The sequence below is a fragment of the Mucilaginibacter sp. BGA-UO-ETr-C110 genome (assembly GCF_059567985.1).
On sequence record NZ_JCAQPB010000002.1, the window covers coordinates 6,515,230 to 6,625,774 of the forward strand.

Annotated in this window: 92 protein-coding genes, 2 tRNA genes and 3 rRNA genes (1 of these 97 cut by a window edge); 41 read left to right on the forward strand and 56 right to left on the reverse strand. The window is 43.0% G+C overall.

The window, feature by feature from the left end; translation table 11 throughout:
- Positions 1–528, reverse strand: the 5' end (the start) of a protein-coding gene (locus AC57BQ_RS28030; protein WP_496409377.1) for a hypothetical protein. It extends 1,275 nt beyond the left edge of the window; the window shows 528 of its 1,803 coding nt (coding positions 1–528); its start codon is at positions 526–528; its stop codon lies beyond the left edge, outside the window.
- Positions 529–1,148: 620 nt separating this feature from the next.
- On the opposite strand from AC57BQ_RS28030, the gene AC57BQ_RS28035 reads away from it, so the two are divergent.
- The 9 genes from AC57BQ_RS28035 (at position 1,149) to AC57BQ_RS28075 (ending at position 10,239) form a co-directional block, all read left to right on the forward strand.
- A complete protein-coding gene (locus AC57BQ_RS28035; RefSeq protein ID WP_496409378.1) occupies positions 1,149–2,648 on the forward strand; it encodes a MiaB/RimO family radical SAM methylthiotransferase in 1,500 nt (499 codons plus the stop codon).
- Positions 2,649–2,696: 48 nt separating this feature from the next.
- Entirely contained in the window at positions 2,697–3,062 is a 366-nt protein-coding gene (locus AC57BQ_RS28040; RefSeq protein WP_262494189.1) for a four helix bundle protein, read from the forward strand.
- Positions 3,063–3,130: 68 nt separating this feature from the next.
- On the forward strand, positions 3,131–4,381 hold the full coding sequence (locus AC57BQ_RS28045) for a sigma-54 interaction domain-containing protein (protein WP_090471632.1): 1,251 nt from the start codon (positions 3,131–3,133) through the stop codon (positions 4,379–4,381).
- Between the two features lie 5 nt (positions 4,382–4,386).
- Positions 4,387–4,914, forward strand: a complete 528-nt coding sequence (gene lptE / locus AC57BQ_RS28050) for an LPS assembly lipoprotein LptE (RefSeq protein ID WP_496409379.1) — start codon at positions 4,387–4,389, stop codon at positions 4,912–4,914.
- A gap of 21 nt (positions 4,915–4,935) precedes the next feature.
- Complete coding sequence (locus AC57BQ_RS28055; protein ID WP_496409380.1) at positions 4,936–6,360, forward strand: hypothetical protein; 1,425 nt, start codon at positions 4,936–4,938, stop codon at positions 6,358–6,360.
- A gap of 9 nt (positions 6,361–6,369) precedes the next feature.
- On the forward strand, positions 6,370–6,732 hold the full coding sequence (gene secG / locus AC57BQ_RS28060; protein WP_496409381.1) for a preprotein translocase subunit SecG: 363 nt from the start codon (positions 6,370–6,372) through the stop codon (positions 6,730–6,732).
- 238 nt (positions 6,733–6,970) lie between these two features.
- Complete coding sequence (gene groES / locus AC57BQ_RS28065) at positions 6,971–7,246, forward strand: co-chaperone GroES (protein WP_076375713.1); 276 nt, start codon at positions 6,971–6,973, stop codon at positions 7,244–7,246.
- A gap of 134 nt (positions 7,247–7,380) precedes the next feature.
- A complete protein-coding gene (gene groL, locus AC57BQ_RS28070) occupies positions 7,381–9,012 on the forward strand; it encodes a chaperonin GroEL (RefSeq protein ID WP_076375715.1) in 1,632 nt (543 codons plus the stop codon).
- Between the two features lie 438 nt (positions 9,013–9,450).
- The gene (locus AC57BQ_RS28075; protein ID WP_090471642.1) at positions 9,451–10,239 is read left to right on the forward strand and encodes a mechanosensitive ion channel family protein; all 789 of its coding nucleotides are present in this window, start codon (positions 9,451–9,453) and stop codon (positions 10,237–10,239) included.
- Between the two features lie 302 nt (positions 10,240–10,541).
- Here AC57BQ_RS28075 and AC57BQ_RS28080 read toward each other — a convergent pair whose 3' ends face one another.
- The 6 genes from AC57BQ_RS28080 to AC57BQ_RS28105 form a co-directional block, all read right to left on the reverse strand.
- Entirely contained in the window at positions 10,542–11,888 is a 1,347-nt protein-coding gene (locus tag AC57BQ_RS28080; protein WP_496409382.1) for a DUF58 domain-containing protein, read from the reverse strand.
- Between the two features lie 101 nt (positions 11,889–11,989).
- Complete coding sequence (locus tag AC57BQ_RS28085; RefSeq protein ID WP_090471644.1) at positions 11,990–12,967, reverse strand: AAA family ATPase; 978 nt, start codon at positions 12,965–12,967, stop codon at positions 11,990–11,992.
- On the reverse strand, positions 12,957–14,141 hold the full coding sequence (locus AC57BQ_RS28090; protein ID WP_496409383.1) for a DUF4350 domain-containing protein: 1,185 nt from the start codon (positions 14,139–14,141) through the stop codon (positions 12,957–12,959). Before AC57BQ_RS28090 ends, AC57BQ_RS28085 begins: the two co-directional genes overlap by 11 nt.
- Positions 14,138–14,788, reverse strand: a complete 651-nt coding sequence (locus AC57BQ_RS28095; protein WP_496409384.1) for a DUF4129 domain-containing protein — start codon at positions 14,786–14,788, stop codon at positions 14,138–14,140. The genes AC57BQ_RS28090 and AC57BQ_RS28095 overlap by 4 nt, the downstream gene beginning before the upstream one ends.
- A gap of 104 nt (positions 14,789–14,892) precedes the next feature.
- Entirely contained in the window at positions 14,893–15,795 is a 903-nt protein-coding gene (locus tag AC57BQ_RS28100) for a hypothetical protein (RefSeq protein WP_090471650.1), read from the reverse strand.
- On the reverse strand, positions 15,785–16,744 hold the full coding sequence (locus AC57BQ_RS28105) for a stage II sporulation protein M (protein ID WP_496409385.1): 960 nt from the start codon (positions 16,742–16,744) through the stop codon (positions 15,785–15,787). Before AC57BQ_RS28105 ends, AC57BQ_RS28100 begins: the two co-directional genes overlap by 11 nt.
- Before the next feature lie 168 nt (positions 16,745–16,912).
- Between AC57BQ_RS28105 and AC57BQ_RS28110 the strand changes: the two genes are divergently transcribed.
- Complete coding sequence (locus tag AC57BQ_RS28110; RefSeq protein WP_496409386.1) at positions 16,913–17,572, forward strand: hypothetical protein; 660 nt, start codon at positions 16,913–16,915, stop codon at positions 17,570–17,572.
- 439 nt (positions 17,573–18,011) lie between these two features.
- A complete protein-coding gene (locus tag AC57BQ_RS28115; protein ID WP_496409387.1) occupies positions 18,012–18,761 on the forward strand; it encodes an RDD family protein in 750 nt (249 codons plus the stop codon).
- Here the strand turns inward: AC57BQ_RS28115 and AC57BQ_RS28120 are convergent.
- A complete protein-coding gene (locus AC57BQ_RS28120) occupies positions 18,725–19,108 on the reverse strand; it encodes a DUF2752 domain-containing protein (RefSeq protein WP_496409388.1) in 384 nt (127 codons plus the stop codon). The two genes, AC57BQ_RS28115 and AC57BQ_RS28120, sit on opposite strands and share 37 nt — an antisense overlap.
- Positions 19,108–19,584, reverse strand: coding sequence for a DUF5684 domain-containing protein (locus AC57BQ_RS28125; protein ID WP_496409389.1), 477 nt, complete (start codon positions 19,582–19,584; stop codon positions 19,108–19,110). Before AC57BQ_RS28125 ends, AC57BQ_RS28120 begins: the two co-directional genes overlap by 1 nt.
- Before the next feature lie 133 nt (positions 19,585–19,717).
- Between AC57BQ_RS28125 and AC57BQ_RS28130 the strand changes: the two genes are divergently transcribed.
- Positions 19,718–21,145 carry an L-serine ammonia-lyase gene (locus AC57BQ_RS28130; protein ID WP_496409390.1) on the forward strand — a complete coding sequence of 476 codons (1,428 nt, stop codon included), beginning with the start codon at positions 19,718–19,720 and terminating at the stop codon, positions 21,143–21,145.
- Positions 21,146–21,288: 143 nt separating this feature from the next.
- Here AC57BQ_RS28130 and AC57BQ_RS28135 read toward each other — a convergent pair whose 3' ends face one another.
- From AC57BQ_RS28135 to AC57BQ_RS28145, 3 genes are all read right to left on the reverse strand, one after another.
- Positions 21,289–21,936, reverse strand: coding sequence for an SGNH/GDSL hydrolase family protein (locus tag AC57BQ_RS28135; RefSeq protein WP_496409391.1), 648 nt, complete (start codon positions 21,934–21,936; stop codon positions 21,289–21,291).
- Positions 21,937–21,998: 62 nt separating this feature from the next.
- Complete coding sequence (lipB, locus tag AC57BQ_RS28140) at positions 21,999–22,757, reverse strand: lipoyl(octanoyl) transferase LipB (protein WP_496409392.1); 759 nt, start codon at positions 22,755–22,757, stop codon at positions 21,999–22,001.
- Entirely contained in the window at positions 22,757–23,401 is a 645-nt protein-coding gene (locus AC57BQ_RS28145) for a 4'-phosphopantetheinyl transferase family protein (protein ID WP_496409393.1), read from the reverse strand. The genes lipB and AC57BQ_RS28145 overlap by 1 nt, the downstream gene beginning before the upstream one ends.
- Positions 23,402–23,590: 189 nt before the next feature.
- Between AC57BQ_RS28145 and dcd the strand changes: the two genes are divergently transcribed.
- Both dcd and AC57BQ_RS28155 read left to right on the forward strand, forming a co-directional pair.
- Positions 23,591–24,127, forward strand: coding sequence for a dCTP deaminase (dcd, locus tag AC57BQ_RS28150; protein WP_090471751.1), 537 nt, complete (start codon positions 23,591–23,593; stop codon positions 24,125–24,127).
- A 166-nt stretch (positions 24,128–24,293) separates the two neighbouring features.
- Positions 24,294–27,014, forward strand: coding sequence for a TonB-dependent receptor (locus AC57BQ_RS28155; protein WP_496409394.1), 2,721 nt, complete (start codon positions 24,294–24,296; stop codon positions 27,012–27,014).
- 120 nt (positions 27,015–27,134) lie between these two features.
- On the opposite strand, the gene AC57BQ_RS28160 is transcribed toward AC57BQ_RS28155, so the two are convergent.
- Positions 27,135–28,004 (reverse strand): hypothetical protein, encoded by an 870-nt coding sequence (locus AC57BQ_RS28160; protein ID WP_496409395.1) that lies wholly within the window; start codon positions 28,002–28,004, stop codon positions 27,135–27,137.
- Between the two features lie 115 nt (positions 28,005–28,119).
- On the opposite strand from AC57BQ_RS28160, the gene AC57BQ_RS28165 reads away from it, so the two are divergent.
- Entirely contained in the window at positions 28,120–28,401 is a 282-nt protein-coding gene (locus AC57BQ_RS28165; RefSeq protein WP_076379060.1) for an ATP-dependent Clp protease adaptor ClpS, read from the forward strand.
- A gap of 152 nt (positions 28,402–28,553) precedes the next feature.
- Complete coding sequence (locus AC57BQ_RS28170) at positions 28,554–29,114, forward strand: histidine phosphatase family protein (protein ID WP_496409396.1); 561 nt, start codon at positions 28,554–28,556, stop codon at positions 29,112–29,114.
- A gap of 180 nt (positions 29,115–29,294) precedes the next feature.
- Here AC57BQ_RS28170 and AC57BQ_RS28175 read toward each other — a convergent pair whose 3' ends face one another.
- Positions 29,295–30,362, reverse strand: a complete 1,068-nt coding sequence (locus AC57BQ_RS28175; RefSeq protein ID WP_496409397.1) for a branched-chain amino acid aminotransferase — start codon at positions 30,360–30,362, stop codon at positions 29,295–29,297.
- 662 nt (positions 30,363–31,024) lie between these two features.
- The gene (ettA, locus tag AC57BQ_RS28180) at positions 31,025–32,707 is read right to left on the reverse strand and encodes an energy-dependent translational throttle protein EttA (protein WP_496409398.1); all 1,683 of its coding nucleotides are present in this window, start codon (positions 32,705–32,707) and stop codon (positions 31,025–31,027) included.
- A gap of 535 nt (positions 32,708–33,242) precedes the next feature.
- Here ettA and AC57BQ_RS28185 point away from each other — a divergent pair.
- Positions 33,243–35,777 carry an ATP-dependent Clp protease ATP-binding subunit gene (locus AC57BQ_RS28185; protein WP_090471680.1) on the forward strand — a complete coding sequence of 845 codons (2,535 nt, stop codon included), beginning with the start codon at positions 33,243–33,245 and terminating at the stop codon, positions 35,775–35,777.
- 59 nt (positions 35,778–35,836) lie between these two features.
- Here AC57BQ_RS28185 and AC57BQ_RS28190 read toward each other — a convergent pair whose 3' ends face one another.
- Entirely contained in the window at positions 35,837–36,952 is a 1,116-nt protein-coding gene (locus AC57BQ_RS28190) for a carboxypeptidase-like regulatory domain-containing protein (protein ID WP_496409399.1), read from the reverse strand.
- Positions 36,953–37,112: 160 nt separating this feature from the next.
- Between AC57BQ_RS28190 and AC57BQ_RS28195 the strand changes: the two genes are divergently transcribed.
- Positions 37,113–37,505 carry a hypothetical protein gene (locus tag AC57BQ_RS28195; RefSeq protein WP_496409400.1) on the forward strand — a complete coding sequence of 131 codons (393 nt, stop codon included), beginning with the start codon at positions 37,113–37,115 and terminating at the stop codon, positions 37,503–37,505.
- 117 nt (positions 37,506–37,622) lie between these two features.
- Here AC57BQ_RS28195 and AC57BQ_RS28200 read toward each other — a convergent pair whose 3' ends face one another.
- From AC57BQ_RS28200 to AC57BQ_RS28250, 11 genes are all read right to left on the reverse strand, one after another.
- Positions 37,623–38,639, reverse strand: a complete 1,017-nt coding sequence (locus AC57BQ_RS28200) for a hypothetical protein (RefSeq protein WP_496409401.1) — start codon at positions 38,637–38,639, stop codon at positions 37,623–37,625.
- Positions 38,640–38,887: 248 nt separating this feature from the next.
- On the reverse strand, positions 38,888–39,700 hold the full coding sequence (locus tag AC57BQ_RS28205; RefSeq protein WP_496409402.1) for an enoyl-ACP reductase FabI: 813 nt from the start codon (positions 39,698–39,700) through the stop codon (positions 38,888–38,890).
- A 36-nt stretch (positions 39,701–39,736) separates the two neighbouring features.
- The gene (locus AC57BQ_RS28210) at positions 39,737–40,483 is read right to left on the reverse strand and encodes an energy transducer TonB (protein WP_496409403.1); all 747 of its coding nucleotides are present in this window, start codon (positions 40,481–40,483) and stop codon (positions 39,737–39,739) included.
- Positions 40,484–40,523: 40 nt separating this feature from the next.
- Positions 40,524–42,245 (reverse strand): DNA repair protein RecN, encoded by a 1,722-nt coding sequence (recN, locus tag AC57BQ_RS28215; RefSeq protein WP_496409404.1) that lies wholly within the window; start codon positions 42,243–42,245, stop codon positions 40,524–40,526.
- Positions 42,246–42,314: 69 nt separating this feature from the next.
- Positions 42,315–44,303, reverse strand: a complete 1,989-nt coding sequence (locus AC57BQ_RS28220; RefSeq protein ID WP_496409405.1) for a M56 family metallopeptidase — start codon at positions 44,301–44,303, stop codon at positions 42,315–42,317.
- Positions 44,304–44,309: 6 nt separating this feature from the next.
- On the reverse strand, positions 44,310–44,687 hold the full coding sequence (locus AC57BQ_RS28225; RefSeq protein ID WP_496409406.1) for a BlaI/MecI/CopY family transcriptional regulator: 378 nt from the start codon (positions 44,685–44,687) through the stop codon (positions 44,310–44,312).
- A gap of 514 nt (positions 44,688–45,201) precedes the next feature.
- On the reverse strand, positions 45,202–46,113 hold the full coding sequence (gene porD, locus AC57BQ_RS28230) for a type IX secretion system protein PorD (protein ID WP_496409407.1): 912 nt from the start codon (positions 46,111–46,113) through the stop codon (positions 45,202–45,204).
- Positions 46,110–47,312 carry a bifunctional phosphopantothenoylcysteine decarboxylase/phosphopantothenate--cysteine ligase CoaBC gene (gene coaBC, locus AC57BQ_RS28235; RefSeq protein WP_496409408.1) on the reverse strand — a complete coding sequence of 401 codons (1,203 nt, stop codon included), beginning with the start codon at positions 47,310–47,312 and terminating at the stop codon, positions 46,110–46,112. Before coaBC ends, porD begins: the two co-directional genes overlap by 4 nt.
- 124 nt (positions 47,313–47,436) lie before the next feature.
- Positions 47,437–47,769 (reverse strand): DNA-directed RNA polymerase subunit omega, encoded by a 333-nt coding sequence (locus tag AC57BQ_RS28240; protein ID WP_090471697.1) that lies wholly within the window; start codon positions 47,767–47,769, stop codon positions 47,437–47,439.
- A gap of 11 nt (positions 47,770–47,780) precedes the next feature.
- Positions 47,781–48,713 carry an outer membrane protein assembly factor BamD gene (locus AC57BQ_RS28245; protein ID WP_496409409.1) on the reverse strand — a complete coding sequence of 311 codons (933 nt, stop codon included), beginning with the start codon at positions 48,711–48,713 and terminating at the stop codon, positions 47,781–47,783.
- Between the two features lie 347 nt (positions 48,714–49,060).
- The gene (locus tag AC57BQ_RS28250) at positions 49,061–49,894 is read right to left on the reverse strand and encodes a toll/interleukin-1 receptor domain-containing protein (RefSeq protein WP_496409410.1); all 834 of its coding nucleotides are present in this window, start codon (positions 49,892–49,894) and stop codon (positions 49,061–49,063) included.
- A 1,092-nt stretch (positions 49,895–50,986) separates the two neighbouring features.
- Between AC57BQ_RS28250 and AC57BQ_RS28255 the strand changes: the two genes are divergently transcribed.
- From AC57BQ_RS28255 to rrf, 5 genes are all read left to right on the forward strand, one after another.
- Positions 50,987–52,508: ribosomal RNA gene (locus AC57BQ_RS28255) — 16S ribosomal RNA — on the forward strand.
- A gap of 225 nt (positions 52,509–52,733) precedes the next feature.
- Positions 52,734–52,808 (forward strand) — tRNA-Ile (locus tag AC57BQ_RS28260).
- A 14-nt stretch (positions 52,809–52,822) separates the two neighbouring features.
- Positions 52,823–52,896 (forward strand) — tRNA-Ala (locus tag AC57BQ_RS28265).
- Positions 52,897–53,268: 372 nt separating this feature from the next.
- Positions 53,269–56,149, forward strand: a 23S ribosomal RNA gene (locus AC57BQ_RS28270).
- A gap of 215 nt (positions 56,150–56,364) precedes the next feature.
- Positions 56,365–56,476: ribosomal RNA gene (gene rrf, locus AC57BQ_RS28275) — 5S ribosomal RNA — on the forward strand.
- Together the 16S, 23S and 5S rRNA genes with 2 tRNA genes alongside form the textbook arrangement of a ribosomal RNA operon.
- Positions 56,477–56,605: 129 nt before the next feature.
- Here the strand turns inward: rrf and AC57BQ_RS28280 are convergent.
- The 5 genes from AC57BQ_RS28280 to AC57BQ_RS28300 all read right to left on the reverse strand — a co-directional run bounded on the left by AC57BQ_RS28280 (position 56,606) and on the right by AC57BQ_RS28300 (position 64,748).
- Complete coding sequence (locus tag AC57BQ_RS28280; RefSeq protein WP_496409411.1) at positions 56,606–57,583, reverse strand: hypothetical protein; 978 nt, start codon at positions 57,581–57,583, stop codon at positions 56,606–56,608.
- A gap of 139 nt (positions 57,584–57,722) precedes the next feature.
- Positions 57,723–59,288, reverse strand: a complete 1,566-nt coding sequence (locus AC57BQ_RS28285; protein WP_496409412.1) for a hypothetical protein — start codon at positions 59,286–59,288, stop codon at positions 57,723–57,725.
- 10 nt (positions 59,289–59,298) lie between these two features.
- Complete coding sequence (locus tag AC57BQ_RS28290) at positions 59,299–61,143, reverse strand: glycosyltransferase (RefSeq protein WP_496409413.1); 1,845 nt, start codon at positions 61,141–61,143, stop codon at positions 59,299–59,301.
- Between the two features lie 160 nt (positions 61,144–61,303).
- Positions 61,304–63,388: a cellulose biosynthesis cyclic di-GMP-binding regulatory protein BcsB gene (locus AC57BQ_RS28295; RefSeq protein WP_496409414.1), complete on the reverse strand. Its 2,085-nt coding sequence runs from the start codon at positions 63,386–63,388 to the stop codon at positions 61,304–61,306.
- Positions 63,389–63,401: 13 nt separating this feature from the next.
- Positions 63,402–64,748, reverse strand: coding sequence for a sensor histidine kinase (locus tag AC57BQ_RS28300; protein ID WP_496409415.1), 1,347 nt, complete (start codon positions 64,746–64,748; stop codon positions 63,402–63,404).
- Positions 64,749–64,864: 116 nt separating this feature from the next.
- Here AC57BQ_RS28300 and AC57BQ_RS28305 point away from each other — a divergent pair, with 116 nt between their 5' ends.
- Both AC57BQ_RS28305 and AC57BQ_RS28310 read left to right on the forward strand, forming a co-directional pair.
- Positions 64,865–65,950 (forward strand): glycoside hydrolase family 5 protein, encoded by a 1,086-nt coding sequence (locus AC57BQ_RS28305; protein WP_496409416.1) that lies wholly within the window; start codon positions 64,865–64,867, stop codon positions 65,948–65,950.
- Positions 65,951–66,544: 594 nt separating this feature from the next.
- On the forward strand, positions 66,545–67,525 hold the full coding sequence (locus tag AC57BQ_RS28310) for an acyl-ACP desaturase (RefSeq protein ID WP_496409417.1): 981 nt from the start codon (positions 66,545–66,547) through the stop codon (positions 67,523–67,525).
- Between the two features lie 337 nt (positions 67,526–67,862).
- On the opposite strand, the gene AC57BQ_RS28315 is transcribed toward AC57BQ_RS28310, so the two are convergent.
- Both AC57BQ_RS28315 and AC57BQ_RS28320 read right to left on the reverse strand, forming a co-directional pair.
- Positions 67,863–69,470: a mechanosensitive ion channel family protein gene (locus tag AC57BQ_RS28315; RefSeq protein WP_496409418.1), complete on the reverse strand. Its 1,608-nt coding sequence runs from the start codon at positions 69,468–69,470 to the stop codon at positions 67,863–67,865.
- Between the two features lie 235 nt (positions 69,471–69,705).
- Positions 69,706–70,032 carry a hypothetical protein gene (locus AC57BQ_RS28320; protein WP_496409419.1) on the reverse strand — a complete coding sequence of 109 codons (327 nt, stop codon included), beginning with the start codon at positions 70,030–70,032 and terminating at the stop codon, positions 69,706–69,708.
- Positions 70,033–70,350: 318 nt separating this feature from the next.
- Between AC57BQ_RS28320 and AC57BQ_RS28325 the strand changes: the two genes are divergently transcribed.
- Positions 70,351–71,370, forward strand: coding sequence for an aldo/keto reductase (locus AC57BQ_RS28325; protein ID WP_496409420.1), 1,020 nt, complete (start codon positions 70,351–70,353; stop codon positions 71,368–71,370).
- Positions 71,371–71,808: 438 nt separating this feature from the next.
- Here AC57BQ_RS28325 and AC57BQ_RS28330 read toward each other — a convergent pair whose 3' ends face one another.
- The gene (locus AC57BQ_RS28330) at positions 71,809–72,570 is read right to left on the reverse strand and encodes a DUF4846 domain-containing protein (protein ID WP_496409421.1); all 762 of its coding nucleotides are present in this window, start codon (positions 72,568–72,570) and stop codon (positions 71,809–71,811) included.
- On the reverse strand, positions 72,567–73,319 hold the full coding sequence (locus tag AC57BQ_RS28335) for a M23 family metallopeptidase (RefSeq protein ID WP_496409422.1): 753 nt from the start codon (positions 73,317–73,319) through the stop codon (positions 72,567–72,569). The genes AC57BQ_RS28330 and AC57BQ_RS28335 overlap by 4 nt, the downstream gene beginning before the upstream one ends.
- A 145-nt stretch (positions 73,320–73,464) precedes the next feature.
- Here AC57BQ_RS28335 and AC57BQ_RS28340 point away from each other — a divergent pair, with 145 nt between their 5' ends.
- A complete protein-coding gene (locus tag AC57BQ_RS28340; protein WP_496409423.1) occupies positions 73,465–74,241 on the forward strand; it encodes a hypothetical protein in 777 nt (258 codons plus the stop codon).
- 2 nt (positions 74,242–74,243) lie between these two features.
- Here the strand turns inward: AC57BQ_RS28340 and AC57BQ_RS28345 are convergent, their stop codons facing one another.
- Positions 74,244–74,819: a pentapeptide repeat-containing protein gene (locus AC57BQ_RS28345; protein ID WP_496409424.1), complete on the reverse strand. Its 576-nt coding sequence runs from the start codon at positions 74,817–74,819 to the stop codon at positions 74,244–74,246.
- Between the two features lie 156 nt (positions 74,820–74,975).
- Between AC57BQ_RS28345 and AC57BQ_RS28350 the strand changes: the two genes are divergently transcribed.
- Positions 74,976–75,170, forward strand: coding sequence for a hypothetical protein (locus tag AC57BQ_RS28350; RefSeq protein ID WP_496409425.1), 195 nt, complete (start codon positions 74,976–74,978; stop codon positions 75,168–75,170).
- Between the two features lie 61 nt (positions 75,171–75,231).
- Here AC57BQ_RS28350 and AC57BQ_RS28355 read toward each other — a convergent pair whose 3' ends face one another.
- Positions 75,232–79,164: a methylmalonyl-CoA mutase family protein gene (locus AC57BQ_RS28355; protein ID WP_496409426.1), complete on the reverse strand. Its 3,933-nt coding sequence runs from the start codon at positions 79,162–79,164 to the stop codon at positions 75,232–75,234.
- A gap of 151 nt (positions 79,165–79,315) precedes the next feature.
- Between AC57BQ_RS28355 and AC57BQ_RS28360 the strand changes: the two genes are divergently transcribed.
- Both AC57BQ_RS28360 and AC57BQ_RS28365 read left to right on the forward strand, forming a co-directional pair.
- Positions 79,316–80,227 (forward strand): helix-turn-helix transcriptional regulator, encoded by a 912-nt coding sequence (locus AC57BQ_RS28360; RefSeq protein ID WP_496409427.1) that lies wholly within the window; start codon positions 79,316–79,318, stop codon positions 80,225–80,227.
- A 94-nt stretch (positions 80,228–80,321) separates the two neighbouring features.
- Entirely contained in the window at positions 80,322–81,227 is a 906-nt protein-coding gene (locus tag AC57BQ_RS28365; RefSeq protein ID WP_496409428.1) for an alpha/beta hydrolase, read from the forward strand.
- Here the strand turns inward: AC57BQ_RS28365 and AC57BQ_RS28370 are convergent, their stop codons facing one another.
- Entirely contained in the window at positions 81,228–81,719 is a 492-nt protein-coding gene (locus AC57BQ_RS28370) for a hypothetical protein (RefSeq protein WP_496409429.1), read from the reverse strand.
- Positions 81,720–81,764: 45 nt separating this feature from the next.
- Positions 81,765–82,064 carry a hypothetical protein gene (locus AC57BQ_RS28375; protein ID WP_370999057.1) on the reverse strand — a complete coding sequence of 100 codons (300 nt, stop codon included), beginning with the start codon at positions 82,062–82,064 and terminating at the stop codon, positions 81,765–81,767.
- A gap of 135 nt (positions 82,065–82,199) precedes the next feature.
- Here AC57BQ_RS28375 and AC57BQ_RS28380 point away from each other — a divergent pair, with 135 nt between their 5' ends.
- From AC57BQ_RS28380 to AC57BQ_RS28390, 3 genes are all read left to right on the forward strand, one after another.
- Positions 82,200–82,406, forward strand: a complete 207-nt coding sequence (locus AC57BQ_RS28380) for a hypothetical protein (RefSeq protein ID WP_496409430.1) — start codon at positions 82,200–82,202, stop codon at positions 82,404–82,406.
- A 134-nt stretch (positions 82,407–82,540) separates the two neighbouring features.
- Entirely contained in the window at positions 82,541–82,975 is a 435-nt protein-coding gene (locus AC57BQ_RS28385; RefSeq protein WP_090473834.1) for a VOC family protein, read from the forward strand.
- A gap of 6 nt (positions 82,976–82,981) precedes the next feature.
- On the forward strand, positions 82,982–83,560 hold the full coding sequence (locus AC57BQ_RS28390) for a YdeI/OmpD-associated family protein (protein WP_496409431.1): 579 nt from the start codon (positions 82,982–82,984) through the stop codon (positions 83,558–83,560).
- A 64-nt stretch (positions 83,561–83,624) separates the two neighbouring features.
- On the opposite strand, the gene AC57BQ_RS28395 is transcribed toward AC57BQ_RS28390, so the two are convergent.
- From AC57BQ_RS28395 to AC57BQ_RS28405, 3 genes are all read right to left on the reverse strand, one after another.
- Complete coding sequence (locus AC57BQ_RS28395) at positions 83,625–84,833, reverse strand: MFS transporter (RefSeq protein WP_496409432.1); 1,209 nt, start codon at positions 84,831–84,833, stop codon at positions 83,625–83,627.
- A gap of 76 nt (positions 84,834–84,909) precedes the next feature.
- A complete protein-coding gene (locus AC57BQ_RS28400; RefSeq protein ID WP_090473831.1) occupies positions 84,910–85,185 on the reverse strand; it encodes an ArsR/SmtB family transcription factor in 276 nt (91 codons plus the stop codon).
- 407 nt (positions 85,186–85,592) lie between these two features.
- Positions 85,593–85,997: a DoxX family protein gene (locus AC57BQ_RS28405; RefSeq protein WP_496409433.1), complete on the reverse strand. Its 405-nt coding sequence runs from the start codon at positions 85,995–85,997 to the stop codon at positions 85,593–85,595.
- A 178-nt stretch (positions 85,998–86,175) separates the two neighbouring features.
- On the opposite strand from AC57BQ_RS28405, the gene mnmL reads away from it, so the two are divergent.
- Positions 86,176–87,126, forward strand: a complete 951-nt coding sequence (mnmL, locus tag AC57BQ_RS28410; RefSeq protein WP_496409499.1) for a tRNA modification radical SAM protein MnmL/YtqA — start codon at positions 86,176–86,178, stop codon at positions 87,124–87,126.
- Positions 87,127–87,136: 10 nt separating this feature from the next.
- Here the strand turns inward: mnmL and AC57BQ_RS28415 are convergent, their stop codons facing one another.
- Positions 87,137–87,658 carry a hypothetical protein gene (locus tag AC57BQ_RS28415; protein WP_090473828.1) on the reverse strand — a complete coding sequence of 174 codons (522 nt, stop codon included), beginning with the start codon at positions 87,656–87,658 and terminating at the stop codon, positions 87,137–87,139.
- Positions 87,659–87,763: 105 nt separating this feature from the next.
- Here AC57BQ_RS28415 and AC57BQ_RS28420 point away from each other — a divergent pair, with 105 nt between their 5' ends.
- The 5 genes from AC57BQ_RS28420 to AC57BQ_RS28440 all read left to right on the forward strand — a co-directional run bounded on the left by AC57BQ_RS28420 (position 87,764) and on the right by AC57BQ_RS28440 (position 93,581).
- The gene (locus AC57BQ_RS28420; RefSeq protein WP_496409434.1) at positions 87,764–88,987 is read left to right on the forward strand and encodes an acyltransferase family protein; all 1,224 of its coding nucleotides are present in this window, start codon (positions 87,764–87,766) and stop codon (positions 88,985–88,987) included.
- Positions 88,988–89,021: 34 nt separating this feature from the next.
- Entirely contained in the window at positions 89,022–89,861 is an 840-nt protein-coding gene (locus tag AC57BQ_RS28425) for a hypothetical protein (protein ID WP_496409435.1), read from the forward strand.
- An 8-nt stretch (positions 89,862–89,869) separates the two neighbouring features.
- Positions 89,870–91,213, forward strand: coding sequence for an acetylxylan esterase (locus AC57BQ_RS28430; RefSeq protein ID WP_496409436.1), 1,344 nt, complete (start codon positions 89,870–89,872; stop codon positions 91,211–91,213).
- Between the two features lie 218 nt (positions 91,214–91,431).
- Positions 91,432–92,247, forward strand: a complete 816-nt coding sequence (locus AC57BQ_RS28435; RefSeq protein ID WP_496409437.1) for a hypothetical protein — start codon at positions 91,432–91,434, stop codon at positions 92,245–92,247.
- A gap of 20 nt (positions 92,248–92,267) precedes the next feature.
- Positions 92,268–93,581: an acetylxylan esterase gene (locus AC57BQ_RS28440; protein WP_496409438.1), complete on the forward strand. Its 1,314-nt coding sequence runs from the start codon at positions 92,268–92,270 to the stop codon at positions 93,579–93,581.
- A gap of 167 nt (positions 93,582–93,748) precedes the next feature.
- On the opposite strand, the gene AC57BQ_RS28445 is transcribed toward AC57BQ_RS28440, so the two are convergent.
- The 9 genes from AC57BQ_RS28445 to AC57BQ_RS28485 all read right to left on the reverse strand — a co-directional run bounded on the left by AC57BQ_RS28445 (position 93,749) and on the right by AC57BQ_RS28485 (position 99,581).
- Positions 93,749–94,222, reverse strand: a complete 474-nt coding sequence (locus AC57BQ_RS28445; RefSeq protein WP_496409439.1) for an SRPBCC family protein — start codon at positions 94,220–94,222, stop codon at positions 93,749–93,751.
- A gap of 48 nt (positions 94,223–94,270) precedes the next feature.
- Positions 94,271–95,107, reverse strand: a complete 837-nt coding sequence (locus AC57BQ_RS28450) for a sulfurtransferase (protein ID WP_496409440.1) — start codon at positions 95,105–95,107, stop codon at positions 94,271–94,273.
- Positions 95,108–95,167: 60 nt separating this feature from the next.
- Positions 95,168–95,641: a ribonuclease H-like YkuK family protein gene (locus AC57BQ_RS28455; protein WP_090473820.1), complete on the reverse strand. Its 474-nt coding sequence runs from the start codon at positions 95,639–95,641 to the stop codon at positions 95,168–95,170.
- 292 nt (positions 95,642–95,933) lie between these two features.
- Entirely contained in the window at positions 95,934–96,668 is a 735-nt protein-coding gene (locus tag AC57BQ_RS28460) for a lysophospholipid acyltransferase family protein (protein ID WP_496409441.1), read from the reverse strand.
- Positions 96,669–96,708: 40 nt separating this feature from the next.
- A complete protein-coding gene (locus tag AC57BQ_RS28465; protein WP_496409442.1) occupies positions 96,709–97,269 on the reverse strand; it encodes an NUDIX domain-containing protein in 561 nt (186 codons plus the stop codon).
- Between the two features lie 133 nt (positions 97,270–97,402).
- Positions 97,403–97,765 (reverse strand): nuclear transport factor 2 family protein, encoded by a 363-nt coding sequence (locus AC57BQ_RS28470; protein WP_496409443.1) that lies wholly within the window; start codon positions 97,763–97,765, stop codon positions 97,403–97,405.
- 26 nt (positions 97,766–97,791) lie between these two features.
- A complete protein-coding gene (locus AC57BQ_RS28475) occupies positions 97,792–98,238 on the reverse strand; it encodes a nuclear transport factor 2 family protein (RefSeq protein WP_496409444.1) in 447 nt (148 codons plus the stop codon).
- A gap of 100 nt (positions 98,239–98,338) precedes the next feature.
- Positions 98,339–98,917 (reverse strand): Crp/Fnr family transcriptional regulator, encoded by a 579-nt coding sequence (locus tag AC57BQ_RS28480; RefSeq protein ID WP_496409445.1) that lies wholly within the window; start codon positions 98,915–98,917, stop codon positions 98,339–98,341.
- Between the two features lie 40 nt (positions 98,918–98,957).
- Positions 98,958–99,581 carry a LysE family transporter gene (locus tag AC57BQ_RS28485; RefSeq protein ID WP_496409446.1) on the reverse strand — a complete coding sequence of 208 codons (624 nt, stop codon included), beginning with the start codon at positions 99,579–99,581 and terminating at the stop codon, positions 98,958–98,960.
- Between the two features lie 159 nt (positions 99,582–99,740).
- Between AC57BQ_RS28485 and AC57BQ_RS28490 the strand changes: the two genes are divergently transcribed.
- Both AC57BQ_RS28490 and AC57BQ_RS28495 read left to right on the forward strand, forming a co-directional pair.
- Positions 99,741–100,670 (forward strand): cobalamin-binding protein, encoded by a 930-nt coding sequence (locus AC57BQ_RS28490; protein ID WP_496409447.1) that lies wholly within the window; start codon positions 99,741–99,743, stop codon positions 100,668–100,670.
- Positions 100,671–100,858: 188 nt separating this feature from the next.
- On the forward strand, positions 100,859–103,414 hold the full coding sequence (locus AC57BQ_RS28495) for a family 20 glycosylhydrolase (RefSeq protein ID WP_496409448.1): 2,556 nt from the start codon (positions 100,859–100,861) through the stop codon (positions 103,412–103,414).
- A gap of 180 nt (positions 103,415–103,594) precedes the next feature.
- Here the strand turns inward: AC57BQ_RS28495 and AC57BQ_RS28500 are convergent, their stop codons facing one another.
- The 3 genes from AC57BQ_RS28500 to AC57BQ_RS28510 form a co-directional block, all read right to left on the reverse strand.
- A complete protein-coding gene (locus tag AC57BQ_RS28500; protein WP_496409449.1) occupies positions 103,595–105,682 on the reverse strand; it encodes a TonB-dependent receptor in 2,088 nt (695 codons plus the stop codon).
- Positions 105,683–106,015: 333 nt separating this feature from the next.
- On the reverse strand, positions 106,016–108,151 hold the full coding sequence (locus tag AC57BQ_RS28505) for a carbohydrate binding family 9 domain-containing protein (RefSeq protein ID WP_496409450.1): 2,136 nt from the start codon (positions 108,149–108,151) through the stop codon (positions 106,016–106,018).
- A gap of 330 nt (positions 108,152–108,481) precedes the next feature.
- Positions 108,482–110,524, reverse strand: coding sequence for a glycoside hydrolase family 31 protein (locus AC57BQ_RS28510; RefSeq protein ID WP_496409500.1), 2,043 nt, complete (start codon positions 110,522–110,524; stop codon positions 108,482–108,484).
- Positions 110,525–110,545: the final 21 nt, after the last annotated feature.

The window sequence follows — 110,545 nt, forward strand, 5'->3', positions numbered from 1 at the left end:
GACATCATTAAGCAATATTTGCCCGATATGGATGGATTTTAAACTTTTGGAGATCTTTTGCCAGGCCGTGCGGTGGTCTTTTAAAACCGTATCCTTGGTATGGTTAAGCTGGTAGCTGATATTTACTTCGGGCTCATTTAATATTACCCGCCCTATATTGAGCTTATGCCTGAAATACAGGCTAAGCGGATGTACATGCAACAGAATGAGGCGTTTTACATGTAGCTCCACCAGGTTATTAGGCGCCAGATGTTGTTTCTTTTTTTGATTGTAAACAGCGGTGTCGGGTTTCAGGGTAATATTGTAAAGCGTTATCTTGCCTTCCAGCACATGCAATTCGGCATCTGTAAAATCAATCTTATACAGGCTGTCGCTGCTGGTTAATACCACGTCATGAACCTTGTTGGCCAAAATAGGCGACCAATACCGGTTAACAACCAAGGCCAGCAGAAAAATAATGATTACCGGTATCAGCACAAACTTAAATACTATTTTTTGCCACTTGTGCTTTAAAAACTTAAACTCCATTTACCGGTTTGCTTTCTCTTAGGGGTGTATTATTTTGTTTATCCTGTTTTAGCAGCTTCTACTTTTTTATTCTGCGTGCCTGCGTACTGTCAGGCTTAAATTTATTAAACTTATCTGATAAGTTATCCAATTTGCAACAGCTTTAACGCTTAATTGTGTTTTTTTATAAAATCTGCGTTTGGCTTAAGTCGAGGTAGGGTTCATATATTAAAATCATCAAAAATGGAGCTTTCGGGATCGCGCGGCAGGTCAATTGGTCCTGGGCTAAAAACGTGTTTATTGTTTGGATTATTATCTTCAGTAACGAATCAACTCACCCGGTCTACACTTCGCTCGACCACCCTCTCCTTGCCTGCGGCGGAAAGGGGGTGGGGAAGACTCTCCTCTTCATGCGTCATTGCGAGGTACGAAGCAATCTCTACGTAAGCAGGTTAACTATTCATATTCGCTCTGTACAGCATAGAGATTGCATCGTACCTCGCAATGACGCTTTGGAAAATAAGCTGCTGTCTATTTTTTAAACTCATTACAAGAAAAAGTCAATTTTCCTATAAATACTGCCAATATGTCATTTGGGTATTTAAATTTTATGTATTTTTGCAGACTAATTTTTACAATACATGATGGATTTGGTAATTCCGGATAAAACACATGACGAAAGCAGGCAGGGCGAAGCTCTGGTTTTAGAACCTGTAGTCGGTAAAAACAATGGTCGTAAGCTTTATATTGAAAGCTACGGCTGTGCCATGAACTTTTCGGACAGTGAGATAGTTGCATCAATTTTAGCCGAGCAGGGTTTTGAAACCACTTCTGATCATAACCTTGCCGATGTTATTTTTATAAATACCTGCTCCATTCGCGAAAACGCCGAGCAAAGGGTGCGTAACCGCCTAAAAGAATTTACGGTAGCCAAAGTAAGGAACCCCGGCCTGGTGGTAGGTGTACTGGGCTGTATGGCCGAACGCCTGAAATCGAAATTTTTAGAAGAAGAAAAACTGGTTGACGTAGTGGTTGGTCCGGATGCATACCGCAACCTGCCCGAACTGATTGACCAGGTAGATAGTGGCCAGAAAGCGGTGAACGTGCTGCTATCGCGCGAGGAAACTTATGCCGATATCAGTCCGGTGCGTTTAAACAGCAATGGCATCAACGCCTTTGTATCTATTATGCGTGGCTGCGATAATATGTGCTCATTTTGCGTGGTGCCTTTTACCCGTGGCCGTGAACGCAGCCGTGATCCAAAATCGATCATAGCCGAATGTACCGATCTGTTCAACAAAGGTTACCGCGAGGTTACTTTGCTGGGGCAGAACGTGGATTCGTATAAATGGAAACAGCCTCACCCTGCCCTCTCCAAAGGAGAGGGTTCTGATGAGCCGGATGCAAAGGAAGTCCTCTCCTTTGGAGAGGATTTAGGTGAGGCCACTACCAATTTTGCTAATTTATTGGAGTTGGTAGCTTTTATCAATCCTGATCTGCGGGTTCGGTTTTCGACCTCACACCCTAAGGATATTACGGATGATGTGTTACACACCATCAATAAATACGAAAACATTTGTAACTATATACATCTGCCGGTACAATCGGGCAATAGCCGCATACTGGACATGATGAACCGCACTTATGATAGGGAATGGTACATCAACCGTATCGATGCTATCCGCCGTATTATACCAAATTGCGCTGTATCAACAGATGTGATCACCGGTTTTTGTACCGAAACCGACGAGGAGCATCATGATACCGTAACCATGATGGATTACGTTAAATATGATTTTGCCTATATGTTTAAGTACAGCGAACGCCCCGGTACTTTGGCGGCGAAACGTTATGCTGATGACATCCCGGAAGAAATAAAACAAAAACGCCTGGCTCAAATTGTAGCCAAGCAGCAGGAATATTCGTTTTACCGGATGCAGGCTCGTATAGGCAAGGTAGAAAAAGTACTGATAGAGGGTTACTCCAAAAAATCAGACAAAGACTATTGCGGCCGCAGCGATCAAAACGCCATGGTGATATTCCCGGTTGGTGACAACTACAAACCTGGCGAATACGTAAATGTATTGGTCGAAAAAACAACATCGGCTACGTTGATAGGAAAAGTGGTAGTGGAGGAATAGAGGCAGGAAATCAAGAATCAAGAGACAAGAAAGGAAGCTTAAAGATTGGTGAAGCACAATTTTAAAAGTTTGAAAATTTGGCAAAGGTCAATGGACCTAACCGATTTAACTTATGAATTTTGTAAGGGATTACCAATCGATGAACGCTTCAACCTGATTGATCAACTTAACAGATGTTCGTGTTCGATCCCTTCAAATATAGCTGAAGGGTCTGGAAAAAGAACAAAGGTTCACTTTGCCGAGTTTTTAACTACATCGCTTTCATCGGCGTTTGAAGTAGAAACACAATTATTGATATGTGAACGCAGAGCTTATGGTTCTGAGGATAAATTAAAAGAATGTTTAGAATTAGTTATTGAAATTCAAAAGATGATATTCAATTTCAGAGAATATATTTTGAAAAGTAATGATTAAAACCGAATTAGGATTCAATACTGAAACTTTTGTCTTGGTTCTTGATATCCTGATTCTTGAATCTCTTTATGGAAGTACAAGAAATAAAACAACGCTTTGGTATCATTGGCAATTCGCCATTGCTTAACCGGGCTATAAATATTGCTAACCAGGTATCGCCTACAGATATTTCGGTACTGATAACCGGCGAAAGCGGGAGTGGTAAGGAAGTGTTTTCGCACATTATACACCAGATGAGCCCGCGTAAGCATGGGCCATTTATCGCGGTAAACTGCGGGGCTATACCAGAAGGTACTATCGATTCAGAATTATTCGGTCACGAAAAAGGCGCTTATACCGGCGCTGTTGGCGAACGTAAAGGCTATTTTGAAACCGTGAACGGTGGTACCATCTTTTTGGATGAGATTGCCGAAATGCCTTTGGGCACACAGGCCCGTTTGCTGCGCGTGCTGGAATCGGGACAGTACATTAAGGTGGGTTCGTCTAAAGTAGAAAAAACGAACGTGCGCGTTATAGCGGCTACCAATGTTGATGTATACGAAGCCGTAAAGAATGGTAAGTTCAGGGAAGATCTTTATTATCGTTTAAATACCGTTCCGCTAAGGATCCCACCACTTCGCGACAGGAAGGAAGATGTGTACCTGCTTTTTAGGAAATTTACATCAGATTTTACCGACAAATACCGTACGCCACCCATTCAGTTGGATGAAGAGGCCCAGCAGGTATTGATTAATTATTCATGGCCGGGTAACGTAAGGCAGCTTAAAAACATGGCCGAACAATTGGCTGTATTGGAGCGCGACCGTATCATTACCGCGCAAACGCTGCTTACTTACATCCCACATGAAACCAGCAACCGCAATTTACCTATGCGTTTGGATAATCAGCCCAAAGAGGATTTTTCTGAAAGGGATATCCTATATAAAGTGCTGTTTGATATGAAACGCGATATGGTGGAGCTGAAAAAACTGGTAGCGGATATTATTGAACATGGGGGAGTGGCGGCCAATTACAGCAATCATTCGCAAACCATCAATCAGCTGTACCGTGATATTGAGCTGCCCGGAAACCCCGAAGCGCAATTTACTTTGCAACAACCCGTTAATACGGTAAATAACAACAGCAATAATAACGTTGATGCCTATAATATAACGCATGATGCCGAGGAGGTGGAAGAATCTTTATCACTGATTGAAAAAGAATCGGACCTGATACGTAAAGCGTTAAAGAAACACAAAGGCAAGCGTAAGCTGGCGGCTAATGAACTGGGTATATCAGAACGTACCCTGTACCGGAAAATAAAAGAATTAAACTTATAAGCTAAATGAAAAGATTTTTTGGGGTTATTGCTGTTTGTTCATTAAGCTTATTCCTGTCATCGTGCTATACGCTCAAAAATGTTTCTATCCCGACGGATATGAAGACCCTTGATGTGCAGTTTTTTGAAAATAACGCGCCTTTGGTGGTAGCCAACCTGAGTCAAAATTTTACCGAAGGCTTAAAAACCAGGATACGTAACCAAAGCCGGTTAAGTATTTCCCGTAATGCCGAAGCGGATGCTACTTTGTCGGGCAGTATTATAGGGTATACCATTGCACCGGTTTCTATCCAGGCGGTAGCCAATAACGTAGCGCCGATTGCCGATGCGAACAGGTTGACGATTACTGTAAGAGTTAAATTTGTTTACAATACAGCAAAGACTCCAGCCGATAAAAAGCTTAACTTTGAAGAAACATTTACCAATTATCAGGATTATAAAGGAGATATAGGAGCGCAAGAGCAAAACCTGATAAAAACGATAACTGATAAGATAACAGAAGATATTTTTAACAAAGCCTTTTCTAATTGGTAGGCAATTCGTACTTTCAACCACGTGGATCAAGACTTGAATAACAGGCAGAACGGAATATTATTGGAATTGTTGGCTAATCCGGCTAATACCGGGCAGCAGCACAGCTATAATTTGCAGCAGTTGGTTAATGAATTTCCGCAAAGCGGCTTACTGCGCGCCATGCTTGCCCGTGCCGGCAATGGTAACGACTTGAAGCAGGCCGCCGCTTATTTTAATCCGCCGCTTTTATATAAACTTACGCACGAGGTTGATAGCCTGGCCGTAGTATCACCGGCGCAAATTGCCGGGAACCCCGCAGATACCGGTAACCAGCAAAGCAGCGAAAGCTTTACTCATACAGGCGAAAACTATTTTAACAGCGGGCAGGTATTTGAAAATACGATAACACATGAACCCGTTGCAGCGGAACTTCATCCTGAAGATGCCTTTGTAAATAAAAACAGGACCCCTGCCGAGGCTGATGAAGATCATGTACATGAACAACCTGCGGCAACTGAACCTGTAGCTCCTGTTTCGCAGCCTCATGGAGAGATTGATGACGAGATATACGACGAGATAAGGGGGATTGATGATCCAGCTAAAGCTATTATACCTCCGCCAGGTGGCATTGAAGACGAGGTATATGATGAGATATTAGGTATTGAACATATCCATATTGCTGATCAGGAACATGAAAAAGCCCAGGCGCCCGCTACTGCCGATGAAAAAACAAAGGTAAGCGAGCCCGAACCGGATGCGATATCAGAAGACTGGGTGATAGGCAGCATAGCAGGCAGCGATTACTTTATGTTTGATAAATCCATCGCCGACCAAAGACATCAGGAAGAAGTAAAAAAAGAGGAAGCTGCACCGTTTGTATCTGAAGCGTTAAGTCATGCGAATGGCAGCATTCCGGCAGATACCGAAAGTCAGGATGTATCCAAATACAATGACGAGAAGATGCCTTATACCTTTATGTGGTGGTTGGATAAAACCCGTAAAGAGTATGCAGCGACTTATCAGCCTTACTCCAGCCCTGAGCCTGTCCAGGCACAACCAGCCCGGATACAGCAGACCAATAGCGTAAAAGAACCCGGCGCTGATGCTTTGCAGCAGCAGTATGTTGAAAATATTTTCCATGTACGGTCATTAGAGGAGTTGGAAAAAACACCTCAGCCTGATGGGCCCGAAGTAAAACGGAAAGAAGACGTGATCATTGAACGCTTTATACAGGAGGAACCGCAGATACGGCCACCCGCTATGGATAAACTGGACAATGAGAACAAAGCCAAAAAGAGCTCAGAGGACCGGAACGACCTGGTAAGTGAAACGCTTGCACAGATATATGCCGACCAAATGCTTTACCACAAAGCAATAGCTACTTATAAAAAATTGATGTTGAAATTCCCGGAAAAAAGCCGTTACTTTGCCACCCAAATTGAACAGTTAGAAAAGAAAACCAATTAATATAAAGAAATGTATTTAGTTTTAATTATCATTACCATTATCATTTGCATCCTTTTAGGCCTTATTGTGCTGATCCAAAACCCTAAAGGTGGTGGTTTATCATCAAATTTCTCCAGCTCATCACAATTAATGGGTGTGCAAAAAACAGGCGATTTTTTAGAAAAAGGTACCTGGGTACTGGCCATTAGCGTAATGGTTTTATCATTAGCAATTAACGTAGCTGTAAAAGGTGGCGCTTCAACAAGCAGCAGCGGATCTGTATCGCGCGAGCAACTTGAAAAAGCTTCAAAACCAACTGCGCCTGCAAGTGCACCGTTGAGCCTACCTTCAACACCTGCACCGGCTAAACCAGAAACAAAACCGGCTAAATAATCACAGCGGTTAAAAGAATAAAAAAGGCTTTGGGAATCTCCAAAGCCTTTTTTTGTGAATATAAACTGTACTGACATGATGGCACTGATGCGTTAAATTTTTGTTAAGCATCAAAAATAAAATAACCTTTAGCTGACATTACAACAGTTTAACCTGTCAATATTGACCATTGTGTTTGCTTGGCATAATTGATGAGGAATTGGACTCGAAAACTTAAATAAAATAAACAGAGATAACTATGTCATTAAACATTAAACCAATCGGCGACAGAGTTGTGGTGGAAGCTGCAGCTGCCGAAGAGAAGACCGCTTCGGGAATTATTATCCCGGATACCGCTAAAGAAAAACCTCAGCGTGGAACTATCGTTGCAGTAGGCGATGGTAAAGTAGATGAGCCTTTAACCGTAAAAGTTGGTGACCAGGTTTTATATGGAAAATACGCAGGTACCGAAATTACTTATGAAGGTAAAGAGTATCTGATCATGCGCGAATCTGATATTTACGCGGTTCTTTAATTAGTGAATGGGTGAATTAGTGATTTTTTATTTACCTACATCTATAATCATCCGGAATTTAAAACTCAATCAAAAATTAATTATTGAACAGTGAGGTTAAAATCACTAACTCAATAATTCAATAACTCAAAAAAATGGCAAAACAAGTTAAATACAATGTTGAAGCACGCGACGCCCTGAAACGCGGTGTTGATATTTTAGCTAATGCAGTTAAAGTAACATTAGGTCCTAAAGGTCGTAACGTAATTATTGATAAGAAATTCGGTTCACCAGCTATCACTAAGGATGGTGTAACTGTAGCTAAAGAGATCGAACTGAAAGATGCTTTAGAAAACATGGGTGCCCAAATGGTAAAAGAAGTAGCTTCAAAAACTGCTGATATTGCTGGTGATGGTACTACTACTGCTACCGTTTTAGCTCAGGCTATCGTTACTGCAGGTATTAAAAACGTTGCAGCCGGCGCTAACCCAATGGATCTGAAACGCGGTATCGACAAAGCTGTAATAGTTGTTGTGGAGAACTTAAAAGCTCAATCACAAACTGTAGGCGAAGACAATAACAAAATTAAACAAGTAGCTTCTATCTCTGCTAACAATGACGAGGTTATCGGTTCATTGATCGCTGAAGCTATGGCTAAAGTTGGTAAAGACGGTGTAATTACTGTTGAAGAAGCTAAAGGTACTGAAACCGAAGTTAGAACTGTAGAAGGTATGCAGTTTGACCGTGGTTACCTTTCTCCTTACTTTGTTACCAATGCCGACAAAATGGAAGTTGAATTGGAAAATCCTTACATCCTGATCTATGATAAAAAGATCTCTTCGATGAAAGAATTACTTCCAATTTTGGAGAAGCAAGTACAAACCGGCAAACCATTGTTGATCATCGCTGAAGATCTTGATGGCGAGGCTTTGGCTACTTTGGTAGTTAACAAGATCCGTGGCTCACTGAAAGTGGCTGCTGTTAAAGCTCCAGGTTTTGGCGATCGTCGTAAAGCTATGTTAGAGGATATCGCTATCCTGACTGGTGGTACTTTAATTTCTGAAGAAAGAGGTTACAAATTAGAAAATGCCGACCTTACTTACTTAGGTACTGCTGAGAAAATCGTTATCGACAAAGATAATACTACTATCATCAACGGTGCTGGTTCTGCCGATGAGATCAAAGGCCGTGTAAGCCAGATCAAATCTCAGATCGAATCAACTACATCTGATTATGACCGCGAAAAATTACAGGAACGTTTAGCCAAATTATCTGGTGGTGTTGCTGTATTGTACGTAGGTGCTGCTACAGAAGTAGAAATGAAAGAGAAAAAAGACCGTGTTGATGATGCTTTACACGCAACCCGTGCGGCTGTTGAAGAAGGTATTGTTGCAGGTGGTGGCGTTGCCTTCATCCGCGCGGTAGCTGCTTTAGCTGATCTTAAAGGCGAGAACGAAGATGAGAACACTGGTATCCAGATCATCCGTCGTGCTATCGAAGAGCCTTTACGTCAGATCTGTGAAAACGCTGGTATCGAAGGTTCTATCGTTGTGCAAAAAGTTAAAGAAGGCACTGGCGATTTTGGTTACAACGCACGTACCGACAAATATGAAAACCTGATTGCTGCAGGTGTTATCGACCCAACTAAAGTTGGTCGTGTAGCTTTAGAGAATGCAGCTTCAATTGCAGCTATGTTGTTAACAACAGAAGTTGTATTGGCTGATGATCCTGAAGATGCTCCAGCTGGCCCACCAATGGGTGGCGGCGGCATGGGCGGCATGATGTAAGCCCCCCAGCCCCCCTGAAGGGGGTGTCAGATGTGCAGATTTTAAATGTGCAGATGTGCAAATGATTAATATATGGTCATCTGCACATTTAAAATCCGCATATCTGCACATCAAACAAAACGCCTGTATGCTTTTGCATACAGGCGTTTTGTTTTTTACACCCTTTACGGTCATAAAAAAGTAAACGGATGGTCACGAGTTAATCATTTGATTAATTTTTAACATTTACTTGATCCTGCTTCCGTATTTTTGCGTAACAAATCTGAAACTTGTACTCCCGGGCATAGGATTTGTGTATCACAAAGTAATCATGAAAAAAATAGTTCAAACAACAAAATTAGTGCGCAGTACCATAGTAGATTGGGTGCTGATCAAAGGCCCTGAGCTGTTTGTTACTATTTACGGTAAATAATTAATTTTTACCTTTGCTTTCAGATTATGAAAGTAGAAGAATTTTATCAGGAGTTTCATCATTGGCTTATTACCCGCGGGCCAAATTATGTAGGTGGGATCATCATATTTTTTATTGGTCTTTGGGTCATCAAGCTTATCCGCACACGGATGCGCAACCGGATGATCAGGCGAGGGATCCACTCCTCATTACAACCCTTTTTTCTGAGCCTTACCATTACCGCGCTTTATGTGCTGCTGGTAATTTGGGTAATGAATATTATTGGTTGGGAAATGACCATTTTCACCACCATTATCGGCGCCTTCAGTGTGGCCGCCGGTTTGGCGTTGTCCGGAACATTTCAAAACTTTGCGGGTGGTGTACTGATACTGTTACTAAAACCATTCGAACTGAATGATAGTATAATAGCGCAGGGACAGGATGGCGTGGTAACCTCTATACAGATGTTCTACACGGTTTTACTCACTGCCGATAACAAAACGGTTATTATCCCTAATGGTAAGCTGTTTAACGAGGTTATTATCAACGTAACCCGCGAAGGCAAACGCCGCCTTGACTTTGAGGTAAAAGTAGGCTATGCCAACGATGTTGAAAAAGTAAGGGGAATCATCGAGAACGCAATAAGTACTACACCCAACTTGCTCAAAACACCCGTTTCAAAAGTAGGCATCAACAGCCTGGAGATCGATTCCATCAGGTATGTGATCAATGTGTGGGTTCAGCCAGGCAATTTTTTAACTGCCAAATGGACCCTGCAGGAAAAGATCATCAAAGACCTGGGCGCCGCAGGCGTTACTTTCCCGAAAGCAGGATAGTTTGCAGAGGCAAGAGATTAGAATCAAGAATCAAGATGCTTGATTATCGCCTACATCTCCACCGCGTCATTGCGAGGTACGAAGCAATCTCTACACAAGCAGGTCGATCAGAAAAGTCCGCTCTGTATAGCATAGAGATTGCTTCGTACCTCGCAATGACGTGTTGAAATTTTAAAATGGCCTGTCATCCTGAGCCTGTCGAAGGATCGTGCGTAGAGGCCTGTCCACCATGCTTCGACAGGCTCAACATGACAGCCTTATGTCTTGATTCTTGACTCTTACTTCTTGATTCTCTTCTCCCTCTAAATTTTCTGCTTTGCCTTAATTTCCAAATACCGGTTAATGGTATTGATAGTGAGGTTTTGGGGGGCGCTTAAAATAGATTGAATACCATGTTTAGCCAGCTCTTTTACAATAAGCTTTTTATCGTAGGCAAATTTTTCGGCTATGGTTTTAATGTAGATGCCTTCTACATCGGCAGCGGGTTGCTCGCTCAGTTTTTTGAGTTCGGTATTTTCAAAAAATACAACCAGCAGCAAGTGATATTTGGCTATCCTTTTTAAAAATGGCAATTGCCTATGCAGGGCGTTCAGGCTTTCGTAATTAGTAAAAAATACCACCAGGCTGCGCTGTTTGATCACCTTGCGTACGGTGGCAAACAGCAGCTCCATATTGGTCTCCAGGTAGCGTGTTTTTTCTTTGTATAAAGCTTCCAGTATCTTGTTGAGGTGTGCAGGGCGTCTTTCGGCAGGAATTACGGCTCCCAGTTTTTCGGATACAGTGATGAGCCCGGCTTTATCCTCTTTTAACAGCGCCACGTTTGATAATACCAGGCTGGCGTTAATGGCATAATCCAAAAGACTCAAGCCCTCAAAAGGCATTTTCATGGCCCTTGATTTATCGATAACGCAGTACACATGCTGCGATTTTTCGTCGGTATAGGAGTTCACCATCAGGTTGCCCTGCCGCGCGGTGGCTTTCCAGTTAATGGTGCGGTAATCATCACCCTGAACATAATTTTTTACCTGCTCAAATTCCATACTGTGCCCAATACGACGAATTTTTTTGATACCGATGTCTGTTAACCGGTTAGATATGGCCATCAGCTCGTATTTGCGCATCTGTAGGAAGGACGGGTATACTGGTAAGGTTTCGGCCTGCTCAAAATTATATCGCCGCCTGATAAAGCCTAAAGGCGATTTAACGTATACCCGGATATCGCCAAATTCATACTCGCCACGGCGGGTTGGCCGCAATACATAGTTGATGAGTTTTTTTTCGCGCGGTTTCAGATTGGTTTTAAACCAGATGTCGCGCTTTTGAAACTGCACCGGGATCTCGTCAATAATACCAATGCTGATGGGGAAACTATACCAGTTTTCGATATATACACCCAGGTCGTTATTATCACTGTTGCTCAGGCGTTCGGGAGCATGTCGTTTGGCAAATACCCCGTTTGATGTGCGGTACAACAGTAGCACATCCATCAAAAATAATATGATCAGCACCCAAAATGCCAGCGTAGGGATAAGACCCAGCCATGGAAAAAAGAACGATAACAAAAACAACACCACGCTGCAGGTTAAAGCTGCAAACAGGCGGTTTGTTAAAAAAAGGTTTCTATAAAAGAGGCTGATTATTTTTTTCACTATGAACTGTTAATAAGAATCAGGAATCAAGAGTCAAGAACCAAGACAGGAAATCATCCATATGCTTTTTTCTTGATTCTTGGCTCTTGATTCTTGACTCTCTATCTCGGTACTTCAATTTTTTGTATGATCTGTGCTACCACATCATCCGGACTTACACCTTCCATTTCTTTATCCGGCGTAAGCATAATACGGTGCCTTAACACCGGGGCAGCTACATAGATAATATCATCAGGCGTAATAAAATCGCGACCCTTGATAGCAGCAATGGCTTTGGCGGCATTGATCATGGCCAGCGACGCGCGCGGCGAACCACCCAGGAACAATGATTTATGATTACGGGTTTCGTGAATGATCTTAGCCGTAAACTCCAGCAGTTTGGCTTCTACATGAAACGACCGCACCTGCTGGCGAAGCGCGATAATATCACCTGCCGATAAAACCGGTTGTATGTGGGTGAGCTGATCGGTAGTTTTTTGCTGGTGCTGACGGGTGATGATGGCTATCTCTTCTTCCAGTGTTGGGTATTTGATCTCTATTTTAAACAGAAACCTGTCAAGCTGCGCTTCTGGTAAACGATAGGTGCCTTCCTGCTCTACCGGGTTTTGTGTGGCCAGCACCGTGAAGGGCTCCTGCATTTTGTAAGTATGCCCGTCGATAGTCACCTGGCGTTCTTCCATCACCTCAAACAAAGCCGATTGGGTTTTGGCAGGGGCACGGTTAATTTCATCTATCAGGATGATGTTACCAAAAACCGGACCTTGTTTAAATTCAAACTCCGTGCTTTTAGGGTTAAACACCGAGGTGCCTAATATATCCGAAGGCATCAGATCAGGCGTAAACTGGATGCGCGAGTAGCGCGCATCAATAGCTTTGGCGATCAGTTTGGCGGTAAGCGTTTTGGCCACACCGGGTACACCTTCTATCAGTATGTGGCCGTCGGCCAGGATGCCTGCTATCAGCAGATCTATAGAGTCCTGCTGCCCTACAATGATCTGGGCAAGTGTATATTTAATTTGACTAACCGCGGTACTGAGTTTGCTCAGATCGGTTCTGTTTTCAAAATTCTCATTTTCCATTATATCCGGTTTGGCTGTAAAACTTTTCTATCAATTTATTCAATTCAATCAATTCCCTATCGTTTACCTGTTGCTGAACGCTGATGTAATTTACCGCGCTGATCAGCGAGCTGGCAAAACCAACATCGATACCAGTTTTTTGTGATAGGGTATTGATAAATTCCTGATCGAGCTTGCTTGTTTTCAAGCGATAACGCTCCCTGATATGATCTAACAGGTAAATTACCTTTTTATGGGCGATGTTGGCATTATTGCGTTTTTCATAATACACCTGGCCCACAACGGTCACAAAATCAAGCGTGGAATTTGGCAAGGGTTCAATTACGGGGATAACGCGCTGACGGCGTTTCATCTCGTAAAAAATAAATATAAGCATGCTGCCCAGGCTTAGGTAATAGGCCCACTGCAAAGCCGGGTTGCCGAAGAACACACGCAATGGTGATATATCTTCGGGGATGTCGCCGTTCTGATATTGATCCCAATAAATATTCTGGACTTTAGGCAGATACGATAGTGCTTTAGCCGCGTAATCGGCTCCCTGCGGAGTTAAGAGGCTATAATTGGTGAAAACATCGGGTGTAGCGCACAGGTACAGCGTTCCTTTGCCAAATTTATAGCTTAAAAAGGTGCAATGATCTGCATAGTTTTTACCTACCACAGTGGCTTTAGCGGTATCGAGTCCAGAAAAGTACAGGTTGGCAATGTCGCGCTTAAATACATAATTGCGGGGTGCCTTTAACTGCGGATTGGTAAAGTTGATGGATACATTTTTGGAGGCATTCTCTGCCCGGGTCTCTATTTTTAAGGTGTCGGCAATAAAACCCCTCCACTCAAAGGTGGACATGAACACCGAGTTCCCAGCCTTAATATATTTCACCATCGCCTCAAAATCAAATTTATTGAGCGTAATGCTTTTGGCGATGATGATATAGTTTCCCTGCTGCAGACTGTCGCCATGAAAAACATTGTAAGCCGATTTATTGGTTTTGCTTAACTCCGCATCGGGATAAATATCTTTTAGTCTGTCATACAACAAATAAGTACCAAAAGGGATTTTATCCTTATGATACAGGGTCGATTGCCAGTTAACTGGTTTGGGTTTGTTGTACTGCGCCACCACGTAACCTATCAATGCCAGGCTGGCTATAGTGATATAGATCTTAAAGTCTTTCATGCTATGCCTTTGTTAAAATCCTGGAATACGGTATTGATATTTTTGAAAGTTTGCCCATCGATAGCAAATTCGCCATACCAAACGTACTCAAATTGTAAGGTCAGTGATCTGAAAAGCCGGCGCTGATCGGCATTGGTCAATTCATCAATATAGGTGCTGTTTGTTTTATCAATCTGCCATTTGATTAAATGGGCATCGCTAAGTTGTTTTAAGCATTTTAAATAAAGCATCCTTACGGCCAAACGGTAATTATGCTGGGAAACGGCCCTTTCAATTTCATCGTCAAAGTTAATGTCATGAATATTTTCCAATGATTCGGTAAAAGGCAAATTGGCCGACATAGACTTGCGTCTGAAAATACCGAGCATATCGATCCCCATGAGTTTCAGTACCAGGAAAACAACAGCTGCCAAACCCGCTGCCAGCAAAAGATACTGCAAAATGTATAACAAGGCCCGCACGAAGGGGCTCATATCATGTTTGCCAAATTTAATAGGCTTAAACAAGTTCCAGAACCAACGCCAGAAACGGTCCCACCACGAAGGTGTTGTATCGATATCATCCCGGTATTGAAACTCGGGCTGTTTACTGTGAGCGGTAATAGCAGCGGTATCCAAATGGCGCACGCTTACGGATGCAGTATCCATCTTAAGCGTTAAGGGGGCTTTAACAGGCTTAACAAGCGGAGCAGATGCATTGACCGCATGAACAAACAGTGCAAAAATGATGGTACACAACAAACGCAGCATGATCAATATTCCTCGGCCGGTAAATCTGTATTAGGCGTGTTGGTGCCCAGTTTGTTTATCTTATCCATTAAGCTGGTTCCATCTTTGCTTTCGGTTAAATTAAAATAGCAAAGCGCTAGCGCCGTTACCGGTAAAACGGCAAATACCTGGCAAAGCTGTTGCAAAACCGCGCCAATAATGGCTGCAGGAACTGATAATGCCCCACCCCCTTTTTGCGGAACAGCTATGAGGCTTACCATATTAATGATACTTGTAGGTATGGAAACTACCATGATAGCCACATAAAAAATTATCCATATCACTACCAGCGAACCAAATGTCATCCACCAGTTATCTTTGATCAGAAAAAAGCTGCGGTTAAAGGCATAACCGAAGCTGGCATTCTCCATCACCATGATCGGAAATATCAAGGCGAAAATAGGGGATAGGTAGATGCCTGGTATCCCGCAAAGTAGCGTAGCGATAAAAAGCAATAAATAAAGCAGTAAAGAACTGCCTAATACCCGCAGGAAGTAATATTTAATATAACCCCACATCTCCTCGGTTGTAGGTACCTGTTTGTCTTTCTCTTTATAAAGTGCTATATAGCTCAAAAAAGTAACCGTTAAGGCAATAAAGCTCAGCATCCCAAAAATGATCAGCAAAAAATATTCGGGCCCAAAAAAGCTGAATGGCGATGGCCGGTATTCATTGGTATTAAAGGAACCTCCGCGTATGCTGTTCATGGTGCCGGTCCATTTTAACTGGAAAAGGGCAGCACTGACAAGACCACCTGCAATGAAGATGCCGCAAAAGGTAAAAAAGTATTTAAGCAGCGGTTTAATATTCTGCCTTACAAATAAAAAGGTGTCGCTTATAATTTCGCCAAAATCGCGGATCTTGGCTAACTCAACTTTAGGTTGCATGATGGGTTTGGGTTGCTTTATAAATTTTATTTGGGTATATGATCACATACCATATAATGAACAATAGTGATGATGCTAATATAGTAATGCTAAGCCATACCGGCATTTCGGTGTGCCGGGTTACAAAGCCTTCAAAAAACGCCGCGACAATTAATATAGGGATAATACCAATGGCCACTTTCATGCCATCTTTAGCTCCTCTTTTTAATGATACCATGCGTTTATAAGTTTTGGGAAACAACAGGCTGTTACCCAGAATAATGCCGGCAGCGCCCGCTATAATAATAGCTGAAATTTCCAGTGTGCCATGTATCCAGATCACCAGGATGGATTTTACCCCTAAACCTTTACTGAAAAAATAATACTGGAACGAGCCAAGCATGATGCCGTTACGGAAAAGGAAATAAACAGAGCCAACTGTAAAGATGATACCGCTTACAAAGGTTACCAGCGATACATAAATGTTATTAGCGGCTATGCCCAAAAACATCAGAGTCTCGCTGCCATTTTTATACACACCAAAAGGGTCGCCCTTCATGATGTTGGCATTGGTCATATCCACATATTGATCGCCCATGATCAGGCGCACAAAATTCTCATCGTACTTAGCCGATAGCGCCCCTATCAAACAAAAAACCATAAAGAAAAGAAAAGCATAAAGCAATTGCTTTTGGTAGGTCTTGAACAACAGGGGTAGCTCATACTTCCAGAAGGTAAGAAAGCGGTTGCTTTTTTCGCTTTTGTTTTTGTAAATGGACTGATGCAAACCGGCGGCAAGCCCGTTCAGGTAGGCGGTAGTTTTTGATTTGGGATAAAATGTTTTGGCATAAGCCAGATCGTCGGTTATCTGGATAAACCTATCGGCAAGCTCGTCAGGATCATTGGTTGGTTCCTGCTCAAAGCTGGTCCATTTCTGAGCGTTTTGCTTTACAAAAAGAGGTTCCCGCATGAATTGCCGTGTAAATAATTATTTGGTTAAAATAATTACAAAAGAGCTATATAACAACTAAAAAAGACAGATTTACATTTTATATTTTAATATATCCTGGTTGGATCCACCCTTAAGTGCAAAAATAATTATACATTTATTATTATAAACCTTTAAACCATCAATCACATGTTCAAGAATTTTAAATTCCAGACCTATTTCTGGACTACCTTTTGGGTAATCTCAGGGGTTGTTTTAGGGTTCATTTTTATCGTCATTTTTAATGGGTGTGATGAAAAAATCAATATTGGCTCAGCGCTGATTTGGGCAGGTGCTTATTTTGTGCTGGGAGCCTTAGGGGGATTTATTTTTGGTGTTCCAAAGATTGTTTCCGCTTCACAGCCCCCAACTGCCGGGTCCATGGTAACCCATGTACCTGCGGCACCGGTTCTCGCGGAAAATCTGCCGGTGCAGCCCGGAAATTCACCTGATGTACAAGTCCCGCCTACTCCGCTGATACCTGTTGTTCCCGCAACTTCTGTTATGAAAAACATTTCACAAAAAATGATCCAGGAAAACACCAACCTGACGCAGATATCCGACTGGCTCACCAAAGTCATCATTGGTGCAGGCCTCGTTCAACTGAAAGAAATTCCGCCTTACATCATGAAAATTGCAACCCGCATGGGCCAGGGGATTAGCCTTCACCCAAAAACACTGCAGTCGGCAGATCCCGCCATCATACTTTCCGGAGGAATTATTATCTACTTCCTAACCTGGGGTTTTGCCAGTGGCTATCTGATTATGCGCTTAGTAATTGCCGAACTACTTGCCGATGTGGAGCAATAAAAGAAATTCCTATATTTTCTAATCCTGCTGTATACTTTATATTTTGGTTATAATTTTCCAAAGGATAAAAATATATAGCAGGATAAAAGTACCTGAATAGCTGGATGAAGGCATAACGGGCTCCATATAAAAAAATAGCCAATCGCAACGAGCACCGCCACGATTATAATAATTACAAGCGGAGCCACAACACCGGTTTTTATCTGGGATGAAATGTTTGGGCATAAGCCAGGTCGTCGGTTATCTTGATGAACCTATCGGCAAGCTCCTTAGGGATCATGAGGAGGATACTGCTTAAAGCCTGTCCATTTTGGAGAGTTTTGCTTTACAAAATGAGGTTCCCGTATGAATAGCCGTGTAAAAAATTGTTAGTTAGAATAATTATAAAAGAGTTATATAACAAGGAAAAAGACAGATTTACATTTTATATTTGAATCATATGCAAACGATAAGGATAACCACCACACAAAATATAGATATTGATTACGAGGTAGCCGGTTTGGGCGAACGGATTGTAGCCTATATTATTGATTTGGCCATGTTTGGGGTTATCATTATAGCTACACTTATAGCTATTGGTTCGGCGGGTGGAATGGGAAGAGGAAGCAGTGGTATTGGGATTGGTATAGTGTTTATTATTTACGCTGTATTATTTGTTTTTTACGATCTGATATGTGAATTGTCCATGAACGGGCAAAGTGTGGGCAAAAAGATCATGAAAATAAAGGTAATAAGTTTGGATGGTGCCAGGCCACGCTTAGGGCAATACCTGTTGCGCTGGTTATTCCGGATCATTGACTTTTTTCCCGGTACTTTAAATTTATGCGGGTTGATCTGTGTAGCCGTGTCTGACAAATCACAGCGGGTTGGCGACATGGTAGCAGGTACCACGCTGATCAGGACTGTTCCGCGTACCAAAATGCAAAATATCGCCTTTAAACCGGCAGAGGATAATTATCAGCCTGCATTTCCGGAAGCTGCCCGGTTAAGCGAGCAGGATGTGGAATTGATAAACGAAGTGATCAACAATTACATTAAAAGTGGTAACAGCATGCTGGTGTATAATATGGCCCAGCGTATCAAAGATCTGCTGAATGTAACACCACCGGCCGAAATGAATAATATGTTGTTTTTACAAACCATTATTAAAGACTACAGCCACATTATAGCCCAGGCCGACGTTTTATAATGGTCATATAATCCCCACATTTTAATACCGTAGCTCACCAGTACAATACTACCCACTATCATGAACAAGGTTTTCTTGATGGTTGATTTGGGTGTATCCAGTTTAAAATAGCTGTCGGCAAAGCCATAGGTAAAGAAGAGCAGGAGTGGAATAGCAGGTGGATACAGCGCAAAACTTTTTTGAAGATCACCCTGTAGAAGAGCTACTACGGCACGTTGAAAACCGCAGCCAGGGCAGTCGATCCCGGTTAAGTATTTGAAAGGGCAGGGGAGCAAATGATTTTGCAGCCAGTGGATAAAACCCGCCTGGCTGCAAAATATTTGTAATTGGATATTATTGAACAACATTACACCTGCGGCGGGGGCGGAGTATTGCTGAATGGATCCTGATAGTTGTTTGATGGATCAAATGGTTTACCACCACCCACAAAACCGGCACCGGCAGGACCTAAATATTGGAAGTTGCCAAAGCCTAAAAGTGGAAGAAAGATAAATGATAGAAATATAATCCCAAGCGTAAACCCAACTCCCTGTCCGAAACTTTTGCTTAAAAGATTAATCGCCCATATTCCAAAAATAAAAGATGTACATGGAATTATCAGTAGAAATATCCACCATATAGGTTTGCCAATAATTTCTAAAAGCACAATGGTACTATAGATAGGAATTATAGATGCCCAGCCAGGTTTACCGGCTTTTTCAAATACTTTCCACAGACCAATGACGGAGATAACCGCAATAATTAAAATTGGGATGATACAAGCCATGAATATTGCTACGAATATTCCGGACGAGGCTGCTGAAGAAGGATCATAATCTTGCATTTTGATTTTTGGTTTAAGTGAATGCTTTAGTGTTGATTGATTACCGCAAAGTATAAAATATTTAAATAAAAATTAAACACATCGCTTTTTTATTACAAAGCAGGAGTGATATTTTATTTATAATTTTGACCTGATGCAGAGAGAACAAATTTCGGTTTTTGATATGTTCAAGATAGGCATAGGGCCTTCCAGTTCACATACATTGGGTCCCTGGCGGGCAGCACAACAATTTGCGCAGGGACTTGAACAACAGGGTGTTTTGCCATTGGTTGAACAAGTGAAAATACTGCTGTACGGTTCGCTGGCCAAAACCGGCCGGGGCCACGGTACCGATATAGCCATATTGCTTGGTTTAAGCGGTGATGATCCGGTAACTTTTGAAGTTGACCAGATAACCCCTAAGATAGCAACGATCACCCGTACGCGTAAACTAACGTTGGCCGGTACGCAGGAGATCACTTTTTCGGTAACTGACGATTTGCTTTTTCTGTTTAACGAGAGTTTGCCTTTTCATCCCAACGCGGTAACATTTCAGGCATTTTTGAGTAATGGCAGGGCTGTTTCAGAAACGTATTATTCCATAGGTGGTGGTTTTGTGGTAAAAGAAGGCGGCTCGAACCAAGGCAAGCAAGAGGTTGATCTGCCTTTCCCTATTGATACCGCTGCCGATCTGTTACACTGGTGCATCAAAACCGGGCTGAAAATATCAGAAGTGGTGATGGAGAATGAACTGGCTTGGCGCAGCGAACAGGAAACGCGTAGCGGTGTACTCAATATTTTCAAAGCGTTAAAAGAATGTATTTACCGTGGCTGCCATACCACCGGGCAATTACCGGGTGGTTTAAATGTAGCCCGGCGGGCTTTTAAGCTCAACAGCAAATTAATAGGCAATAATACCTACACCAATTACGATGAGTGGGTTGTAGCCATCCGCAAAACCGGTGATAGTTTTAAAAATATATTGGATTGGGTAAGCTGCTTTGCCCTGGCTGTAAATGAGGAGAATGCCTCGTTCGGCAGGGTAGTTACCGCGCCTACCAATGGCGCAGCTGGTGTAATACCGGCTGTATTACAATATTATATTGTTTTTTGCGAAGGTAATACCGACCAGCGTATCATGCAGTTTTTACTCACTGCTTCAGAAATTGGCAGTATATTTAAAAAAGGCGCTACCATATCGGCAGCTATGGGTGGCTGCCAGGCCGAAATTGGTGTATCATCAGCCATGGCCGCCGCTGCCCTTACCGAGTGCATGGGTGGTACACAAAGACAAGTACTCATGGCCGCAGAAATAGCTATGGAGCATCACCTGGGCTTAACTTGTGACCCGATAGGTGGACTGGTGCAGATCCCCTGTATAGAGCGTAATACCATGGGAGCTATCAAGGCCATCACCGCCTCGCAATTAGCCTTACAAAGTAACCCCGAAAAAGCAAAAGTAAGTTTGGATGCTGTGGTAAAAACCATGTGGCAAACCGCATTGGACATGAATTCCAAATACAAAGAAACATCAGACGGTGGACTGGCTATTAATATACCGTTGAGTTTGCCGGAGTGTTAGCCCCTAAAGGGGAGAGCCGAAGCAATAATATTGGTCATGCCGAACTTGTTTCGGCATCCCATTATAAGGTATAGTCAGGCAGTAGACCCATCCTGAGGGATCCTGAAATAAATTCAGGATGACAGAGTTGTTTGATTTTGATCTTATTTCTTTTCCAGGGCGCTTAAAATAACTGGTTTGAGTTTTTCAACCCACATCTGGTACATGCTGGCGGATGGGTGTAAGCCGTCTTCAGCGATAAGTGATGCGTTATTGGCTGCCAGTTTGGATATGGGGGTGATGTCGATATAGCTAACGCCGGCATTGGCACTTTCCTGCCGGTTAATATCATTGAACTGGTCGATCTCTTTACCAATACGTGCGTCATCGCCATGTGCAAAGGGCGTTACTCCATAATCGGGTATGGATAGTACAAAAACATGGTTCGTATTGCCTTTGGCAAATTTGATAGCCGTATTTAAAACCTGTACAAATTTAACGCGGTAATCGGCCTGACTGCCGCCGCCATACTGGTCGTTCACGCCGATAAGCAGGGTTACTATGTCATAGGTTTTGCCTTTTACATCGCTGCCGTCAATAGCCGATATCAATTGCTGGGTGGTCCAGCCGGTTCGGGCTATAATTGTTGGTCCGGTTATTTTATGTCCGGGTAATTGTCCGGCAAGTTTGTAAGGAAATGCGTCGTGTTCCTCTACGGACTGGCCAATGGTATATGAATCGCCCAGGGCCAGGTAGCTTAAAGTATCAATTACAGGAACAGGCGATCCTGTAGTGGGTGGTACATATGTCATTGATGTTGTTTTTGTACAGGCCGATAATGTGCCTATCGAAAATAAAATTAAAAATAATGCTTTCATCGTAATATCTCCATATCAAACAATACGGAAATATGATGTTTAAGGATTTCTTTTACTTCATTTATATCAACCTCGCGGCCCAGTTCTTTTTGCATGGAGGTTACAGCTTTATCGTCAATGCCGCAGGGCACAATGTTATTAAAATAGTCCAGATCGGTATTAACGTTAAAAGCCAGTCCGTGCATGGTTACCCAGCGGCTGCAGCGCACACCCATGGCACATATTTTACGAGCTTTTTCATTATCGGCATCAAACCAAACACCGGTATAGCCCTCGTAACGGCCAGCCTTTAAACCATAATCGGCCAAAGTTAAAATAATGGCCTCTTCCAGTGTACGCAGGTATAGATGTATGTCGGTAAAGAAATTTTCAAGGTCCAATATAGGGTATGATACAATTTGGCCGGGCCCGTGATAGGTGATATCGCCGCCGCGTTTTATTTTATAATAAGTAGCGTTTTTTTCTTTTAAGCCGGCATCGTCGAGCAAGAGATGTTCAAACTTGCCGCTACTACCCAGGGTGTACACATGCGGGTGTTCGCAAAATACCAGGTAGTTAAAAGTTTCTTCGGGTTCAAAAGGCTCCAAGGTATCTGCTGTTACAGGTGTTTGTGTTGCAGCTTCATAAGCCAGTTCGCTGTGGCGGTTATCCAGTTTGGTTTTTACTGTAGCAGCAAACAACTCTTCCTGCTTATCCCAGGCTTGCTGATAATCGATCAAACCCCAGTCCTGAAAAAATACTTTTTTGTTCTTCATTACATTTGTCCCTTTACGTAGCCTACCATGTAACCTTCATATTGCATGTAGCTTACCACATAATCAAGGTTGATATTATTTTTATGCAGGCGCGCACTTAGTTCGCCGCGTGTGCTAAAACTAAAAGGATCCAGGAAAATATTGTCGGCAAATGACACCTCTTTTTCACCATTGCATTTGTAAATAGCTTCCTTGGCACACCAGCAAACATATAGCTGCTCAATTTTATGCTCATCGTTAATAAAAGCTCTTTCGTCGGGCCGTAGGAATTTACCGGCAATGCGTTCCACCTTTTGTTTGATCAGTTCGATATCTATCCCCACTTTATGCGTTTTGCTGATCATCACCGCGGCATAATCAAAAGAGTGGCTCAGCGAAATATGATAGGGCAGATTTACGAGGTAGGGTTTGCCATGAGCATCAACCTTGCAGTCAATGTATTCGTCGGTATGCAGCATTTTGCGTAGCAGTACACGGGTACCCAGCCAATGCAGGTGGCGCTTGCCGTTACTTAGCTTCTCAACATAAGCTTTTTCGTCCTCGTCAAGTTGCAGTTGTTTGTACAGGTCGTCAGCCTCTTCTTCAATTCTCCAGAGCGCAAATTCGGTATCATCGTCGATACGCTGCCTGTATGCTATAGCCATAATAAGTAAAATTGCAAAATAGGTAGCAAACTTATGTCAAATAAATTTAATTAAATAATTGGGTTTTGGTATCAAGTATTTAGTATCAAGTATCACGACAATTTACACAGTAGTTTCAGATTCTGTTATTAAAAATCTTGATACTTGATACTAGCTACTTAAGACTAAAATAGTAATTTAGGCCCTACCATGATATTATCAGATAAGCGCATTCTCGAAGAAATTGAAAAAGGAAGTATTATTATAGAACCCTTTAAACGCGAATGCCTGGGTACCAACTCGTACGATGTGCATTTAGGCAAACACCTGGCCACCTATCGCGACAGGGTACTGGATGCCAAACTGCATAACGAGATTGATGGTTTTGAGATACCCAAAGAAGGATTTATCCTGCAACCCAATACGCTTTATCTTGGAGTTACCATGGAGTATACCGAAACCCACAGCCATGTACCCTTCCTGGAAGGGAAATCAAGTACTGGTCGTTTAGGTATTGATATACATGCCACCGCCGGCAAGGGTGATGTTGGTTTTTGCAACACCTGGACGCTTGAAATTTCATGCGCTCAGCCTGTACGCATCTATGCCGGTATGCCCATTGGTCAACTGATCTATTTTGTGGTGGAAGGTGAGATTGAAACACTATATAACACCAAAAGCAACGCTAAATATAATAACCCTACAACGCGCCCTGTTGAAAGCATGATGTGGAAGAATAAGTTTTAATCGATTTTTTTTCAGAACGATTAAACCATTGTTGTTGGGGTGGGTCAAAGTGAAATTAAGCTTTTGATATGGCTTAAACGCATCGTACATTAATCTTACATATAACCTAAAACCTCACAACTCATCGCCTGATTAGATATTTTGTGTAGATTAAACTTTATTTACCATGATAACATTCAAAAAAGTATCTGTCGGCTTATTGATAACTGTGATTGCTACGGTAATTTTCGGTTTCACAGGTCCCGGCGATGATCTGCTCAGTAAATTGGTCGACCAGCTTTATAAATGGCGTGCCGAACATCCGCAGGAAAAAGTTTACCTGCATCTGGACAAACCTTACTATGCCGTTGGCGACGACATCTGGTTTAAGGCTTACGTTACCATTGGCAGCAAACACCAGCTATCAGCTTATAGCGAAATTTTAAATGTCGACTTAATCGGCGAAGATGATTCGATAAAACGCAGTATCAAGCTCCCGCTCATCAGCGGTATGGCCTATGGCGATTTTGCGCTGCCCGATACCATGCAGGATGGAAACTACCGCATCAGAGCCTATACCAACTGGATGCGTAACGCGGGCGACGCCTATTTTTTTGATAAAACCATCACCATATCCAAAGGCATCGGCAATACCGTTTTCACCAAAACAGATTATACTTACGGCGAACAGAACGGTAAGCAAAAGGTGAACGCGCTGATCAATTTTACCGATGTAAACGGAGCTCCATATGCTGGCAATGAGGTAAGCTACCGCGTTGAATTGAATGGCAAAACGGTTTTCAAGGGCAAGGGGATAACCAATGATAAAGGCGACCTGGCTGCCGCATTTCTCAATACCACTCCAAATCCGGCAGCCACAGGTAACATTATTGCCAATATCAAACTGATCGATAAAAAGGTGATCACCAAGGTGCTGCCTATCAAAGCCGTATCGGCCAAAGTAGATGTTCAATTTTTCCCGGAAAGCGGTACCCTGGTGAATGATGCCGGTTCAAAAATAGCTTTTAAAGCGGTTGGTGCCGATGGTTTGGGTGTTGATATAAAAGGCACTGTTGTTGACGATCAAAACCAAACAGTAACTACGTTTAACAGTACTCACCTGGGTATGGGCGTGTTTAATTTAACCCCTATGAGCGGCAAAACTTATAAAGTCCACGTTATATTTGTGGATGGGTCTACAGGCGATTTTAACTTACCTAAAGCAGTTGACAACGCTTACGTTTTAAGCATAGATAATTCTAGTGATGATAACCTGGTGGCAAAAATATTACCAGGGTCGGCTCTTGCGCAGAGTACTGCACCAGCTGGCAACCTCATGCTGGTGGCTCAAAGCAGCGGCGAAATTTATTATGCTGCTAAAAGCTCAGATAATGGTAAAACATTCAGAGCGGTTGTTCCGAAGAGTAAATTTCCATCGGGTATTGTACAGTTCACTTTGTTTTCGGCCAATGGCGAGCCGCTGAACGAACGTATCGTATTTATTCAGAACCCAGACCAGCTTAAATTATCGGTTTCGGCACCTAAGCAGCAATTCGCGCCGCGCGAAAAGGTGACCATTAGCCTGAATGCGAAAAATAAAGAAGATAAACCCGTTATAGGTAGCTTTTCGGCTTCGGTTATTGATCTGTCAAAAGTGCCGGTTGATGAAACTAATGAGGAAAGTATTTTTTCAAGCATATTACTGAGTTCAGATCTGAAGGGATATATCGAAAGGCCTGGCTATTATTTTACAGATCAAAGCGCTAAAACAAAGGCCGATCTTGATGTACTGATGCTTACCCAGGGTTACCGTCGTTTTGAGTGGAAACAAGTGATCAATGATGCTCTCCCTCCGGTAGTTTATCAGCCCGAGAAAACATTGCAGGTAACCGGACATTTAAAAACCTTTGGCGGCAAACCTGTACCTAATGGAAAGGTAACGCTGTTTACTACTGCCGGTGGCACATTTATTTTAGATACGGTAGCCGATGCCCAGGGAAAGTTTACTTTCAATAACCTGGTGTTTAGGGATAGTATCAAATTTGTGGTGCAGGCCCGTACAGCTAAGGACAGGAAGAACCTGGAGATAGAGCTGGATAACATAGCTCCGCAAGTGGTAGGGAAAAATAAAAATGCTGCCGATCTTCAGGTAAATGTGAGTGATGGACGTTCAGTATATCTTCAAAATAGTAAAAAATTGTTCAATGAGCAGGTAAAATATGGTATCGGAAACCACACTATCGTGCTAAAAGAGGTAGTAGTAAAAGATACCCGTACCACCGCGGTAAAACATTCGTCGAATTTAAACGGGGCCGGTAATGCCGACCAGGTTTTAACCTACAAAGATCTGGAGAATATGGGCGGCAACCTTTCCAATATATTACAGGGCCGGCTTTTGGGTGTGCAGTTTCGTGGGGGGAAACCCTATTCAACCCGTGGAGGCGGCCCAATGCAGATAGTTGTTGATGGGATCTATATGGAAGCAGATTATTTAGATAATATAGTAGTATCTGATATTGCCAGTATTGAAGTTTTGCGCTCCATAGGCAACACCGCTATATATGGTTTCAGAGGAGGTAACGGATTACTGGTGATCACTACCAAGCGGGGTGACGAAGGCGCTGTTTATAATCGCTATGCACCGGGTGTGGTTACATACTCGCCCAAGGGATATTATAAGGCCCGTGAATTTTATTCGCCACAGTATGATGATCCTAAAACAAACACGCAAATGCAGGACTTACGGTCGACCATATACTGGAACCCTAAGATCATCACCGACAAAGATGGTAATACGTCGCTCTCCTTCTTTAATGCCGATGCAAAGGGTACTTACCGCATAATTATTGAAGGTATGGATGCCGAAGGAAACCTGGGCAGGCAGGTGTTTAAATATAAGGTAGAGTAGGTTTCTATTTAAGTCAAAATTCAAAAGTAAAAAGTCAAAATCCATACCGGGTTTTGACTTTTTACTTATTTAGATGCTTCAGAAGAACAGTTTTTTGACTTTTGAATTTTAACTTTTGACTTATTTCGCCAGGTAGAATTTCTCCCAGAAATCAATCGACTTGGCTAATTCGCTGCGGCCGCTTTCAGCACCACCCGCGCCTGCGCCGCCACCACGACCGCCTCTGCCACCACGTCCACCGCCGCCTCCCATTCCACCACCGCGACCACCTCTGCCACCGCCACCTCCGCTAAAACCACCGCTCTGGTGATCGGGATTTTCGGCACCGTCTCCTTTGGCTCTTTGCAGCCCGTTTATTTTAAAGTTAAACGCCCATTCACTTTTGGCAATGTCTTCTGCATGAAAAAACTGTAGAGGTATGGCCATTTCATAAACCAGGTTGCCTTCTGCATCATAATCAATAGCGGCTTTAATACCATAAGTGTTTGAGGTGGTTATCATATCACCCTCAATATCTTTAAAGCCTACTACCTTAATATTGCGCAGTTTGGTTACACGTTCACGCATCAGCTCATCACGGTCTTCTTTGGTAATATCACCGCTTGGGTTATCCCGTTTACCAAACGTTGGTGGTGTTCCGGGATCAGCCAGCGGAAAAGTAAGCGAGAAACTTTCCTTCTTTTTGCCTTTGGTATCGATGCTCAGGGTAATACCGGCGTTTAGCGTACGGATCTGGTCCATGCGGTCACTGATCCTTATAGCAGCGTAAAGCATCGTTTGGTCATTGGCCAGCGTGTAATTGATCTTTTTTTCGTCATTGAAATAGCGCAAGCTATCGCCCCAGTCCTTGAGGTCGCCATCAATAGTAACCGGGCCGGCCGGTGCCTTTAATGTAGACTGGGTATTTTTTGCGGTTTGGGCATGTGTTATACCTGTGGTTAATAGTTGAAGGGTACATGCTAAAATGAAATGGGGTATTGTCTTGTTCATGAGATTGGGGAGTTTAGGGTTTTTGATCGGCGCTATATTGTAACATGATTTTTAAGCCCATAAAACACAATTTTAACACTTTTATTATTGTTTTTAAGTAAATTTGTAGTTACGTATGCCAACCGAAACACAGGAAGAAACACTTACACTCGAAGAGATACTGGCAGGACTTAAAGAAGTTCACCGCCTGATATTATGGAACGATGATTTTAACACCTTTGATCACGTGATCCATTGTATGATGAAATATCTCGATTACTCCGAAGCACAAGCCGAAAAAATTGCCTGGAAAGTACATAATGAAGGCAAATGCGCCGTATTGGAGGGCTCATTTACCGAAATGGAGATCTACCGTAAAATATTGCAGCAAGAAGGGCTTACCGTTAGTGTAGAGTAAGCCCCCTAACCCCCTGAAGGGGGAACTTTTTGATTTCGGAATCCGGATGTTCGATTTTTAACTATTGTTAGTTTTAATCTTGTTAAAGAGAGCTTCGTCGTTTAGGATTTAGATTTTGGAGCTTAGGATTTAGATTTTTGGTATTTATACTTATGATAAAGAGAATAGCCATTTTACCTGCCTTAATTCTGCTACTGGTCTGTTTTGCAAATTGCAGATCCAACGCGCAAAGCAAAAATTTGAAGCTGGTTTTTATCCGTCATGCCGAGAAACCCGTTGATGGGGATAACCTGTCATGTACAGGTCTTAACCGGGCGCTAAAATTGCCGGGAGTTTTAAAAGCCAAATTTGGTTTGCCCGACCGTGTGTATGTACCCGCCCTGCACCTGGGTAAATCAACCCCAAGGGCGCGCATGTTTCAAACTATTTCGCCTTTTGCCATTAAGTATAACTTAACCATCAACAGCACTTTTGAAGAAGAGGACACTAAAGATATCGCTGAAGACTTGGCCGGCAGAAAGGGTACCATATTGGTAGTATGGGAGCATAACGAGATCAAAGGTATACTAAAAGCCCTCGGCCTCAAAGTTAAAGATCTGGAATGGTCCGACAATGATTACGATACCATTTGGGTGGTAACTTTTAAAAATGATAAACCTGTTTTAAAGGTTGATAAAGAAGGAATAAAACCGGCGGCGACTTGTAGTTTTTAACTACCCGTAATCATCACGTCGTTGCGAGGTACGAAGCAATCTCTATGCTGTACAGAGAAAACATACACAGTCGACCTGCCTACGTAGAGATTGCTTCGTACCTCGCAATGACGCGTGTATTAGATAAAATAAAAAAGATGCACCATTTGGTGCACCTTTTTTATTAATAGATAATAATTGTTAACCTACCAGGTAATTCCAGCCGTAAGTATCAGGCGCATTACCATATTTAATGGCGTCGAGCGTTTTCAAAACTTTTTGAGAGAATTCGCGTGTTTTGGGATCGCTCAGGAAATATTCTTCTCCGTCAACACTTATCGAACCTACAGAAGCTATAGTAGCAGCGGTACCTGCACCAAAGGCATCGGTCAATTTGCCGTTTTTGGCGCCTTCAATAATTTCGGCTACAGAAACTTTGCGGGTTTCAACCGGGATGCCCCATTCTTTAGCTAAGGCGATAACCGTATCACGGGTTACACCATCCAATATAGTGTCTTTTGCTTCGGCAGTGATCAATACACCATCCAGTAGGAACATGGCGTTTGCCGCGCCCATTTCTTCAATGTATTTATGCTCTTTAGCATCGGTCCAGATCAATTGATCAAAACCTTCTTCGGTTGCTTTACGTGCCGGTAGCATAGATGATCCATAGTTACCTGCAGCTTTGGCAAAGCCCATACCGCCTTCGGCGGCGCGGGTGTAATGTGTTTCGATCTTAACGCGTAGCGTTTTTGAAAAATATGGTCCAACAGGGCCTGCAATTACCATATATTTATAGGTAGCAGATGGTGTTACGCCCAGGTATGGGTCGGTAGCAAACATGAAGGGGCGGATGTATAAAGCGTGGTTAGCTTTGGCAGGCACCCATTCGCGGTCGATATCAACCACAGCGGCCATACTTTGTAAAAATATTTCTTCGGGTAGTGTCGGCATGCACAAACGCTCGGCCGATTTATTTAAGCGGATAGCGTTTTTGTCGGGACGGAAAATGGTTACTTTTCCATCAGCATGCTTGTAAGCTTTTAACCCTTCAAAAAATGCTTGTCCGTAATGCAGTGCAGAAATAGCCGGACTAAGCCCAATTTCGCCGTAGGGAATGACCTGCAGGTTCTTCCATTCACCATCAGCATAATCGGCCACAAACATGTGGTCAGAAAATGTTTTTCCGAATGGTAAGTTGTCAAAATCCGTTTCAGCTAAACGGGAATGTGCGGTTTTGGTGATCTTGATGTCCAGCGTCTCAGTCATGGCCTTATGTGTTTATAATTTAGAAAATGGCAAGTTAGGAATTTTTTTGTTGTGTTGATATAAGGAATTGATAGTTAGGCCAATTTTCGGGGATTGTTGCATATTATGACAGGAAATTAACGGAGGGGTTAAGTGGGGGCTCGTAGTAAAGAACCCGTCATTGCGAGGTGCGAAGCAATCTTTATGCTATACAGGGGGGAAATGAATGTCGTAGAACGCTCAATTGCCGCTGTGGCTGTTACTTTTGTCTTGATACAAAAGTAACCAAAAGATCAAGTCAGCAGAAATGCTTCTTTGCCGCACAAGGCCTTTGCCCTGCAAATCAGACAGAACCACAGGCTGCTAAACCTTGCCCTACTTCGTTCGCTCTTGGCTTGTGCTTCTGCAATGTTTGCTAATGCCTCTGCAGCTGCACTGGCCACCATTGTTCTGCCTGTTTTCATCTGAAGCTTGTCTGCTGACGGAAAAAGGAAAGATTAATAATAGTATAGTTAAGGATTTATGATCTCGGTAATCCTTCAATCCCCAAAATCATGGTTCAGACAAAAAAGCGTCATTGCGAGGTACGAAGCAATCTCTATGCTATACAGAGCGACTCTGTAAATCGGGGATTGCTTCGTACCTCGCAATGACGCGTTGATATCATGGGAAGTGTTTAAACCTTACACCGTCAGCTTCTTATACTTGATCCGCTTCGGTGCTATATCACCCAGGCGTTTTTTGCGATTTTCTTCATAATCGGAATAATTTCCCTCAAAGAAGTAAACCTGCGAGTTACCTTCAAAAGCCAGGATGTGCGTGCAGATGCGATCCAGGAACCAGCGGTCGTGACTGATCACTACGGCGCAGCCGCCAAAGTTTTCCAGGGCCTCTTCCAGTGCGCGCAGTGTGTTTACGTCGATATCATTGGTGGGCTCATCCAGCAGCAATACGTTCGATCCTTTTTTCAAGGTGATGGAAAGGTGTACCCGGTTACGCTCACCACCCGATAATACGCCTACTTTTTTCTGCTGATCGGCGCCGTTAAAGTTAAATTTAGATACATAGGCGCGTGAGTTCAAGGGCTTGTTACCAACCATAATGGTTTCCAGTCCACCGGTTACATTTTCCCAAACAGATTTGTTAGGATCCAGGTCGTCATGTAACTGGTCAACATAACCTAAAGCTACGGTTTCGCCAACACGGAAAGTGCCCGCATCCGGCTGATCCTGCCCAGTAATGAGGCGGAACAGCGTTGTTTTACCCGCGCCGTTTGGCCCGATAATACCCACGATACCTGCTGGAGGTAAAGAGAAGCTCAGGTTATCAAATAATAATTTATCGCCATAAGATTTACTTACGCCATTGGCTTCGATCACCACATTACCCAAACGCGGGCCCGGTGGGATAAACAACTCCAGCTTTTCTTCGCGTTCTTTAGTTTCTTCGGATGCCAGCTTTTCGTAGTTACCTAAACGCGCCTTCGATTTGGCATGACGGCCTTTCGGGCCCATGCGTACCCACTCCAGCTCGCGCTCCAGGGTTTTCTGACGTTTGCTTTCGGTTTTATCTTCCTGTGCCAGGCGTTTGGCTTTTTGGTCGAGCCATGAAGAGTAGTTGCCTTTCCATGGGATACCCTCGCCACGGTCAAGCTCCAGGATCCATCCCGCTACATTATCCAGGAAGTAACGGTCGTGCGTTACGGCAATCACGGTACCTTTATATTGTTGTAAATGCTGCTCCAGCCAGTCAATCGACTCGGCATCCAGGTGGTTGGTAGGCTCATCCAGTAGTAAAACATCCGGTTCTTTCAGCAAAAGACGACACAATGCCACCCGACGGCGTTCACCACCTGACAGTACCGAAATTTTGGTGTCAGGCTCGGGACAGCGCAGGGCATCCATGGCACGTTCCAGCTTGGTGTCCAGTTCCCAGGCGTTCACAGCATCTATCTGATCCTGCAATTCGCCCTGGCGGGCCATCAGCTTATCCATTTTATCGGCATCGCCATAATATTCCTCCAGGCCAAATTTTTCGTTGATATCTTCGTACTCCTTTAATAAGGCGGTAGTTTCGGCAACGCCTTCTTCTACTACTTCACGCACGGTTTTTTCGGGATCGAGTTCAGGTTCCTGGCTCAGATAGCCAACGGTATATCCCGGCGAAAAAACAACTTCGCCTATATTGGTTTTATCAATTCCTGCTATAATTTTTAATAACGACGATTTACCGGAGCCGTTTAAACCGATAACACCGATTTTGGCTCCATAGAAAAACGAGAGGTAAATGTTTTTTAAAACTGTTTTTTGCGGAGGGTAGATCTTGCTAACCCCAGCCATTGAAAATATGATCTTTTCGTCTGCCATATAATTGATTAAAAAAGAAATTCAAATATGGTTAAAATTGGCGGATTACCCGAAAAAAGCCGGTCCATATTATATTTTTGAGTTAAGTACTCAGCATCAGACTATTTACACATACTTGTTAATTAATAATTGCGTTAAACATAAACATTATAGCAACTATTGGGGTTGTTTTTACGTATATTATATAAGCAGTGTGGAAATTGTTGCTAATGCCTAAATGTCATGCTTGATGACGAAATTACCAGTTATACCCGGTTTACTGATAAAAATTGTTAATATGTTTAAACTATTTTGAATTTTTTGTATCAAATAGGTGTGTTTCATTTGTATATTGTAAAAAAATTCACCCATTCGTTGAATTTTTTGATAAAAGTTGCATAATAAAGCTAAACTTTAATAGCTTGCGTATCATATCAATGTCTGTTTCTGCAAACCATTAAATGTTGGCAATATTGTTGATAAATGTTAAGTCAAGCGTCGTGGTTTGTAAAAACAAAATTAATAGATTAGGACGTTCATAAATAGAAAGGTATATATGGAAGCTAAATTTTCGCCGAGGGTTAAAGATGTTATTCAATATAGCAGGGAAGAGGCATTACGCCTGGGGCACGACTATATCGGGACTGAACATCTTTTACTGGGGCTTATCCGGGACGGAGACGGTGTTGCAATTAAATTGCTGAAAGGTTTGAACGTTGACACAGCCAAACTGCGCCGCGCCGTTGAAGATGCCGTAAAAGGAACTATTGGAACAAATGTACATATTGGCAGTATCCCATTAACTAAACAAGCCGAGAAAGTACTAAAGATAACTTATCTTGAAGCCAAGATATTTAAAAGCGATGTAATCGGAACCGAGCACCTGCTGCTGTCCATACTGCGCGATGAAGATAATATTGCTTCACAGATACTGATGCAGTTTAATGTAAACTACGAAGTATTTAAAGGAGAAGTTGAATCACACAAAAACGATGTAACCGACGAAATGCCCGGATCACCAACCGGCGGCGACGACGACTTTAAAGAAGAAGAAGCCTTTAGCCAGCCTAAAAAGGTATCGGACATTAAATCAAAAACACCGGTGCTGGACAACTTTGGCCGCGATTTAACCCGTGCTGCCGAAGATGGAAAGCTTGACCCTATTGTTGGTCGCGAAAAAGAGATCGAAAGGGTATCACAGATCTTATCACGCCGTAAAAAGAATAACCCTATATTAATAGGTGAACCAGGTGTTGGTAAATCGGCCATTGCCGAAGGTTTGGCATTACGTATAGTTCAGCGTAAAGTATCACGTGTATTGTTTAACAAACGTGTGGTTACACTGGATTTGGCTTCATTGGTTGCCGGTACAAAATACCGCGGTCAGTTTGAAGAGCGCATGAAAGCGGTAATGAACGAATTGGAAAAATCACCTGATGTTATTTTATTTATTGATGAGATACATACTATAGTAGGTGCGGGTGGTGCTTCAGGCTCGCTTGATGCCTCTAACATGTTTAAACCTGCTTTGGCCAGGGGCGAAATTCAATGCATCGGCGCAACCACTTTAGATGAGTACCGTCAGTACATCGAAAAAGATGGCGCTTTGGATCGTCGTTTCCAGAAAGTAATGGTTGAACCGGCTACTCCGGTTGAAACTATTGAGATCCTGAACCGTATCAAAGAAAAATACGAAGAGCACCATGGTGTAACTTACACCCCTGAAGCTATCAATGCCTGCGTTAACTTAACTACCCGTTATATTACCGACCGGTTTTTACCAGATAAAGCTATTGATGCTTTGGACGAATCAGGCTCACGTGTTCACTTAACCAATATTCACGTGCCTCAAAACATACTGGATATTGAGCAAAAGATTGAGCAGATCAAGATCGAGAAAAACAAGGTTGTTCGCAGCCAGAAATATGAAGAAGCTGCTCAACTGCGTGATACTGAAAAGAATTTGTTAGTTGAACTGGATCAGGCTAAAGCATTATGGGAAGCCGAAACAAAATCAAAACGTTACACTGTAACCGAAGATAATGTTGCCGAAGTAGTATCCATGATGACCGGTATCCCTGTACAAAGGGTAGGTCAGGCTGATAGCCAGAAACTGTTGCACATGGCAGATACCGTTGGCAGCAAGATCATTGGTCAGGAAGATGCCATCAAAAAATTAACCCGTGCTATACAACGTACACGTGCAGGCTTAAAGGATCCTAAAAAACCAATTGGTTCATTTATTTTCTTAGGCCCAACAGGTGTTGGTAAAACGGAGCTAGCTAAAGAGCTTGCCCGTTTTATGTTTGATACCGAAGACGCGCTGATACAAATTGATATGAGCGAGTACATGGAGAAATTCGCTGTATCTCGTTTAGTAGGAGCGCCTCCGGGCTACGTAGGTTATGAAGAAGGCGGACAGCTGACTGAAAAAGTACGTCGTAAACCTTATGCTGTTGTGTTGCTGGATGAGATCGAAAAAGCTCACCCTGATGTGTTCAACATCCTGTTACAGGTATTGGACGAAGGGCAGCTAACCGATTCACTGGGCCGCAAAGTCGACTTCAGGAATACGATCATCATCATGACTTCGAATATTGGTGCCCGTCAGTTGAAAGACTTTGGTCAAGGTGTAGGTTTCAGCACTAACGCTAAAAACTTACAGGCCGATACGCACTCACGTGGTGTGATTGAAAATGCTTTGAAACGTGCTTTTGCACCAGAGTTCCTGAACCGTATTGATGATGTGATCGTGTTTAACTCATTGGGTAAAGACGAGATCTTCAAGATCATCGATATCGAATTAGGATTCCTGTTTAGCCGTGTTAATGGTTTAGGTTTCAAAATTGAACTGACCGAAGCTGCTAAAGAGTTTATTGCCGATAAAGGTTATGATTCGCAATTTGGTGCACGTCCGTTAAAACGTGCTATTCAGAAATACCTGGAAGATCCAATTGCCGAAGAAATACTGAAAGGTGAATTGAGCGAAGGCGATATCATGGCAGTTGACTATGACAAAGAAGCCGGCGAGATCAAGATCACTGATAAAAAAGGTGAAAACAAAAAGCCAGAACAAGAAGAGCAGAAATAATTGATTCTTCTTTTAGATAATCAAAACCCGGTCGCAAGCCGGGTTTTTTGTTTTGTAACTTATTTTGTGGCCACTATCGGTTCATAATCTACCGGTAACATTTCTGCAAAACGGTATAATGTCCAGTCGCCCTCAAATATGATGCTGCGCGGGTTGTGCACAATGCCATTGTTGTCAAAAAAAGCGTAAGCCTCGTGCTCATCAAGCGTGGCTATGGATGTGGCAAAATCAGATGCATCGGGCGTACGGTTCGGGTTGCTATTCGCTTTTTTGTTGTACATAACGTACAAACAATCATTGAAACCAAGCGCGAATAAACCGGACTGATCGGTACGTTTGGCGAATGCGTTTACATCAAGAGGTTGTCGAATAAGGGTTTGCAGGTATTTGTTCTTGTTATCAAATGGGCCGCCCTTATATTCGGGATTAGGTTTACGGATGAGTCTTAAAACCTCAAAACCTTCCTGCAGCAGTTGGTTGGTAATAATGCTGCGTAAAAAATGCATCGGCGAACCCAGATAGGCGGCCTGCCTTTTCTTTTTCCATTTCCGGATTTTTGAGCTGCTGCCCGTAAGGTCTTCAAATACCGATATACCATCGTAGTACAAAAACTCTTTATAAGTATTATAAGTGAATTGATTGAGCTTATACTTTATTTTGTAACCCAGGGCCTTATTCTCAATCTCCAAAAAATCATAGGATGACGCCTCAAGTGTATGTGTTTTAGCATCATATTCGAAGTTAAGCAGATCGGGGTTGAGTATTTTGCATTGGGCCGCGTTGGCTGATGTACCCAGGAACTGGCGCTTAAACATGTCATAGTATTTCCCCCAGTTTGGGTCTGGTTTAACTTTGACCTCATTAAGCTCAATGGTTTTAGGAAGCAAACCAATTTCGGGCAGCACCAGGTTATTATTGACGAGCGTAACAGTTTGACTATAGGTTTGATAACCTACAACAGATACAATGAGATCATACTGACCCGGTCGTACATTGGTAAGCGTAAAAGAACCATCTCCTGAAGTTTTATTACCTACGCTGGCATTATTTAAAAAAACGCTGGCATCGGCTATCGGCTTTTTGTCGTTAAGGTTGATCACTTTGCCGGTAATTTTTAACTGGGCAAAACAAAACAATGGACATAGGAGCAATAATAGCAGCAGCGATTTAAGCATATTTAAAATTAAACTAAAAAATTAGTTTAGTGAAGTAAAATTTATATTACGTGTGGATTTATACATCTATTATATTATAAAAATAAAATAGCATAAAAAACGTTAAACCTTTTCATGACATTTGCGTCTTATTAAATATTAATAACCAATACATTCATTTATGAAAAAAATCTTGACTCTCGTTTGCTGTACTATCCTGTTAGCAGCAACATCTTGTACTAAAAAATACGTTACACCGGCGAGTACAACAATCTTTAAAACAGCCTCTAATTGGCAGCTTCAGAATAATAGTCCCGCAGGTTTTTTTGGTTATGTTGCAACTGTGTCTGTGCCAGAGATTGATAGCTATTTTGATGATAATGGTACTGTAACCGTTGCAGTTGATTATGGAACCGGTGAGTACGAACCACTATCTAATGTAAATGGAGGAAATAGTTTATGGTATACTTATGATGTATCAGGACGTATAACCCTTTATTCGCAAAATCCGGATGGTTCAGCGCCATCAGCTAGTCCAGGTAACCTTAAACTTAAAATAGTTTTGCTTCCTTAAGGATTAACTGAAAGAATTTCAATAAAAAAGCTCCCTGAATTTCAGGGAGCTTTTTTATTGAAGATTACTTAACAGGATTTTTAACGTTATTTTGTATAACCTGTTATATCCTGTTTCCTAATGGAAATAGAGGTCAACCTCCCGGTTACTTACTACGATAGTGTGCTGGCCGGCATCTGTTACAACATTATAAGGAATAAAATTTAAGTTGATTGCTGCGCCGCCTCTGCCACTACCTGTTCGTGCATTAATACTCGTCATAGCACATACGCCATTCGGATAGTTTGAAGACTGCTGCATATTGTAAGCTTCCATGGTTTCAAATACGTAATGCATTTCCGGTACATTGTTTACTGCTATGCTATTATTGGCCGGATACTCATGGATCCGGTGTGCGCCGGGAGCAGTAGGATTGTCAACCTCCCAAAATTTGGAGGTATAATTATAGGTGCCGTCAGTATTGGCGGTCCCGCCCATAACGCCTGTCAAACCGGTGCCAGCTGTTACAGTTACAGGGGTACCATAAAATACAGGACAGGTTTGACAGGATACATACCAGTTATCAATTGACCAGTAATTGCCGCCAAATCTGCCATTTGAGCCATATTGCAAAACAGGTTGTAAAATATGTGAGGTAGCTGTAAACCCATCCTGTAACCCGTTGAAAATATATAATAATTGATTGTTGTATGCAGGAGGATTGGAGGGCACTATCCAGTCGGTTGAGAATGAGGTTAAACCTGAAACTGCTACATCGTTTTGCGCGTACGTGATCCAGCCTGAGCCTAAACCCGGGAATGCTGAAGTGCTTAGGCTTGTTGTTTTCTTTGATTGCTCTGCATTTTTCTGTATTTGCAGCTGATCGCCAAAGTCTTCGGCAACTTTCCCCGTTTGGCTTTGAACTTTTACCAAATGATTTCCCTGATAGGCCAGGGCGTATCCGCTTTCTATTTGATGCACCTGCGATTTAGGTCGCGCTCCGAAAGGGGTAATAACCATATCTTCCTGCACGTTGCTTTCTTTTGCGACATCAGGCGATTGATTAATTGGGGTAACAGCTGTCTTTTTACAACTAAAAGAAAAAAATACGGCAAATGCAATAATGCCGGTAAGGGTTGCAGAAGTGTTTTTCATAAATAGGTTTTTAGAGTTGAAGAATAACCTTTACCAACCAGGTTGTTAGTATAGTATTGGTGGGCTTAGGCGAAGTATTTAATATCTAATATAAAAATAATAATTATATTTTATATTAAGATAAAGATATCTTATTATTAATAAGAGGGCGTTATTCCAGTGAGGAATGCTTATTTATAAAGTTATTACGGCACAAAAAAAGCTCCCGGTATTATCGGGAGCTTTTTTATACTTTATTTTTTCTTTTCTTATTTCTCCATCTGTTCAATAACCGCCTGGGTTACGCCGGTGAAAGAGAAACCCCCATCATGGAAAAGGTTTTGCATAGTAACCATACGGGTAAGATCGCTGAACAGGGTTACGCAATAATCGGCGCATTGGTCTGCGCTGGCATTACCCAGCGGACTCATCTTTTCGGCATAGTTAACAAAGCCATCAAAACCTTTAATGCCCGATCCTGCCGTAGTGCGGGTAGGGGATTGAGATACCGTATTGATACGTACCTGTTTTTTCACGCCATACTGATAACCGAAATTGCGCGCGATACTTTCCAGGTAAGCCTTATTATCGGCCATATCATTATAATCAGGAAATACGCGCTGGGCCGCAATATAGGTTAAGGCGACCACAGATCCCCATTCGTTAATAACATCCATTTTCATGGCTGCCTGTAATATACGGTGCAAGCTCAGGGCCGATATATCCAGACCCTTATGGGTAAAATCGTAATTGTTTTCGGTGTAATGAATACTTTTGCGCACGTTAACGCTCATGCCAATGGAATGCAAAATAAAATCGACACCACCGTTAAAGTGTTCCTGCGTTTTGGTGAGCAGGTTGGTAATATCATCATTGCTGGTAACATCAGCGGCAATAACCGGTGCATTGCATTCTTCGGCCAGTTTATTGAGTTCCCCCATACGCAGGGCAATAGGTGCGTTAGAGAGTACAATTTCGGCACCTTCCTCTACAGCGCGCTGCGCTACCTTCCAGGCAATGGATTGATCATTCAAGGCACCAAAAATGATCCCCTTTTTACCTTTTAATAAATTATAAGCCATATTTTTTGTTTTTTATAATTGGGTGTGAAATTATAATTATTGGTCGGTTAATGAGAATTTGATGGAAACAGAGGTTTTAAGACTTACCGGATGACCATTTTCAATTCCTGGTTTCCACCTTGGGCTATTTATTAAAAGATTTAGGACTTCTTCATCACACCCGTAGCCAATTCCTTTTTGTACCATAAAATTATTTAACTGGCCATCGCTTTGTACTGTGAATGCAACTTCAACAGTACCTTCAATATTATTCTTTGCGGCCTTATCCGGATAGGACAGTTTTTTTTTAACGTACAATAAAAAGTGTTCATTTCCGCCTGGAAATTCTGGCGTTTGCGAAACAAAAAGAAATGGATGGTCATTTGTAGATACGTTAATAGAAGGAATTGCTTTGGGCATAATCCTTTTAGCGGTAACTTCAATCGGATTCTCTGAATTTAAATCGAATACCCTTTCTGATGGCAAAATAAGGATCATAAGCCGACTCCCTTTATTATAATATTTTTGTCTTCCGTAATTGACACCATCAACTGTTATGGTATCATTTAGCATAATCCCGTTCAATGTAAACAGGCCATCATCATCAGTAATTGTACCCAGCCAGATTTTCTCACCGTTCGGACGTTTTTGTTGTGACCGGACGGCAAGATGTGGAACGGGCGTGCCATTACTGCCTATAACTACCCCTCTTAAATTAACTGTGTCCAGGCTTATAGTTGTATTCTGGGCAGAGGAAGAAAGGCAAAACAGGAGTAGGAAAAGCAACGTCAAAGATATTTTCATATGTTGATAGGTTTAAGAAAGCATGATCATTTATAAATCACTAATTATTCAGCAATTCCCTTGCATTTTGCAGCGCACTTTCACCTGGTTTGTCGCCGCTGAGCATTTTGGCAATTTCCAGTACGCGCTCTGGCTGATCGAGCTGTTTGATGCGCGTATAGGTAATAGCAGCCGAATCATCCTTATAAACAAAATAGTGATTCTGGCCTTTGCTGGCTATTTGCGGCAGGTGGGTTATCGTGATTACCTGCAGATTATCGGCCAGGTGCTCCATAATTTGTCCAACTTTATTGGCTACTTCACCAGATACGCCTGTGTCTATCTCGTCAAAAATAATGGTAGGCAAGGCGGTGTATTGTGCAATAAGCGATTTAATGCTCAGCATCAACCTGGAAAGCTCACCACCCGAGGCCACTTTGCTCATCTCGGCCAATGCGTGGCCTTTGTTGGCCGAAAACAGGAATTTGATATGGTCGGCGCCATTCTTTGTAAGAGAGTCCGCAAGTCCGGAAGTCCGCAAGTCCGGGGTTTGGTCAGACTTTCCGACTTTCGGACTTTCCGACTTCCTCACTTCATGTTCAATCTTCAATGCCGAATTGCTCATGCCCATTTCGGCTAATGTTGCCAATACTTGTTTTTCAATAGCCGGAATAGCTTTCAGGCGATTGGCGGTTAATTGCCCTGCCAGTTTTTCCAGTTCGGTTCTGTCGGCAGTCAATTGTTTTTGCAGTTGTTCTACGGCCTCGTCGCTAAATAATACTTTCTGGATCTTGTCAGACAAGTCATCCTGAATAGCCAATAATTCGACATTGGTATTTACCCGGTGCTTTTTCTGCAGATTATAGATCAGGCTGAGGCGTGTATTGATCTCCTCAACCCGGGCTTCGTTGGTTTGGGTACGTTGTTCAATGATCTCAATTTCGGCAGCGATATCTTTGAGTTCGATAATGGTGCTGCTTAATCTCTGGTGGAGCTCTTCTATTTGTGTATCAAATTTCTCCAGGTTGCCCAGTTGCTGGCCGGCTTCTTTAAGCTGCACCAATGCCGATGCTTCGCCTTCCTGCATCAGGTAGTAAGCGCCAAACAGGTTGCGTTTTATTTCTTCGGCATTGTTTAAGGCATACAATTCTTTTTCCAAGTTTTCCTGCTCATCCGGATGCAAGGCGGCTTTTTCCAGTTCATCAAACTGAAACTGGAAATAATCCAGGTCGGTTTTTGCTTTTTCACTATCGGCTATCAATTCATTAAGCCGGGAGATCGATTTCCGATAAGCCCTGAATTTGCTTTGATAATCATTCAGCAAGTCATCATGTTTGGCAACGGAGTCGACCACCAGTAATTGAAATTCCGGATCATTTATTTCGAGCGTGGCGTGCTGGGAGTGAATATCGATCAGTTTTTCGCCCAGTTGTTTTAACGCGGTCAAATTAACCGGGGTATCATTCACAAAAGCCCTCGACTTACCATCGGCAGATATTTCACGACGCAAAACGGTTTCAGCTTCATAATCCAGGTCGTTATCTTCAAAAAACGATTTCAGATGAAAGCCGTCAATTTTAAACAGGCCTTCAATAACGCATTTTTTTTGCTGATTAAAAAAGTAACGACTCTCGGTCCGTTGCCCTAAAATGAGCGACAAGGCACCCAGAATGATGGATTTACCCGCTCCGGTTTCGCCGGTGAGGATGTTTAGCCCCTTGCCAAAACTTATCTCCAGGTTATCAATTAAAGCGTAGTTGTTAATGGTTAGCTTTTGAAGCATAAAAAAAGTGTCCTTATTTTATTAAGGACACTAAATTACGAAATTCGATGTATTGGGCTAATATTAAAACTATCTATTAGTGGTATCCGCCTTAGCGTCAGAATCGTATTTATAATCGTACTTGTAATCAGATTTATAGTTGTACGCTTGTTTACGATACTCAGCCATCTTTTTCTTAAACGCAGGGCTTTGGGTGTATTCGTGCAATCTTTTAGAAGCCTGTTCAAGCAAGACTTTCTCTTTTTTCAACTCCGGATTATTTTGGAACGACCGCATCTTTTCGCCCAGTTTTCTCATTTCGGCTTGTTGCTCCTTCATCTGCGGGTTACTATAAGCCTTTCTCATGCTATCGCTCATTGACCTTAGCTCAGCTTGTTTTTTACGAAACTCCGGCGAATCATATTTGGCGCGCATTTGCTCACCCATTTTTTTCATTTCGTCGGTTTGTTGTTTTACCTCTGCAGGTATTTTGCTTTGCAGCTCATCCTGGTATTTGCGGTAATTCTCGTCCTTGTTGTTTTCAACATAGTCGTTATCAGGTATGCCATACTTTTTCTTAAGCTGATCGTTCATTTTTTTAAACTCCGGGCTCTTAAAATAAGCACCCATTTTTTCGCCGACCTGGTGCATTTTTTCGCTGAGTTCTTTGGTTTCGCTGCCATCGCCCACCTCTTTTTGATAATCGGCTGCTATTTTTTGCTGACGTTCCTGCAGTTCTTTCATTTCTGGGCGATCATAATAATCGGCCATAGCCTTGCCTTTTTGAGCAAGCAATTCTGACTGCTTTTTAAACTCTTCACTGTTATAATATTTGCCCATAGCTTCGGCATGTTTGGTTACCTCGGCGGTTAAGCGGTTCAGTTCGGCATCGTTAAGGCCATAGGTTTCGGCCAGGTGTTTTTCGTGATTAGCTTGTCTTTCCCTGTCTTTCTTATAAGCAATTATCTTTTTTGATTTGACGGTCGATTTACTACGGATAGTGTCAATCGGTTCGGCAATAATTTTAGGAAGCGCCAGCGCTACTTTTTTAATAGAAAGTTTACCGTTGTTGATGCTTGGGTTTAACCATGCTATGCTGCTTATACTGGCGGCCATTATGGCAACGGCCACAAGCAGGTGGCGGATATTGCCTATTGGTTTTGTTGTTTTCATGATACGTTCAATTCTGTTTAATAAAGGATATTTTTTGCTGGTGGCAGCCAATGCCAGTCGCAGGTCTGTATGCCTGGTTTGCTCTAATTTTAAAAGGGCCTGGGCATATATTAATGGTTGGGCGGTGGTTTGTACTACCAGATCGTCGCAGCGGTTTTCGCGCTCCTGGTTTATTATTTTGTTAATTAATTGGGCAAAGGGATTAAAGAAAAGTAATACGGTTATCAGTTGTTGTATCATATTCAGCAGGTAATCATTCCGCTTAATATGTGATAGTTCGTGCAATAAAATAGCCTCGATCTCGGTTGCTGATAAATAGGTAGTGAGCGTGATGGGCAAAAGAATAATAGGTTTAAAAAAGCCGATCATACAAGGTACATCAACCATGCGGCTGAAGTTGGCGCTTACGTATTTACGGATGCGCAGCTTTTCACAAAGACCATCTACATAGATCTGCACCTCATCTGCAGGGATCATGGTGTTTTTTATGAGACTTAATTTTTGAAGGTTAAGACCCATCCTGAGCAGGTTGAATACCAGGCCGGCAAAGTACAAAGCCGAAACATAGGGCAGGTATCCTTCAATAACATAATTTAAGCGGGCCGCCGGGATGGCATGGGTAGCCGCGTTTAAAGGAAAATCAAAGTGCGGTAACAGGCTGGCTGAGCTAATCGCGGCCAGATCAATCCATACATGCTGCTGTACCTGTACAATAAAGGTATAAATAAACCAGGCGCAGATGGTAAAAATCCCCACCATACCCAGGTTATGTTTTTTTACCGACGACATGGACGGCGCACAGGTAAATAACAGGTGCAATACAAACCATACCAATAATCCCTGCCATAAGGAGTGGATGATGGTGATGCCTAAAACCTGGCTTATGTTATAGAACAGATTTTCCATGATTGTTTATTTTTTATCCTGATCAAATTTGTTAAGGAAACTTTTAATAGCGTCAATTTCGTCGGCCGATGCCCGGTGCTGGCCCAGGGCCTGTATCACCAGATCGGATGTTGAACCTTTAAATACAGTAGACAATATTTTATCCAAAGCGTTGCTTTGTGCCTGCCCTTGGCTAAATAGCGCTTTGTACAAATGTGTTTTTGAGGTAGTGTCGCGCTCAACCAAACCTTTGTCGTGCATGATCTGCATTAGCTTTAGCGTAGTGGTATAACCGGCATCCTTGGTTTTGGCCAATTGCTCGTGCACATCGCGTACGGTACATTGGCCTTTATTCCAGATCACCTGCAATATTTCCAGTTCGCTTTCTGTTGGTTTTATATCCATGTTATTTCTTATACGAATTTCTTCGTACAAATATCTACGATGGATTTCGTATTTGCAAGAGTTTTGTGAAAATAATTTTTCAGGAAGGTGAAACCGCTGTTATTTCCTGGGAAAAGGGGGGAATGACAAAATAAGTCCGTCAAAATATAGCTTTGATAATCGACCCACCCCGATATCGCTGCGCTTGTCACCCCTCTCTCCGCTTCGCGCATAGAGGGGATTTATTTTTCTTTTTTCTCGACCCTCTTTCCGCCGCAGGCGAAGAGAGGGTGGTCCAGCGAAGCGTAGACCTGGTGAGTCGAAACCCCTATACATACCACTTGCCCTTTCGTGAACCATCACTCTCCTTTGGGAAGTAATAAATTATGGTTTACACTGTAAACCGTTTTTTTATAACAAAATAAAATTAATTTATTGATTATCAATTAATTAAATAAGTGTAAACCATAAAAAGTGTAAACCATGTAAACCCACTTTTTACAAAGGTAGGCAGCCTGTTTAGGAGTCGGTTAGCTTAGCGCGTAGTAGGGCCACTACCCTGCAAAGTTTGGTATTTGTTACCGTTGGCAGGATCGGCCTGTACCAGTATATTCATGGCCTGCAAACGATCCTGGGGCTCGGCTTTGCTGAAAAGTGATACCAGTTCATCGCTTTTCGCGGTATAAAATATAAGCGGGAGCATCGCGCCTACACGCAGCCTGTCAACCTGTTGCAGCGATGGTAAAAAAGAGGCGATGGCTTTAAGGGCTTTAGAGGTATTATCAGACATCATATCCAGGCCGTTGCGGTGATAATCGTACAAAAAGCTGCGTAATGGAGCATAAGCTTTATTGTTCAGGTTTTCACAAAGCCAATATCGGCTAATGTTTCCGTCGAAAGCTTTCCAGCCGCGGTATGATCCGGTTTGAGCGTTATTAATAACCGTTTGTGCGGCCGCAAAATAGGGCGACCCGCCATAGGATGAAAACGTATCATAATCGAGCCCGATGATAACATAGGCATAAAATGCCATGATAGAGCTCAGGTTACTTTGAAAACTCTGATCGGTATAATCAATGGTCTGGCCCTCGTTATAAATAAAATCAACATCCTTATCGGTCAGGTTGATGATGGTAGAGCTATAGGTTGAACCATAAACAGGTCTTGACGATTGTACCTGGAGCTCGCCGCTAAAATTGCTGCTGCCATCCCAGTTGGTAATGTTCAGTACAAAATTGCAATCAATCCTTTCCTGGGGCAGTATGGGGTCGGCGCTCCATTTGCGGCCATTCAAAAAATCCTTCATGGCTGTTTCCAGCGTCTGAAAAATACGCTTGTTGCTCCCCTGTATTTTAGGCGAAAGAACCTGTACCCGCGCGTTAAGGTCCTGGGCGGCAACCCTGAAACCCGTGAGGGTTAAAATGATATAAAAGAATATTTTTTTCATCTGTTGATGAGTTGGGCAACTTTTAGGCAAATGTCATGAGCCACAGCTTCTTTACTTTTAAGTTCAAATACTGTTTTTTGGAGGTCGCGGTCAATAATGGTTACCTTATTGGTATCCTTTTTAAAACCGGCCCCGGCATCGTTAAGCGAATTTAGCACAATAAAATCAAGATTCTTTCTTTGCAGCTTGCTTATTGCATTTTGTTCTTCATCATTAGTTTCCAGTGCAAAGCCAACCAGTATTTGTTCCGGTGTTTTCTGCTCGCCCAGGTATTTTAAAATATCGGTGGTTTTTTTGAGCTCGATGTTGAGGCCGCCATCTTGCTTCTTGATCTTTTGTTCGGCTACGTGAACAGGGGTGTAGTCGGCCACGGCGGCGCTCATGATGCAGGCTTTCGCCGTTTTAAAATTGCTCTCGCAGGCGGCAAGCATCTCTGCTGCCGAGGTTACGTTGATCCGTTTGATGTTTTGCTGATGGCTTACTTCGGTCGAAGGGCCGCTGATAAGGGTAACGTTGGCCCCCATAGCAGCCAGCTCATCGGCAATAGCAAATCCCATTTTGCCCGATGAATGATTACCGATGAAACGTACAGGGTCAATAGCCTCGTAAGTAGGACCGGCAGTAACCACAATATTATGATTAGCTAAAAGGAGTTTTTTTTTTAAGGTGGATGATAAAAAAGTAATGATCTCATCAGGTTCGGCCATCCGGCCCTCGCCGTACAAACCACTGGCCAGCTCGCCTGATCCGGGAGTTATTAATATATTACCAAAGGATTGCAGCCTGGTAACATTTTGCCTGGTAGCCGGATGCAGCCACATATCCAGATCCATAGCAGGTGCAAAATACACCGGGCATTTAGCCGACAGGTAAACGGCTAATAACAAATTATCGCAAATGCCATTGGCCATTTTGGCAAGGGTATTTGCGCTTGCGGGGGCTATGATCAGCATATCGGCCCATAAACCTAATTCTACATGGTTGTTCCACTCGCCGGTGTCCGGTTTAAAATAGTTAACGTGAGCGGGGTTTTTGGAAAGGGTAGAGAGGGTAAGCGGGGTAATAAAATGGGTAGCATCAGGTGTCATCACCACTTTTACATGCGCGCCAGCCTTAACCAGTAATCTAACCAATAAAGCCGATTTATAAGCGGCAATACTACCGCAAACACCTAAAACTATGTTTTTACCTTCTAACATTGAGCCCCCTAGCCCCCTAAAGGGGGAATGATTTTAAAATTTAAAAATAAACAAAAAAACTCCCGAAGTGGGAGTTTTCTTTAAACATTGCATTCCTCGCACCCCTTCAAAGGGGCCGGAGGGCTTACGCTTCTTTGGTAGGGTTACGGTAGTAAACCTTATCGTCCAAAAATTCCTGAACTGCTACCAATGACGGTTTAGGCAATTTCTCGTAATATTTAGAAATCTCGATTTGCTCGCGGTTTTCAAAAACTTCTTCCAGGTTGTCATTTGATGATGCAAACTCAGAAAGTTTTTGGTGTAACTCTTCTTTAATATTGTTTGATATCTGGTTCGCTCTTTTTGACATAATTACAAGCGACTCATATATGTTATTCGTGTTTACATCCAGCTCGCGTAAATCGCGGGTTACAGTGCTACTGGCTATTGCTGGTTTGTTTGGGTTTATTGCTGTCATATTGAATTTTTTTAATATGGAATTTTTTGTTGCTGGTTCTTTTCTGATGGCGGCTGTGTTTTCAAGGTATCTTTTCCCTTTTCCGCTAATTTTTTGGCTACCCTGTCATTGCTCAAAGCTTCGGCCAATATATGTTTTGCATTCTGGATACCGCGTTCGCTGTCTTTAGCCAATGTCTTCACATCACGACCGTAGGTACTGTTCGGGTATTTTTCATTAAACTGATTGGCATAAACCTCAGCCAGTGTATAACGCTCTTCTTGTTTGTACTCTAAACTATGATTAGCATATAAATATTGCGCCCGAACGGTAAGGTACTCCATTTCTTCGGCATATTTGGTATCCGGGTAATCACGCAGTGCATTATTAAAGGCGATCACGGCCGATTGATAGTCGCTGATGGTTAAATACAACTTAGCGTTGGCATAAGCTTTTGTTTCCAACTTATCGCGCAGGTTTTGTATCAACTTACTTGCTTCGGTAACACGGTCGCTTTTAGGATACAAGTTAATAAACAACTGTAAAGCCTCGATAGCTTTCATGGTATTATCCTGGTCAAGCGAGTATATCGGCGAATCAAGGTAATAGCAGTAGGCTGAAAAGAAACGGCATTCTTCGGCCCTTGTGCTTGATGGATACGTATCGGCAAAGGTTTTGAAGTGATACCTGGCAGATGTATAATCCTTCAGTTTGTAGTTGGTGAAGGCATAATAGTAAAACAGATCTTCCGCCTCGGCACGTCCGCGATAGCGCTCAACCAACACCTCAAATAGCCCCAAAGCCTTGGTATAATCTTTTTGATTATAGTACTTAATGGCCTCCTGGTATTTTTTGGCGTAATCGTTACTTGCTTTTAACTTTTCGTATTTGCTTTTACAACCGCCCAATGTAATAATTAACAGAGCTAAAACACTGGTTAATAACGTAAGTTGCTTTTTAAACATTTTGCAAAGATAGGTGAATAATATAAATCAGTCAATTATTTATTTATCAGCGAATATATAACGTGTTTCCTGCTCCTTATGTATATAACAAACTATTTAACATCTTTTAACGATTGGGTCTATCCGGGCCGGCTGGGCAGGTCTATTCAAATTCTTCCCGGAGTTGTTAAATGGGGTACTATATATAGTATAGGGTTTATTTTGTAAGCAGCAAGAGTTACCCATGGATTGCTTTCAGGTTAACCTTGCTGGATAGATACAAATAAGGCAGTACGTGATATGGAGATAAAATGGGACGAATCGCCGAACACTATTTATAGAGCATTAGCTAAGTTTAAGTACGCAAATTATCCTTTAGTGTGGCCATGTTTTTTTATCAGGTCAATAGTCAGATCTAATTGATAAAGTGAGGGTCCAATACCTGGTTCAACTTTTCTGAATTCCTTTATTATATCATTTTTGTAACTGTGAGCATCATCTAAAGCAATATTGTTCGCAAACAAATAATCGATTATGAATTGCATTAAATTATTCCTTGATCTTTCAGAAAATTGCCTCTTAACAAAAACCCCATGACGTTGTGAATCCTCGTAAATGACTGTGGGCTCTATTTGTTGGTTTTGTGTTCCCAAGTTTCTTACCAATTGTAACACTTCTTCTAATATGTCTCGCTCTGGGCGTTCTATACTTTCATTATTACTTTCTGGGGTATGTTTCAGTTTCTCAACTAATTCATTCCAATTCAACTCGAGGGCTTTTTGTAATTGAGTTTCAGGAAGGCTTCGTTCACCACACTCCGTTAGCTTTTGGTTTATGGTAATCAAAAGTTTCAAAACTTCATCTTTCTCGAACCTGGTATGTTGAAATCTACCCAAGGGTTGTTTAACATCCGCATTTTTTATTTTATAAAGAAAGGTACAAACCTTTGAATTTTTAACATTTGCGATGGCACCGGCTTCATAATGAAGATAGTTTGATTTTATGCTATCTTTAGTCAAGCACAATATTCCCACTGGAGATGCATTCAGCCCTTCAGCTATAGCCCCGTCCCAAGCTTCTCCTTTTTCTATTTCAGTAGACATCCATGGTTCCACAGCTTGAAGAACTTGTGGTAGCCAATCTTTTAAGGTAGTGGCTATGTATTGGCTGTCCTTGCCGGCCCAGCTTAAAAATACTTTCATAGTGAATAAGTTTTGGTTAGTGGCTAAATGTCGTAAAAAATTGCAATAAAAAAGGCATTCCCACAAGGAAAGACCTGAATGATTAAATATTTTAAGGCTGGGAGATATTTAACTCACGGTCGTGCCCTATACCACCTATAGTATATATGCGAAAATAAATATGCGAGTTTATGCGCAGTATCGGGATTGATCATACTGTTACTATATATATGGTATATAAGGCGGTTAAGGTTTACACTGATAAATATGGGATAAACACAGGCTTTATAAACAAAGTTGAGCCGTAATAGCTGATTTTATAGGTAAATACCTGGTTTGTAAATTTAATGAACAGTTTTTCTGGCTGATTATTAACACCTTATACACACGTGTTAAGTATTTGTTAAAAACAGTTTGCAAAATCGGATTCTGTGCATACCTTTGCAGCCCGCAAACGAGGAAGCGGGGTTGTTCTTAGAAAGGTTAGTGAAGAGGTTTTGAAGGAAGATAAGTGAGATTGAAAGAGAAAAAATAAAGACCAAAAAAACTTCAAATAAATTTTCGGAAAGTCAAAAAGGTTTATACCTTTGCAGCCCGCTGAGTAGGAAGAGAAGAAGAGGGAAAAGCGGTTCAAAACTTAGAATAAAAAAAAGAAAAAAAAGTTTTGGAAAATAGAAAAAGGTTTCTACCTTTGCACTCCCGAAACGAAGGAAAGAAAAGGCGGAAACGCTGAGAGAGAAAGAAGGGAAAACAAAGAGAAAGTTAACGAAGGTTAACGAGTAGCAAAAAAGAGAAAGCGAACGAAAGTTAGTGAGTAACAAAGAGAGAAGCCAGAGCGATTCAGGCGGACAAAAAATGAAAGTTTGATCACGACGCAAGAAGTGAAAAAATATAAGCGGAACCGGGACGGGGAAGCGCAAAGTTCTTTTAAGAAATAGAAAATCATGTAGCGTAACGATCGGAAACTAAACCCTTCCGGTAAGTTATAAGAAAGCGGGAAGCTGTATAAAGATACACGATTGAGTAGCAATAAAGAACGCAAGTTCATAAAGCTAGCTCATCAAATACAGATTCTATTATTAATAATAGGGTCAGAGACAAACAAAACATTTTACAATGGAGAGTTTGATCCTGGCTCAGGATGAACGCTAGCGGCAGGCCTAATACATGCAAGTCGGACGGGATTGGAGAGCTTGCTTTCCATGAGAGTGGCGCACGGGTGCGTAACACGTATGTAACCTACCTTGTTCAGGGGGATAGCCTCTCGAAAGAGAGATTAAGACCGCATAACGTTATTGAATGGCATCGTTTAATAACCAAATATTTATAGGAACAAGATGGGCATGCGGAACATTAGCTAGTTGGTAAGGTAACGGCTTACCAAGGCTACGATGTTTAGGGGATCTGAGAGGATGACCCCCCACACTGGTACTGAGACACGGACCAGACTCCTACGGGAGGCAGCAGTAAGGAATATTGGTCAATGGGCGCAAGCCTGAACCAGCCATGCCGCGTGCAGGAAGACGGCCCTATGGGTTGTAAACTGCTTTTATACGGGAATAAACCTTGATACGTGTATCAAGCTGAATGTACTGTAAGAATAAGGATCGGCTAACTCCGTGCCAGCAGCCGCGGTAATACGGAGGATCCAAGCGTTATCCGGATTTATTGGGTTTAAAGGGTGCGTAGGTGGTTCTTTAAGTCAGGGGTGAAAGACGGCAGCTTAACTGTCGCAGTGCCTTTGATACTGAAGAACTTGAATCCACTAGAGGTAGGCGGAATGTGACAAGTAGCGGTGAAATGCATAGATATGTCACAGAACACCAATTGCGAAGGCAGCTTACTATGGTGGTATTGACACTGAGGCACGAAAGCGTGGGGATCAAACAGGATTAGATACCCTGGTAGTCCACGCCCTAAACGATGAATACTCGATGTTGGCGATATACGGTCAGCGTCTAAGCGAAAGCGTTAAGTATTCCACCTGGGGAGTACGCCCGCAAGGGTGAAACTCAAAGGAATTGACGGGGGCCCGCACAAGCGGAGGAGCATGTGGTTTAATTCGATGATACGCGAGGAACCTTACCCGGGCTTGAAAGTTAGTGAATAAAGCAGAGACGCTTTAGTCCTTCGGGACACGAAACTAGGTGCTGCATGGCTGTCGTCAGCTCGTGCCGTGAGGTGTTGGGTTAAGTCCCGCAACGAGCGCAACCCCTATGTTTAGTTGCCAGCACGTCAAGGTGGGGACTCTAAACAGACTGCCTATGCAAATAGAGAGGAAGGAGGGGACGACGTCAAGTCATCATGGCCCTTACGTCCGGGGCTACACACGTGCTACAATGGGCAGTACAGAGGGCAGCTACCTGGCAACAGGATGCCAATCTCATAAAGCTGTTCACAGTTCGGATCGGGGTCTGCAACTCGACCCCGTGAAGTTGGATTCGCTAGTAATCGCGTATCAGCAATGACGCGGTGAATACGTTCCCGGGCCTTGTACACACCGCCCGTCAAGCCATGGAAGCTGGAAGTGCCTGAAGTGCGTAACCGTAAGGAGCGTCCTAGGGTAAAGTCGGTAACTGGGGCTAAGTCGTAACAAGGTAGCCGTACCGGAAGGTGTGGCTGGAATACCTCCTTTCTGGAGCAGTTTCCACAGCAAGTAATGTAACAGGTGTTACCTACATGATTATTTCTTAAATTAAAAAACAAAAGAAAACCCAAAAGATGAAGCCATCAGTGGTTGTAACCGAAAGGAAGCAAAGGACACGGTTGGCAGTTCACAGTGGGCAGTAAAGAGCAGTTAGCAGTTGGCAACAAGAGCTAACACTGTAAACTGCAAACTCCAGACTGCAAACTAATAAAAAGTCCTGTAGCTCAGCTTGGTTAGAGCACTACACTGATAATGTAGGGGTCAGCAGTTCAAATCTGCTCGGGACTACAAGTAACATCTAAGGGGGATTAGCTCAGCTGGCTAGAGCACCTGCCTTGCACGCAGGGGGTCAACGGTTCGAATCCGTTATTCTCCACGACATTTGCGCGAAGCAAATGATTATACTTAATGTAGTATAGGAAATCAGCCATAGGGGCTGGAGCATCCCGGTTTTACATCGGGAGCGTCAACGGTTCGAATCCGTTATTCTCCACACACCCTCCGTTTCCTGAAAGGGATAGGATATCATGCAAATGACCATTTAATTGGAATGGGGTAAAGTTCTTTGACATATTGGAAGAAGTAATTGAAACAAGAGAAAACAACAGAATAGGGACGTTGTGGACTGAGGTTTCAGGTACGAAAATAAGGTAAAAAGACTTCGGTCTGGATACTTGATACTAATTACTTGATACTAAATCATAACTAACTAAATAAGACATACTATACGAGCAAAAGCGTATTAGTAGAAGAAAGTAAGAAAGGGTACACGGGGGATGCCTTGGCTCTCAGAGGCGATGAAGGACGTGATAAGCTGCGATAAGCCGCGGGGATTAGCAAATATGAATTAATCCGCGGATTTCCGAATGGGGAAACCTAGCTAGTTGAAGACTAGTTGCATAAATGCGCGAACCTGCTGAACTGAAACATCTAAGTAAGCAGAGGAAGAGAAAATAATAATGATTTCCTGAGTAGTGGCGAGCGAAAGGGAAGAAGCCCAAACCAGTTATGTTACGGCATAACTGGGGTTGTAGGACCACAATATGAATATCAAAATGAACCGGAATGGGGTGGGAAACCCAGCCATAGAGCATGAGAGCTGCGTACGGGTAAGTAATGATAGGATAGTGGTATCCTGAGTACCGCGAGGTCGGAGACGCCTTGTGGGAATCTGCCGGCACCATCCGGTAAGGCTAAATACTCCTGAGAGACCGATAGTGAACCAGTACCGTGAGGGAAAGGTGAAAAGAACCCCGAACAGGGGAGTGAAATAGAACCTGAAACCGTGTACTTACAAGCGGTCGGAGCAGAGCAATCTGTGACGGCGTGCCTTTTGCATAATGAGCCTACGAGTTACTCTTCCCTGGCAAGGTTAAGTGTTTAAGACACGGATCCGAAGCGAAAGCGAGTCTGAATAGGGCGTATAGTCAGGGGAGGTAGACGCGAAACCTTGTGATCTACCCATGGACAGGTTGAAGGTGCCGTAACAGGTACTGGAGGACCGAACCGATAAACGTTGAAAAGTTTCCGGATGATTTGTGGGTAGGGGTGAAAGGCTAATCAAACTGGGAAATAGCTCGTACTCCCCGAAATGTTTTTAGGAACAGCCTGGCGGTTGAGTTAATAAGAGGTAGAGCTACTAATTGGGTGCGGGGGAGTCAAATCCTACCAAATCCAGATAAACTCCGAATGCTTATTAATATACGCTGGAGTGAGGCTCTGGGTGCTAAGGTCCAGGGCCGAGAGGGAAAGAACCCAGACCATCAGCTAAGGTCCCCAAATTACTGCTAAGTTGAACTAACGAGGTCCGATTGCACAGACAGCTAGGATGTTGGCTTGGAAGCAGCCATTCATTTAAAGAGTGCGTAACAGCTCACTAGTCGAGCGATCGGGCATGGATAATAAACGGGCATCAAGCAGTATACCGAAGCTATGGATTTGCAGCAATGCATCTGGTAGGGGAGCATTCTATATGCCGGCGAAGCAGGAGGGACAACCGACTGTGGAGGTTATAGAAAAGCAAATGTAGGCATAAGTAACGATAAGGCGGGAGAGAAACCCGCCCACCGAAAGACTAAGGTTTCCTGATCAACGCTAATCGGATCAGGGTTAGTCGGGGCCTAAGGTGAAGCCGAAGGGCGTAGCCGATGGACAACTGGTTAATATTCCAGTACTTTTTATAACTGCGATGCGGTGACGGAGTAGTGACACTGACGCGAACTGACGGAATAGTTCGTTAAAGGCCGTAGGTATATGGACTGTAGTTAAGTACGCAGACCATGCTGAAAGCTGATAGTACTTGAAACCTTCGGGGGACGAGATAGTTCAGGTAATCAGACTTCCAAGAAAACCCGCTAAGCTTCAGGTTATAAAAACCCGTACCGTAAACCGACACAGGTAGTCGAGGAGAGAATCCTAAGGTGCTCGAGTGAATCATGGCTAAGGAACTCGGCAAAATGGCCCTGTAACTTCGGGAGAAGGGGCGCTTTCAGCAATGGAAGCCGCAGTGAAAAGGCCCAGGCGACTGTTTAACAAAAACACATGGCTATGCAAAATCGAAAGATGACGTATATGGCCTGACACCTGCCCGGTGCCGGAAGGTTAAGAGGGGATGTTAGTCGCAAGGCGAAGCATTGAATCGAAGCCCCGGTAAACGGCGGCCGTAACTATAACGGTCCTAAGGTAGCGAAATTCCTTGTCGGGTAAGTTCCGACCTGCACGAATGGTGTAACGATCTGGGCGCTGTCTCAGCCATGAGCTCGGTGAAATTGTGGTATCGGTGAAGACGCCGGTTACCCGCAACGGGACGGAAAGACCCCATGCACCTTCACTACAACTTAACATTGATATCGGATACAGGATGTGTAGGATAGGTGGGAGACTGTGATCCAGCTTCGCTAGGAGTTGGTTAGTCAACGTTGAAATACCACCCTTTCTGTATTTGGTGTCTAACCCTGTAAGACGGGGGACATTGTTTGGCGGGTAGTTTGACTGGGGTGGTCGCCTCCAAAAAGGTAACGGAGGCTTTCAAAGGTAAGCTCAGTACGCTTGGTAACCGTACGTGGAGTGCAATAGCATAAGCTTGCTTGACAGTGAGACAGACAAGTCGAGCTGGGTCGAAAGACGGATATAGTGATCCGGTGGTTCTGCATGGAAGGGCCATCGCTCAAAGGATAAAAGGTACGCTGGGGATAACAGGCTGATCTCCCCCAAGAGCTCATATCGACGGGGAGGTTTGGCACCTCGATGTCGGCTCGTCACATCCTGGGGCTGGAGAAGGTCCCAAGGGTTGAGCTGTTCGCTCATTAAAGTGGCACGCGAGCTGGGTTCAGAACGTCGCGAGACAGTTCGGTCCCTATCTGTTGTGGGCGTAGGAAGTTTGAGTGGGGCTGACCTTAGTACGAGAGGACCGGGTTGGACTAACCTCTGGTGAATCTGTTATGGCGCCAGCTGTATTGCAGAGTAGCTACGTTGGGAATAGATAAGCGCTGAAAGCATCTAAGTGCGAAACTAGCCACAAGATGAGACTTCCATTGAGGGTCGTAGGAGACTACTACGTTGATAGGTTACAGGTCTAAAGGTGGTGACATCATAGCCGAGTAATACTAATTGCCCGAAGCTTTCTTCAGATAGAAAAAGTGCGGGTATGGTAGCAATACCATACCCCACCAAAACAAAAACAACAATGTCTGTTGTTTTCTCTTCATCAATCACTTCTTTCAATAATATGTCATTGTTGAGCTAAAAGCGGAAGGCGTAAAGCCGAAAGCGGATAGTGAAACAAAATAATGAATTGGCAAAAAGCTTTAAGCTTTGAGCCTTGAGCGTTCCGCTCAAAAGAAATTCAGGTGCCTATATCGGCGGTGTCTACCTCTTCCCATTCCGAACAGAGAAGTCAAGCCCGCCAGAGCCGATGGTACTGCGGTAAAACGTGGGAGAGTAGGTCGGTGCCCAATCTTAAATCAAGCCCTTGCTGGTAACAGTCAAGGGCTTTTTTGTGCGTAAGAAAAATACATATCGTGAAGTTTGACTATTACCTTATTGGCTAATTATAGATTATATAATTGTCAATCTTTAAATAATGGTTATGAAAGGTTATTTGTTATTAGCTCCATAGGTATGTGCTTTTCTTTACAGTACTTTTCTATTTCGCTGTCGTTTGAAAAGTATTCATCACAGAATTCATCGAGCTCTTTTTCAGTTGATTTTACATAACGCTCGTTTGCTGTTAATAGCTTTTCTGTTTGTTCGATGAATTTTTCAAATTCGTTGTTTATTCTACATAACTTGTCTATTGTTTTGAAATCTAAATCTCTATACTTAGATGGGAATAGGATCTTGCTTTCATAAGGATTTGCTTTGAGGGTTATGATACCAATTCCAAACGATTGATTTAATCGTTCCATTTCTTCTGTTAATCCATCGCTAATTTCGAAAGCCACAAGATATCCGTAATTTGCCCAACTGGAGTTGGAAACGGCTTGAAAAAATGAACGTTTTAATTCATAATCTGAATTGATTTCTTTTTTTATTTCATAGGATGTTAATTTAAATGTATCTACGCGATTAATTGCTTTTAAAAATGTTTGACTGACCTTTGTATGTAGATTCAAGAGTTGTATTCCGATCATGTCTGGATGAATCCATTTTTGATGATTATCCTTACTATTGGATGATTGCTCATGGAAAATAGTTTTTGAATAAATGCCAATATTCTTTAAATAACTACTTAATAGCTTGTGTAAAGATCGTTCATCATAGTTATTGAATTTATCTGCTTTCTTGTCGGGAAGTGTTGTTGGAACTAATTTTTCAATACTAATGTTCTGTTCGTTTTTGGTTAAGTAGTAGGAAAATGTTCCTCCGGTTTCCTTTATCCTTTTAACTCTCGTATCTCCATTTCTTATAAAATCACCCAATTGAGCAGAAATTGTAGCGCCAGGTGTTTTTGCTTCTTTGAAATCGTAATAACCTTTAGCAATTATATGTTGGTATATTAAAGAGTAATTCGTGACGCCGTTTATATCGTCTAAGCTTTTTAGGATCGCTTCCTTAATTGTCATTTAGTATTGGTTTTGAGATACTAAATATAATTAAATTCTACTCCTCAAATAATAGAGGAACGAAGTATTACTTATAACAGAAAACCCGCCATTATCAGCGGGTTTTTCTTTGTTAGGATATGATAAGATATAGAAAATTCTATTGTGTAGAAACAATTCGGTAAAGGATCCAGTTGTCGGTTTCGTATACTCTTTGGTAGTTTACACCGCTGTTCACTATCTTAATAAGTGGGATGTACCGGTTATTCAACTGCGTGTAACCCGTAAAAGGGTTTTTCGCTGTCGCTATCAGGATGTAATCGTTGTAGCGGTATGGTGTTTCTATAGCGCTCAAAAACAAGTCCTGATAAGGTAAGGTCAATTGCTTAATGTCGTGGGTAAACGCAGCGATAGGGTAGGATACGGCATCATCCATTAGCACACGTGAAGTTTTTGGTAAGCTATTGATCACATCGGCCAGTTCCATGCTTTCTTCCTGATCGGTATTCGGTTTGAGCGTAGTCAGCGTAGTTATAAATCTTTTTTCGTCGGTTATTAAAGAGTCGCTCAGGAAAATATACCCGGTATACAATTGGATCAATACTACAACAAACAATATCACCTTAAATACCATTTGCCGCTTTACCGTTTGCGCCTTAAACACCAGGCATAGTAACGACAGGATCAGGAAAATGAGGTAATACTCGTAAGTCAAAAATATCTTATCGTACTTAATGTGTAAAAACTCTATAAAAGCAAAGGGTGTTAAAATGGTTAAAGCCTGGTAAGTACTTTCCCTGAAAAGATAAATAGCTACCAATATCAGCGGACAAAAATAGATCACCCTTACCGATACCATGATGGATAGCTCTGGCAGCTGATAGTTGGCACTGGTGGTAGCAATATCAAAGTTAAGCTTATCAACCAGTACGTTCCAGGTGGCATAAGGGCTCTCGATAAAATAATTCAGATCATTGGCATGCGTCAAATTGAGCAGCTTATAACAGATCACCGAGGCTACCGGCAAAATAAACAGGATGATGTAAATAGCAAAGGTTTTATTGATGAGTTTACGGCGCAACGAAGGACTGTTAAAACTCAAAAACAAACGGAAAATGGATTCCTTTTCGCCAAGGTTTAAGCTTTGAACCGTGATAGCCAATACCAGCGGAACAAAGAACAGCGTGAGCCAGATAAATTTGTAATCGCAAAAAATCAGGATCACCAGACAGATACTGGCCAGCGAAACGTGAAACGTGGTATTGGAACGATAGAATTTGAGCAGGTTAAAAAAGAACAGGAAAAAGAAGATGAGTACCATATAAATGGATTTTCCTGAACAGGCCGTGTATAACAAACCCGGGTGCAGAAAAAACAACAGTAACAGCACGTACAAATAAAAATCATCTTCGATGCGCTTGGTTAATGTACCCGCAATAACGTAAAATAAAACAGCCGTACCGATGGCCGATGCTATTACCGGCGCCAGGTAGGAGTCGAGCCAGCTAAAAATAAAGGTGTTGTAAAATGGCAGTAAGGGTGATGTAAGACCCATAACCTTGATACGGTTACCCCAGCCTTCAAAAACTATTTTGGTTTTTTCGATGTAAAAAATGCTTTCCTGATTATAATAACCCAGGTGATTTAAATAAATACCGATCACCAGGTAGTAAGCGCCAAGTATCAGGGTTAAAATAAAGAGATATTGATTTTTTGAAATTTTCATTACAACAATCTTATTTAATAACGTTTGTTGGGTTATTAACTTTACTTAATCCATGATTGGTTTTTTCCCAGTAAAAAGGATTCACTATTAACTGGTACAAGCCCATATAAGCCGCTGCCGAGTGCATCAACCAATAAACCGGGTTGGCAATGGCAAATAATATCAGTTCAAAATATCTGCGTTTAAATACAGCCATCATGTTGATATAGATCATGAGGATGTTACCAACCATCAGGTTAAATATCGCCATAAATAATACCCAATCCGGGAACAGGGTGCGCATGGTCGAAAAATCGAATATCAGGTAGCTGATAAATATGCCCAGTAAAAGTGGGTAAGCCAAAAATGTAGCCGATGTGCCGCCTATAAAGAAATTAAATCCCCAGAAGCCACGCCAGCCAATTTTTTTAACCAGTTTCGCCGGGTTACGCATGTGCACCAGGTAGGTTTGCATATAACCCTTGATCCAGCGCGAACGCTGGCGTATCCAGTTAATAGGCTCGTTGTTGGCTTCCTCGTAGGTGGTGGAATTAATGATAGCTATTTTATAACCTTTGGCGTAAGCGCGCACGCCCAGGTCGGCATCTTCGGTCACGTTAAACGGATCCCAGGCACCTAACTCTATCAGGGCGTCCATTTTAAAATGGTTGCTGGTACCTCCCAGCGGAATTGGGATATCCAAGGTATCCAGTCCCGGAAGCATATAATCAAACCAGTAGGAGTATTCCAGCGTAAACATACGTGTCAGGAAGTTCTCGTTCCGGTTAAAATAGTTCAACGCGCTTTGTACACAGATATAATTTTGCGGCAGTTTGGCAAAAAGCGATACTACCTTTTTCAACTGATCGGTATCGGGAATATCCTCGGCATCATAAATGGTGAGGTATTTGCCCTTGGAAAAGTGTAAGCCGTAATTACAGGCCTTAGGCTTGGTTTTTGGCATGTGAAAAGGCACTATGATCACTTCAAAAACACCTGGGAAATCCAGATTTTGAACCGCCTGCAGTGTTTTATCATCATCTTCCTCAATCAGCAGTTTAATATCCAGCTGTTCGCGGGGATAATCCAGACTCTGTAAATTCCAGATCAGCTTTTTGATCAGCTTATCTTCTTTATAAACCGGCAATAATATGGTATAAACCGGCAGACTGCTTTCTAAAATATCCCGTACATCGGTTTTAGTTACCGCCTGATGCAGTTCAAAGCGCGAACCCACCAGGGCCAGGAACAGCTTAAAAATAATAGCGATCAGGAAAAATGTACTGATGATAACATTGATAATGATAGATGTATTTTTAAAATTCAGCACCAACCCGATAACGGTGATACTGATGATGATAAAAATAGTGATGAGCTGCGGACTGGTAAAGGTAGTGGATGCCGAGCTGTCGGGATCGCGCCTTAAAAGCTCAAACACGGAAGCCTTTACATATTTTTCGCCAAGCAGTTTGTGACTTAGCCAGGTAATGTCCAGGTCGCTGGCTACAATGATGTGGGGTTCCAGGTCGTAAGTAAATCTGATAAACTCAATAAACAGCTGGTTGCTCGGATCGCTCATTAAGGTTACTACCTTATTATTCTCGATGCGGAGCGGTAGGGCGATATGATCGTTAGCAAATTTAAGATCGATCCTTTTTTGTATTTCGGTATCAAAGGCTTCTTCCCTCACCGGTGCAAAGGTAAAGCCAGCGTTGATTAAAGAACGCTCGTAATTTTTACGGGAGATATAACCAAAGTTCAAAGCGATCTTGGTATATGACATGCCCGACCGTTCTGAAAAATGTTTGATTTTTTCCTGATCGGCTGGTGTGATGAACCTGTCGTTAACCAAAAGTTCAGGAATAGAAATACTCATTGTTTTTTGTTTTAGTATCAAGTAGTTAGTATCAAGTATCAAGTAAAGATTTAAAGTGTTACAGAAAAATCGTGATACCTGATCCATAGTATCAGGTAGTTAGTATCAGGTACCCAAAAAGTCGTGATACTTGATACTAACTACTTGATACTATAAAGAATTAATCGTTAAACAACTCCTGTGATTTTTGAACTTTTGAACGAACATATAGGAACGAAAGCAATATCAGGATCAGTAAACCCAATAGTATGTACAGGTTATAGTTGTCCCAGAAACGGGTTAAACCGCTTTTGGTATCAATATATTCCAGGTTCTCGCTTGATTTATTGATGTTGAACAAATATTTATTGGAGTTAACATCAGATATACAAACGTTACTTGACAAGGTTGAAAGCTGTTCGGTAATGGATTTTGATACCGCCAGGAATGCCTCAGATATGTGTTTGCCGGTTGCGGTAAGTACCAGTGTGGCGTTATTACTTCGCCCGTAAAATATTTGAGCGAGGCCGTTTGATACCGTATCAGACAAGGAATAAACCGGTGTATGGTTATCCGTATTATACAGGCGGAAATCACGACTGAACGTAATTGGCGCGTCAGGGAACTCATTCAGTAACTTATCGTCTTTTGAAAGCAGCGCGATAATGTTATACTTTTTAAGCTCATCTGGCTGTATCCCGTCCGAATAAACAAACTCAGGGAAGTTATTGGCGTTGATGTTGTTATTCAGTTCGTAAATAATTTCACCCAGTGCGGCAGCAGCATATTTCGCGTAGTCCCTGCTTATTAATACACGTGTGGTACCGGTATTAAAGGCTTCCGGATACTGATAAAAGCTCAGGTTACTGGTGATGAACGGGTTTTTTGATTCCAGGTATGATTTATCTACGTCAACCTCTGCAAAGAAATTGATGAAACTGTCTTTACAATGCCCGTTGGTTGGGAAAAACCTGAACTCCGCCTCCAATGTATTGTATTTATGGTGCTGATAACGGTTGATGGTGATAGAAGTATTTAACTTTCCGGATGCATCCAGCTTTTCACTGCTGATGAGCAGGCCGTTCAAGTAAATGTTAAAGAAACCACGGTCGCCGGGGCTTAAGCCGCTGTAATTGGCCACAAAGTGGATCTCTACCTCTTTTGGTGTAAAGCTAAAGTCGCTGTTTTTAAAGGAGTAGGCACTTTTCAATGAACCAATACCCGATAAAAAGTCGCTGATACCACCAATTTGTTTCAAGGATAATTTTGAGCGGTTTTCGTCAATGCTTTTAAAGAAAGTGTTTTGTGCTTTTTCGATCAGCAGGTAATCGCCATAGGTGGAGTTCAGGATATTCATGTTACCCAAAGCGGTGATCGCTTTTTCGTAACCATTATCATCACCACCGGTTATAAATAATATTTCTTTAGATACGTTTTCCTGGCTCAGGGTTTTAACCGGCGTAAGGGTACCGTTTGGTGCTGCAACCATGCGGGTGATGGTATCAGTAACCATACCTACCGATTTGTGCAGGTAAAATAAACCCTGATCACTTTGCGGGGTTACTTTTATCAGTTCGCGTTGAGCTGCAGGCAGGCTTGCTATGTTACCAACCTCTATATAGTTACGTACAGTATCAGGTAATTTACCTTCTTCAAACACCTGGATGTTGCGGGTTTGTGTCTTTTTTAACCTGGCGTAGGCCCATGCCACCGCTTTCAAGTCATGCAGGCTTGGGTTTGCAGGATAAACAATAGCCCTTTTGGAATCGAAGCAGTTGCTGATGTTTACGTTATCAAAAAAGCTCTTATTGCTTTTTAGTAAGGCCAAGTATGAATAATTTTTGATCTTTAACCACATAGCCGGGTTATCCAGATCCTTACACTCATCATCGCTGATGGTAAGCAGGGTTTTTACCTGGATCTTCAGGAACTTATCAGCCGACAGATCCGCGCGGGTCAGGTTCAGGGTGAGCTTCTGTATCGAATCCCTGGTTAACCGGCCGCTATAGGCGGGTTTGTTGTTGATAACCACGTTAATGTACGAGCGCTCTTTGATCAAAGCCTGTGATGGCTCAAAATACAATACCAGCTTGCTGCCGTTCATTTCGGTAAGCGGGGTTATCTTCACATAAAATGAATTGGCTCCGCTCATTCCGTACAGCACATCGTCTTCATGCCCAAGCGATTTAAAAGTTACTATACTTTGTGCTTGCGTCGTTGTATTAACTAAAAATACAAAGGCTAAAAGGGCTAAAAATTTATTCATCTGGTTGTAAATATTAATTTATAACGTAAAACTCAACTCTAAAATAATTACCATTATCGTCACTGCGATAGCTTAGTTCGCCACCCATTTCCTGGGTCATCAGTTTGGCGATAGAAAGCCCCAAACCAAGGCGACTTTCATTAACGCCTGATGTATCATTAAGCGTTTTTAATTTATTAAACATCATGTCCAATTCTTTCTGGCCTATGGCGATACCTTCGTCAATGATCTCAAAAACAAAGCGTTGGCGCTGCAGGCTGGTTACCACCCTGATATCGTTATTGGTTTGCGAAAACTTGATGGCATTTGATAATAAGTTCTGAAATACCTGACCGGCAAATACCCGGTCGAGCTTAACATTGAGCGGCAGTTTCAGGATATTATCCGTCAGGTGGATGTTTTTCATCTGCGCGGTTTCATATAAGCCTCTGAAAACATGCGCCACTTCTGTATTGGCATCAAATATCTCGAGATTAAACTGCATCTCCGGCGATTCGATCTCTTTCACATCCATCAATCTGTTCAACAGATACTGCATCTTATCAGCCGACTCAGATATATAGCCCACATACTCTTTTTGATCATTGCTCAGGCGATAATCTTCTTCCTTGATCAGGTTATTGCTCATCACCACAGAGCCGATGAGGTTCTTCAAATCGTGGCCGGCTATATTAATAAAGCTGTTTTTTTGTCCGTCAATTTTGCGCAACTGTTCGTATTGCGCGTCGATCAGGTTATTTTTGGCGTTAATGTCGGCGTTTTGCTGTTTAAGCTGTTCGTTTGATTTTTCGATCAGTATCTGCGAGCGCACATCCCTCCGCATCACCTTGTAACGGGTACCGGGGATGATACATGAAATAATAGCGGTTATAAAAAAGAACTGCCCGCCATTACTAATCACGATATCCAGATTATAATCGCTGAATAAAGTAAAAAATATGGCCAGTAGCAATAAGGCTACCAATACCTCCATAAAGGAGTTAAAAGGCTCCCAAAATACCTGTAGGTTAAAGAACAATACAATGGTTGCAAAAACCAGGTAGTAAATATTAAGATTCTGGATCTTTACAATATTGCATAAAAGCGCCGATGTTACTGATAACATAAAGAAACTGATGTGCAGCAACAAACGGTAATCATACCCTTTAGCGGTAAAAAGCCCGTGCAGGCCAAATATCAGAGCGCTGGTGATCAATCGTACAATAAAAAACTGTATCCAAATTTCTGGGGCGTATACGTAATCAACAATACTGAAAACCGGGTAAAGCAAAATAATGGGCCAAATGATATTATTGGTTTGGAACCATGCTTTTTTCGAGGTCTCTTTTATTAATTCGTCTTTTGCAATTTGAACAAACATTATTCGTTATCTTAAATTATAATTAAAATCAAGTCCTGTTTTTTATGGATTTTTATCAATTTAAGGTTTAAGAGATGAGGGGCAGAGTAATTCTTTTAACGCAAATCTTAAACTATTTGTTAATACTCATAGTATCAACTGCTGGCGCTCTTGCAAAAAGCAGTCCAAAAATGGAGCAGGCCCGTTCGCTGGCTTTTAAACGGGCACAAAGTCTGGATAATGGTATCAGTATTTCATGGTTGGAGCAAACATGGGTTAAACAAACGTTTGCGGAAGAGGGTTTAAAAAAAAGCGATCTGGAATTATTGAAAAAACTGGGCTTTAAAAGTATCAGGTTACCTGTAGCCTTTAGCTGGTTTCAGGAGCAGCACATACCCGACGAGCAGGTATACCAGCGGATTGACCAGGTAGTAAAACAATGCCACGATTATGGGTTTAAACTGGTGATTGATTACCATTACGGAAAGTTAAATGATACCAATTATTTGGTGGAAACACCTATAATTATTAATCGCTGGTTAAAAATAGTAAAACGTTATATTCATACCAGTGCCGATGACGTCTTTTTTGAATTATATAATGAGCCGCCCAGAATTGACCCCAAAGTGTGGAAAGACGCGGCCTATAATATAGTAACCGCTATCCGGAAAATTGATAAACGGCATACGCTTATCATTGGCGCATCCAATTACAATAGCATTTATGAACTGAGCCGTTTTGTGCGCCTTGCCGACGAGAACATTATTTATACTTTTCATTTTTATGAACCGTTTTTTTTTACCCACCAGGGCGCAGCCTGGGTGGGCGACCAGGTGGCAACAACCGGGGTATCATTTCCTTATAGTGCGGAAAATTTTCCAGCCCTTAACCCAAAAGCCAAAGGAACCGATGGAGAACTCAATTATAATAAGTACAATAAAGATGGTAACGAACAATCAATTAACGATAAGCTGCAGATTGCAAAGACCTGGGCCGATAAATACGATGTGCCTGTAATATGCGGCGAATATGGTGTTTATAACAAATATGCCGACCCCGACAGCCGCTGTCGCTATATTAAAGCTATGCGTGCAGCCCTTAAAAGGTTGCATATTCCTGGTATGCTTTGGGATTATAACGGATCATTCTCTCTGTTTACCGGTAAACCTGCCCTAAATACGTTACCGGCTTGTATGAAGGAGGCTATTGGGTTTGTGCGGTAAAAGAGGGAGTGAACAATTAATCTCCGCGCGTCATTGCGAGGTACGAAGCAATCCCCTTTATACAGGGCGAATAATGCAAGTCGTATAGCGCTCAATTGCCGCTGGGGCTGTTACTTTTGTCTTGATACAAAAGTAACCAAAAAATCAAGTCACCAGAAATGCTTCTTTGCGCTCACGGCCTTTGCCTTGCAAACCGGACAGAACCACGGGCTGCAATTATTTTGCGCTACTTCGTTCCCTCGGCCCCTCGCTTCAGCAAAAACTTGCTATGCCCCTACAGCGGCACGGGCCATCATTGTTCTACCCGGTTTCGCCCGAAGCTTATCTGCTGACGGAAAAGAAAAAAATCTCGCCTAATTCAATAATTAAAAAGCGTTAGGGATAGCAGCGGATACCGGCCTGTGGCTAATGCCTGGGAAGTATGAGCGGATAGCCCGTGCCGTAGGTAACGCCCTCTTCTTTAACTAATAGCCCAAAATCTTTACTCCAGAAAAATCCTTAATCCAATAGTCTTTGAGCCATTTCCCACAGGCCATAAAATCATTTAACATAATTATTCATTTATTGATTACCTTTGCTGGGTAATATACTGTTATGAAATTTTTTGAAGAAAAACGTCGGGAGGTTATGGAGCATATTGAAAAATATATGCTCGAAAAGATGTTTGAATATTTAAAACCTGTTGATACTATTTGGCAACCATCTGATTTTTTGCCCGACTCCACAAGAGATTCCTTTTTCAACGAAATAAAAGAACTGCAGGAAAGCGCCCAGGGTTTAAGTTACGATCTGATAGCTGTTTTAATTGGTGATACCATTACCGAGGAAGCCCTGCCTACTTATGAATCATGGTTGACCATGGTTGAAGGTGTAAATAAAGATGAAGAAGGTGGCTGGATGAAATGGACCCGCCACTGGACCAGTGAGGAGAACCGCCATGGCGATCTGCTTAACAAGTACCTTTACCTATCTGGCCGTGTTAACATGCGCATGATGGAGGTATCAACCCAGTACCTGATAGCCGATGGTTTTGATATCGGTACCGGAACCGATCCGTACCGCAACTTTATATATACCTCGTTCCAGGAACTGGCTACCAATGTATCGCACAGGCGTGTAGCCTCACAGGCTAAAAAAGATGGTGATACGCTATTGTCAAAAATGTGCGGCGTTATTGCCAGCGACGAAGCACGTCATGCCAAAGCTTATAAATATTTCATCGAAAAAATATTTGAGGTTGATCCGAACGAAGCGATGATTGCTTTTGAGGATATGATGCGCAAAAAGATTGTGATGCCTGCTCACTTTTTACGTGAGGTAGGTTTAAAAATTGGTCAAACTTTTGGCCACTTTACAGATGCTGCCCAGCGCCTGGGTATATACACCGCTGTTGATTATGTGGATATACTGAAAGAGCTGATTGAAGACTGGCATATTGAAAGCACTACAGATTTAAATGAAGCCGGCGAAAAAGCCCGCGATTATATCATGAACCTGCCATCGCGCCTGCTGCGTGTTGCCGAACGCATGAAAAATCCCATGCTGGAATACAAATTCAGCTGGATAAACGGTTAAATTTTCCTTATCAGAAAATATTAAAAAAGGCGCCTTTAAGGCGCCTTTTTTGTTTGATAGGCTTAATAAAATACGAATGTCATTTCGAACGAGGAACGAGGAGAAATCTTTTACGCGGGGGCATGTCAGGCGTAAAAGATTTCTCTCTTCGTTCGAAATGACAACAATCTTCATCAGCTTTACGAAGTTTTCAAAACTTCGTAAAGCTGATGATCGAGACCAGAATAAAAAAGTGAAGTCATCCTGAACTTGTTTCAGGATCCCTCAGGACAAGCTAACCGCCATGTCGCACATCTTTCTTATGGGATGCCGAAACAAGTTCGGCATGACTGAGGGTTTACTTATCAACCTTAAACCCCGGCTTACTATACCCCTCGGGTACATACCCATCCGGAATCTGGATGTGGTTGCCATCGCGCAGTGCAAAATAATTTGGTGACATGATCTCGACACCGGCTTCATTAAACTTATCCTGTATGTTCTGATGCAGCCGGGAGTAGATCACCGCCATTTGGTTGGAGAGTTCCGTGTAAGCATTCAACTGGTAGGCTACATTAAAATCATTCAGCCCGGTTTGCAGTACAAATGGTTTATGATCGGTAAGCAGGATGCCTTCGGTTGCTTCGGCCGCGCTGATGAGCAAGTTATGTACCGTTTGCCAGGGTACATCGTAACCAATAGTGATAGTGGTGTTCAGGATCAGTCCCATGGTTTTGGCTACGGTGCTGTAATTGGTGGTATGGCCGCTTAATATGGTGGCATTGGGAATGGTGATGTCCTCATTTTTGATAGTGCGCAGGCGGGTTACCAGCAGGTTTTTCTCCACTACATCACCCATTACATCGCCCACCTTAATACGGTCGCCAATTTTGTAGGGGCGCATATAGGTAAGCACAATGCCCGATACCATATTGGATATGGCCGACGATGAACCCAGCGAAAACAGGATCCCCAGAAATACCGTTACCCCCTGGAAAACTTTAGAGTCGGAACCCGGCAAATAGGGGAATATCACCACAAACATAAAAGCGAACAACAGCACCCGGATAATATTGTAGGTAGGCATAGCCCACTCCGGGTAAAAACCATTGATGGTAATGGCACCCTGCGCAATTTCGCTGGCAATAAATTTTACCAGTTTGACAATATACCGGGTCACAATATAAATTACCGCGATGGTAAGCAGGTTGGGAATATAGTGCACAATGGCCAGCAGGATGCTTTTAAAGGGGTTAACGACGTAGCTGAGCAGCTGCACCGCGATAGGTTTTGACGAGGGGAAAATAAAGAACAACACGGGCAGGGCCATGTAAACCAGCAATATGATGAGTATAAACCGACCGATACGCAGCAAACCAGTAACTAAGGGCAGCAGGCGTTTGGCATAAGCAACCGGTGCGCCCTGGGCCGCCAGCTTATCCATGCGGTTTTCCCAGGCCTTGAGCGTTTTAAGCTTTAGCCAGCGGGAGCCTTTGTTTAATGCCCAGATGAGCGCTATGAGCAATATCACAACGGCAACAGCTTCCAGAATATTAATAACTATCTGTTTGGTACTGCTATCACTAAAATAATTGCCCAGTTTCTTTTTCAGAATAACCAGGTAACTGGCTGCCAGCTGCGGACGGTTTAATTCGGTGAAAGTTGCATCCTTATTGTTAACCGCCAGGATGATTTGCGAACTATAGGAGATCACCGAAACCGTGGTGTCGTTTTTTAAGGTGAGCGAATCGGGGTTAAAATCAATGCGATTAACCAAAGCCTCAATGCGTTTGGTTACTACTTCGGCCCGCTCGGCAGGTTGAAATAATCCTTGCCCAGTGTAAAATGTAAAAAGCGTGTCCCGACTGATAATGACCGGATAACCTTTGGCTTCAACCGGTTTTTGTGCCCGCGCAACAAAGGCGGCAAATAAAAATACGATGAACAGGTAATAACTTTTAGGCATAACAGGTAGATTTTCTGTTAAAGCTAAAAATTATATTTCAATCTTTTTAGCCTCGTCTACCACTGGTTCTCGCACCCATGTCATTTCGAACGAACAACGTTGGGTAGCACGATGGCGTGAGGAGAAATCTTTTACGCCCTGCAATGTTCGCCTGGTTAACCGCAAAAGATTTTTCGCTACGCTCAAGAGATAGTTTCTCCTCGTTCCTCGTTCGAAATGACAAAAATGTTTCTCTTTAGCCCTCCTGTACCAGGTCGGTGCCATCGTCGCCGGCCAGGTCTTTAAACAAATTGTTCAGGATCGATTCAATGGTGAGCGAGTTTACATCGTCTACATAATGCTCAGACCGGGTTATCCACAGCTCGGCGCCATTTAAGGTCAGGTTGAACAGGAAGCCTTCATAAATTTCGGGTCCGTTTATTTCGATGGATCCGTTTTTTTGTTCGACAGTAAAATCAATATCACTTTGCCGGCGTTCATGAAAAAGCGGGTTAAGTTTTTGCAGCAACAGATCGTACAGTTCCTGTATCTTGATGGGTTTATGGAGGGTGATGATTTTCATGGCGATGGATGTTTATATTTAAAGTACAAGCCGGGCTTGCTTATTGTTTGTTGTAATATTAAAGCGATATTTAAAGCGCGGAAAGCGACTCACCCTGGCTTTGCTTCGCTATTGGTGGTGACAAAAAAATAAAAACCCGTCATTGCGAGCGGAGCGTGGCAATCCCCGATAGGCAGGTACGCTCTGTAAGTAGGGGATTGCCACGTCGTTCCTCCTCGCAATGACGGGTGGGAAAAAAGCACATTCGCGTAGATGGGCGCCTAACGAAGTGCAGGCAGGGGGCGGCTCGACGCTAATAATTATAATAAAAACAATACCATGAATTACAAATTACTGGGCCGCTCGGGCCTTAAAGTTTCAGAATTATGTTTAGGCACCATGGGCTTTGGCACCGAAGCCGGATGGGGAGCCGATAAGGATACCAGCTTTGCCATTATGGATGCCTACGCCCATGCCGGCGGCAACTTTTTGGATACGGCCAATATTTATAAACTGGGTACCAGCGAAAAGATTATAGGCGAATATATGAGCAATCACGACCGCGATTACTTTGTGCTGGCCACCAAATACACACTGAAGGATAATACCACCAATCCCAATGCATCGGGCAATAACCGCAAAAACATGATGCGTAGCGTAGAGGAAAGCCTCAAACGCTTAAAAACTGATTTTATCGACGTGCTGTATCTACATATCTGGGATGATATTACCCCCATAGATGAGGTACTGCGCGGCATGGACGACCTGATAAAACAAGGCAAAGTAAACTATGCCGCCATCAGCGATACGCCTGCCTGGGTAGTAGCTAAAGGTAACACCCTGGCCGAACTGATGGGCTGGAGCCAGTTCATTGCCTTACAGGTAGAGTATAGCCTGCTGGCCCGTACTGCCGAACGCGAACTGATACCGATGGCCAAACATTTTGGCATGACGGTAACCCCGTGGGCGCCTTTAGCTGGGGGAGCTTTAACGGGCAAATATTTGAAGGGCGATAAGGGTCGTATCAAACCCGAGAGCAATCGTTTAAACAGTCGCGCCGAAGGCATTACCAAGGTGGTGATGGAGATAGCTGCCGAACTGGGGGTATCAGAGAGTCATGTGGCCCTGAACTGGACCCGTCAGCAAGGTTTTTCATGCATTCCGATAGTGGGTGCCACCAAAGTCGATCAGCTGCGGGATAACCTGAAAACAGTTGAGGTTGCCCTGAGCGATGATCAGCTAAAAAAGTTGAATGATGCCAGCGCCATTGAACTCGGTTTCCCCGGCGATTTTTTTAAAGAAGAAGGCGTAAGGGTTAATTCCTTCGGCGGGTTTTATGATAGGGTAGAGAAGAGGTAAAAGAGTATTGGAAGATGTGTAAATAGAGAAGTCATCCTGAACTTGTTTCAGGATCTCACAGGATAGGTTGGGCACCATGTTGTACACTTTACTTGTGGGATGCCGAAACAAGTTCGGCATGACTTGATTTTATAGATTGATACTTACGCCAAAATTTTCGTATATTTATATAAATCCAAACAGCCCGGCTTTCCAACCAGAAAGCCGGGCTGTTTGGTTAAGGAAAAACAAGGTCAAAAACCAATTGATTTGTGTGTAGTTATTTGATGGTCAATTATTTAATACTTTTTAAAGTTTTCAAAACACGTTAAAACCATGTTGAAATTTGTTAAAAAGTGTTAAAATGAGATTTTTTCAAGCATTTTTGAGCTGTTTTTAGCCTGTTTTGAGCAGAAAAGTGTTAAAATTTAAGGTTTAAAAAGTTTTTGACGATGAAGATCAATCAAAGCGTTTCAAATATGCCTTGCTGATGAGCTCGCCATAAGGGATGGTACTTTTTTTGTCGAGACTGAACCAGGGGCTGCCATTGTCCTGGAGTACCTGGATATTCTGGGCGGGCATAAAACTTTGTGCAAGCAGGAATTTTTTATGGTGGCGGGCATCTTCCGCTACATTCAGCACAATAAAACAATGCCCTGGTGAACCACCCCTGATAAATACATCCCCGGTTTTCAACTGATTGGGATCGCTTACTTTTTTGAGCTCTTTTTGTAATGATAAAGTACCCGCATAGCTGAAAACTAGGTTCATATAGCGGAGGAAGTTGGGATAGCTATTGTCCTTTTTGGCTTTTAAAAGCCAGTGGTCATTGCTGTAGCGGTAACCATCGGTATAATGAACAAAATCGCATTTAAAGCCGCTGGTAAAGTTAAAGGTGATGGCCTTATAGTTCTTTTGCTGATACAGGTATTCGCCGCGCAGGCGCATCACGGCATCGGCACACTGTTGCAGGTCTTGCGTACCTACGCTCATATCCACAATGGCCGCGGTGTACAGATCGGTGCGGGCAATATCGCCTTTATAGGTGCGGGCGGGTGTACCCACTGGTTTAAGCGGTAAGGCTTGCAACCAGGCTCCAAAACTACCGGATGACACCGTTACCTGCTGAAAGCCTGCCGGGATTTTAAACCGGTTTGTAACGTTATCTGGTTTGATAATAGGTATAAGCAGGAATGATAGCAGCAGGAGGAAGGCTTTCATAAGGTTTTGGCTTTTTTCAACTGTAAATAAGGGTTATAGGGCACAGGCAGGTCGTCCACCAAATAAAACGTCGAAAAATGCAGGTGTGTAGGCGACCGTTTTTTGTAGGCATTATAGCCCGTGCGGCCAACTTCGGCAATCCTTTGGCCGGGTTTTACCCAATCGCCGGGCTTTACAAAAATGCAATTATTGTGGGCATAATAGGTGATTATTCCTTCGGCGTGATAAGTAGGAGCAAAACCGTTGAAAGGAGCGTAATGATATATCCATACGTATTTACCCCCTCGAAGATTGCTTGTAGGCTCCCATTCATTGCTGCATGCTATTACAATCCCATAATCTACGGCAAGTACATCTACCGGTTTTTTTGTGCGGTCATCAATACAGTCTTGATTTTTATCGTTTATGAATATATCGTGGGCCGGGTGGGCGGTATGTTTGTTTCCATCTGTATAGTGGTAACCCTTGTCTGAGTATCCGTCGCCGTTACCGCCAATAGCGCGATAATTATATCCATGCAGCGGAAATACCAAGTAAGGCGGGTTATCTCTCTGACTGCGTAACCTGTACCATAGATTTATTTGCTGTGTCAGTTCCTTAATGGCCTTTTGAGCCTCTGCTTTTTTAATGTCACCTTTTAAAACGGTTGTATTAAAATCGTTAAACTTAATACAGGCTTTTTCAGGGTCCTGCGCTTTTGACGCAGCAGAAATACATAAAACACCAAGCAGCAGGATGATCTTTTTCATGAAGTAATAACCAATTAAGTTTAGAGAAATTGTAAATGCCCCGGGAATTATTCACAAGGCTCTTACATTTACAAATGTATTTTTCTTAACGACAAACAATATGGCACTTTAGTTTATTTATAATATTTAAAACAAAAACCTTAACATGTATTCATCTTCCTCAGATTTTATCATTGTCATTTTCATTATAGCCGTACCCATCCTGCTGATCCTGTTGTTGGGTTTAATATTTTCTATTGTGCTCCTGGTGAGACAGAAAAAGAGCCGGGGCCTGGAGATCACCGCATGGGTATTTAATTCCTTATGGTTTATTTTTGATATGATCATGGCGGGGATGGGCGTTTTCAAAAAGGCGGATTATCCTAATTTTTTTATTTTTCCCATACTGTTAACCTTCTTTTTATTGATGCAGTACCGGGCAAACCTCAATACCGGCAACCGGCTTAAAGTATGGTATATTGCCAAAACCAGTATCATTCTGATCATGTATTATCAGCTTAACTCCCAAACCCTGACTTTAATATATGAGCGGTTTTACGATACCCTGCAAAAAATGAATCTGGTTATGGTGATACCTTTAATTAACCTGGTAATTGTATTGCTGATCAGTTCTGTTATCGCGTTTCAATATCTGAAGAGAACCAGGCAGTCTACAGTTACAACCGATGTACTAAAAAATACAGCCATCTTTCTGATTTGTGTTTATATAAGTGCAGACCTTGTTGAAAAGCTAATTGCAGTTATTTCGGTTTTGTCGTTTGGAGAGATGAGGGATATGTATATCAGCAAAGTTTACTTCAATGCCATGAACATTTTAATAACCATAGGTTACGCCCTGTTATGCACCATATTAGGCAGCCTAATAGCAGGTTACACTTACCTGCATTATGCAAAAAAAGATAAAGTGGAACTACCAGTTTAACCTCAGCCTTCTATTTTGATATCGTACTTGCCTAATAAGCCTGGCAATCCGTGCAAAGAGAACTGCGCTTTTTTGATCATGTTATCGTCCGGGTCGATTATAAAATTATAAGAGCTGCGCAGGTCGGCGCCTTTTAATATGGTGCGACTAAAAAATGCCCTGTTCAGATTACAATTAATTAATTTGGCATCGGTAAGATCACATTCGGTAAGGTCTGTCTCCACCATGGAACATTCGCTGAACCTTGCTTTTTTATTTTTCTTTTGGTAGAAAACGGCATTATCCAGGATGCAATGTTCAAAATGCGCTTCGAACAAAAAGTCGCGGGCTTTGCTAAAATTTACACCACTTAGTTTGCAATGTTTAAATACGATATTTTGAAAACCAGTATTGCTCACATCGGCTAACGACAGGTTGCAATCCTGAAATATGCAATCGATAAAAACCATGCTGTACAGATTGGCATAAGCAAAATCACAGTTCATAAACCTGCAATTTTCATAAGTACAGTCGCGCCCGGTTAGTTGGTCGACAGGTGTTTTTGTAAAAGTTTGATCTTCCTGGTAGTTGGCTTGCATGGGGCAAATTTAAGTTTCTTGCGCCATGTTTTGTCACCTTGAATTCACTTTAAAAATGGAAATACTTTTTTATGGATCAGATATTAATTACTATATATAATAATTATATTTGATATATATATATACCTGATTTTTAACCACTAAAAAACTATTCTTATGAAAAATTTACAACTAAAAGCTTTAGAACTTGGTGCAACAGGAACACTTTCAAGAAGCCAAATGGGGAAAATCATGGGCGGCGGACCTATTATTGGCCATTTACCGGTATGTGATGGATGCTGCCCGACTCGCCCTTGTGTGTTTCCTCCGGACATGCTGTGTCCTGCGGTGGTGTGTCCACAAACTGTGTAATATTATTATATTATTGTATGATCAAAAGTTTTAATAGCCCGGTAATACGGGCTTATCCTAATTACATATTCCTTCGGTACTGCCCGCCAACCTCGTACAGTGCATGACTTATCTGTCCGAGTGAACAATATTTGCAGGCTTCCATCAGGCTTTCAAAAATATTGTCGCCGGCAATGGCCGCGTGTTGCAAGGTTTTGAGCAGTTCAGGGATACGTTCCTGGTTGCGTTGCTGAAATGCCTGCAGGGTTTGGATTTGGTATTGTTTTTCATCCTCGGTAGCTCTGATCACTTCAGAGGGTACTATAGTTGGCGAGCCTTTTTTATTCAGGAAGGTATTAACTCCGATGATGGGGTATTCGCCGTTATGTTTCAGGGTTTCGTAATACAATGATTCTTCCTGGATCTTGCCGCGCTGGTACATGGTTTCCATAGCGCCTAGTACGCCACCGCGATCGTTGATGGCCTTAAATTCGGTTAATACAGCCTGTTCTACCAGGTCAGTGAGCTCATCGATGATGAAAGCGCCTTGAATAGGGTTCTCATTTTTGGCAAGGCCCAACTCCCGGTTAATGATGAGCTGTATGGCCATGGCGCGCCTAACAGATTCTTCGGTAGGAGTGGTAACAGCTTCGTCATAAGCATTGGTATGCAGCGAATTGCAGTTATCATAAATGGCATAAAGAGCCTGTAACGTAGTACGGATATCATTAAAATCGATCTCCTGGGCATGCAATGATCGCCCGCTGGTCTGGATATGATATTTGAGTTTTTGCGAACGATCGTTCCCTTTGTATTTATTTTTGATGGCCTTGGCCCAGATGCGCCTGGCCACACGACCGATCACCGAATATTCCGGATCGATACCATTACTAAAAAAGAACGACAGGTTGGGCGCGAAATCATCGATATGCATGCCCCGGCTCAGGTAATACTCCACATAGGTAAACCCGTTGGATAGGGTAAATGCCAGTTGGGTAATAGGATTGGCCCCTGCCTCGGCAATGTGATAGCCGGATATAGACACGGAATAAAAGTTACGTACTTTCTCCCTAATAAAATATTGCTGCATATCGCCCATCATACGCAGGGCAAACTCGGTTGAAAAAATACAGGTATTCTGTGCCTGATCTTCCTTTAAAATATCGGCCTGCACCGTACCGCGAACGGTAGAAATAGCGTAGGCCTTTATTTTTTCATAAACATCAGCGGGAAGCACCTGATTACCGGTAAGGCCCAGCAGCATAAGGCCTAGGCCGCTGTTGCCGGCGGGAAGAGGAGCCTCACCTAAATCCTCTCCAAAGGAGAGGACTTTCCTGTCTGGTTGTTTAGTTAATATTTGTTTTATTTTTTCAATTACCTCTTGAGTGTTTTTTATGACTTCATCATTTGTGAAACGAATGACATCAAAGCCTTCACCATTTAAAACTTTAGTTCTTAGTTCATCCTGCTCTGTGGTTAATTCATGATACCCCCCATCAATTTCAACAACAAGACCTTTTGATATGCAAACAAAATCAGCAATGTAACCGTCAATAGGATGCTGTCTTCTTATTTTAAATCCAGTTTGATTATTCCTTAAATGTTGCCATAATATACTTTCTGCTTCGGTAAGATTTTTTCTGTTTGATTGTGAATTTGCTTTTAATACCTCCCATAAAATAGGATCAGCGGTTTCATAACCGTGTTTTTTAGCCCCCTCGTTTTTAGCTCCCTCTCCTTTGGAGAGGGCTGGGGTGAGGCTTTTATATCTCGGTCTCCCCAGCCCCTTATCATCATACAGCTCCTTAAATTTGGCTTCTACCAGATGCTCTAAACTATGTTCTTTGATATATTTTTCGCATTGCTGATCAATAGCCGCATTCATGAAAAAGCCGAGCAGCATGGGGGCCGGTCCGTTAATGGTCATGGATACGGAGGTAGATGCTGCACAGAGATCAAACCCCGAGTATAGTTTTTTGGCATCATCCAATGTGGCGATGCTCACACCTGAATTACCAATTTTGCCGTAGATATCAGGTCGTACGTGCGGATCCTCCCCATACAGGGTAACCGAATCAAAGGCGGTAGATAACCGGTGTGCCGGCTGACCAAGCGATACATAATGGAAACGTTTGTTGGTGCGTTCGGGGCCGCCTTCGCCGGCAAACATGCGGGTTGGGTCTTCACCCTCACGTTTCAGCGGAAATACACCTGCCGCGTAGGGGAACTCGCCGGGCACATTCTCGGTAAGCAACCAGCGCAATATATCACCCCAGGCCTCGTACCGGGGCAAAGCTATCTTTGGGATCTGCAATTGCGACAACGAAGTATAATACAAAGGCTGTTTGATCTCTTTATCACGTACCTTATAAATAAAATTCTCCGCCTTATATTTCTTAACTGTTTCGGGCCACTCCTTAAGCAGGCGTTTACATTCGGGGTGAAGCTGAGCTTCCAAATGAGCATATACCTCACCTAAACTGCGAAGCACCTCATGAGCACCCGAAATAACTGATTGCGAATAACCCTCTCCAAAAGAGGGGCCTTTGCCTTGCTGATTTTTGTCCTTGCTCCTTGTTCCTTGCTCCGGCATCTTATCAAGCTCCATCACTCCCTTTACCTGGAATAATTGCTGGGCGATTTTGCATTGTTCGTCCACCCAATCGTCATAAGCCTTGCTGCTTTCGGCAATCTCGGCCAGGTAGCGGTTACGATCTGGCGGGATAATGTAAACCTTTTCAGATTCTTCACCCAAACCAAGCAAGTGGCTCCCCGCACCGGCTAGCAGATCGGTCCCGGTTTTAACCTTGATGGTCTTCATGATAGCAGCGAACAGCGTGTTCATTCCCGGATCATTAAACTGTGAGGCCATAGTGCCATATACAGGCAGGTCATCATCCTTGGCGCTGAAGAGTTGATGGTTGCGTTTATATTGCTTGCGTACATCGCGGATGGCATCCAACGCACCGCGTTTATCATATTTGTTGAGGGCTACCAGGTCGGCAAAATCCAGCATATCGATCTTTTCCAGCTGGGTGGCCGCGCCGAATTCCGGGGTCATCACATAAAGAGATACATCGCAATAATCGGTGATCATAGTGTCTGACTGGCCAATGCCCGATGTTTCCACAATGATCAGATCGAAACCGGCTGCCTTACAGATGTCGATACTCTCCTGCACGTGTTTGGATAGCGCCAGGTTGGCCTGTCGAGTAGCCAAAGAGCGCATATATACCCGCGGATGGTTAATGGCGTTCATGCGGATCCTATCGCCCAAAAGGGCACCGCCTGTTTTACGTTTAGATGGATCAACCGAAATAATGGCCAGTGTTTTATCCGTAGCCATCAGGAAACGGCGCACAATTTCATCTACCAATGACGATTTGCCCGAGCCACCGGTGCCGGTGATACCTAACACTACAGCCTTGTCTGAGTTTTTATTGTCCTTTGTCTTTGCTCCTTTGTCCAGGGTTTGTGTGTGGAGAATACTACCTTCGGCCATACTGATTAGCCTGGCAATAGCGCCCGCGTCTTTTTCTGGCAGGTGGTCCATTTCGCCGTTGAGATGGGTAACCGTAGGGAAATCGCATTGCTGCAGCATATCGTTGATCATGCCCTGCAAACCCATGGTACGACCATCATCGGGCGAATAGATACGGGAGATACCGTAAGCTTGTAATTCTTCGATCTCCTGTGGCAGGAATACCCCGCCACCCCCGCCAAATATTTTGATATGACCCGCGCCGCGTTCGGCCAGCAGATCATGCATATATTTAAAATATTCCAGGTGACCACCCTGGTAGCTGGTAAGCGCTATGCCTTGTACATCTTCCTGTATGGCGCAGTTCACCACCTCGTCAACCGAGCGGTTATGACCCAGGTGTATCACCTCGGCACCGCTGCTTTGCAGTATGCGGCGCATGATGTTAATAGTAGCATCATGTCCGTCGAACAACGAAGCGGCAGTTACAAAACGGATCTTGTACCGGGATTGATATGGGGCAATGCTTTCCATGAAAATAGATAATTGGTCAACACAAATTTAGTAATTGTTTCCAAGTAGATGTTATGCATGCATAATAAAATAAGGCTGTAAATCCGTTCATTACTTATTATCTTAAGCATAATTACTATCTTGCATAGATCATTATACATCAATATTATATATGTATTTTACCAGTTTGCCAGATCATGCTAAGCCGGGCTTTGATGAGCAATTGCATTTCAGCAGGTTCAAAAAACATAATATCGTTTTCAATGCGCTGAGCAGCTATAGCCATTGCGACAATCATGTTGGCTGTCTTTCTTTTAAAACCGTGCTCAGCGGCGAAGAGTGGTACGGTATCAATAACCGTAGGATAGCTGTACGACCGGGACAATTTCTGATGTTGAACGACGATCAAAACTACTCCTGCCATATTGATACCGGTGAAAAAGTAAAATGCCTTTCGATCTTTTTTAAAAAGGAATTCGCGTCCTCTGTATTTCGTGACGCCGTTTCCGACACCGGAATATTGCTGGATGACCCTTTTAATCACGACAAAAACACGCTCGAATTTTTTCAGAACCTCAATGATATCGGGTCTGAATTACAAGGGCAATTATTGAACCTGATAGCTGCGCTGGATACTGGCGACTATAACAGCACCCTGATGGATGAGCAGCTTGTATTTTTGTTACACCACCTGATTCAAACGCATAAATCCGAAGTAAAACATGCAGGGAAGGTGAATGCGCTTAAAGTGAGTACTCAAAAAGAGGTATACAAACGTTTATGTGTCGCCAGGGATGTATTGCATTCCTCGTATATGGATAATCCTGATCTGGATATGTTGAGCAGCGTAGCTTGTCTGTCTGTTTCGCAGCTGGTGATGCAATTTAAAGCTGTTTTCCAGGTAACACCTCATCAATATCTCAACCGGTTCAGGCTTGAACGTGCCGCCGAGCTATTAAAACTGACCGATAAACCCGTACACGAAATAACCTGGTTATGCGGGTTTGAAAATGTGAGCGCTTTTTGCCGGGCGTTTAAATTAATGCATGGTGTTCAGCCGGTAAGTTTTAGAAAATGCGCTTAAAAGTTGAGCATTTTTGCACATATCTCCTCCTGATGAAAGCATAATATTGAACTGATATAAGTCAATATTATAAAAGCAAATAAATCAAGGGATCGTGAAAAAAAACATTCTATTCTTCTTTTTTATATTACTCGCTCGTTATGCTGCTGCGCAGGGGCAGGTGATACCCTTATTTGGAAAAGATATCCCCAATTCCAAAAAAGCGCCTGCAGGCTTTGTGGAACAAAAAGATAGCTCGGGTCTCATCAGTAATGTAACCCATCCTGGCCTTTTGGCCTATTTTCCGGAAAAGAGTAAAGCATCGGGAGCGGCGGTAATTATTTGTCCGGGCGGCGGCTATTCTGTTTTGGCAGTTGATGGATGTGCAGATGTTGCCCGTGAGTTTAATAAAATAGGAGTCACCGCTTTTGTATTAAAATACCGTTTGCCCAATGATACCATTATGGTTGATAAAAGCATTGGCCCGCTGCTGGATGCCCAAAAAGCTATTATGATGGTGCGCCAAAGAGCGATGGAGTGGGGTATCGATCCGCATAAAATTGGTATGATGGGACTTTCGGCGGGTGGTCACCTGGCCTCCACCGCCGGGACTCATTTTGACAAGCCGGTAATTGAAAATAAAGGACAGATCAGTCTGCGCCCCGATTTTATGATGCTGATATACCCTGTTATTGTTTTCGACCTGAGCATAGCCAGCGGTACCCGCGAAACGCTGATAGGCAAAACAGCACCAACAACTACGTTGAACTTTTTTAGTAATGATAAGCACGTGACTGGCAACACGCCTCCGACATTTCTGGTACACGCGGCAGATGATGATGTGGTGCCGGTAAAAAACAGTCTGCTGTTTTTTAATGCTTTGCTGAAAGCCAAAGTACCTGCGGAAATGCACATTTTTCAGGCCGGTGGTCACGGTTTTGGGTTAGAGAACCCCAAAAGCAAAAATAAATGGTTTGATTGGTGCCGGAACTGGCTCGATGAGAATGGGTTTTTGAAATAGCTAAGAGTCAGTTTTGCTTGTTATTCCTTTACTGTCATCAAGGTGTTTTTTCCAATTGACATCAAATTTATCGCCTTTCATAACTTTTAAATGATCTGGAGGGATTGAGACAAGAGCCTTAAACGGACCGGTTCCCCGTTCCATGTAATAAATTTCACTTTCATCTTTAAATTGCCTACTGAAAAGTAAATCAACAACAGTAATATTAGGTGTTGAATAATAAATACTACAGTCTACCCACTTAGGAGTTTTGCCATTGTGATAAAATAGATTTATAACCTCCTCAAATGAAATTTGTTTACCCTGAAGTTTGTTCCAAACTTTTAAATACATATTCTCGACATCAGTCAAATGATCACTGTAGGTCCGTTCGCTTGGTTCTAAAATAAAAGCATAATTATCGGATAGCTCATTGAAGCAATTCTGCGAGGTCCAATCCTTTAGATGCGTTAGTAAAAGTTTAAAATGTGCTATAAATGTTTGTTTATCCATTGCCCTGTTAGTGTTGATATTATTCCGCTTACTGATAACCGACTTTCAATCCCCATAAGCAATTAATCCACTTTGATTTTCTCCGGCGATACCAAGTAATGAGAGCAGCTGTTTTACATCAGTGTCGGTTTGTAATTGTTTTTGCTGAATAGTTTCACACATTTGTTTGATTAAAGCGGTATTCCATCTGAAATCCGAATAATAATCAAATCGATCTGCTATGATTTTTTTGTTTTTTAATCTGTTAAATGTTTGATCATCCAGCTCACCAATAAATTGAAGGTCTTTTTGTTCTGGATAATTAGGCTTCGCCTGATGATCATCTATTAAATAAAAGTCTAACATCTTTGTCTTTTCAGCTTATTGATTGGTAATCTAATATAAAGTTTACGCTGCACAAAATAAAGTAAAACCCTGCTGACATAGGGTTGTCAGTAGCTGGTTTTAACTTTGGTTATTAATAAATCAATAACCAACAAAATGGCTGCAAAACATACATTAACAACACTTGCCAGCACCTGCTTTATAGCAGATGATATGGCAGCGTCGAAATGTTATGCGGAGCTGCTGGGTATCGACGCTTACTTCACTTCTCTGCCTGCCGGAAAAGCGGATTATATAGAATTTTGTATCAGCGATAATGGCGAAGAAAGCTCATCTGTATACAGAATGAGCGAGGCTGCATGATTGCCACGAATTTGTTGCCAGGTAATATGCGTAAAACAACTTTTTTCAAGTAAAAGCGAATAAACCAGGCTCTTGCCACAGCATTGTCGTTTGCTTTTTTAGCTTTGGTTATTATTAACCTTAAAACATCATAAATGACTGCAACACAAACATTAAGGGGGCTTGCTACCACCTGCTTTTTTGCCGACGACCTGACCGCCGCGAAAAAATGGTATGCCGAGCTCCTGGGTATCGATGCCTATTTTGCTTTTCCGCCCACGGGTAACCCGGCATACATTGAGTTTCGCATTGGCGATTATGAACATGAATTGGGCTTTATCGATCGTAAATACGCACCGAAAGTAGCTGCTACTGGTCCTGGCGGCGCCATTGCCTTTTGGCATGTTGATGATATTGAGGCTGTATTTAAAAAGCTAATAATTATGGGTGCCAAAGAGTACGAACCGATCACTAAGCGCGGGGACGCCGGTTTTGTTACCGCCTCGGTAGTTGATCCGTTTGGCAATGTGTTGGGCATTATGTATAATCCGCATTACCTGGAGATTCTGGGTGCTATTAATAAAGCATAACTCCAAATGGCAAAGGAAGTAAACACAATTTCGCCCGAAAGCCGGCAGCAATGGCGGAATTGGCTGCATGAAAATCATGATAGCGGCGAAACTATATGGGTTATATGCTCAAAAAAGAATGCTGGCGGGAGAGGGATCAATCATGACGAGGCGGTTGAGGAAGCGCTTTGTTATGGCTGGATTGATAGCCTGGCCCGATCATTTGATGAGGAAAGTTATATGCAGTCGTTCACCAAACGAAAACCTAAAAGTGTATGGAGCAAGATCAATAAAGAGAAAGCGGAAAGGTTTATTAACGAAGGATTGATGGCCAAAGCCGGCTTTGAGAGCATTGAAGCTGCCAAAAATAATGGTTATTGGTCGATTTTGGATGAAGTGGAAGAGCTGATCATTCCGCCTGATCTCGAAAAAGAATTCGATAAAAAACCGGTCGCTAAAGTCTATTTTTTAGGATTGAGCCGCTCTGATAAAAAGCGGATCCTGCAGTGGCTGGTGTTGGCGAAGCGCCCGGAGACCAGGCAGCTAAGGCTCCATCAGGTTGTTGAATCCGCAGCTCAAAACCAAAAACCAAAGCAATTAAGCTGATCAAAATAAAAAGGGTCACAAGCAATACGCCTGTGGCCCTTTTTTATAATTATCAAGTAAGATATTATTCAAAAACAGGAGCCTCTACGGGTTCTGGTTCTGCAATTTCTGCTGTTACATTTTCGGTAGCCTTTTCTTTTTCGTTTTGTTTAATAAAAGTCAGGCCAAGGGATAGTATTAACAGGGGAATGGTCATCCAGATCACCTGGTGGATGCCATAATGGGCAATAACAAAGCCTCCCAGCAAAGTGCCTACGGTAATACCTGCATTAAAAAAAGATGGCAGCAGGCTGTTGATGAAATCAAGCGCGGTGCCGTGTATACCATCGATAACCAGTAAATTGGCTACTAAAAAGCCCCCGGTATGTACCAAGCCCCATACTGATAAAATGATCACCATTGGGATAAACAATCCACCAAACTGGTAAGCCAGCGCATGCATTACGACCAATGCTAATAAAAATAAGCGACTGGTAACCATTATATTCTTACTGAGCGCGATACCTGTAAGCCAGTTACCAATGATACCTGTACCACCAAATACCAGCAACATCATACTAATTTGCACACCGTTCATGTGCGAAACCTTGTTGAGGTATTCGGCCAGGTAACCGTAGGTGGCAAACATACCGGCCAATATAATGGTAGCGGTTAAGAGTTTTACCCAGATATGTAATTTGCCCAAAAGTTGTACCTGACTTTTAGGACTTGCATCGGCTTCGTTAACCGGCATAGATGGCACAAATAGGGCCAGCGCGCCAAAGGCTAACAGGTTAATTAAGGCGGATAAAACAAATGAAGCCCTCCAGCTAAACAGATCGGCTATATACGTAGTTAATGGAACACCCAGTACAGTAGCCACGCTTAACCCGGCCATTACTATGGCAATGGCCTTTGGTGCATCTTTCGGTCCGGCTTGTTTAGAGGCAGCTGTCATAGATACTGCCCAGAACACCGGGTGCAAAAACGCAGGTAAAATACGGGCTATCATCAGTACCGTAAAATTAGGCGCTATTGCCGAAAGCAGGTTGGATATCACAAAGATCCCCAGTACCAGGCACATGATGGTTTTGCGGTTCATTTTAGCGGTAAGCATATTGGTGAACGGTCCGGCCAGGGCAACGGTCAAGGCAAAGGCACTTAACAGCCAACCTGCCGTATCAATAGAAATATGAAACTCCTTTACCAGCATAGGCAGTATGCCGATAACCCCAAATTCGGTGGTGATGATGCCGAATGCCCCCAGGGCCATGATATAGATAGATTTTTTCATAGATTTTAGTATTTAAATATTCAAATGTTTCGATGTATAAGGTCAAAATAAACCTCTTCTTTTTGGGAAGAGGAAACTAATCTTTCAATTCGGTCAGGCAGGCTATATACTCGTCCAATACCTGCTGATTCAGTACGTATTTCAAGTTGCGGCCTTCTTTTTGGGGCAACAATAATTCAGCATCAACCAGTTGTTTCAAGTGATGGGAAACAGAAGGCTGGGTCAGATCAAGCAGATCATTTACCTCGGCGCAATACAGGCAGTCCTTCTTCTTTTTAAATTGTTGTAAAATAGCTATCCGGTTAGCATCGCTCAATGCCCTGGATATTTTTTCTATTTTTTTATTGTCCATTATTTCCGGTCGATCATATTCGTTAACCTATGATCTTTGTACGATACAAAGGTAAATAAAAAATATTAATACATAGAAATGTTTCTATGTATTAATTATGTCATTTAAGTAACATCAAGCTAATTATGGTTTACACTGTAAACCCACATTTTGATGGTAAAATAAATTAATTATTTGATTTTCAATTGTATACGCAAATGTTAACCATGAAAAGTGTAAACCATGTAAACCCACTTTTATAAGTAAAATGGCCCCGTTTGGTCGGCATAGTGGTCCATGAGTGGACATCGTTCAAAAGGATGTCATGCTGAGCTCCGTCAAAGCATGGTGGGCGGGCTTCTGCGCTCTCCCCTTCGACGGAGCTCAGGGTGACACCCTGTTTTTAAATAAATTTAGTATCCGCCAACTTATTTAACCAGTGGCAGCAGGTTGCGTAGTTTACTATTGGTCAGGTAAGCGCCTGCCCAAACCAGTATGCCAAATACTACTGAAAAGTAAAATGGTTGCCCAACGCGTACCATGGTAGCGGTAGCCCCGCCAAGATAAGCGGTAAGCAAAATGGCCCCCAATATTTTGGTCTTTGGAATGATGTACAGTATGGTGGAGATCAATAAAGTAATTCCCATCCCCGGTAAGGTGGTCTCGACCCAGCCTAATTTAGCGGAGGCGCTAACGGCGTGTTTTTCGAGTACTATTTTGCCTATCGCGTCAAATAGCAGGAATAATATACAAAGTACACTGATAACGGTACCGGTAATAAATGATGCTTTACTGTTTTTTGTAATTGCAGGTTGTGATTGTGTAGTTTCCATGAGTTATTGTTTTTTTAGTAAAGGTAGGTTGGATTTAAACCGCGCGTGATGCGCATAAATGACAATTACAGGGGGGAATTACGACAAATGGTTTAAGTTTAGCAGTAAGGGATCCTATAAAGGTTTGGATAATGCGGGTATATTTGCACATCAATCCAATTACGTATCTTTGCGGCAAATGCAGGTAACAGAGTCAACAACAGGAGTATGGGAAAAGGGCTATAATAATTATGGTCCGTGGTTGCGCGATAAATACAAAGGGCAGCGGGTGTTCAAGGTAATTGTCGACGGTGGTTTTACCTGCCCTAACCGTGATGGCTCCAAAGGCTATGGCGGTTGTACCTATTGCAATGTTGATTCCTTTACGCCATCCGTAAGCCGCAACGCGCCTACCATACGCCAGCAGGTAATGGAGGGGATGGAGCGTGCCCGTAAAGGTAATAAGGCCGATAAGTTCATTATCTATTTTCAACCGAATACCAATACTTACGCCCCGGCGCATTATCTGAAAATGATGTATGATGAGGCCTTGAGTTACGGCACCGAAGATATTGTGGGCCTGAGTGTAGGCACACGTCCTGATTGTATCGACATGGAAAAGATAGCCCTACTGGAAAGCTATACCGACCGTTTTGATGTGGATCTGGAAATGGGTATGGAATCCATCTATAACGATACCCTGTCACAGATTAACCGTGGCTGTAATCACGAAGAACTGGTAAAAGCCTTGAAGCTGGTTGAGAACAGCAAGCTGGATATTTGTGTGCACACCATATTCGGTTTTCCCTGGGAAACGCATGATATGATGCTGAAATATGCCGACGAGATCAATCGTTTTCCGCAAATTAAATTCGTAAAATTCCATCACCTGCACATTGTGGAGGGCTCGGTAATGGGCGTGAAATACAAGCGCGAACCTTTTAAGGTTTTCAGTATTGATGAGTACGCCGATTTCCTATGCGAACTGCTACCCCGTGTACGGCCCGATATTGTGATACAACGCCTGTTTGGTCTGAGTGATCGTGAACTACTGATAGCACCTAACTGGGGCCTTAAGAAATCAGAGATCCAATATTATATTGACCAAAGGATCCTGAGCCGCGGCGTAGTACAAGGTTCGGCTTTGTAATGTATTGAGATTAGCTTACCATTCTTCCAAAGGATTCAACAAACTCCCATTTACCATTAACTTTCCTGTATAATCTAACAGCAGATTCTGCGCACAGATTACCACAGTAATAGCTGTAAAGCAATAAACAATAATCTCTCTTTTTTGAAAAATATGGTTTGGAAAGCCTGATATATGAGGGTGTATGAATAAACGGATCTGGTTTAGATAACGAGTCAATAAGTTTCATATCCACAACCTTTAAACTATCAAAAACAGACTGTTGCCATTTAATATAAATATGTGATGCCACTTGGGCTTTAATGTATTGAATATCGTCTTTCATCAGACTTTCTTTACAGATCCTTAATATAAATTGGTCGTTATAAATAACACTATCTATAACAAGAAACTTTCTCTTATAGGGAAGCATGTCTCTTTTAAGAATGCTTATCTGATTAAATAATAATTTGGTTTCTTTTGTGTCGAGGTCTACGGGTTTAACACATGATGATAAAATCATTGAAGCAAATACAAGGAAATATAGTTTCATTTTGACGATTTAGGTGATAAGCTAATATACCGATTAAATAGTGGTATCAGATTTGTAAACCTTTAGTTATAAAATAATGGTTTATTAGTTAAATTTATACCTGATTTGTCACAAAGAGCGCAACCCAACTACATTCCTGCTTTAACCGGTGTACGTGCAATGGCCGCTTACCTGGTTTTCATATCGCATTTTGCCTATGTTTTTGATGAAAGTTTTCCTCACATTGTGCAACGCTTTTTGGGCGAGTTCCACATTGGTGTAAGCATATTCTTCGTGCTTTCGGGCTTTTTAATCACATTCAGGTATTACCAGAATTTTGATGGTTTAAACAAACCCTGGTTTATGCAATACCTCAAAAACCGGGTGGCCCGCATTTATCCCATGTATTTTTTACTTACCGTGGCGGCCTTTGTTTACTATTTCATTACCAAGGACGAAACCATTACCAAAGGATATGAGCATCCCATAGCACTCATGTTGATGAACGTTACATTTGTTCGCGGCTTTTTTTATCAGTTTTGGGATACAGGCATAGCGCAAGGCTGGTCGTTAACGGTAGAGGAGTGTTTTTACTTTTCGGCTCCGGTTATATTTTTGATCGCCAAGCGTTTTGATAAGTTTTATATACAGCCGGTTGTGCTTACCTTAACCGGTATTTTATTATACTTTATATCCAGTCATATTAACTGGCATGGTTTCTTTGACAATTTTACCTTTGTCATGTTATTCACTTTCCTGGGGCGTTGCTTTGAGTTTTTTGTGGGGATACAACTGGCCCGTTATGTATTGAAAAAGGGCTTTACCCGTACCAATAAGATAAACTATACCTATACCGGTTTCCTGCTCATATTTGTTTGTGTGTTTGTAATGGCATTACAGCCTATCCCTAAAGGCTGGGCCGCTGGCGTAGAAAGTCCCATAGGTATTATCGTCAATAATTATTTTTTATGTATAGCGGTCGCCTTGTTCTTCTATGGCATATTGACCGAGACAACGGTATTTAAAAAATTCCTAGCATTGCCTTTTATTGAGTTGCTGGGTAAAAGCTCCTATATATTTTACCTAATACACCTGGGCTGGATATATAACCTGATGCACACCTGGTTTGATCAGTTGAATGATCAGGTTTTTGAGCTGTATGATCAATGGGGGCTAACCTGGCACTCACCTTTTCAGTATGACAGTCTGAATTTATTATATGCATTTATCCTATTAAATATACTATCCGTAACCCTGTTTAAACTGATCGAGGAGCCGCTAAACCATTATATCCGCCGGTCGAATTTTTTGGTTAAGTATAAACCGAGTCATACCAAATCAATCGTTTAAATAAATAATTAATTAAGAGTTCCCTGAACCAAAGATGAAAAAATTGATACTATCCTGCTTATGCATACTGGTTTTTATAGGAATCAATCCCTATAGATCATTTGCCAGCTGGCCCATAGGTAAATACCGGGATATTGTGATCCCATCCATGTTTCTGTATCATCAAACCGACAGATTTGACCGCGATGGGCACCGTATCAAAGGCGATCCGGGTACCGGGTTTACTTCTTACTCGGCCAATCTTTATGTAGGCTATGGCATTTCACGCAGGCTGGATCTTATTGCCAGCGTGCCTTATGTATACACACAAAACAAATTTGCTAATGGCGATAAGATAACCAATCAGGGGCTTGGCGATCTGTACATGGGCCTGAGTTATAACCTGGTTAATTTTAATTATGTGCGTTATCTATCGGTACAGGTATCTGGTATAGCCCCGCTCTATAACCGTAAAAATCCATCCTCAGATCTGGGTTTGGGTAATTATGGCGCCGAGCTTAAATTGATGTATTGCGGTAACCTGCCCAAATCCATCGCCAGTAAAGGCTATTTTAATACAGAGGTGGCTTATCGCCGGTATTTTGATGTACAGGGGCCAGATCAGCTGAGCTTTAGTGGTACGGTGGGTTATCCCATCAGTCATCATGATCAATTGAGTTTGGAACTGTTGTTTTTCCGCTCATTCAGTTCCAATAAGGCTTTCAATCCCAACATTAACAATGCCCGGGATTACGCGTTTTTTAAACCATCATTAAACTATGGACATCAGTTTACCCGCAGGTTCTCTACGTTTATAGGGGGGTATTATACACCTTTTGGTAAAAATACAGGAGTAGGTTATGGTGGTTCTGTTTTGGCAATTATAAAAATATAACATTAGCGATGCGTAACATCAATACATATTTAAAATGGACCTTGTTTATACTACTGATCGTGATCATCCCGGTAGTTAAAGCCCATGCGTTGTCCCTGCAGCAAAAGAATAAGGAGGGCGAAGTGATACTGGATGCTAAACCGGCTAACAAAAGCGCGCTATTTAAAGAGGGTGAGGAAATCAGCTATAAACTAAGCGTAAAAAACACTTACAATGAAAAACAGGAAGGTAAATTCTCTTACATTGTAACTTCTGATGATGGTAAAAAGATCTTCGAAAATACGGCCGATTTTTCTGTTGGCGCCGGAAGCTCTAAAAGTCTGAGCGTAAAAGTAGCACCGAAAGGGGCTGGCTTTTACCATATCAATTTCATGTTTAACTTATCAGCGTATGATGATACGGTGCGAAAGGTTTTTGGGGTGAACCCTGAGGCCATTACCTCTGTATTGCATAAGCCTGATGATTTTGATCAGTTTTGGGAGCAAACTCGCCAGCAGTTGTCAAAAGTATCGCCGCAGTATAAAGTGATATTTCGTCCGGACCTGTCAACCAAATACAAAAAGGTTTACTCGGTAGAAATGAAATCATACGAAAACCTGCTGATCCGTGGTTGGCTGGTGATCCCTACCGATGGCAGTAAATTTCCGGTGCATTACCGTGTGCCCGGTTATGTGGTAGAGCTTAAACCCAATATGGATAACGACGACTATATAGCGTTTGATATCAACGTTCGTGGTAATGGCAATAGTAAAGATGTGGTGCATATCAACACCGATAATTATAGCACAACCAACATTCAGGATAAAGACAAATACATTTATCGCGGCGTTTATATGGACTGCCTGCGCGGACTCGATTTTTTGTACTCGCATGCCAATCTCGGTATTGATACCTCCAAAATATTTGTAGAAGGTGGCAGCCAGGGTGGCGCACTGGCTGTAGTTACCGCCGGCCTCGATAAAAGGGTTAAGGTACTCACCATGCAGGTACCATTGTATGCAGACATCCGCGATAATTACAGTATATCGGCATCATACAAAGAGCAGGTGGTTCCGTTTAAAATGTTCAGGCAATATAAAAACCGGCACCCTGAATTTAGCTGGGAGCAGTTTTATGCCACGTTTGATTATTATGATCCGCAAAATTTTGCACCGATGGTAAAATGCCCGGTATTGATGGGCATCGGTTTGCTGGATCAGTTTTGCCCGCCGCGTTGCAGCATGGCACTATTTAATCATCTGAGCAGTACCAATAAGGAATTTGTGTGTGTACCAAATTCCACACATGAGGTAGATTTTAACTATTTCATGTTCCAAAACCTTTGGGTTCGCGAAAAATTCCGCATACCCTGATTACGGCACGGTATTAGACTACCCTATGGCGTGTAAGGATTTGAGAGAGTTATTTATAGCAATAAAAATAACGAAATGGTATTTGCGCGGAACGAGGCAATCTCCTGAAGATGGGAACGATGCGACTATATGAAGAAGGAGTTGCTTCACGCCCGCAAATTGAAATCAAGCACCTTGTAAATATGATCTTTAAAACTACTTTATATAAATGCTTACCAATGGCTGTTGTGCTGCTCATCGTAGTGCAAAGTAAAAGCTATGCAGGCGGCGGTTTTCCGGTTAGGCCGGGCAGGCTTACTTTATCCCCATCGGTAAGTTACTTTTTTGCCAATAAGCAATGGGACTCGAATAGTAATAAAGGCCCTTTTGCGGATAATGGTAAATTTTCTTCATTAAGCACATCATTATACGCCGAATATGGCCTCAGCAGGCGTTTTACCTTGTCCGCCTTAATACCCTATGCGGCTAATACTTATAAGGATAACACGGCAACCTATAAAAATTCGGGATTTGGGGATGCCGAAGTTGGCATACGGTATTATCTGGCCAATATCAACTACAAATACTATTTCAGTTTACAGGCTACAGCCATTATACCTATGTATACCAATCTTAACCTGGGTTATAACCAAAAAGGTGGCGAATTAAGGCTTGCCTTTGCGGGCAGCGGGCACCTGTTTGGCAAAAATAGCTACTTTATACTGGAGAACGGCGTGCGCGAATACTTTGGCTATGAGTCGGTTTTTCAGGATAGGTATAATGCTACTTATGGCTTAACACTGGATAAAAAATTCAGGGAGCAGATATCACTAAGCTTTGGCGGATTTTATGCGAGTAGTGATAACAAATCGTTTTCACCAAACCCCAATACCAGTAAAAACTTTGCCTTTAACCAGGTATCAGTAAGTTACGGGCATTCGTTCAGCAAAAAGGTTGCCCTGTTTATAAGCGGTGGAACTTTTGTAACCGGCAGAAATACCGGCGCGGGCAGTAATATTTCGGCATCGTTAAATTATCATATTGATACTAAGTAAATAGCCAGATGGTAAAAACGTTGAATAAAATTAAATATATATTTATCCTGTTTATCAGTTCTTGCATGGTCTGTATAGGTTTTGCAGGTAACGCTAAACCCGCATCAAAAGCTGATGAAGAGGTGGTAACCAAACTGGTAGCCCACAGCGACGATGGTATTTTTAATTCAAATGCCAGTTATACTTTCGAGGTAAAAAACACTTATCATACTGATCAAACTGGGCGCGTGGCTTACGTGGTTACCACGCCAGCAGGTAAACCCTTGCTGCGGGATTCTATCAGCGTTAAGATCTCCAAAAACAGTAGTAACAGCTATAACTTTACCATACCGGCCATGAAACCGGGTTTTTATAAGATCAATTTCACGATCAATGTATCTGATTATGACGATACCACCAAACGTGTTTTTGGCATAAGACCAAAAGAGATCAAGTCAAGCCATCCACGTCCGGCTGATTTTGACAACTTTTGGCAAACGGCTAAGTCGCAATTGGGAGCCGTTAAACCCAACTATAAAGTAACTGAAAAGCCAGAATTGGAAAAAGATAACCGCCGTGTTTTCCTGTTCGAGATGAAGTCATTGGATGATATTACGGTACGTGGTTGGTTAACTATACCCAAAGGCAGCAGCAAGAACCGTAAGTTTCCGGTATTTGTAGGCTTGCCTGGCTACCAGGTTGATCTGAAACCGATGCTGGGTGAGGACGAGGATCTGGCCATCATTACCATTAATGTACGCGGACAGGGCAACAGCCGCGATGTGATACACCCTAAACGCCCCGATTACATTACCCTCAATATCGAAGACAAGAATAAATATGTGCTGCGTGGCGCCATTATGGATTGTATACGTACCATTGATTTTATCTGTTCGCGAACAGATCTGGACTCTACCCGTATCGAAATATCGGGTGGCAGTATGGGTGGCTTCCTGGCGGTGGCATTAGCAGGTTTAGATAACCGCATCAAGCTGGTATCGGCCCAAAATCCTATTCTCGGTGATATCCGCGACCTGGCTGGTGTGGCTGAATGGCCTATCAATGATATTAAAGAATATGTTGCGAACAGGCCCACTCTGAGCTATAACAAGGTGATGGATAACCTGGATTATTATGATATCAAGAACTTTGCACCAACTATTAAATCGTCCATCATGGTAGGGCTTGGTTTACTTGACCATCTGGCACCACCGACAAACTCCTTTATTTTTTACAATAACATTCCTTCTAAGTACGCTACCATCCGTATCTACAAAGATCTGGGGCACGAAGTACCCAAGTCATTCCTGGATGAGGATGGGCATAAGATGCGAGATGTTTTTGGATTGTTTTAATGTGATCTATTCACGCGTCATTGCGAGGTACGAAGCAATCCCTATGCTATACAGAGCGAAGTAGACCTTCGATATTGACCTGCCTATGTAGAGATTGCTTCGTACCTCGCAATGACGGGTTTGTTGTTCTCTTGATTCTTAACTCTTGTTTCTTGACTCTAACGGCCTTACCCCTGCATCTTCCCAAACAATTTCTCAATGGCCTTTTCCCGAAAAGCGAAGATCTCCTTTACTTTATTGGCTACAAATAGGGTGTTGCTCAATCTGCCTAAAATACCATAGGGGATAGCGTAATGTAAAATATCGTTCATCAATACACCACCCTTGATTTCCTTAAAATGATGCTGATGGTGCCATAGTGCGTAAGGGCCAAAGCGTTGCTCGTCAGCAAAATATTGTTTGTCGGCTACATGGGTTATTTCGGTCATCCAGTTCATGTTGATGCCCAGTAGCGGTGCTATTTTATAGGTAATGATCATGCCCGGATATATTTTGGTATCAGCAGTATAATCAGATGTTACCACGAATCGCACATCGGGTGGAGTGATCTTAGCCAGGTTTAATGGCGACGAGAAAAAATCCCAGGCCGTATCCAAACTAATGGGGATGGCCTGTTCTGTTTTTAATACGTATGATTTCATCAAAAGGCTGACAATCCGAGAGTGTTTATTGTTTGAACTGGTAATAATTTACCGGTGCGTGGTACCAACGGGTAAATCCCTGCGCGACCATTCGCTCCAGGAACCCACATATAGTTTGGGTCCGATGATGCCGGCATAAGCCATTCCCAGCAGGGTGTGGCAAGCCGTAACACCCGATCCGCAATGAACGATCACCTGGCTATGGTCTACCTGGTCAATGGCATCGTTGTAAAGCTGTCGCAGGGTTTCTGCCGGAAGATATTTACCATCAGCATCCAGGTTATAAATATAGGGCAGATTAAGTGCGCCCGGGATATGGCCGGCTATCAGATCTATCGGTTCGGTTTGGCCCAGGTAACGTGGTGTTTCGCGGACATCTATCACCATACGGCTTTCATCATGCGCTGCGCTGCCGGTTTCTTCAATACCAACCGTGCCTTCAAATTCACCGCTTACAGGGTAAGGGGATACTGGCGTTGGTGTATACTCCTCAGTGCTTAATTCAATGCCGGCTTTTATCGCGGCATTCAGGCCACCATTCAGTACCTGTACATGGCTGTGACCAATAGCGTTGAGCATCCACCAGAAACGGGCACCGCCAAAAGCGCCGGCCTTGTCGTCATAAACTACTACATGGCTTTCAGGAGTTATACTCAGTTTACCAAGCAAAGCTGCAAAAGCATGAATATCAGGTAGCGGGTGCCTTCCGCCCAGAGAAGCATCGGTAACTTTAGAAGCAAGATCTTTATCAAGATCAACAAAAGCCGCGGTTTTCAGATGGCCGGCAAGGTAGCGTTGGTGTGCATCCTGCCCGGCACGGGCGTCGATAAGAATGGTATTCGCGCCGGACAAAGCCGGATCGTTGATTTCTATTAGTGGCGACATAGGTATGTTCGATTTGTATAAAAATCAAATATAAATACGCCGCAGCTACTTTTGCGCTTTTTACTGCACTATTTTATTGGCACAGTAGGAGCTGGCAAAAGCTTCGGGTTTGGCCTTAAATACAAAGCCCATGCTTAAAATATAACCCATAGCCTCATGCAGGGCCTGGTTTGATTTAAACATCGGGTTGGTGTTGATATCGGCATGTACCTCCAGATCAACATCATACAAGTCAAGCAGATCGCAAAGCTTGTAAGCAATGTCGATCGACTTTTGTACTTCGCTCAGCATCCTTTCTTTGATGCTCATTTTTTGCGAGGTACGCTCCTGGTGAATGAACATGAAACCGCCGCGTTGCTCCCGTAAAAAAACAATAACGGTTGCAAAATCGGTTACAGCCCCTTTCACCTGTGAGTCGGTGCCGATACATACTTTGAGTTTGTTGCCGAGGGCAGCCTCTCTTTCAATCGCTCTTTCAACCTCCTCTAAAATGGACGATTGGATAACCTCGCCACTGAATTTTCTCCAGGTCATAAAATTTGTATTAGGTAAATTTTTGCCGACCTTTTTTATGGGTCTATAAAAATAAGCGATAAGGTTTCATATTAACGTAAACACTACGTCATTTATTTGTTAACATTTAACTGATTATTAACACGTTGGATGGTTTTGTTGAACAATGATTTAAGGAGGGCATGCTGATAAAGACACAAACAAACATCTTTAATAGGAACTGAAAAATATGAAGACGCATAATTGCATTCCCTTGCGGAGTGCAAGGAGGAGGGTGATTTGAAAAGTTAAATTTTGGTGAGCTTAGCGGAAATTATGCGTTTAGTGCTTCCCTAATGCGGTTTTCGGCTTCCAGTACCAGGTCTTCCATGGGTGCGTTGCCAGGTTCAATAGGGGCAAGTACTTCCCAGGTCATAGGCGTAAAAGTATTGAGCGGATAGTAACCATAGCGGATCATTTTCCAGGAATCTTTGATGGCAATGGGCACCAGCAGCGCCTCGGGGCATTTTTTTAATATGGTAGCGATGCCGCCCACCTGGAAACTTTTTACGTCGCCATTTTTGGAGCGCGTACCTTCGGGAAATATCACTGCCGACCATTTATTCTCTTTCATGCGCAAGGCCAGTTTAACAATTTCTGCAATGGACTGGCGCGAATCTTTACGATCGATATTAGCGCCGCCACCATGTTTCAGGTTATAAGAGATGGATGGAATACCTTTGGTCAACTCAATTTTTGAGATAAATTTTGCATGGTATTTGCGCAGGTGCCAAATAAGCGGCGGTATATCAAACAAGCTTTGATGATTAGCCAAAAATATAATAGGGCGACCAGTTGGCAGGTTTTGCTTATTGATAAAAGTAACCGTGTTGCCCAACAGATAAGCCGTACTTAGCAAACACAGGTTTAAAGCATCAACCGAGCGTTTATGGGCAGCATATCCAAACAAACGGAAGCTCACCCACTGTATGGGATGAAAGATAAGGAGTGCCAAAAAAAATGCTAGAATAGCAAAGGGAGACAAAATATAGCCTAAAAACTTTTTCATCGACCAGCAAATTTAATTTTTTTTGAGCAAATGAGCCGTTTTATAAGCGATTTTCTAACAAAAGTAATTGCACTTTTAACACAGCCGCTACGGTTACAGAGTCGGTGATCCGGCCGTCGCACACCATCTGGTATACATCAGCAAACGGAACTTTGTGGATGATCAATTGTTCGGTATCCTCAGGCTCGGCCTCAAACTGGCTAAGGTCCCTAGCCAGGTAAATAATACTGAGCTCATCACTTACAGAATTACTCAGATGCATGCGTTGAATTTCTGTCCACTGGCTGGCTTTCAAACCAGTTTCTTCTAATAGTTCACGTTTAGCTGACTCGAGCGGATCTGTACCTTCAGGGCCGCCGCCTTCTGGTATTTCCCAGCTATATTGATTAAGCGGGAAACGGAATTGCCCCACCAGGTAAGTGTTTAGTTCCTCATCAAGTGGTATTACACCAATAGCTGTGTTTTTAAAGTGTACCTGGCCGTAAATACCCGGATTACCCGATGGGTTGATAACCTGGTACTCGGTAACGTTTATCCAGGGGTTATCATAAACGTTTTTTTCTGATGTTATTTTCCAGGGGTTTTCTTCAGGATGGTGCATAGGGTTAAAAATAGTAAACGCCCGGCAAAATCCACCAATTTATTCCTGAGCTTTACCAAAAACTATGGTATTACCATCCGGGTCGTTAACGGCGCAATTGCGTACGCCATATTCACGGTTGTTCAGTGTTATATTATTTAGTAACCCCATCTACAAAAACCAAAAAAGAAGTTATATGTCCGTCTGTGATGGTAAATATATCCTGTCCGGTTATAGTATCAGGCTTTCCTTTAGGTCCAAACTGCCAGGAAAGAATAGTTCTGCTATGATGCGTTTCTATCGGTTTGGCTATAGTGAATTCAAATCCGGGATGTTGCTTTAACAAATGATCGATAAAGTCATTTACTTCGGCCCTGCCGTTTAAAATTACTTCGGGGTCAATTACTTGAATATTATCCGCATAAATTTCATTGGCTAACGTCAAACGTTTTGCATGGTCGGGTTCAGTCCAGATCCTTAGATGCGCTTCCACCAGTTGTTTCATTTCTGTATTCATTTTTTAAATGCTTCATGTGGAATTGATTAAAACTTATCTTCTTTAAAAGCTTTTTCAATCTGATGTGAATCTTCCAGCATCAATAATCTGACGATAAGACCATTTGCTATTGTAAACCGCATAACAAAAGGTTCTTTGAATTTTTTACCGGTAGCTTTTACGGTTCTGCCAGCTTTTCCAAAAACTGCTGCTTCTGTGCCATCAATAAAGGTGTGATCCATTTCAAAATCATCTTCGACTGTGTGGTGAGCTTCTATGAGTTGTTGCAAAGCGATGATCACTTCCCGTTTGCCGTTTTTTTTGCCGGTCCAGGGCATATAAGGCGATTCTGCGATATAAAAGTCCACATCATCCGCCATATATTGGGCAATTACCTCCGGATTATTTTCAGCAGTTCCCAGGAAGAAACCGTTTAATACCCGCTGAGTTTCCTCACTTTCTTTTGATAGTTCTATGTTGTTGTATTTTGACATGACTGATAAATTTTAACGCAAAGTTCAGCCATACGCCCCGGGAAAAAATTGATATTTGATTCAAAAATTCTTGATAAATGTCAAGAGAATTTTTAACAGGTTATTTAGTGGAAACCTGTTTTCTTATCCTGCTTAATGTTTCGGGGGTAATGCCCAGGTAAGAAGCCAGTATGTTCCTTGGCGTACGATTAGCTAAATTGGGGAAGGACTTTAAGAATTGACTATATTTTTCTTCTGCGCTTGATTGCAAGGTAGTGTTGATACGTTCGTGTGTAGCGTTTAAACTGCGTTGTAATATCTGATTAACCATATCCTTAAATGCCGGGATCTTTTCACAGATCATTTCGTAATTTAACTTACTGATAAGTAACACCACAGAGTCTTCAATTGCATCGATATAATATTTTGATGGGGCGCCTTCCATTAAGCTCAAGCGGTCGGCGATCCACCAATTTTCTGTGGCAAAGTAAACGGTATGTTCTGTACCCCGGTCATCAACGCTATACTTCCGTAAAAAGCCATCACATACAAATCCGTTAAAGGTGCACACATCACCTTCCGATAATAAAAATTGGTGTTTTCGGAGTTTTTTGATAACACTTACCGATTCTATGAGTTGATAATCATCCGCAGCAATGATGATCTTATCTTCAAGGTATTTACGAAAGCGACTGAACATGAATCAAAAATACAAAAGAGCGGCTAATAAGCCCCGTGTATTAGTGTTTAAAAAATGATAGGTAAATCTGTTTTACGATATGATACCCTGCGAAAGCAAAGAACAGAATCGCAATACCCGTATTGATGAAACGCGTGCTCAGTGCAAATTTTTGCTGCATGTATTTGGCAAACCTGGCGTATAGAAAAAGGCAAAGAAATGCTCCCGCGGCAGAGCCGATGCTAAAAATGATGAGCGCTATGCGACCATCCAGTATCCATTCATGAGTAATGAGGTAGGTACCGGTCACCATCCAAAAAGGTACCTGCATCGGGTTCAAAAAACCAAGCAGTATGCCGTATTTGATACTGGCATGTTCGGAGTAATGGGTTTCGGGTGGTTTGTTGCGGTTTATCCAGGTTACAGTACCCAAAACACCGAATAGGATCACCATGACCCAGTCGATAATGACAGCTAACCTTAATTCGCCCGATAACCAGCGGGCAGCATGCATGATGAAGTAGGTAAAGAAAAACTCAACGCATGAAAAAGCGGTAATAAAACGAATAGCTTCCTTCATCCCCCGGTTAATGGTGATCTGTATCAGCGTAAGGTTTATATTTCCGGGGGGGACGTAACCAATAAAATTGGCAATGATCCCGATAAAAAAGGTTAGGAATATCATTGGCGCAAAGATAAGCTGCAAATGTGCAAATTTCAAATGTGCAGATTATAGATGTGCAGATTTTTGCCCGCGCCATGATACGCACATTTAATCTATCATTTGCACATCAAATAAATCATCCGCACATTTGCACATCTGCATATTTGCACATCTGTTAACATGTCAACTGATAAAATAGTTTCCTTACTACCATCCGCTACCGAAATCATCTGTGCCCTGGGACTTGAAAATAACCTGGTAGGCCGCTCACATGAGTGCGATTATCCCGCATCTGTAAAACAATTGCCGGTATGTACCGAAGCTAATTTTCCGGATAATTTAAGTAGTAATGAGATAGATGTAAAGGTAAAAGAGATCCTTGCCGATGCACTGTCGGTATATACGGTAAAACGCGAACAGATCAAAGAATTAGCGCCTGATGTAGTGATCACACAGGATCAATGCGAAGTTTGCGCCGTTTCCCTGGCCGACGTGGAGCTGGCACTGGATGATTACCTGGAAAAAAAGGCCCGCATTGTTTCGCTGCAACCCAACAGCCTGGAAGATATCCTGAATGATATTATCATGATAGCTAAAGCATTGAATGTTCCCGAAGCGGGTGCCGAACTGGTAGAGAACCTAGTTGAGCGTATAGATATCATCAAACATAAATTAAAATTCAGCGAAAGCCGGCCCACGGTAGCCTGTATCGAATGGCTCGACCCCATGATGGTATCTGGTAACTGGGTGCCCGGCCTGGTAAAAATTGCAGGAGGCACTCCTGTATTGGTAGGGGAAGATGGTAAACATTCGCCCTATGTACAATGGGATGATATCCGCCTGCAGGATCCCGAATTTTTAGTGGTGATGCCCTGCGGTTTTTCTATCGAAAGAACCCTTAAAGAAATAGATATTTTAATGAGCCTGCCCGGCTTTACAGAGCTTAAGGCGGTCAAAAACAACCAGCTTTTTATAGTTGATGGTAACCAATACTTTAACCGCCCTGGTCCGCGTATTGTTGATTCCATTGAGATACTGGCCGAAATACTCAGACCTAAACAGTTTGCCTTTGGTTATGAAGGCGAAGGATGGATCAGGTTTGGAGTATGATTTTTGGAGTAAGGATTTTGGGAACAAAGAGCAAGGACTTTTTCTTTTTTTGCTCTAAAAATCCTTGCTCCTTGCTCTCCTCGTCCTTGCTCTCAAAGGGTCTTCTTAAAATTATTTAAAAAGTATAGCTAAAATTGAAATGTTAAATTATATTTACCATTCAATCTATTATCAATCACGGTTATACTATGCGAAAAATTATTACAACAATGCTGGTTGCTGCGTTTTTCATGAGCACAGCTTTTACCCTTCATCATGATATCAAGTTTAATGTAGCCGATCTGCACATTACCTGGCAGGTGGTTGATAATAATTATCAGAATAAAAACCAGGCGCTTACCGCCTTGATCATCACCAATAGCGGGCATGAAGTATTACCTGCCGGCGGATGGAAGTTCTACTTTAACTCAGGTCGTGGTTTTGTAGAGCATACGGTAAGTAATAACGCCAAAATAAACCAGGTGAATGGCGACTTATACAGCATCACCCCAACTGAAGGTTTTAAGGAATTGAAACCCGGTGCATCAGCCCGTATAGAATATATTAATGACGACCCGGTAGTGAACGCCACGGATGCCCCCGAAGGTATTTACCTGGTTTGGGACGCGCAACCCGAAAAAGGTTACTCCATCACCTCGTTTACTGTCGAACCATACAAGCCCACCTACCAGGGTTTGATAACCCCTGAAATTGTTTTCGACAGAAATAAAAATATTGCCGATATCCCGGCCGATCAGTTGCCAAAAGTTTTTCCTACACCCTCAAGCTACCAGGAAACCGGCGGTACATTTACCCTGGATGATAAGATAAGCGTTGTTGCCGATAAAGATTTTACAAAAGAGGCCGGCCAACTAAAAGCAGGTTTAAATCAATTGCTGATCAACCCGATCACTGGTACATCCAAAACCTCGGTTATCAGTTTAACTAAAGTAAACGGACTTGCTCCGGAGGCTTATGAATTAAAGGTAACACCGCAGGGTATCACCATCAATGCTTCTACCAGTACCGGCGCTTTTTATGGTGTTCAATCTTTAAGGTCGCTGATACCGGCCGCCACTTTTGCCAAAAAACAAAAATCGGTACAGATACCAGGTGTTGATGTAAAAGACCAGCCCCGCTTTGGCTACCGTGCCGTGATGCTGGATGTGGCCCGTAATTTTCAACCGAAAAAGCAGGTGTTGAAATTGCTGGAAGCTATGAGCCTGTATAAACTGAACGCTCTGCACCTGCATTTAACCGATGATGAAGGCTGGCGACTGGAACTGCCATCGCTGCCTGAACTAACTTCGGTGGGAGCTAAGCGTGGCCATACTTTGGATAGCAAACATTTTTTACCAGCATCGCATGGTTCCGGTCCGGATGTGAATAATACCGTAGGTACCGGGTTTTACAGTCGTGCCGATTATATCGAGATCTTAAGATACGCCACAGATCGCCACATTGCGGTGATTCCCGAAATTGAAACACCCGGTCACGCCCGTGCACCTATCAAAGCGATGGATGCCCGGTACGATCGCCTGATGGCCGAAGGTAAAAAAGCCGATGCCGAAAAATACCTGCTGCGCGATCTGAATGATAAATCTGAATATCGCTCGGTGCAGTATTGGAACGATAACGTGATCGATGTGTCGCTGCCATCAACCTATAACTTTGTAGAAACCGTAGTGAGCGATGTTGCTGCTCTTTACAAAGAAGCAGGCGCACCGCTGCAAACTATCCATTTTGGTGGCGACGAAGTGCCTGCACATGTGTGGGAAAAATCGCCTGCTTATCTGGCCTTAAAGGCAAGTCACCCGGAGATACAAAGCACTAACGATCTGTGGTATTACTTTTATGGCCGCGTGAACGACATACTAAAAGCCAAAGGCCTGTTGCTTTCCGGCTGGGAAGAAATGGCCCTGCGCAAAACCACGCTGGATGGTCATCCGGCTTATGTGCCTAACCCCGATTTTACCAAAGAGCACTTACAAGCCGATGTATGGAACAACGTACTGGGCGACGGGCAGGAAGACCTCGCTTACCGTTTAGCCAATGCCGGTTATAAAGTGGTGCTTACCTGTGTTACCAATTTGTACTTTGACATGGCCAGCTACAAATCTTTTGACGAGCCGGGTTATTATTGGGGTGCGTTTTTAGGTATCGATAAATTTTACTCCTTTATCCCTTTTGACTATTTCAAAAATGCCGATGTAGATAAAAATGGTAACCCCATTAACCGCTCCTTATTTATAGGCAAACAACGCCTTACCGATTATGGCAAAGGCAACATAGTAGGTTTACAAGGCGCGCTTTGGGCTGAAACCGTGAAGAGCACCGAGCGTATGGACTATATGATATTCCCCCGTTTGCTGGCACTGGCCGAGCGTGCCTGGGCACCTGATCCGCAATGGGCAACAGAAACAGATCCGGTTAAGGCAAAACAGGAATATGAAACAGCATGGTCGGGCTTTTTGAATGTTTTGGGTAAACGTGAACTGCCGCGTTTAAGCTACTACGAAGGTGGTTATAATTACCGTATCCCAAAACCGGGTATCAGTCTGCAGGATGGCAAATACCTGAGCAATATTGATTATCCAGGCTTAACCATCCGCTATACTACCAACGGTAAAGATCCGGATGAAAAAAGCAAAGTATATACAGGTCCGGTAAATTACAATGGCGGCGTGATCAAATTCCGCGCCTTTGATGTGAAGGGTCGTGGCGGCAATGTAGCCGAAGGCGGAAGCAATGGCCTGAACCTTTAGTCCATAGTCGATGGTCGATAGTCCATGGTTTGCTTGAATAGAAAAGATTTGAATAATGAGAGACACATGTAATGTGTCTCTACAAAAAATGAAACGTAGAGACGCATAACATGCGTCTCTTTTTGTTATGTAAGAAATACTATGACCATGGTCTATGGACTATCGACCATGGTCCATAGACTAAAACACCACCCCCATGCCCACAGTATAATTCCGCAATGGCGATGCGTTATAGTAGCGGTTGCCTACGGCGTTTAGGTCGTTACCCAGACTGTATTTCTGGTTCAGGATATTATCGGCACCGGCATAAATTTCCAGGTGGGTTCTATGACCGATGATAGGCTGCCAGCTTACTTTGGCTTGTAACAGGTTATAGCTCCCGGCATAAACCGTATTGCCATCATTCAGCGGAATTTTGGAAGTATAATTATGCTGGGCAAATACCGACAGGTTGTACGGCACCCTCAATTGCAAACTGCTCACAAAAACATTGCGCGGCACACCCGTAAGGTTATTGCCCGAGTAACTGGCGTTGGTTACCGCATCTACATAATTCCTGAAAGTAAACTTACTATAGGTGTACGATTCATTAAACTGTAATCCTCTTACAAAATGAGTATTGTTTGGCCGGATAAGCCAATCGGTAAACGACAGTTCAACACCAGGTTGATTGGTACCCCCGGCGTTGATATAATGCTCGGTTTCATCAGCATTTACACGGCGCACAATAGCATTACTGATACGATAGTAAAACGCCGATACATCCAGGAACAGGGTCTCGTCCTGGTTACGCAGGCGGAAACCGGTTTCGTAATTCCAGCCGGTTTGGGCTTGCAGCGTGGTGTTTACAATATTGTCGGTTGGCCGTACCTCAGCAGTGGTAGGGGTAGAGTAGCCCCGGCTTACGGATGCCCTCCATATAAAGTTATTGGTTACCTGGTAGCTCAGAGCTAATCTCGGCATCAGCTGCGGACTAAAATTGCGATTGGTAAAGCTGGTTTGGGCCAGCGGATAGATGTTCTTAAAATCATAGCCATACCAGTTCAGGCTCAGCGCAGCTTCCAAATGCAGGCGTTTATAAATATCCGCCGAGTAACGGGCAAATATAAAATGCTGGTTGGTGTGGATATAATCGCTGGTTTGGGTGGTATCTTTTGCACCCCGCTTATTACCATAATTGCTGATCACAGAGTTGGTTTGCTGCCATTCCATCCCCAGGTTCACCTTCCAATTAATATTTTCATGAGGTAAACCGGCCAACTCAAAATAGGTGCGGAAACCAAAGGTATTTTCGCCACGCTGCTCATAGTTGGTAATAAACGGGTTAGCAAAATCAACATGGTTGCCAAAAACCGACAATACGTTACGGATCCGATCGCTGAAGTGATACTCATTCACCAAGCCGGCCAGGTACATGGTAGTACTGATACCGATATGTTGCTGTAAAGCCCCCGGGATGGTTGGTGTAGGTAGTCTGGCCTGGCGCGGATCGGCGGTAAACTGCGCAAGGTTTAGTCCGCCTGGTGTTTGGTAAGTAAGATCGGAGTATAAACCTAAAAAGCGTAACTCATTTTTACCACTGTAGTTCCATTTGTCTGCCACTTGTATGTAGTTGCGACTCATGTTACTGTTTTGCCGATAGCCCTGGTAGGCCTGGTAGCTTTGGTTAATGCTCAACAGGTTTTTACCAAATTGCTGCTGTATATTGGCTTTCTCATGAAAAAGTCCGTATGAGCCGGTATTGATACCGATAGATCTGTAGCTCGTATCGGCATAGCGGTTTACCGGGCTCAGTAAAACAACTCCGCCCGAGTTGGCGCCAAATAAGCTGCCATCGGGTCCTTTCAATATTTCTATGCTGGGTACGCTGGCAATATCCACTGCGTTTAAATAGGTGTTGCCGCCTGCATCGGTCAAAGGGATTTCGTCAAAATAAATTTTCACGTCTCTCACCCCAAAAGGCGACCGTAGTAAACTACCCCTGATCGACAAGCGGTAACTACCCGGCGAACGCTCTTCGGCCCGAACACCTGGCACGGTATTCAACGCGCTTACGAATGAATTATCGGGCTGTAGTTTTAGCTGCGCAGCACCCAGCACGCTTACCGAAGCAGGTACACTGAGTACCGGCTGTTCACTCAGGTAACCTTTAACTGTAACGGCTTGCAGGTGGGTGGTATCCCTTTTGGATGTCGTTTTGGAAGTTTGCGCAACAGCATTTGCTGCTACAATAAAACCGAAAAATAAGGTAGTATAAGTTTTTAACATGGGTAAACAGGTAGAACCCAAAAATATGTGTTTTAACCTTTAAAACCATGTGGGTTTAGGTAACAAATTAAAAGCAGGGATAAGGGCGATTCTGCAGTCGCTCGGCTCCAGCCGAGTGACCATTATTACCCGGCCTCCGGCCGCTGCGAAAAACAGTGCTATATTCGAATCGCAGGCCAGAGGCCTGCAAATAGTCGTCACTCGGCAGGAGCCGAGCGACTGCGAAAGCACTCAGGAGCAGTCAGTCTGAGCTAGTCGAAGACTCGTGCGTGAAAGGCCCTACCCACCATGCTTCGACGGCGCTCAGCATGACATCCATTTTTGCAAATGCTTCTACAAATTACACCAATACGTCCACTTCACTACCAACTGCCGGTTCTTGACCATAAAGGGCGATGGCGTGTTGTTATCGCCATAAACAATAAAAAAGTCGGATGCCGGTTTGTAGCGCCATTGCATGCGGATGTTAGTATTGATGTTACGGATCTGTCCGTTATATTGTATGTAGGTGGTAAAGTAAAGCTTGTTGCTTACCGTAATATCTGTACGCGGACCGATGAGCCAGAAACTGGTATTGCCATAGGGCTGTTCCATCCGCAGATCGTTAAAAGAGCTGTTTACCGAGATGTTCACATAAGGCTGAAAACGGTAACCTAACTGCATAGTGACGGTAGTTTTATGACCGTTTTGATAATAGCCACCATAAGCGGTTTCGGCCAGGTAGGTAAACAGTGCCTGGGGTTTGGATACAAACTGCGCGTCGACGGTATTCCAGTGGTTTTCTGTGCCTATGGGCAACAGCGGCTTGCCGGTATTGGTCGGGTCAAAAGGTACCAGCAGTTTGATATAATCATTAATGGCCGATAGCGTAAAAGTGCTGCGGTTACGCAGGGTGATGAGATAGGAGAGCGTGCTTTCGTTATCGGTACGCTTAAACTGTTCATCAAAATAATAGTTGGATACCAGTTGTATCCCGTGACTCAATATCCCACCTGCTTTTGGAAAGAAATTACGCAGCAACAGCGGACTGATCTTATTATAGCCAGTCCGTGGTACGTAGCCTACACCAGCCGTATAGTTTTTGCCTACGTATTCGTCCTGTAGATAAGCCGTCCAGTATTTACTGAGGTATTGGAGGTGACCCGCAGCTACGATGTCATGTCCCTTCAGTCCGGGGGTAAATGATTTAATGCCGAGCAGTTTACCCGTGAGTAAATTATTGGATGATGCCAGGTTAAACTCCATACCCACATTGCGGTTGTACTGTGTGCCCGGCGTAGCTGTTCCTGTAGCATCCTTATTGATAAACATAAAGCCGATATTGGAGCGGGCGAATACACGGCGCTGCAGGGTAAGTACGCCATAATTTTGTGCGGGTGAAGCTGCTGCATCTGCCTCACCGGTTTGTATATCCATGAGACCTACGCGCCAGTCCTTATCAATTTTCCCGGTGAGCCGGGTGCCAAAGCGGATGGGCGCATTAAGCCCGATGCGGCGCGAAAAAAATGGCCGGATATCGGAATAGCCGAAGTTGGCGAACAGGTCGCCGTTCTCTAAAAAGAACTGGCGCTTTTCCGGGAAGAACAGTTCATATCGATTCAGGTTAACCACCTGCTGATCCACGTCCACCTGCGAAAAATCGGGGTTCACGGTCAGGTCCAGGTTGAGGGATGAGGTAAGACCAATCTTAGCATCACCGCCGATCTCCTTTTTCCAGGTGGTACCGGTTTTGGCCTGGTAGTCTTTGGATATGCCGCCTAATGCGTAAGGAATGAGCGAAATATTGGTACCAGCTTCAGGTGGTGGCTCATCCCAAACCAATGATCCGGTGTAGGCCAGCGAAGCCGTCGGGAATTGCCGGGGAACGGGTGCCCAGCTCGATTTTTCGGTGGTTTTAAGGTCGTTGCGACTAAAATTAATACCCCAAATATCAACACCCTTTTTATACCGGATACTTTTAAAAGGGATGGACGCTTCAAACACCCAGCGATCGGGATAGTTTTTTACTACTGATACCCATTTGTTATCCCAGCTCAGGTCGACTTTGCCGCCCTCGTACATGGTACCATCCCATTGGGCTCCTGCGGCGTTGGAGCCAAAGCTAAAGCCATCGGTACGGGCATCAAAGGGGTCGAGGAAAAATATAAAATTGTCGTTTTTTAGAAAAGCAAAATCCCGCTTCATCGATTCAACCATGTATTGCCCTGTTCCCCGGGTATAACAGGTGGCAATAATGTAGATGTTGCTGTTGTCATAAGTCATCCGTACCTGGGTTTGTAGGGTGGCCTTACTGGTATCCATGGGAAGTACCATAAAGAAGCTGCTGGTGGAGTCGGTTTTATACCAGGCATCGTCCATCATCCCGTCAATAACAATTGGCCCTGTTGATTTGCGGATGTGATATTGATAAGCGGCATTCTTTTTTTGTGCCGATGCCGTAAAAGCAAACAGGCAAAATACCATCAGCATTAATGTTTTTCCTGGTGATAAAGGATGAGTAAAATTCAAAATTAATGCTTTGTATAGGTTTTATTAAATCGATTTACTTAGATGCGGTAAGTTAGCGATTTACGGTGTTTTGCAAAAATTAATTAACAGATCATCCCGAATTTATTTCGTGATCCCACATGCATGGCTCCGGTCGGTTGTCTTCCTACCTCGCAATGACGCGCAAAAAGGAATCCCCTCTTTCCGCCGAAGGCGAAGAGAGAGGATTCAGTGAAGCGCAGATCGGGTGAGTCGATTCTGCGGTCGATGTTTACAGGTAGGAATAACTTTATTTATCTAAATATATCTTCATTACAAATTCACCACCAAGGTCTTTCCGGCATATTTAACCACCTTATCTGCCTTGTCGGTTACCTCCACATTGGCTCCATGGCTGCCTTTTACCACCACAACATTAAAGGTGCGGCTTTTTAACATTCCGGGGAATTTACCCTTGGTATCGGATATCGTGAGTTTGCGGGTTTTGTCGTTCCAGTTGAGGTTGAAAGTAGCGTATTGTCCTTTTTCGTAGTTGTAATTATCGTTTTCATCCTCGTAAAATTTAAATGAACCATCAGCACCTGGATAAATGCGCAGCTCGATGTTATCGGCCGGTTTTTCGGTGGCGTATTCCATATGCGGACCCATTGGGATGATGGAACCTGCTTTTACATAAAGCGGCAGTATGTCAATCGGCGCGGCAGCGCTAATGGTTTGTCCACCGTCAAGTAGTTCGCCTGTCCAGAAGTCGTACCATTTACTGGCGGCAGGCAGATATACCNAGTTATCGTTCTCATCCTCGTAAAATTTAAATGAACCATCAGCACCTGGATAAATGCGCAGTTCGATGTTATCGGCCGGTTTTTCGGTGGCGTATTCCATATGCGGACCCATTGGGATGATGGAACCTGCTTTTACATAAAGCGGCAGTATGTCAATCGGCGCGGCAGCGCTAATGGTTTGTCCACCGTCAAGTAGTTCGCCTGTCCAGAAGTCGTACCATTTACTGGCGGCAGGCAGATATACCTGGCGGGCCTTGGCTTTTTTGTCGGCATCGGCCGATGTATACAGTTGCTCGGTAACCGGATTTACCATCAATGCCGGACCGAACATATACTGATCGGGTATGCCATAAACTTTGCTGTCGTCCCTGAAATCAAAAGCCAGCGAACGCATGATGGTATAGTTATCAGTAGTAACGCGACCAGCCAGCGAGTAGATGTATGGCAACAAGCGGTAACGCAACTTATCAAAATTCAGCAGGATGGCTTTGGTTTTATCATCCCAGTTTTTGCTGAACAGGGCACGCTCGCCTTTACCATGTACACGGAAGATAGGACAAAATGTACCAAACTGGAACCAGCGGGTAAACAGCTCGCGCTTATCGGGTTGCGACCAATCGGCAGCCTTCCAGTGGAAGTGATAACCACCAATGTCTGATGTCCAGTAAGGGATGCCCGATACGCCGGTGTTGATACCCTGGGGCACCTGGTTCTTAAAGTCCTTAAAAGTACACTCAATATCACCTGACCATAAGGTTGAAGCATTACGCTGTTCCCCGGCAAAGGATTGCCTTACCAGGAAGAAAGCGCGCTTGCCCGGAATATCCCTGCGCCAGCCTTCGTAAACCCCCTTGGTATGCTGTAACGAATAGGTATTAAAATAATCGATCCCTTTACCAATACTAAAATTGCTTTGGCGGCGGGCATCCTGCAAAGCGCCATTATCCGGCTCGCACTGGTCTATCCACCAGGCATCCCAGCCATAGCGTTTGATGAGACTGTCGCGAGCCTGGTCCCAGTACAGTTCTCGGGCTTTAGGGTTGTGGGCATCGTAATAGGTATCAAAAGTGTGGGTAACTACGTTATCCCAGGTAATATCGGTTAGGCCGCCCATTTTTTGCAAGGCATCATAATTAGGCGTGCCTTTACCAAACACAGGCCATATGGAGATCATGGCATGCAGGTTGGCCTTGTGCAATTCATCTATTAATTGCTGCGGATGCGGGTAACGCTCCGGTTTCATCACGTGCGAACCAATAGGCAGCGGATCCCAGTAATACCAGTCCTGTACCAGTACATCAACCGGGATATGGTTGTTGCGGTAATTATCTTTAACGCTGATGATCTCGTCCTCGCTCATATACCTGTCTTGCGATTGGAACAAACCAAAGGCCCATTTGCCAAACATGGGTGCTTTGCCGGTGGCGGTACGGTAGGCATCAATGATATGATCAAAGCCGGGGCCGTAGAAGAAGAAATAGTCCACCTGTTTGCCGCTTTCGGATACATATTTGAACTTGGTATTATCAGCTTCGGCGCCGTAAAAATTGGATGCCGAGTAATTATCCCACATCAGGCCATAGCCTTTGGTTGA

Bases quoted from the DNA above. Each gene is read 5' to 3' on its own strand.
- AC57BQ_RS28400 (WP_090473831.1), bottom strand. From the start codon at position 85,185: ATGGACAATAAAAAAATAGAAAAAATATCCAGGGCATTGAGCGATGCT.
- AC57BQ_RS28385 (WP_090473834.1), top strand. From the start codon at position 82,541: ATGACTGCAACACAAACATTAAGGGGGCTTGCTACCACCTGCTTTTTT.
- groL (WP_076375715.1), top strand. From the start codon at position 7,381: ATGGCAAAACAAGTTAAATACAATGTTGAAGCACGCGACGCCCTGAAA.
- AC57BQ_RS28190 (WP_496409399.1), bottom strand. From the start codon at position 36,952: ATGCTTAAATCGCTGCTGCTATTATTGCTCCTATGTCCATTGTTTTGT.
- AC57BQ_RS28325 (WP_496409420.1), top strand. From the start codon at position 70,351: ATGAATTACAAATTACTGGGCCGCTCGGGCCTTAAAGTTTCAGAATTA.
- coaBC (WP_496409408.1), bottom strand. From the start codon at position 47,312: ATGTTAGAAGGTAAAAACATAGTTTTAGGTGTTTGCGGTAGTATTGCC.
- AC57BQ_RS28225 (WP_496409406.1), bottom strand. From the start codon at position 44,687: ATGGATATAAAACCAACAGAAAGCGAACTGGAAATATTGCAGGTGATC.
- AC57BQ_RS28505 (WP_496409450.1), bottom strand. From the start codon at position 108,151: ATGCTGATGGTATTTTGCCTGTTTGCTTTTACGGCATCGGCACAAAAA.
- AC57BQ_RS28110 (WP_496409386.1), top strand. From the start codon at position 16,913: ATGTTCAAGAATTTTAAATTCCAGACCTATTTCTGGACTACCTTTTGG.
- AC57BQ_RS28195 (WP_496409400.1), top strand. From the start codon at position 37,113: ATGAAAAAAATCTTGACTCTCGTTTGCTGTACTATCCTGTTAGCAGCA.
- AC57BQ_RS28470 (WP_496409443.1), bottom strand. From the start codon at position 97,765: ATGAATACAGAAATGAAACAACTGGTGGAAGCGCATCTAAGGATCTGG.
- AC57BQ_RS28210 (WP_496409403.1), bottom strand. From the start codon at position 40,483: ATGAAAATATCTTTGACGTTGCTTTTCCTACTCCTGTTTTGCCTTTCT.
- AC57BQ_RS28395 (WP_496409432.1), bottom strand. From the start codon at position 84,833: ATGAAAAAATCTATCTATATCATGGCCCTGGGGGCATTCGGCATCATC.
- AC57BQ_RS28165 (WP_076379060.1), top strand. From the start codon at position 28,120: ATGCCAACCGAAACACAGGAAGAAACACTTACACTCGAAGAGATACTG.
- AC57BQ_RS28495 (WP_496409448.1), top strand. From the start codon at position 100,859: ATGCGAAAAATTATTACAACAATGCTGGTTGCTGCGTTTTTCATGAGC.
- recN (WP_496409404.1), bottom strand. From the start codon at position 42,245: ATGCTTCAAAAGCTAACCATTAACAACTACGCTTTAATTGATAACCTG.
- AC57BQ_RS28185 (WP_090471680.1), top strand. From the start codon at position 33,243: ATGGAAGCTAAATTTTCGCCGAGGGTTAAAGATGTTATTCAATATAGC.
- AC57BQ_RS28295 (WP_496409414.1), bottom strand. From the start codon at position 63,388: ATGAATAAATTTTTAGCCCTTTTAGCCTTTGTATTTTTAGTTAATACA.
- AC57BQ_RS28130 (WP_496409390.1), top strand. From the start codon at position 19,718: ATGCAGAGAGAACAAATTTCGGTTTTTGATATGTTCAAGATAGGCATA.
- AC57BQ_RS28405 (WP_496409433.1), bottom strand. From the start codon at position 85,997: ATGGAAACTACACAATCACAACCTGCAATTACAAAAAACAGTAAAGCA.
- AC57BQ_RS28345 (WP_496409424.1), bottom strand. From the start codon at position 74,819: ATGCAAGCCAACTACCAGGAAGATCAAACTTTTACAAAAACACCTGTC.
- AC57BQ_RS28175 (WP_496409397.1), bottom strand. From the start codon at position 30,362: ATGACTGAGACGCTGGACATCAAGATCACCAAAACCGCACATTCCCGT.
- AC57BQ_RS28200 (WP_496409401.1), bottom strand. From the start codon at position 38,639: ATGAAAAACACTTCTGCAACCCTTACCGGCATTATTGCATTTGCCGTA.
- AC57BQ_RS28090 (WP_496409383.1), bottom strand. From the start codon at position 14,141: ATGAAAGACTTTAAGATCTATATCACTATAGCCAGCCTGGCATTGATA.
- AC57BQ_RS28115 (WP_496409387.1), top strand. From the start codon at position 18,012: ATGCAAACGATAAGGATAACCACCACACAAAATATAGATATTGATTAC.
- AC57BQ_RS28075 (WP_090471642.1), top strand. From the start codon at position 9,451: ATGAAAGTAGAAGAATTTTATCAGGAGTTTCATCATTGGCTTATTACC.
- AC57BQ_RS28320 (WP_496409419.1), bottom strand. From the start codon at position 70,032: ATGAAAATCATCACCCTCCATAAACCCATCAAGATACAGGAACTGTAC.
- AC57BQ_RS28095 (WP_496409384.1), bottom strand. From the start codon at position 14,788: ATGGATACTGCATCCGTAAGCGTGCGCCATTTGGATACCGCTGCTATT.
- AC57BQ_RS28100 (WP_090471650.1), bottom strand. From the start codon at position 15,795: ATGCAACCTAAAGTTGAGTTAGCCAAGATCCGCGATTTTGGCGAAATT.
- AC57BQ_RS28205 (WP_496409402.1), bottom strand. From the start codon at position 39,700: ATGGCTTATAATTTATTAAAAGGTAAAAAGGGGATCATTTTTGGTGCC.
- ettA (WP_496409398.1), bottom strand. From the start codon at position 32,707: ATGGCAGACGAAAAGATCATATTTTCAATGGCTGGGGTTAGCAAGATC.
- AC57BQ_RS28160 (WP_496409395.1), bottom strand. From the start codon at position 28,004: ATGAACAAGACAATACCCCATTTCATTTTAGCATGTACCCTTCAACTA.
- AC57BQ_RS28465 (WP_496409442.1), bottom strand. From the start codon at position 97,269: ATGCACCATCCTGAAGAAAACCCCTGGAAAATAACATCAGAAAAAAAC.
- AC57BQ_RS28485 (WP_496409446.1), bottom strand. From the start codon at position 99,581: ATGATATTCCTAACCTTTTTTATCGGGATCATTGCCAATTTTATTGGT.
- AC57BQ_RS28500 (WP_496409449.1), bottom strand. From the start codon at position 105,682: ATGTTAAAAACTTATACTACCTTATTTTTCGGTTTTATTGTAGCAGCA.
- AC57BQ_RS28240 (WP_090471697.1), bottom strand. From the start codon at position 47,769: ATGACAGCAATAAACCCAAACAAACCAGCAATAGCCAGTAGCACTGTA.
- AC57BQ_RS28245 (WP_496409409.1), bottom strand. From the start codon at position 48,713: ATGTTTAAAAAGCAACTTACGTTATTAACCAGTGTTTTAGCTCTGTTA.
- dcd (WP_090471751.1), top strand. From the start codon at position 23,591: ATGATATTATCAGATAAGCGCATTCTCGAAGAAATTGAAAAAGGAAGT.
- AC57BQ_RS28035 (WP_496409378.1), top strand. From the start codon at position 1,149: ATGATGGATTTGGTAATTCCGGATAAAACACATGACGAAAGCAGGCAG.
- AC57BQ_RS28220 (WP_496409405.1), bottom strand. From the start codon at position 44,303: ATGGAAAATCTGTTCTATAACATAAGCCAGGTTTTAGGCATCACCATC.
- AC57BQ_RS28280 (WP_496409411.1), bottom strand. From the start codon at position 57,583: ATGACAATTAAGGAAGCGATCCTAAAAAGCTTAGACGATATAAACGGC.
- AC57BQ_RS28125 (WP_496409389.1), bottom strand. From the start codon at position 19,584: ATGCAAGATTATGATCCTTCTTCAGCAGCCTCGTCCGGAATATTCGTA.
- AC57BQ_RS28375 (WP_370999057.1), bottom strand. From the start codon at position 82,064: ATGTTAGACTTTTATTTAATAGATGATCATCAGGCGAAGCCTAATTAT.
- AC57BQ_RS28455 (WP_090473820.1), bottom strand. From the start codon at position 95,641: ATGACCTGGAGAAAATTCAGTGGCGAGGTTATCCAATCGTCCATTTTA.
- AC57BQ_RS28360 (WP_496409427.1), top strand. From the start codon at position 79,316: ATGTATTTTACCAGTTTGCCAGATCATGCTAAGCCGGGCTTTGATGAG.
- AC57BQ_RS28460 (WP_496409441.1), bottom strand. From the start codon at position 96,668: ATGAAAAAGTTTTTAGGCTATATTTTGTCTCCCTTTGCTATTCTAGCA.
- mnmL (WP_496409499.1), top strand. From the start codon at position 86,176: ATGCAGGTAACAGAGTCAACAACAGGAGTATGGGAAAAGGGCTATAAT.
- secG (WP_496409381.1), top strand. From the start codon at position 6,370: ATGTATTTAGTTTTAATTATCATTACCATTATCATTTGCATCCTTTTA.
- AC57BQ_RS28335 (WP_496409422.1), bottom strand. From the start codon at position 73,319: ATGAAAAAGATCATCCTGCTGCTTGGTGTTTTATGTATTTCTGCTGCG.
- AC57BQ_RS28145 (WP_496409393.1), bottom strand. From the start codon at position 23,401: ATGGCTATAGCATACAGGCAGCGTATCGACGATGATACCGAATTTGCG.
- AC57BQ_RS28480 (WP_496409445.1), bottom strand. From the start codon at position 98,917: ATGTTCAGTCGCTTTCGTAAATACCTTGAAGATAAGATCATCATTGCT.
- AC57BQ_RS28425 (WP_496409435.1), top strand. From the start codon at position 89,022: ATGAAAAAATTGATACTATCCTGCTTATGCATACTGGTTTTTATAGGA.
- AC57BQ_RS28170 (WP_496409396.1), top strand. From the start codon at position 28,554: ATGATAAAGAGAATAGCCATTTTACCTGCCTTAATTCTGCTACTGGTC.
- AC57BQ_RS28135 (WP_496409391.1), bottom strand. From the start codon at position 21,936: ATGACATATGTACCACCCACTACAGGATCGCCTGTTCCTGTAATTGAT.
- AC57BQ_RS28045 (WP_090471632.1), top strand. From the start codon at position 3,131: ATGGAAGTACAAGAAATAAAACAACGCTTTGGTATCATTGGCAATTCG.
- AC57BQ_RS28435 (WP_496409437.1), top strand. From the start codon at position 91,432: ATGGCTGTTGTGCTGCTCATCGTAGTGCAAAGTAAAAGCTATGCAGGC.
- AC57BQ_RS28380 (WP_496409430.1), top strand. From the start codon at position 82,200: ATGGCTGCAAAACATACATTAACAACACTTGCCAGCACCTGCTTTATA.
- AC57BQ_RS28290 (WP_496409413.1), bottom strand. From the start codon at position 61,143: ATGAGTATTTCTATTCCTGAACTTTTGGTTAACGACAGGTTCATCACA.
- AC57BQ_RS28300 (WP_496409415.1), bottom strand. From the start codon at position 64,748: ATGTTTGTTCAAATTGCAAAAGACGAATTAATAAAAGAGACCTCGAAA.
- AC57BQ_RS28310 (WP_496409417.1), top strand. From the start codon at position 66,545: ATGAAATTTTTTGAAGAAAAACGTCGGGAGGTTATGGAGCATATTGAA.
- AC57BQ_RS28120 (WP_496409388.1), bottom strand. From the start codon at position 19,108: ATGTTGTTCAATAATATCCAATTACAAATATTTTGCAGCCAGGCGGGT.
- AC57BQ_RS28430 (WP_496409436.1), top strand. From the start codon at position 89,870: ATGCGTAACATCAATACATATTTAAAATGGACCTTGTTTATACTACTG.
- lptE (WP_496409379.1), top strand. From the start codon at position 4,387: ATGAAAAGATTTTTTGGGGTTATTGCTGTTTGTTCATTAAGCTTATTC.
- AC57BQ_RS28415 (WP_090473828.1), bottom strand. From the start codon at position 87,658: ATGAAACTATATTTCCTTGTATTTGCTTCAATGATTTTATCATCATGT.
- AC57BQ_RS28105 (WP_496409385.1), bottom strand. From the start codon at position 16,744: ATGCGGGAACCTCTTTTTGTAAAGCAAAACGCTCAGAAATGGACCAGC.
- AC57BQ_RS28285 (WP_496409412.1), bottom strand. From the start codon at position 59,288: ATGAAAATTTCAAAAAATCAATATCTCTTTATTTTAACCCTGATACTT.
- AC57BQ_RS28350 (WP_496409425.1), top strand. From the start codon at position 74,976: ATGAAAAATTTACAACTAAAAGCTTTAGAACTTGGTGCAACAGGAACA.
- AC57BQ_RS28370 (WP_496409429.1), bottom strand. From the start codon at position 81,719: ATGGATAAACAAACATTTATAGCACATTTTAAACTTTTACTAACGCAT.
- AC57BQ_RS28355 (WP_496409426.1), bottom strand. From the start codon at position 79,164: ATGGAAAGCATTGCCCCATATCAATCCCGGTACAAGATCCGTTTTGTA.
- AC57BQ_RS28490 (WP_496409447.1), top strand. From the start codon at position 99,741: ATGTCAACTGATAAAATAGTTTCCTTACTACCATCCGCTACCGAAATC.
- AC57BQ_RS28390 (WP_496409431.1), top strand. From the start codon at position 82,982: ATGGCAAAGGAAGTAAACACAATTTCGCCCGAAAGCCGGCAGCAATGG.
- AC57BQ_RS28085 (WP_090471644.1), bottom strand. From the start codon at position 12,967: ATGGAAAATGAGAATTTTGAAAACAGAACCGATCTGAGCAAACTCAGT.
- groES (WP_076375713.1), top strand. From the start codon at position 6,971: ATGTCATTAAACATTAAACCAATCGGCGACAGAGTTGTGGTGGAAGCT.
- AC57BQ_RS28475 (WP_496409444.1), bottom strand. From the start codon at position 98,238: ATGTCAAAATACAACAACATAGAACTATCAAAAGAAAGTGAGGAAACT.
- AC57BQ_RS28315 (WP_496409418.1), bottom strand. From the start codon at position 69,470: ATGCCTAAAAGTTATTACCTGTTCATCGTATTTTTATTTGCCGCCTTT.
- AC57BQ_RS28250 (WP_496409410.1), bottom strand. From the start codon at position 49,894: ATGAAAGTATTTTTAAGCTGGGCCGGCAAGGACAGCCAATACATAGCC.
- porD (WP_496409407.1), bottom strand. From the start codon at position 46,113: ATGAAAAAAATATTCTTTTATATCATTTTAACCCTCACGGGTTTCAGG.
- AC57BQ_RS28155 (WP_496409394.1), top strand. From the start codon at position 24,294: ATGATAACATTCAAAAAAGTATCTGTCGGCTTATTGATAACTGTGATT.
- AC57BQ_RS28450 (WP_496409440.1), bottom strand. From the start codon at position 95,107: ATGTCGCCACTAATAGAAATCAACGATCCGGCTTTGTCCGGCGCGAAT.
- AC57BQ_RS28445 (WP_496409439.1), bottom strand. From the start codon at position 94,222: ATGAAATCATACGTATTAAAAACAGAACAGGCCATCCCCATTAGTTTG.
- AC57BQ_RS28330 (WP_496409421.1), bottom strand. From the start codon at position 72,570: ATGAAAGCCTTCCTCCTGCTGCTATCATTCCTGCTTATACCTATTATC.
- lipB (WP_496409392.1), bottom strand. From the start codon at position 22,757: ATGAAGAACAAAAAAGTATTTTTTCAGGACTGGGGTTTGATCGATTAT.
- AC57BQ_RS28340 (WP_496409423.1), top strand. From the start codon at position 73,465: ATGTATTCATCTTCCTCAGATTTTATCATTGTCATTTTCATTATAGCC.